Origin of the sequence: Streptomyces sp. NPDC048411, assembly GCF_040704695.1 — a bacterium.
In the GTDB taxonomy this organism is placed as follows: Bacteria; Actinomycetota; Actinomycetes; order Streptomycetales; family Streptomycetaceae; genus Streptomyces.
In genome coordinates this window covers 15,370-102,481 of record NZ_JBEZKL010000012.1, presented here as the reverse complement: position 1 = coordinate 102,481, position 87,112 = coordinate 15,370, and the positions used below count along the sequence as shown (strand labels likewise).

The 87,112-nt window shown below is 69.9% G+C and carries 78 protein-coding genes and 3 pseudogenes; 40 read left to right on the top strand and 41 right to left on the bottom strand.

Features of this window, described 5'->3' with window-relative positions; genetic code table 11:
• The first annotated feature begins 200 nt into the window (after positions 1–200).
• Complete coding sequence (locus tag AB0915_RS07470) at positions 201–1,397, top strand: IS110 family transposase (protein ID WP_366690166.1); 1,197 nt, start codon at positions 201–203, stop codon at positions 1,395–1,397.
• 8 nt (positions 1,398–1,405) lie between these two features.
• Here the strand turns inward: AB0915_RS07470 and AB0915_RS07465 are convergent, their stop codons facing one another.
• A complete protein-coding gene (locus AB0915_RS07465; protein ID WP_366690165.1) occupies positions 1,406–2,017 on the bottom strand; it encodes an NAD(P)H-dependent oxidoreductase in 612 nt (203 codons plus the stop codon).
• A 132-nt stretch (positions 2,018–2,149) separates the two neighbouring features.
• Here AB0915_RS07465 and AB0915_RS07460 point away from each other — a divergent pair, with 132 nt between their 5' ends.
• Entirely contained in the window at positions 2,150–2,497 is a 348-nt protein-coding gene (locus AB0915_RS07460; protein ID WP_366690164.1) for a helix-turn-helix domain-containing protein, read from the top strand.
• 13 nt (positions 2,498–2,510) lie between these two features.
• Here AB0915_RS07460 and AB0915_RS07455 read toward each other — a convergent pair whose 3' ends face one another.
• Positions 2,511–2,978, bottom strand: a complete 468-nt coding sequence (locus tag AB0915_RS07455) for a MarR family winged helix-turn-helix transcriptional regulator (RefSeq protein ID WP_366690163.1) — start codon at positions 2,976–2,978, stop codon at positions 2,511–2,513.
• Between the two features lie 75 nt (positions 2,979–3,053).
• Here AB0915_RS07455 and AB0915_RS07450 point away from each other — a divergent pair, with 75 nt between their 5' ends.
• The 4 genes from AB0915_RS07450 to AB0915_RS07435 all read left to right on the top strand — a co-directional run bounded on the left by AB0915_RS07450 (position 3,054) and on the right by AB0915_RS07435 (position 7,141).
• Positions 3,054–4,202: a hypothetical protein gene (locus tag AB0915_RS07450; protein ID WP_366690162.1), complete on the top strand. Its 1,149-nt coding sequence runs from the start codon at positions 3,054–3,056 to the stop codon at positions 4,200–4,202.
• A 135-nt stretch (positions 4,203–4,337) separates the two neighbouring features.
• Positions 4,338–5,789, top strand: coding sequence for a DUF2252 domain-containing protein (locus tag AB0915_RS07445; protein WP_366690161.1), 1,452 nt, complete (start codon positions 4,338–4,340; stop codon positions 5,787–5,789).
• Positions 5,790–5,847: 58 nt separating this feature from the next.
• Positions 5,848–6,750, top strand: coding sequence for a hypothetical protein (locus AB0915_RS07440; protein WP_366690160.1), 903 nt, complete (start codon positions 5,848–5,850; stop codon positions 6,748–6,750).
• A 46-nt stretch (positions 6,751–6,796) separates the two neighbouring features.
• Positions 6,797–7,141, top strand: coding sequence for a rhodanese-like domain-containing protein (locus AB0915_RS07435; protein WP_366690159.1), 345 nt, complete (start codon positions 6,797–6,799; stop codon positions 7,139–7,141).
• Between the two features lie 52 nt (positions 7,142–7,193).
• Here the strand turns inward: AB0915_RS07435 and AB0915_RS07430 are convergent, their stop codons facing one another.
• The 6 genes from AB0915_RS07430 to paaA form a co-directional block, all read right to left on the bottom strand.
• Positions 7,194–8,381 carry an acyl-CoA dehydrogenase family protein gene (locus tag AB0915_RS07430; RefSeq protein ID WP_366690158.1) on the bottom strand — a complete coding sequence of 396 codons (1,188 nt, stop codon included), beginning with the start codon at positions 8,379–8,381 and terminating at the stop codon, positions 7,194–7,196.
• Positions 8,382–8,586: 205 nt separating this feature from the next.
• Positions 8,587–9,645, bottom strand: a complete 1,059-nt coding sequence (locus AB0915_RS07425) for a 2Fe-2S iron-sulfur cluster-binding protein (RefSeq protein WP_366690157.1) — start codon at positions 9,643–9,645, stop codon at positions 8,587–8,589.
• Positions 9,646–10,152 carry a 1,2-phenylacetyl-CoA epoxidase subunit PaaD gene (paaD, locus tag AB0915_RS07420; protein WP_366690156.1) on the bottom strand — a complete coding sequence of 169 codons (507 nt, stop codon included), beginning with the start codon at positions 10,150–10,152 and terminating at the stop codon, positions 9,646–9,648.
• On the bottom strand, positions 10,146–10,847 hold the full coding sequence (paaC, locus tag AB0915_RS07415; protein WP_366690155.1) for a 1,2-phenylacetyl-CoA epoxidase subunit PaaC: 702 nt from the start codon (positions 10,845–10,847) through the stop codon (positions 10,146–10,148). Before paaC ends, paaD begins: the two co-directional genes overlap by 7 nt.
• Positions 10,844–11,134: a 1,2-phenylacetyl-CoA epoxidase subunit PaaB gene (paaB, locus tag AB0915_RS07410; RefSeq protein WP_366135994.1), complete on the bottom strand. Its 291-nt coding sequence runs from the start codon at positions 11,132–11,134 to the stop codon at positions 10,844–10,846. Before paaB ends, paaC begins: the two co-directional genes overlap by 4 nt.
• Positions 11,131–12,246, bottom strand: coding sequence for a 1,2-phenylacetyl-CoA epoxidase subunit PaaA (paaA, locus tag AB0915_RS07405; RefSeq protein WP_366690154.1), 1,116 nt, complete (start codon positions 12,244–12,246; stop codon positions 11,131–11,133). Before paaA ends, paaB begins: the two co-directional genes overlap by 4 nt.
• A gap of 115 nt (positions 12,247–12,361) precedes the next feature.
• Here paaA and AB0915_RS07400 point away from each other — a divergent pair, with 115 nt between their 5' ends.
• The 3 genes from AB0915_RS07400 to AB0915_RS07390 are packed head-to-tail and all read left to right on the top strand — an operon-like array spanning position 12,362 to position 15,140.
• Complete coding sequence (locus AB0915_RS07400; RefSeq protein WP_366690153.1) at positions 12,362–13,138, top strand: DUF5819 family protein; 777 nt, start codon at positions 12,362–12,364, stop codon at positions 13,136–13,138.
• Positions 13,135–14,409 carry an HTTM domain-containing protein gene (locus AB0915_RS07395; RefSeq protein ID WP_366690152.1) on the top strand — a complete coding sequence of 425 codons (1,275 nt, stop codon included), beginning with the start codon at positions 13,135–13,137 and terminating at the stop codon, positions 14,407–14,409. Before AB0915_RS07400 ends, AB0915_RS07395 begins: the two co-directional genes overlap by 4 nt.
• A complete protein-coding gene (locus AB0915_RS07390; RefSeq protein ID WP_366690151.1) occupies positions 14,406–15,140 on the top strand; it encodes a TrmH family RNA methyltransferase in 735 nt (244 codons plus the stop codon). The genes AB0915_RS07395 and AB0915_RS07390 overlap by 4 nt, the downstream gene beginning before the upstream one ends.
• Positions 15,141–15,328: 188 nt before the next feature.
• On the opposite strand, the gene paaN is transcribed toward AB0915_RS07390, so the two are convergent.
• Entirely contained in the window at positions 15,329–17,029 is a 1,701-nt protein-coding gene (paaN, locus tag AB0915_RS07385) for a phenylacetic acid degradation protein PaaN (protein WP_366690150.1), read from the bottom strand.
• Between the two features lie 123 nt (positions 17,030–17,152).
• On the opposite strand from paaN, the gene AB0915_RS07380 reads away from it, so the two are divergent.
• Together AB0915_RS07380 and AB0915_RS07375 are read left to right on the top strand one after the other, a co-directional pair.
• Entirely contained in the window at positions 17,153–17,746 is a 594-nt protein-coding gene (locus tag AB0915_RS07380) for a TetR/AcrR family transcriptional regulator (RefSeq protein ID WP_366690149.1), read from the top strand.
• Between the two features lie 41 nt (positions 17,747–17,787).
• Positions 17,788–18,567: a hypothetical protein gene (locus AB0915_RS07375; protein WP_366690148.1), complete on the top strand. Its 780-nt coding sequence runs from the start codon at positions 17,788–17,790 to the stop codon at positions 18,565–18,567.
• 210 nt (positions 18,568–18,777) lie between these two features.
• Here AB0915_RS07375 and AB0915_RS07370 read toward each other — a convergent pair whose 3' ends face one another.
• Positions 18,778–19,299, bottom strand: a complete 522-nt coding sequence (locus AB0915_RS07370) for an Lrp/AsnC family transcriptional regulator (RefSeq protein WP_366690147.1) — start codon at positions 19,297–19,299, stop codon at positions 18,778–18,780.
• Positions 19,300–19,548: 249 nt separating this feature from the next.
• Between AB0915_RS07370 and pdhA (AB0915_RS07365) the strand changes: the two genes are divergently transcribed.
• The 7 genes from pdhA (AB0915_RS07365) to AB0915_RS07335 all read left to right on the top strand — a co-directional run bounded on the left by pdhA (AB0915_RS07365) (position 19,549) and on the right by AB0915_RS07335 (position 28,178).
• Positions 19,549–20,721, top strand: a complete 1,173-nt coding sequence (gene pdhA, locus AB0915_RS07365) for a pyruvate dehydrogenase (acetyl-transferring) E1 component subunit alpha (RefSeq protein WP_366690146.1) — start codon at positions 19,549–19,551, stop codon at positions 20,719–20,721.
• A complete protein-coding gene (locus AB0915_RS07360) occupies positions 20,718–21,746 on the top strand; it encodes an alpha-ketoacid dehydrogenase subunit beta (RefSeq protein ID WP_366690145.1) in 1,029 nt (342 codons plus the stop codon). The genes pdhA (AB0915_RS07365) and AB0915_RS07360 overlap by 4 nt, the downstream gene beginning before the upstream one ends.
• On the top strand, positions 21,746–23,128 hold the full coding sequence (locus AB0915_RS07355) for a dihydrolipoamide acetyltransferase family protein (RefSeq protein ID WP_366690144.1): 1,383 nt from the start codon (positions 21,746–21,748) through the stop codon (positions 23,126–23,128). The genes AB0915_RS07360 and AB0915_RS07355 overlap by 1 nt, the downstream gene beginning before the upstream one ends.
• Before the next feature lie 84 nt (positions 23,129–23,212).
• Positions 23,213–24,061: an NTP transferase domain-containing protein gene (locus AB0915_RS07350; protein ID WP_366690143.1), complete on the top strand. Its 849-nt coding sequence runs from the start codon at positions 23,213–23,215 to the stop codon at positions 24,059–24,061.
• A 2-nt stretch (positions 24,062–24,063) separates the two neighbouring features.
• The gene (locus tag AB0915_RS07345; protein WP_366690142.1) at positions 24,064–26,046 is read left to right on the top strand and encodes a molybdopterin molybdotransferase MoeA; all 1,983 of its coding nucleotides are present in this window, start codon (positions 24,064–24,066) and stop codon (positions 26,044–26,046) included.
• Positions 26,004–27,134 (top strand): potassium channel family protein, encoded by a 1,131-nt coding sequence (locus tag AB0915_RS07340; protein ID WP_366690141.1) that lies wholly within the window; start codon positions 26,004–26,006, stop codon positions 27,132–27,134. The genes AB0915_RS07345 and AB0915_RS07340 overlap by 43 nt, the downstream gene beginning before the upstream one ends.
• Positions 27,135–27,191: 57 nt before the next feature.
• On the top strand, positions 27,192–28,178 hold the full coding sequence (locus tag AB0915_RS07335; RefSeq protein WP_366690140.1) for an NAD(P)H-quinone oxidoreductase: 987 nt from the start codon (positions 27,192–27,194) through the stop codon (positions 28,176–28,178).
• A 267-nt stretch (positions 28,179–28,445) separates the two neighbouring features.
• On the opposite strand, the gene AB0915_RS07330 is transcribed toward AB0915_RS07335, so the two are convergent.
• The 5 genes from AB0915_RS07330 to AB0915_RS07310 form a co-directional block, all read right to left on the bottom strand.
• Positions 28,446–28,994: a bacterial proteasome activator family protein gene (locus AB0915_RS07330; protein ID WP_366690139.1), complete on the bottom strand. Its 549-nt coding sequence runs from the start codon at positions 28,992–28,994 to the stop codon at positions 28,446–28,448.
• Positions 28,995–29,113: 119 nt separating this feature from the next.
• Positions 29,114–31,948, bottom strand: a complete 2,835-nt coding sequence (locus AB0915_RS07325) for an ABC transporter permease (protein ID WP_366690138.1) — start codon at positions 31,946–31,948, stop codon at positions 29,114–29,116.
• Entirely contained in the window at positions 31,945–32,724 is a 780-nt protein-coding gene (locus tag AB0915_RS07320; RefSeq protein WP_366690137.1) for an ABC transporter ATP-binding protein, read from the bottom strand. Before AB0915_RS07320 ends, AB0915_RS07325 begins: the two co-directional genes overlap by 4 nt.
• Before the next feature lie 261 nt (positions 32,725–32,985).
• Positions 32,986–33,600, bottom strand: a complete 615-nt coding sequence (locus AB0915_RS07315) for a PadR family transcriptional regulator (RefSeq protein WP_366690136.1) — start codon at positions 33,598–33,600, stop codon at positions 32,986–32,988.
• An 83-nt stretch (positions 33,601–33,683) separates the two neighbouring features.
• Complete coding sequence (locus tag AB0915_RS07310; protein ID WP_366690135.1) at positions 33,684–33,875, bottom strand: hypothetical protein; 192 nt, start codon at positions 33,873–33,875, stop codon at positions 33,684–33,686.
• A gap of 178 nt (positions 33,876–34,053) precedes the next feature.
• On the opposite strand from AB0915_RS07310, the gene AB0915_RS07305 reads away from it, so the two are divergent.
• Positions 34,054–34,206, top strand: a complete 153-nt coding sequence (locus tag AB0915_RS07305) for a hypothetical protein (protein WP_366690134.1) — start codon at positions 34,054–34,056, stop codon at positions 34,204–34,206.
• Positions 34,207–34,618: 412 nt separating this feature from the next.
• Here AB0915_RS07305 and AB0915_RS07300 read toward each other — a convergent pair whose 3' ends face one another.
• Positions 34,619–36,256 (bottom strand): protein kinase, encoded by a 1,638-nt coding sequence (locus tag AB0915_RS07300; protein ID WP_366690133.1) that lies wholly within the window; start codon positions 36,254–36,256, stop codon positions 34,619–34,621.
• Positions 36,257–36,548: 292 nt separating this feature from the next.
• Between AB0915_RS07300 and AB0915_RS07295 the strand changes: the two genes are divergently transcribed.
• Entirely contained in the window at positions 36,549–38,180 is a 1,632-nt protein-coding gene (locus tag AB0915_RS07295; RefSeq protein WP_366690132.1) for a protein kinase, read from the top strand.
• Between the two features lie 22 nt (positions 38,181–38,202).
• On the opposite strand, the gene AB0915_RS07290 is transcribed toward AB0915_RS07295, so the two are convergent.
• The 3 genes from AB0915_RS07290 to AB0915_RS07280 form a co-directional block, all read right to left on the bottom strand.
• A complete protein-coding gene (locus AB0915_RS07290) occupies positions 38,203–39,186 on the bottom strand; it encodes a phosphotransferase (protein ID WP_366690168.1) in 984 nt (327 codons plus the stop codon).
• Between the two features lie 63 nt (positions 39,187–39,249).
• Positions 39,250–39,678: a pyridoxamine 5'-phosphate oxidase family protein gene (locus AB0915_RS07285; RefSeq protein ID WP_366690131.1), complete on the bottom strand. Its 429-nt coding sequence runs from the start codon at positions 39,676–39,678 to the stop codon at positions 39,250–39,252.
• 142 nt (positions 39,679–39,820) lie between these two features.
• Entirely contained in the window at positions 39,821–40,480 is a 660-nt protein-coding gene (locus AB0915_RS07280; RefSeq protein WP_366690130.1) for a response regulator transcription factor, read from the bottom strand.
• A gap of 338 nt (positions 40,481–40,818) precedes the next feature.
• Here AB0915_RS07280 and pdhA (AB0915_RS07275) point away from each other — a divergent pair, with 338 nt between their 5' ends.
• Genes pdhA (AB0915_RS07275) through AB0915_RS07265 form a run of 3 tightly spaced genes read left to right on the top strand, consistent with a single transcriptional unit; the run spans position 40,819 to position 44,374 of the window.
• Positions 40,819–41,967, top strand: a complete 1,149-nt coding sequence (gene pdhA, locus AB0915_RS07275; RefSeq protein WP_366136502.1) for a pyruvate dehydrogenase (acetyl-transferring) E1 component subunit alpha — start codon at positions 40,819–40,821, stop codon at positions 41,965–41,967.
• Between the two features lie 2 nt (positions 41,968–41,969).
• On the top strand, positions 41,970–42,950 hold the full coding sequence (locus AB0915_RS07270; protein WP_366690129.1) for an alpha-ketoacid dehydrogenase subunit beta: 981 nt from the start codon (positions 41,970–41,972) through the stop codon (positions 42,948–42,950).
• 11 nt (positions 42,951–42,961) lie between these two features.
• Positions 42,962–44,374, top strand: coding sequence for a dihydrolipoamide acetyltransferase family protein (locus AB0915_RS07265; protein WP_366690128.1), 1,413 nt, complete (start codon positions 42,962–42,964; stop codon positions 44,372–44,374).
• A 75-nt stretch (positions 44,375–44,449) separates the two neighbouring features.
• Here AB0915_RS07265 and AB0915_RS07260 read toward each other — a convergent pair whose 3' ends face one another.
• Positions 44,450–44,647 carry a hypothetical protein gene (locus AB0915_RS07260; protein WP_366690127.1) on the bottom strand — a complete coding sequence of 66 codons (198 nt, stop codon included), beginning with the start codon at positions 44,645–44,647 and terminating at the stop codon, positions 44,450–44,452.
• A 41-nt stretch (positions 44,648–44,688) separates the two neighbouring features.
• On the bottom strand, positions 44,689–45,588 hold the full coding sequence (locus AB0915_RS07255) for a D-alanyl-D-alanine carboxypeptidase (protein WP_366690126.1): 900 nt from the start codon (positions 45,586–45,588) through the stop codon (positions 44,689–44,691).
• A gap of 173 nt (positions 45,589–45,761) precedes the next feature.
• Here AB0915_RS07255 and AB0915_RS07250 point away from each other — a divergent pair, with 173 nt between their 5' ends.
• Together AB0915_RS07250 and AB0915_RS07245 are read left to right on the top strand one after the other, a co-directional pair.
• Positions 45,762–46,436: a GntR family transcriptional regulator gene (locus AB0915_RS07250; RefSeq protein WP_366690125.1), complete on the top strand. Its 675-nt coding sequence runs from the start codon at positions 45,762–45,764 to the stop codon at positions 46,434–46,436.
• On the top strand, positions 46,433–47,743 hold the full coding sequence (locus AB0915_RS07245) for an MFS transporter (protein ID WP_366690124.1): 1,311 nt from the start codon (positions 46,433–46,435) through the stop codon (positions 47,741–47,743). Before AB0915_RS07250 ends, AB0915_RS07245 begins: the two co-directional genes overlap by 4 nt.
• Before the next feature lie 72 nt (positions 47,744–47,815).
• On the opposite strand, the gene AB0915_RS07240 is transcribed toward AB0915_RS07245, so the two are convergent.
• On the bottom strand, positions 47,816–48,640 hold the full coding sequence (locus AB0915_RS07240; RefSeq protein ID WP_366690123.1) for a maleylpyruvate isomerase family mycothiol-dependent enzyme: 825 nt from the start codon (positions 48,638–48,640) through the stop codon (positions 47,816–47,818).
• 182 nt (positions 48,641–48,822) lie between these two features.
• Here AB0915_RS07240 and AB0915_RS07235 point away from each other — a divergent pair, with 182 nt between their 5' ends.
• Complete coding sequence (locus AB0915_RS07235) at positions 48,823–49,623, top strand: carbon-nitrogen family hydrolase (protein WP_366690122.1); 801 nt, start codon at positions 48,823–48,825, stop codon at positions 49,621–49,623.
• Between the two features lie 111 nt (positions 49,624–49,734).
• Here AB0915_RS07235 and AB0915_RS07230 read toward each other — a convergent pair whose 3' ends face one another.
• Entirely contained in the window at positions 49,735–50,226 is a 492-nt protein-coding gene (locus AB0915_RS07230; protein ID WP_366690121.1) for an LURP-one-related family protein, read from the bottom strand.
• A 121-nt stretch (positions 50,227–50,347) separates the two neighbouring features.
• On the opposite strand from AB0915_RS07230, the gene AB0915_RS07225 reads away from it, so the two are divergent.
• Positions 50,348–52,165, top strand: a complete 1,818-nt coding sequence (locus AB0915_RS07225) for an NHL domain-containing thioredoxin family protein (RefSeq protein ID WP_366690120.1) — start codon at positions 50,348–50,350, stop codon at positions 52,163–52,165.
• Positions 52,166–52,183: 18 nt separating this feature from the next.
• Here AB0915_RS07225 and AB0915_RS07220 read toward each other — a convergent pair whose 3' ends face one another.
• From AB0915_RS07220 to AB0915_RS07200, 5 genes and pseudogenes are all read right to left on the bottom strand, one after another.
• Positions 52,184–52,849, bottom strand: a complete 666-nt coding sequence (locus AB0915_RS07220) for a DUF4232 domain-containing protein (protein ID WP_366690119.1) — start codon at positions 52,847–52,849, stop codon at positions 52,184–52,186.
• 70 nt (positions 52,850–52,919) lie between these two features.
• Positions 52,920–53,657, bottom strand: a pseudogene (locus AB0915_RS07215) (AfsR/SARP family transcriptional regulator); the annotation flags it as partial.
• Between the two features lie 96 nt (positions 53,658–53,753).
• Positions 53,754–53,975 (bottom strand): annotated as a pseudogene (locus tag AB0915_RS07210) (DUF6458 family protein).
• Between the two features lie 88 nt (positions 53,976–54,063).
• Entirely contained in the window at positions 54,064–55,362 is a 1,299-nt protein-coding gene (locus tag AB0915_RS07205) for a M18 family aminopeptidase (protein WP_366690118.1), read from the bottom strand.
• A 210-nt stretch (positions 55,363–55,572) separates the two neighbouring features.
• Positions 55,573–57,399: an acyl-CoA dehydrogenase gene (locus tag AB0915_RS07200; RefSeq protein ID WP_366690117.1), complete on the bottom strand. Its 1,827-nt coding sequence runs from the start codon at positions 57,397–57,399 to the stop codon at positions 55,573–55,575.
• 172 nt (positions 57,400–57,571) lie between these two features.
• Here AB0915_RS07200 and AB0915_RS07195 point away from each other — a divergent pair, with 172 nt between their 5' ends.
• From AB0915_RS07195 to AB0915_RS07185, 3 genes are all read left to right on the top strand, one after another.
• Entirely contained in the window at positions 57,572–58,012 is a 441-nt protein-coding gene (locus AB0915_RS07195; protein ID WP_037701899.1) for an SseB family protein, read from the top strand.
• A 429-nt stretch (positions 58,013–58,441) separates the two neighbouring features.
• Positions 58,442–59,404, top strand: a complete 963-nt coding sequence (locus AB0915_RS07190; protein ID WP_366690116.1) for a pirin family protein — start codon at positions 58,442–58,444, stop codon at positions 59,402–59,404.
• An 86-nt stretch (positions 59,405–59,490) separates the two neighbouring features.
• Entirely contained in the window at positions 59,491–60,585 is a 1,095-nt protein-coding gene (locus AB0915_RS07185; RefSeq protein WP_366690115.1) for an AI-2E family transporter, read from the top strand.
• 342 nt (positions 60,586–60,927) lie between these two features.
• On the opposite strand, the gene AB0915_RS07180 is transcribed toward AB0915_RS07185, so the two are convergent.
• Complete coding sequence (locus tag AB0915_RS07180; protein WP_366690114.1) at positions 60,928–63,030, bottom strand: SpoIIE family protein phosphatase; 2,103 nt, start codon at positions 63,028–63,030, stop codon at positions 60,928–60,930.
• Positions 63,031–63,212: 182 nt separating this feature from the next.
• Here AB0915_RS07180 and aspS point away from each other — a divergent pair, with 182 nt between their 5' ends.
• Positions 63,213–64,997 (top strand): aspartate--tRNA ligase, encoded by a 1,785-nt coding sequence (gene aspS / locus AB0915_RS07175; RefSeq protein ID WP_366690113.1) that lies wholly within the window; start codon positions 63,213–63,215, stop codon positions 64,995–64,997.
• A 461-nt stretch (positions 64,998–65,458) separates the two neighbouring features.
• The gene (locus tag AB0915_RS07170; RefSeq protein ID WP_366690112.1) at positions 65,459–66,262 is read left to right on the top strand and encodes a L,D-transpeptidase family protein; all 804 of its coding nucleotides are present in this window, start codon (positions 65,459–65,461) and stop codon (positions 66,260–66,262) included.
• Positions 66,263–66,344: 82 nt separating this feature from the next.
• On the opposite strand, the gene metG is transcribed toward AB0915_RS07170, so the two are convergent.
• Complete coding sequence (metG, locus tag AB0915_RS07165; RefSeq protein WP_366690111.1) at positions 66,345–67,949, bottom strand: methionine--tRNA ligase; 1,605 nt, start codon at positions 67,947–67,949, stop codon at positions 66,345–66,347.
• 147 nt (positions 67,950–68,096) lie between these two features.
• Between metG and AB0915_RS07160 the strand changes: the two genes are divergently transcribed.
• Together AB0915_RS07160 and AB0915_RS07155 are read left to right on the top strand one after the other, a co-directional pair.
• On the top strand, positions 68,097–68,750 hold the full coding sequence (locus AB0915_RS07160) for a response regulator transcription factor (RefSeq protein ID WP_366136545.1): 654 nt from the start codon (positions 68,097–68,099) through the stop codon (positions 68,748–68,750).
• Complete coding sequence (locus tag AB0915_RS07155) at positions 68,747–69,970, top strand: HAMP domain-containing sensor histidine kinase (protein ID WP_366690110.1); 1,224 nt, start codon at positions 68,747–68,749, stop codon at positions 69,968–69,970. Before AB0915_RS07160 ends, AB0915_RS07155 begins: the two co-directional genes overlap by 4 nt.
• Here AB0915_RS07155 and AB0915_RS07150 read toward each other — a convergent pair.
• Positions 69,904–71,661, bottom strand: a complete 1,758-nt coding sequence (locus tag AB0915_RS07150) for a VWA domain-containing protein (protein ID WP_366690109.1) — start codon at positions 71,659–71,661, stop codon at positions 69,904–69,906. The genes AB0915_RS07155 and AB0915_RS07150 overlap by 67 nt on opposite strands.
• Positions 71,662–71,898: 237 nt before the next feature.
• Between AB0915_RS07150 and AB0915_RS07145 the strand changes: the two genes are divergently transcribed.
• Entirely contained in the window at positions 71,899–73,968 is a 2,070-nt protein-coding gene (locus AB0915_RS07145; RefSeq protein ID WP_366690108.1) for a PhoX family phosphatase, read from the top strand.
• A 55-nt stretch (positions 73,969–74,023) separates the two neighbouring features.
• Here AB0915_RS07145 and AB0915_RS07140 read toward each other — a convergent pair whose 3' ends face one another.
• Together AB0915_RS07140 and AB0915_RS07135 are read right to left on the bottom strand one after the other, a co-directional pair.
• Positions 74,024–74,995 carry a hypothetical protein gene (locus AB0915_RS07140; protein ID WP_366690107.1) on the bottom strand — a complete coding sequence of 324 codons (972 nt, stop codon included), beginning with the start codon at positions 74,993–74,995 and terminating at the stop codon, positions 74,024–74,026.
• Between the two features lie 51 nt (positions 74,996–75,046).
• The gene (locus AB0915_RS07135; protein ID WP_366690106.1) at positions 75,047–76,528 is read right to left on the bottom strand and encodes an APC family permease; all 1,482 of its coding nucleotides are present in this window, start codon (positions 76,526–76,528) and stop codon (positions 75,047–75,049) included.
• A 250-nt stretch (positions 76,529–76,778) separates the two neighbouring features.
• Here AB0915_RS07135 and AB0915_RS07130 point away from each other — a divergent pair, with 250 nt between their 5' ends.
• On the top strand, positions 76,779–77,189 hold the full coding sequence (locus tag AB0915_RS07130; RefSeq protein WP_366690105.1) for an RNA-binding S4 domain-containing protein: 411 nt from the start codon (positions 76,779–76,781) through the stop codon (positions 77,187–77,189).
• 140 nt (positions 77,190–77,329) lie between these two features.
• Here AB0915_RS07130 and AB0915_RS07125 read toward each other — a convergent pair whose 3' ends face one another.
• Together AB0915_RS07125 and AB0915_RS07120 are read right to left on the bottom strand one after the other, a co-directional pair.
• Positions 77,330–78,274, bottom strand: a complete 945-nt coding sequence (locus AB0915_RS07125) for an NADP-dependent oxidoreductase (protein ID WP_366690104.1) — start codon at positions 78,272–78,274, stop codon at positions 77,330–77,332.
• 286 nt (positions 78,275–78,560) lie between these two features.
• Positions 78,561–79,448 (bottom strand): hypothetical protein, encoded by an 888-nt coding sequence (locus AB0915_RS07120; RefSeq protein ID WP_366690103.1) that lies wholly within the window; start codon positions 79,446–79,448, stop codon positions 78,561–78,563.
• Between the two features lie 118 nt (positions 79,449–79,566).
• Here AB0915_RS07120 and AB0915_RS07115 point away from each other — a divergent pair, with 118 nt between their 5' ends.
• Complete coding sequence (locus tag AB0915_RS07115; RefSeq protein ID WP_366690102.1) at positions 79,567–79,971, top strand: hypothetical protein; 405 nt, start codon at positions 79,567–79,569, stop codon at positions 79,969–79,971.
• 203 nt (positions 79,972–80,174) lie between these two features.
• On the opposite strand, the gene AB0915_RS07110 is transcribed toward AB0915_RS07115, so the two are convergent.
• From AB0915_RS07110 to AB0915_RS07100, 3 genes are all read right to left on the bottom strand, one after another.
• Positions 80,175–80,597 carry a universal stress protein gene (locus tag AB0915_RS07110; RefSeq protein WP_358860868.1) on the bottom strand — a complete coding sequence of 141 codons (423 nt, stop codon included), beginning with the start codon at positions 80,595–80,597 and terminating at the stop codon, positions 80,175–80,177.
• Between the two features lie 126 nt (positions 80,598–80,723).
• On the bottom strand, positions 80,724–81,374 hold the full coding sequence (locus AB0915_RS07105; protein WP_366690101.1) for an FMN reductase: 651 nt from the start codon (positions 81,372–81,374) through the stop codon (positions 80,724–80,726).
• Between the two features lie 6 nt (positions 81,375–81,380).
• The gene (locus AB0915_RS07100; protein ID WP_037701859.1) at positions 81,381–82,463 is read right to left on the bottom strand and encodes an LLM class flavin-dependent oxidoreductase; all 1,083 of its coding nucleotides are present in this window, start codon (positions 82,461–82,463) and stop codon (positions 81,381–81,383) included.
• A 169-nt stretch (positions 82,464–82,632) separates the two neighbouring features.
• On the opposite strand from AB0915_RS07100, the gene AB0915_RS07095 reads away from it, so the two are divergent.
• Complete coding sequence (locus AB0915_RS07095; protein WP_234432866.1) at positions 82,633–82,761, top strand: DUF6126 family protein; 129 nt, start codon at positions 82,633–82,635, stop codon at positions 82,759–82,761.
• Between the two features lie 274 nt (positions 82,762–83,035).
• The gene (gene trpS / locus AB0915_RS07090) at positions 83,036–84,106 is read left to right on the top strand and encodes a tryptophan--tRNA ligase (RefSeq protein ID WP_366690100.1); all 1,071 of its coding nucleotides are present in this window, start codon (positions 83,036–83,038) and stop codon (positions 84,104–84,106) included.
• A gap of 52 nt (positions 84,107–84,158) precedes the next feature.
• Here trpS and AB0915_RS07085 read toward each other — a convergent pair.
• The 3 genes and pseudogenes from AB0915_RS07085 to AB0915_RS07075 all read right to left on the bottom strand — a co-directional run.
• Positions 84,159–84,280 (bottom strand): annotated as a pseudogene (locus AB0915_RS07085) (DNA polymerase III); the annotation flags it as partial.
• Positions 84,281–84,359: 79 nt separating this feature from the next.
• The gene (locus AB0915_RS07080; protein WP_366690099.1) at positions 84,360–85,634 is read right to left on the bottom strand and encodes a glycosyltransferase; all 1,275 of its coding nucleotides are present in this window, start codon (positions 85,632–85,634) and stop codon (positions 84,360–84,362) included.
• Positions 85,631–86,260, bottom strand: coding sequence for a tetratricopeptide repeat protein (locus AB0915_RS07075; RefSeq protein ID WP_366690098.1), 630 nt, complete (start codon positions 86,258–86,260; stop codon positions 85,631–85,633). Before AB0915_RS07075 ends, AB0915_RS07080 begins: the two co-directional genes overlap by 4 nt.
• Before the next feature lie 404 nt (positions 86,261–86,664).
• On the opposite strand from AB0915_RS07075, the gene AB0915_RS07070 reads away from it, so the two are divergent.
• Positions 86,665–87,112, top strand: a 448-nt coding sequence (locus AB0915_RS07070; protein WP_366690097.1) for a hypothetical protein, incomplete at its 3' end; no start/stop codon positions are given.

The window sequence follows — 87,112 nt, the reverse complement described above, 5'->3', positions numbered from 1 at the left end:
CATTCGTAGGGTTGGGTCGCCCAGGGGTGCTGGGTGTGGCTATCAGGCGGCTGCCGTCTCGTGGCTTGCCTCGCTTCGCCGCCCGGCACCCCACGACGACTCGGCCGCCGATTAGGAAGTGCGAACAAGTCGCTGCGTAGAGCAATGCCGGCGAGGTCGTCCGTGGTACGCACAGAACGAACACAGACGTCAGGAGCACGATGAGCCGGATATGGGCGGGGATCGACAGCGGCAAGGGTCACCATCACGGCCTCGCGGTGGATGCCGACGGCAGGACGCTGCTGTCGCGGCGGGCCGCCAACGACGAACCCGAGCTGCTGAAACTGATCGGTGACGTCCTTGACCTGGCCGCCGGCCGCCCGGTCACCTGGGCCATCGACATGACCGGTGGGGAACCCGCGCTGCTGCTGGTCCTGCTGATCAACCACGGCCAGGAAGTCCTCTATATGCCCGGTCGGCTGGTGAACAGGGCCTCCGACGGCTACCGAGGTGAGGGCAAGACCGATGCCCGCGACGCCTACGTCATCGCCGACCAGGCCAGGATGCGCCGCGACCCGCGGCCCATCCGCCCCGGCGACGAAGCCGCCATCGAGTTGAAGCTGCTGACCGGCCGCCGGGCCGACCTGGTCGAGGACCGCACCCGCTCGGTGAACCGCCTGCGCGGCACCCTGCTGAGCATGTTCCCTGCCCTGGAACGGGCCCTGGAGGTCACCAACGCCGGGCCTCTCAGGCTGCTGACGGGCTATCAGACGCCGGTCGCGATCCGCCGTGCCGGGATCTCGCGGCTGACCACCTGGCTGGCCAACCGCAAGGTCCGCAATGCGAGATCCCTGGCCGAGGCCGCGGTCGAGGCCGCCGAGCGCCAGCACACCGCCGTCCCCGGGGAGAAGACCATCGCGAAGCTGGTCCACACACTGGCCGAGGAGGTGATGGCCCTCAACCAGCAGGTTTCCGAGATGGACAAGCTCATCGAGGGCCGGTTTCGCGAGCACGAACTCGCCGACATCCTCCTGAGCGTCCCCGGCATCGGCTCCGTGCTCGGCGCGGAGTTCCTCGCCGCTGTCGGCGGCGGCCTGGAGGAATTCGACTCGCCAGATGCTTTGGCGGCCTTCGCCGGAGTCGCCCCGGCACCTCGCGATTCGGGCAAGGTCAGCGGCAACCTCCACCGGCCAGTCACCTACCACCGCAGGCTCCAGCGGGTGTTCTACACCTCCGCGCTGGTCAGCGTCCGCTACGACCCGAACTCGCGGAAGTTCTACGACCGCAAACGTGCGGAGGGGAAGAAGCACGTCCAGGCCGTACTCGCCCTCGCCCGCCGACGCGTCAACGTTCTGTGGGCCCTGATCCGTGACCGGCGGTGCTATCAAGTCGCACCTCCAGTGACTACGGCTGCTTGACAACAGCATTAGGAAGCGAGACGCGCGGCGAGAGCCTTGGCCTTCTCCGTGGCCTCGGTGAACGCCCTGGCGCGGGAGGCCTCGGCGAGCGGGATGAGCTCGGCCATCGCGGGCTGGGAGTGGGCCAGCGTCAGCTCCGGGACGATGAAGTCGACCTCGGCGCCGAACATGCTTGTCAGCAGCTTCTGCAGGTAGTTCTGGACGAACTCGCAGTCCTCGCGCGGGGTGCCGGGGGCGTACGAGCCGCCGCGGCTGGCGACAACGGTGATCGGGGTGCCCGTCACCGGGCTGTCGGGACCCACGTTGCGGCCGACGATGATCACCTGGTCGAGCCAGGCCTTCAGGGTCGACGGGATGCTGAAGTTGTACATAGGGGCGCCGATCAGGACGGCATCCGCGGCTTCCAGCTCGGCGGCGAGCTCGCTGCGCAGCGGGTCCTCGGCGCCGGCGGCTGCCGCTGTGGCGTCCAGGTGGGGCAGCGGGTTCGCGGCGAGGTCGCGGTAGACGACCTGTCCGTCCGGGTGCTGCTCAAGCCAGGTCTTGACGAAGGTGGCGGTTACCTCGCGCGATGCGGAGCTCAGCGGGAAGACGGCGGAGTCGAGGTGCAGAAGCGTGGCCATGGGGGATCTCCACGGATATTTAGAGGGCGGTGCCCGGCTGGGGATACAGGGCATCCTTTTCGTATGCACCTAGTAATAACATAGGGGCTTACTAATCATAAGCACCTCACTGCGACGCAGTACCCTGGGTGCATGGCGGAGCACAGTGAGCAGGCGTGTCGACGGGTCGACGTGAGCATCACGCGCGTCTTCGAGCTGTTCGGGAAGCGCTGGACGGGCCCGATCGTCTCCGTCCTTCTGCAGCAGCCGGTGCACTTCGCGGATCTGCGGCGGGCGATTCCGGGCATCAGTGAGCGCATGCTCTCGGACCGGTTGACCGAACTCGGTGCGGCCGGGCTGGTGGTGCGTGAGGTCGACGAGGGGCCGCCGCTGCGGGTCTCGTACCGGCTGACGCGGGCCGGTGCCGCGATGGAGCCCGCCCTGAAGGAGCTGGCACTCTGGGCGCAGACATACCTCGTGGTCGACGAGGGCGGCTGCTGACAGCTCCCGGTGGTTATTGGGGCGTGCTCGTGCCCGGGGTGCTCGTCCCGCCCGACGCGTTGTAGCGCAGCAGGTATTCGGCGAACCGCGCGAGATCGTCCGCGGTCCACTCCGCGAGGCGCTGCTGGTAGGCCGCGTGACGGCTGGCCTGTGTCGAGGCAAGGGCCTGGGTTCCGGCCTCGGTGGGGTGCAGCACCTGGATCCGGTGGTCCGTGGGGTCCGGGTGGCGCTCTACCAGGCCGAGCTTCTCCAGGGTGGCGATCTGCCGGCTGACCGTCGATTTGTCGAGCATGTAGTGCGCGGCCAGATCCGTTGCGCGGCAGCCCTGCCGGTCGTCGATGTGCGACAGCAGTGTGTACGAGACGAGTGGCAGCTCCGGATGGAGGCGGGCCGCGGCGGCGCGCGCCCGGCGTGCGAACGCCGTCAGCTCGCGCCCGATGACGTCCAGCGACTCTTCGCGTTTCCCGGCGGTGTCTGGCACGGTCTCACCTTCCCAAATGTTTAGTTGTATAGTACAACGGATGGGAGAGTTGTAAAAGCCAACCATTGGAGTTCGATGTCCACGGGTTCACGCGCCGCCGGCGGCACGACCGCCGCTGCCCTGCGCCATGTGCTGAGCCATCTCGTCACGCCCCTGCTGATGTGTATCGGGATGGGGCTTGCCTACTTGGGGGCGTTCCATGCTCCGGAACCGCACGACCTGCGGGTGGACGTGGTCGGATCGGGGCCGAGCGCGCACGTGCTCGCGCAGACGCTGCAGGACAAGGGTGACGGCGCGCTCAGCGTGCGTACCGTCCCCGACCGGGACACCGCGGTGAACCACCTGAGGGCACAGGCGAGTTACGGCGCCTACCTGCCGGGGAAGCACCCCGAGCTTCTCGTGGCCAGCGCCTCCTCCGACACCAGCGCCACGGTGGTGGAGAAGGTCTTCACGAAGGTGGCGGCCACGCAGGGCCACCCGCTGAAGGTGACGGACACGGCACCGACTGCGGACGGCGATCCGACCGGCCAGGGGATCTTCTTCCTGCTGGTGGCGGTGAGCATCGGGTCGTACGCATCGGTCGCGGTGATCGGTGGCGCGGGTGCGGTGCTGGCGGTGCGGATCAGGGCGGCGCTGGCCCTCGGTGCGTCACTCGTGGTGAGCGTGATCGGGGCGGTGTTCGCGGGGCCGATGTTCGGGCTGGTGGACCACGGGCTGGGCGGACTCTGGGCGATGGCCTGGCTCTACTCGGCGGGCATTCTCCTGATCGGTGTGGGACTGCACACATTCCTCAAGCGGTGGACGACGCTCGGCGTGATGGTGCTGTTCGTGATGCTGAACTTCACCAGTTCCGGCGGCATCTTCCGGCCCGAACTGCAGCCCGGCTTCTTCGGTTCGCTGCACGCGTTCTGGAACGGCGCGGGCTTCGTCGAGGGTGTGAGGAGCCATGTGTACTTCGATGGGCACGGACTCGGCGGACACGTGCTGGTGCTCGCGCTCTGGTTCGTGGTGGGGCTGGCCGCGATGGGAGCGGCCGGGTTGGCCGAAGGGAAGCGGCGGAAGGTTGCTGCGCAGGCTCAGGGTTTGGGTTCGTCCCGGCACCGGGCCGGGACGGAGAACCGGACAGGAACGGAGAGCAGGGTGACGGTGGAGCATCGGTCCGAGGCCGAGGCCGAGGCGAGGGAAGAGTTGGAGGAGGAGCTGGAGGAGGCTGTCGGCGTCTGACCAGGGCAAGGTGCTGTCCACAGGCGTTCGGTCAGGTTTTCCACAGGGGCAGACGGCTGTTGGCGGACGGCGGTACCGTCGTCGGCAGTTGATGTTGGACAGAACATCGGTCGAGGGCGGGGAAGGCTGCGCGCCATGGGTGAGTTCGAAGCGGCAGTGCCGAGGCAGCGGGTTGTGACGGATGAGCCGCGCATACCGGTCGTGCCCGGGTTTGCCCGGCGCGCGGCCGTTGCGGCGGACAGCGCGCCGCAGTCGCCGAGGCGGACGGGCAAGGCGCTGCGCGACCGGGTGCCCAGGACGTCGCACGATGCGCTGATCCTTCCCTCGGGCCGGCCCGACGCCGTGCAGGCGGTCGAGGAGTCGAACCGGGGCCGAGTGCCCGACCTCGCGCCCATCCGGGTGGGGCGGATGGCTGCCACACCGTTCGCGTTTCTGCGCGGTTCGGCCGGGCTGATGGCCCATGACCTGATGGGCACACCGGTGACCGGGGTGGGCGCTCAGCTCTGCGGCGATGCGCATGCGGCCAACTTCGGGCTGTACGGCGATGCGCGAGGCAGCCTGGTCATCGATCTGAACGATTTCGACGAGACCGTGTTCGGCCCGTGGGAGTGGGACCTCAAGCGGCTCGCCACCTCGCTGGTACTCGCGGGGCGTGAGGCCGGGGCGGACGAGGACACCTGTCGGCGGGGTGCGTACGACACGGTGGGTGCATACCGGCGGACGATGCGATTGCTGGCCAGACTGCCCGCGCTCGACGCCTGGAATGCCATCGCCGACGAGGAACTCGTCTCGCACACGGACGCGCGGGATCTGGTCGGCATGCTGGAACGGGTCTCGCAGAAGGCCCGTAAGAACACCAGCGCCCGCTTCGCCGCCAAGTCCACGGAGGAGGCCGAGGGCAGCGGACGCCGCTTTGTCGACGCACCGCCGGTGCTGCGGCGAGTGGCGGATGCGGAGGCCGCGGCGGTCGCGGCGGCGCTCGGCGAGTACGTGGGCACGATCTCGGAGGACCGGGTGCCGCTGCTCGCCCGTTACGCGATCCATGACGTGGCGTTCCGGGTGGTCGGCACGGGGAGCGTCGGAACCCGGTCGTACGTGGTGCTGCTGCTCGATCACCGCGGCGAGCCGTTGGTCCTGCAGGTGAAGGAGGCGCGGCCCTCCGCGCTGGCGCCGTATCTGCCCGCCGTCGGTTTCGAGGTGCCCGAGGCGGCGCACGAGGGTCACCGAGTGGTGCTCGGGCAGAAGCGGATGCAGGTGGTCAGCGACATTCTGCTGGGCTGGGCGACCGTGCAGGGGCGGCCTTTCCAGGTGCGGCAATTCAGGAACCGCAAGGGCAGTGTGGACCCGGCGGCCCTGGCGGCTGACCAGGTCGACGACTACGGGCGGATGACAGGCGCACTGCTGGCGAGGGCTCACGCCCACAGCGCCGATCCGCGGTTGATCGCGGGCTACTGCGGCAAGAACGACGAGCTGGACGAGGCGGTGGCGAGCTTCGCCGTGACGTACGCGGACCGTACGGAGGCGGATCACGCGGAGCTGGTGCGGGCCGTCGGTTCAGGGCGAATAGCGGCCGAGCTCGGGGTGTGAGGGGCGCTCCGCCGACCGTGCGTTCTCGGGGCGCGGGCCGGGGCCATACGCTGGACGGGTGACCCACGAAGCCGCCGGGGTGCCGACCACCCGGAACGACGATGACCGGCAGGACAACGACCGGCAGCAGGAGCAGCACGAGCAGCAGGGCCCTCGGGGCGACACCGACGCAGGCGCTGCCGTTGATGCGCGCCCCGAGGCGCGGCTGGCGAAGGCCGTGCGGGTGGCGGAGCAGGCTCTGATCGAGTTCGAGATCGCGGTGGAGACCTTCCGGGTCGAGGTGGAGAACTTCTCCCGGCTGCACCACCAGAAGCTCGGCCCGATGTACGCCCGCCTCGACGAGCTCGACGCGCAGATCGCGGAGGCCCGAGCCGCTCGGACCGGTGACCCCGAGGATCTGCGCAGGGCTCAGGCGGCTCGGGCGCTCGTGATGCCGATGCCGGGCATCGACGAGCTTTTCCACGACTGGCTCGACTCCGACGGGCTGTCCCCCGAGGCGGCGGCGATGCTGACCGAGCAGCCGGTGCGGCCGCCCAAGCGGGTCCGGCCGACCGAGGAGGCGCGCAAGCTCTACCGCGAGCTGGCACGCAGCGCCCACCCGGATCTCGCCCAGGACGAGATGGAGCGGGCGCGCCGGGACGAGTTCATCACCCGCGTCAACGCCGCCTACGGGCGTGGGGACGAGGCCCTGCTGAAGGAGCTGGCGGAGGAGTGGGCGGCGGGGCCGGTTCCACCGCAGGCGGAGCTCAGCGAGAGCGAGGAGCTCTACGCCCGGCTGAACTGGCTGACCCAGCGCAAGGAACTCTTGACGGTGCTTGCCCAGGAACTGGAGGAGGGCGCGATCGGGGCCATGCTGCGGATGGCGCCCGACGACCCGGACCGGCTGCTCGACGAGATCGCCGAACAGCTGCTGGGTGAGGTCTCGCAGCGAGAGGCGGAGCTGGCAGGTCTGGTGCAGTAGCGTTTCTGGTAAGTCCGGAGCGTACGCACGAGAGAAGGCATGACCCATGAATTTTGCCCCGCTGCCCTCGGTAGATGTCGCGGCGGTGCCGTCGGACGGCCTTGTGCTGGACGTCCGGGAGAACGACGAATGGGCGGCGGGGCACGTCGATGGTGCCCTGCACATTCCGATGAGTGACTTCGTCGGCCGCTTCGGTGAGGTGACCGAGGCGGCGGAGGACGGCCGGCGCGTGCATGTGATGTGCCGGGTCGGCGGCCGGTCCGCCCAGGTCACTCAGTACCTGGTGCAGCAGGGCATCGACGCCGTGAACGTCGACGGCGGGATGCTCGCCTGGGACGGTGCCGGGCGCCCGATGGTCACGGACAACGGCAACCCGGCCTTCGTTCTCTGATCCGGCGAGGATCCTCCCGCGCTCCGGTGGGAGCCGGAGCAGGCCGGGGGTCTCAGCCGAGGGGATGGGCGGCCAGCAGGTCGCCCAGTGCCTCTTCGTGCATCGCTGCGGGGCCGAGCGACAGCTCGATCTGCTTCGCCCAGGCGTGGAAGCGGTGCAGCGGATAGTCGGTGTCCGCGCCGAAGCCGCCGTGCAGATGCTGGGCGGTCTGCACGACCCGACGGACCCCGTCCGACGCCCAGATCTTCGCCACCGCGACATCGCCCGCGACGGGCAGCGTTCCGGGCGCACCGGTGGAGATTCGCCAGGCCGCCTGCCAGAGGGTCACTTCCATAGCCCGCAGATCGATGTACCGGTCCGCGGCCTGGACGGCGACGGACTGAAACGTCGCGACGGGATACCCGAACTGCTCGCGCTTTCCGGTGTATTCGCTTGTCATGGCGAGCACGGCCTCGCCGAGACCCAGCGCGAACGCGCAGGTTCCGGTGGTGAGCAGGGTGCGCAGCCACTCCCAGGCACCCGGCGTACTGATCAGCGCGCTGTTCTCGATCCGTACCGTGTCCAGCTGGACCTCGGCGAACAACTCACCGCTCGTGGAGACCTGTTCGGCGAGTGCGACGCCCTCGGCCGTGCGGTGGACCAGCGCCAGCACGGTCAGGCCCTCGTCCGTGTGGGCGGGCACCGCGATCCAGTCCGCGGACTGGGCCCACGGCACCCCCGACTGCACTCCGTCGAGCACCCAGGCCGCGCTTTCGCCGTCCTCGCCGCTGGACCGGTCCTGGCCCTGGCCGGCCTTTCCCGCAAGGTCCCGGCGGGCGGTGACGGCGAACTCGGCCGGATCGTGGCCGGTGCGGCCGTTGGCCCCGACGGTGAGGACCAGCTCGCCCCGGCCGACTCGGGGCAGCAGCTTGGCTGCCAGGCCGGGGTCACCGTGCTGCTGGATCGTCATCGCGACCGCGCAGGTCTCCAGCAGCGGCACCCGGGCGAGCACCTTCGCCGATTCGCGCAGGACCAGGCAGAGCGCGACTGCGTCGAGCCCGGCCCCGCCGTGTTCCGGTGCCAGCGTCAGGCTCAGCAGGTCACCTGCGGCCAGCCCCGCCCAGACGGACCGGTCGATGTCCTCGGCCACTGCTCCCGGAGTGAGCGCGGGGCTGGGCACTCCGTCGGGCTCGACGCCCGAGAAGACCGCTCTTGCCGCCTCGACGGCCGCCTGCTGCTCCTCGGTGAAGGTGAAGTCCACTGCACTGACCTCCCGCGAACCACTGTGCCCGTACACTGACCTGACGGGTCGTCAAGATAGAACAGGTTCTATGAGAAGGGAACAGGGAAGGGGCGCAGCGGTCCGGGGGACCCGGAGATCCAAGGAGATTCGGGGAGGTTCCGAGGAGATCCAATCGAACCCGGTGGGATTCGAGTGATCCGAGTGATCCGAGTGATCCGAGGGGTCAGCGGTCGAAGTCGATTTCCACCTCCGGTGTGAGCGGATGCGACTGGCAGGCGAGCACATAGCCCGCCCCTGTCTCTTCCGGCTCCAGCGCGAAGTTGCGGTTCATCCGGACCTCGCCCGAGACCAGGAACGCCCTGCACGTCCCGCACACCCCGCCCTTACAGGCGTACGGAGCGTCGGAGCGGCTGCGCAAGACCGTTTCCAGCAGCGATTCGCCGTCCTGGACCGGCCAGTTGCCCGAACGTCCGTCCAGTGTCGCGGTGAGCGTGCTGTGTGCGGGCGCCTCGACCCGCGTGCGGGCGGGAGCGGCTGGGCCGTCGTCGACGTGGAAGATCTCCTGGTGGATACGGGCCCGTTCGACGCCGAGGCCGTGCAGGGCAACCTCTGCCGCCCGGACCAGGCCGAACGGCCCACAGAGATACCAGCCGTCCACCTCTCCCACCGACAGGAGCGCGGGCAGCAGCCCGGTCAGCCGCTCCCGGTCGAGCCGACCGGACGGGAGGCCTGCCTGCTGCTCCTCGCGGGAGAGCACTGTCACCAGATGGAAGCGGTCCGGGTAGCGGTCCTTGAGGTCGGCGACCTCGTCCAGGAACATCGTCGAGGCAGCCGTCCGGTCGCTCCGGATCAGACAGAACCGGGCCTCGGGCTCACGGGCCAGCAGAGTCGACGCGATCGACAGCACCGGGGTGATGCCGCTGCCGCCGACGATCGCCGCGTAGTGACCGGCGCGCGGCGTGAGCACGAAGCGTCCCATCGGGGGCATCGCCTCGACCTGGTCGCCGACGGCGAGTTCCTTGAGGGCGTACGTGGAGAACGCACCGCCGTCGACCAGGCGGATGCCCACCCTCAGCTCGGGATCGGCTGGGGCATCGGCGGCCGGGGTGCAGATCGAGTACGAACGCCGGATTTCTTCGCCCTGGACCGTGTAGCGCACATTGAGGTGCTGCCCTGGCCTGTGGCGGAAGGTCTCGCGCAGCTCGGAGGGCACCGCGAAGGTCACGGCCACCGAGTCGTCGGTCAGCTGCTCGATCGCTCGGACCCGGAGCGGATGGAACATCTACAACTCCTTGAAGTGGTCGAACGGTTCACGGCAGCTCGCGCAGCGGCGCAGCGCCTTGCAGGCGGTGGAGGAGAACCGGCTCAGCAGCTCCGTGTCCGTGGAGCCGCAGTGCGGGCAGCGCACCGAGAGGGTGAGCGCCACCGGTCCGCCGGACCCGGTGGCGGCATCATGCGGGCGCGGGGGTGCTATGCCGAACTCGGCGAGCTTGCGCCGCCCCTCCGCGCTGATGTCGTCGGTCGACCAGGCCGGTGCGAGCACAGTGACCACGGAGACCTCCGGTATGCCGTGGTCGTGCAGCACCTGCTCGATATCGGCCGACATCGCCTCGATCGCCGGGCAGCCGGTGTACGTCGGGGTGAGGCGGACGGTGACTTTGCCCGGGGCGAGCACCTCCACTCCGCGGAGCACGCCCAGCTCCTCCAGGGTGAGCACAGGCAGCTCGGGGTCGGGCACGGACCCGGCGAGCCTGCGCACCTCCTCTTCCAGCAGAGTGCCGGTCACCATGACGCCCCCGGGTGGCTGCGGTGCAGATGCTGCATCTCGGCGAGCATCCGCCCGAAGGGTTCCGTGTGGATACCCTGCCGTCCTGCCCCGGCCGCCCAGGCCCCGGACTGCGGACCGGTCGGCACCGTCAGCGTCGCCTGCTGCAGGACGCCGGTGACGGTGGCCAGCCAGTCGGTGTGCAGCGACGGCCAGTCGATCTCCACTCCCTCGACCGGCTGGAACGGTTCACCGGTGAACCGCCACAGCGCATCCACCCCGCGCTGCATCCGCTGATGACTCTCCTCCGTGCCGTCGCCCAACCGCAGCGTCCAGTGCGTGGCGTGGTCCTGGTGGTATGCGACCTCCTTGACAGCCTTCGCGGCCAGACCGGCGAACTCACCTCCGCCGGCCGCCAGTTGTTCGTACAACCCCTGCTGGTAGACGGAGAAGTACAGCTGGCGGGCGATGGTGTGGGCGAAGTCGCCGTTGGGCTGTTCGACCAGCTGGACGTTGCGAAAGGCGCGCTCCTCGCGCAGGAACGCCAGCTCGTCCTCGTCCCCGGCGAGCGAGAGCAGCACCCGGGCCTGTCCCAGGAGGTCCAGGGCGATGTTGGCGAGGGCCACCTCCTCCTCCAGCACGGGCGCGTGGCCTGCCCACTCCCCCAGCCGGTGCGAGAGCACCAGCGCGTCGTCGCCGAGGGCGAGGGCCGCGGTCACAGGTTCTTCACCCCTTCCGGGATCTCGTAGAACGTGGGGTGCCGGTAGGGCTTGTCGCCCGCCGGCTCGAAGAACGAGTCCTTCTCGTCCGGCGAGGAGGCCGTGATCTCCGTGGATGGCACCACCCAGATGGAGACGCCCTCGGAACGGCGTGTGTACAGGTCACGGGCGTTGCGCAGGGCCATCTCGGCGTCCGGCGCGTGCAGGCTGCCCGCGTGGGTGTGGGAGAGGCCGCGCCGCGAGCGCACGAACACTTCCCAGAGCGGCCAGTCGGTCGAGCTGCTCATGCCGTCGCCTCCGCGTTCGGTGAGGTGTGCATGTCTGTCTGGGACATTTCCGCGCGTGGTGCTTCTGCGATGTGGGCCGGTGCGTGGGCGTGGCGCATCGGTGAGGGGTGCTTGAGCGCGTACGAAGCCGCCGCGTCCCGGACCCAGGCGCCCTCTTCGTGTGCCCGGCGCCGCTGTGTGAGGCGCTGTTCGTTGCACGGGCCGTTCCCGTTCAGGACCTCCTGGAACTCCGTCCAGTCGATCGCCCCGAAGTCGTGGTGTCCGCGCTCCTCATTCCACCGGAGGTCCGGGTCCGGGAGGCTGAGCCCCAGGGCCTCGGCCTGCGGGACACAGATGTCGACGAACCGCTGCCTCAGCTCGTCGTTGGAGTGCCGCTTGATCTTCCAGGTCATCGACTGCGCCGAGTGCGCCGATGCGTCGTCCGGCGGGCCGAACATCATCAGGGACGGCCACCACCAGCGGTTCACCGCATCCTGCGCCATCTCATGCTGCTCCGGGGTCCCGCGGCCGAGGGTGAGCAACAGCTCGTACCCCTGGCGCTGGTGGAAGGACTCCTCCTTGCAGATACGGACCATGGCCCGTGCGTAGGGACCGTACGAGCAGCGGCAGAGCGGCACCTGGTTGGTGATCGCGGCGCCGTCCACCAGCCAGCCGATCGCGCCGACGTCCGCCCAGGTCAGCGTGGGGTAATTGAAGATTGACGAATACCTTTGGCGGCCCGCGTGGAGCTTGTCGAGCATTTCCTCGCGGCTCGTCCCCAGTGTTTCCGCCGCGCTGTAGAGGTACAGCCCGTGTCCCGCCTCGTCCTGCACCTTGGCCATCAGGATCGCTTTGCGGCGCAGCGAGGGTGCGCGGCTGATCCAGTTGGCCTCGGGCTGCATGCCGATGATTTCGGAGTGGGCGTGCTGGGCCATTTGCCTGACCAGCGAGGCCCGGTACGCGTCCGGCATCCAGTCGCGCGGTTCGATGCGCTCGTCGGCCGCAACCGCGGCGTCGAAGGCTGCCTGCTGAGCCGCGTCCGCCCCCGCCGGCCCATCGGGCCCACCTGCTGTCGCCTGCGCGGTCCCTCGCGTCTGGCCCTGCGCAGTCTGGTCCGTAGTCACTGCCGCCATCCCGGGCCCCCTACCGACCGATCGTTCGGTTCAATGACTTCAATGGTGAGTCGGTGGCCCGTAGGGTGTCAACCCTGTGGATAACTGACCGGGGATCGACGGGGATCGGGGCGGGATGGATTCGTACGACGACAGGGGCGTCGGAGACGGGAACGGGAGCGGTGGTCCGGGGGTGGATCCGGGTTCGGACCGGCGTCTCCGTACGACACCGCTCGCTGAATCCGCCGGAGTACCCGCGCCCGTGCGCTCCGGTATCGCCGGACTGTCCCTTCCCTACCAGATCGTGGCCGTCATCGCACTGTCGGTCATCGGGATGATTGCCTGCACCCATCTGGCCATGGTGTTTCTGCACGTCGCCCCGTCCAACACGCTGACCAAGCAGCACGGCAAAGCGGTCGACGACTGGGTCTATCCCGAGTTCGAGCAGAACTGGAAGCTCTTCGCTCCCAATCCGCTCCAGCAGAACGTCGCTGTGCACGTACGGGCCGAGATAGCCGGTCCCGACGGACGTCGTACCACTCCGTGGATGAGTCTCTCGGCCGAGGACGGCAGAGGGATACGAGGCAATCTCCTCCCCAGTCACATCCACCAGAACGAGCTCCGCCGTGCCTGGGACTTTTATCTCAACTCCCACGACATCCAGAACCGCCCGAACGGACTGCGCGGCGATCTCTCCGAGCGCTACATCCGCCGCATCGTGATGCTGCGCCTCGGCGAGCACGACTACGGCGGCACCGTCGAGCGCATCCAGGTCCGCTCCGAGGTGCGGTCCGTCTCCGCGCCGCCGTGGAGCACGGAGAAGATCAGCACCAAGCCGAACTACCGGGTGCTGCCGTGGTGGACCGTCACCCCCGCCGACCTCCCCGGGAACGCCAAGGAGGCGGTCAAGTGAGTACGGCTCCCCCCGGCCGCAAGCTCGCCAGCGGTGTGCAGCGCATTACCTCCTCGGCCCTCGGCCGGTATCAGAGCGCCGTTGTCCGGATCGGTTTCTCCGCCACGTACCTGCTGTTCCTGCTGCGTGAGCTGCCGCACCGCCATGAGATGTATGGTCCCGACGCCCCATGGCGTTGGGACATGGCGAAGCAGCTCATATCGGGCAATGAGTCCCTCTCGGTGCTCATGTGGTCGGACAGCACGGCTTGGTTCGAGACCGTCTATGCGGTCGTCCTGCTTTCCGCCGCACTGCTGATGGTCGGCTGGCACACCCGCGCGATGTCCGTCCTTTTCATGGTCGGTGTGCTCTCACTGCAGAACCGCAGCGTCTTTCTGGGCGACGGCGGGGACAACGTCGTCCATCTGATGGCGATCTACCTCGTGCTGACGCGCTGTGGGCAGGTCTGGTCGCTGGATGCGCGACGTGCGGCGCGGGCACGCCGTACGGAGTCAGGGGCGGACGGCGAGTCGAAGTCGGAGCAGGAGTCGGGAGCGGGAGGCGCCCGGCCGGCCTTGAATGCCGCCGGGATGATTCTGTGGCTTGTGCTCGGCCTGGTCCTTGTTGTGGCCACGGCGACGGACGGCCTCGGTGGCACCTGGTGGCTGCCGACTCTCTTGTGGGTGCTGTGGATCGGGCACGGTGTCTGGTGGGCCGTGAACCGTTACGCGCCGCAGAGCGAACCACGCACGCTGCTCGATGTCCTCGCCAACCTCGCGCACAACGCCACTCTCGTCGTGATCATGGCCGAGGTCTGTCTGATCTACGCGACCGCGGGCTGGTACAAGGTCCAGGGATCGCGTTGGCAGGATGGCACGGCGCTGTACTACCCGCTCAATCTCGACTACTTCACCCCGTGGCCCGCGCTGTCGGACCTTCTCGCGTCCAATGGCGTGATGGTCATGGTGCTGACGTACGGCACGGTCATCGTGCAGGTCGCCTTCCCCTTCACTCTCTTCAACCGGCGCGTCAAGAACGTCCTGCTCGTCGCCATGATGTGCGAGCACGCGGGCATCGCTCTGCTGCTGGGGCTGCCCTTCTTCTCGATGGCGATGATCGCCGCCGACTCCGTCTTCCTGCCGACGGTCTTCCTGGTCTGGCTGGGCGGCCGGGTGACGCTCGGGCGGCAGCTGCTGTTCTCGCGCACGGGCCGGGTGCCCGAGCAGCAGCGGGGCGGCGAGGAGGAGGTACCGCAGCACAGCGGAAGCAGTGGCCATACGCTCGTCGGGTGAGCAGTGATACCGGCAGCAGTAGGAGCAGTAGCAGTGAGAGTCCGTCGGCCGATGGCCTCGGGCTCGGTGAGCAGTCCGCGGAGGCGTTGCAGTACGACGACGGATTCGGGGCGGAGATCGGCGTCGGGCCGCATCCGCTGCCCTGGCCCGAGGGCGAGCGGTACGACCCCGAGCTGCTCGCCCAGGGCGACCGGCGCAATGTCGGTGATGAGTACCGCTACTGGACGCGGGACGCGATCGTCGCCGATCTGGATCTTCGGCGGCACGACTTCCACGTAGCGGTGGAGAACTGGGGCCACGACTTCAATATCGGGTCGGTGGTGCGAACTGCGAATGCCTTCCTCGCCAAGGAGATCCACATCGTGGGCCGGCGGCGGTGGAACAGGCGCGGTGCGATGGTCACCGACCGGTACCAGCACGTGCGGCATCACCCCGACACGGCGGATCTGACCGCCTGGGCGGCAGCCGAAGGGCTGCCGATCATCGGGATCGACAATCTGCCGGGGGCGGTGCCGCTGGAGCGGACCGAGCTGCCGCGGCGCTGTGTGCTGCTCTTCGGGCAGGAGGGGCCGGGGCTGACCGAGGAGGCGCGTAAGCACGCGGCGATGGTGTGCTCGATTGCGCAGTTCGGATCCACGCGGTCGATCAACGCGGGGGCCGCCGCGGCCATTGCCATGCATGCGTGGGTGCAGCGGTATGCGGATATTTCGAGGGGCGTAGGAGCGGTCTGAGGCCGGGGGCACCCGACTGTGCGGGCGGGGCGGCGGAGTGGCGCCTGCGGCGGGTCTCTCGCGCCCCTGCCCGTAGCGGGCGCCCTTCCCGAAATGGGGGCTCCGCCCCCCGGGCCCCGCTCCTCAAACGCCAGAGGAGCTCAAGAGACGCCGAGGGGCTGGAGCCGGGAGAAGCGGGGCGGGCTGTGTCAGGCCTGGCGGCGGACTTCCACCATGCGGAAGCGATTTGATACGAACGCTCCGTCGCACAGGGCCGCGTTGGCCGCAGGGTTGCCGCCCGAGCCGTGGAAGTCGGAGAACGCCGCGGTCTGGTTGACGTACACCCCGCCCGTCAGATTCAGCGAAAGCTGGGCCGACTCGTCCAGGCAGACGTCCTCCACCGCGCGCTCCACCTCCGGTGACGTCGTGTACGCCCCGACCGTCATCGCGCCCTTGTCACGGATCGTGCGGCGGAGCAGCTCCACAGCATCCGCCGTCGAGTCGACCGCGACCGCGAAGGCCACCGGTCCGAAGCACTCCGACAGATACGCCGCTCCGTCGTCCGGCTTCGTGCCGTCGAGCTTCACGACGACCGGGGTACGGACCACCGCGTCGGGGAACTCCGGGTTGGCCACCTCCCTCGAGGCCAAGGCGACTTCGCCCAGCCCTGCCGCGGCCTCCAGGCGGGCCTTCACATCCGGGTTGACCAGCGCGCCGAGCAGCGCGTTCGCCCGGGCGTCGTCGCCGAGCAGACCGGTGACCGCGGCTGCGATGTCGCCCACCACGTCGTCGTACGTCTTGTCGCCCGTGTCCGTCGCGATGCCGTCCCGGGGGATCAGCAGGTTCTGCGGGGTGGTGCACATCTGGCCGCTGTACAGGGAGAGGGAGAACGCCAGGTTGGACAGCATGCCGCGGTAGTCGTCGGTGGAGTCGACGACGATCGTGTTGACCCCCGCCTTCTCCGTGTAGACCTGTGCCTGGCGGGCGTTGGTCTCCAGCCATTCGCCGAAGGCGGTGGACCCGGTGTAGTCGATGATCTTGATCTCGGGGCGGACCGCCAGGATCTTCGCGATGCCCTCGCCCGGACGCTCGGCGGCCAGACAGACGAGATTCGGGTCGAAGCCGGCCCCGCTCAGTACCTCGCGGGCCACCTGCACCGTCAGCGCCAGGGGGAGCACGGCGCGCGGGTGCGGCTTCACCAGGACGGGATTGCCGGTGGCGAGAGAGGCGAACAGTCCCGGATAGCCGTTCCACGTGGGGAAGGTGTTGCAGCCGATCAGCAGTGCGATGCCGCGGCCCGCCGCGATGTACGTCTTGTGCAGCTGCAGCGGATCGCGCTTGCCCTGCGGCTTGGACCAGTCCGCCGTCCGCGGGGTGCGGATCTGCTCCTCGTACGCATACGCCACCGCCTCCAGGCCGCGGTCCTGGGCATGCGGGCCGCCCGCCTGGAACGCCATCATGAACGCCTGACCGCTGGTGTGCATCACGGCGTGGCCGAACTCATGGGTGCGGGCGCTGATGCGCGCCAGGATCTCCAGACAGACCAGCGCCCTGGTCTCGGGCCCCGCCTCGCGCCACGCCGCCATTCCCACGCGCATCGCCGGAAGCAGCACATCCAGGTCGGCGTGCGGATACTCGACGCCGAGCTCCGGCCCGTAGGGCGAGGTCTCGCCGCCCGTCCAGCCGTCGGTGCCCGGCTGACCGAGGTCGAGACGGGTGTGCAGTAGGGCGTCGAAGGCGGCCTTGCCCTCGGCGGCGCTCAGGCTGCCCGGTGCACCGCCCTCGCCGTACGCCTTCGGGTGCTCGGGGTGCGGGGACCAGTACGCGCGCGTGCGGATCGCGTCGAGGGCCTGGTCGAGCGTGGGGCGGTGCTTCTCGGACAGCAGGTGCGGGGAGAGCTCGGCGGCCATGGCGGACCAACTCCTCATCGAGCTGGGCAGGGACGGGCGGACAGAGTTAGAGTAACCGAACGATCGGTCGGGACAAGGGGCCCCACGAAACCTGTGGACAACTCGTAGGGGAGGATCGCGGACATGACCACGGCCAAGCGGGACACGTACACCCCGGAGACTCTCCTCACCGTCGCCGTCCGTGTCTTCAACGAGCGCGGTTACGACGGCACGTCCATGGAGCACCTGTCCAAGGCGGCGGGCATCTCCAAATCGTCCATCTATCACCACGTCGCGGGCAAGGAGGAGCTGCTGCGGCGCGCGGTCAGCCGGGCGCTGGACGGGCTCTTCGGGATTCTCGACGAGCCGGGTGCGACGCACGGGCGCGCGATCGTGCGGGTCGAGTACGTCACGCGACGTACCGTCGAGGTGCTGATAGCCGAACTGCCCTACGTCACGCTGCTGCTGCGCGTACGGGGCAATACGAAGGCCGAGCGCTGGGCCATGGAGCGCCGGCGTGAGTTCGACCAGAGGGTGGCCGAACTGCTGAAGGCGGCCGTCGCGGACGGCGATCTCCGCTCCGACATGGACATACGGCTGGCGACGAGGCTGCTCTTCGGAATGGTCAACTCTCTGGTGGAGTGGTACCGGCCGCAGCCGGGGGGCGACGCAGAGGGGGAGCAGCTGGCGGACACGGTCGTCCAGCTGGCCTTCGAGGGGATGCGTTCCGACCGCTGAACCGTTGACGGCAGGACAGGTCCAGACCACCATCCTTCGGCATGGTTGCCTTCCTTCGTGTTCCCGGGTTCCTGTGTGCTGTCACGTTGCTTGCCGCCGTGTCGCTGACCGGCTGCGGCAGGGGCGACACCGGTGGCAGCGGTGCCGAGAAGGGGGCGGACGCGAGTGAGGCGGCCCGGCAGCCTGATGACTTCGGCTGTCTGACATCGGCCGAGGCCGAGGCGGCATCCATCACCTTCAAGTCCGCCGACTCCACCGAGACCGGCGGCTATATGCCCGGCGGTGCGAGTGGTGTCGGGACAGGCGCGGGGATCGTGCTGGCCCACCAGTCCGACGGCACCGCCTGCCAGTGGAAGGACAAGGCCGACGAGCTGCACCGGGCCGGCTATCGGGTGCTTGCGGTCAATTCGGCGGGCCAGGAGGTCTCCGAGATCGTCGGGGCGGCCGAGTATCTGCGCGGCAAGGGCGCGAAGAAGCTGCTGCTGATGGGGGCGTCCAAGGGGGGTACGGCCGTGCTCACCGCGGCGCCGGAGCTGCAGCCGCAGCCGGACGCGGTGGTCTCGCTCTCCGCGCCGACGCTGTACTCCGGAATGAACGCGCTGGGCGCCGTGCCCAAGCTGACCGCGCCGGTGCTCTACATCGCCGCCGAGTACGACGAGTACTTCGGGGACGATGCGAAGACGCTGAACCGGGCGAGCACCAGGTCGGCGGAGCACAAGCTGATCTACGTCAAGGGCGCCGGTGAGCACGGAGTGGCGTTGCTCGCCAGCCAGGAGAACTGGGCCGCGGTACGGGCGTTCCTCAAGGAATACGGTTCGTGAGAGGCCCTGGTGTCCTTCCTGGCAGGCTTTGCCCCGTCGCGCCGCCCGGCATGCCTGCTCGCCGCATTGGCCTGGGGCCCTGGTAGCTCCTTCCCCAAGCTCTCAGCTTCGTACGAGCAGGGGAGACCCCCCCAGGACGTCCGGCCGCCTTGCGATCGCACGCACCGGACGACGCTCCTCACGGGGCACACACTGCCGGTCACGGCACTACTAGGTCAGCTCGGTGGGACGCTCGGGGCCCGGGTCCAGGTCCGTCTCCTCGAACACCAGCAGCGTGCGGGTGGAGAGCACCTCGGGGATGGCCTGGATCCTGGTCAGGACGAGCTCGCGCAGCGACCGGTTGTCCGGTGTGTGCACGAGCAGCAGTACGTCGAAATCGCCGCTGACCAGTGCGATGTGGGTAGCCCCCGGCAGTGCCTGGAGCTGCTCGCGCACCGTTCGCCAGGTGTTCTGGACGATCTTGAGCGTGATGTACGCGGAGGCGCCCTGCCCCGCCCGCTCATGGTTCACCCGCGCGCTGAAGCGGCGGATCACCCCGTCGTCGATGAGCCGGTTGATCCGAGCGTAGGCATTGGCGCGCGACACGTGGACGCGGTCGGCCACCGACCGTATCGAGGCGCGGCCGTCCGTCTGGAGCAGCCGGAGGATGTCGCGGTCGATGGCGTCAAGGGGCCGCGCGGGCGGAACCCGGCCGGGGTCCTCGGCCCCGTCGGCCATTTGTTCAGCTGCCATGTCCCCGCGCCTCCCTGTCCTGGACAACCTGCCCCTATCCCAGGCTGTGGAGAACCGTTTGTCCACAGGCTGACAGCGCCTGTAGCCAAAATGCGTTCGCGACCGAACAATCGGTAGGTGAGGCGCACCACATCTGCGCCTCGGTACGTGCTCGACATTTCGACATATTCAGCCACACCTCGGTATCGGGTGATCCCCCGATATCGCCAGTTGCCGCTCGATACCCCTCGATGCCAGGAGGTGCTTGTCATGACGGTCCAAGAGCTGCCCGGCGCGGCCGCTTACCGGCCCACGCCGCCCCCGGCCTGGAAGCCGCTCACCGACCCCGCGCCGCTGCTCCCGGACCCCGAGCCGTACCGCGTGCTCGGTACGGACGCCGCGGCCGACGCAGACCCGGAGCTGCTCCTGCGGCTCTACGCCGAGCTGGTGCGCGGCCGGAGATACAACGCACAGGCGACTGCTCTCACCAAGCAGGGCCGACTTGCCGTTTACCCTTCCAGCACCGGGCAGGAGGCCTGCGAGATAGCGGCGGCGCTGGTGCTGGAAGAGCGTGACTGGCTCTTTCCCAGCTACCGCGACACCCTCGCGGCGGTCGCGCGCGGTCTCGATCCGGTCGAGGCACTGACCCTGCTGCGCGGCGACCGGCACACCGGTTACGACCCGCGCGAGCACCGCATCGCCCCGCTCTGCACCCCGCTCGCCACCCAGCTTCCGCACGCCGTGGGCCTGGCGCACGCGGCGCGGCTGGCCGGCGACGACGTGGTCGCGCTCGCCATGGTCGGCGACGGCGGTACCAGCGAGGGCGACTTCCACGAGGGGCTGAATTTCGCGGCCGTCTGGCGGGCCCCCGTGGTCTTCCTGGTCCAGAACAACGGCTTTGCCATCTCCGTGCCCCTGGCCAAGCAGACGGCGGCGCCGTCGCTGGCGCACAAGGCGGTGGGGTACGGGATGCCGGGCCGGCTGGTCGACGGCAATGACGTGGCCGCGGTGCATCAGGTGCTCGGCGAGGCGGTGGCGCGGGCCAGGGCTGGAGGCGGTCCGACGCTCGTCGAGGCTGTGACGTACCGGATGGACGCCCATACGAACGCCGACGACGCCACGCGCTACCGCGTCGACAGCGAGGTGGAGGCGTGGCGGGCGCACGACCCGATTCAGCTTCTGGAGCGGGAGCTGACCGGGCGCGGGCTGCTCGCTGACGACGGCATCGAGGAGGCGCGCGCGGCCGCGGAGCGGATGGCCGCCGGGCTCCGTGAGCGGATGAACGCCGATCCGGTGCTGGACCCGATGGACCTCTTCACCCATGTGTACGCGGAACAGACCACGCAACTGCGGGAGCAGGCGGCCCGGTTGCGGGTCGAGCTCGACGCCGAGCAGGACCACCACGGCCAGAGCGGCCCACGTGGTGCGGAGGGAAGGCGATGACGACGGCGGCTATGACCGGCGAGCAGACGGAGAAGGCCAAGCCGGCCACCATGGCGCAGGCTCTGGGGCGTGCGCTGCGTGACTCGATGGCCGAGGACCCGACGGTGCATGTCCTCGGTGAGGATGTCGGCACGCTCGGCGGGGTCTTCCGGATCACCGACGGGCTGGCGAAGGAGTTCGGCGAGGACCGCTGTACGGACACGCCGCTGGCCGAGGCGGGCATCCTCGGGACGGCTGTCGGTATGGCGATGTACGGGCTGCGGCCCGTGGTGGAGATGCAGTTCGACGCGTTCGCCTACCCGGCGTTCGAGCAGCTCATCAGCCACGTCGCCAAGATGCGGAACCGGACCCGTGGTGCCATGCCGCTGCCGATCACGGTGCGGGTGCCGTACGGCGGCGGGATCGGCGGGGTCGAGCACCACAGCGACTCGTCTGAGGCGTACTACATGGCCACGCCCGGCCTGCATGTCGTCACGCCCGCCACGGTCGACGACGCGTACGGGCTGCTGCGGGCCTCGATCGCTTCCGACGACCCGGTGGTCTTCCTGGAGCCGAAGCGGCTGTACTGGTCGAAGGCGGCATGGTCGCCGGAGGCGCCGGTGGCCGTCGAACCGATCGGGCGGGCCGTCGTCCGCCGCCCCGGGCGCAGCGCGACGCTGATCACGTACGGGCCGTCCCTGCCCGTCTGCCTGGAGGCCGCGGAAGCTGCTGTCGAGGAGGGCTGGGACCTCGAAGTGGTCGATCTGCGCTCGCTGGTCCCGTTCGACGACGAGACGGTCGCCGCTTCGGTGCGGCGCACCGGTCGTGCGGTCGTCGTCCATGAGTCGTCCGGCTTCGGCGGCCCCGGCGGGGAGATCGCCGCCCGGATCACCGAGCGCTGCTTCCACCACCTGGAGGCGCCGGTGCTGCGGGTCGCCGGATTCGACATCCCCTATCCGCCGCCGATGCTGGAGCGGCACCATCTGCCGGGCGTGGACCGGGTGCTCGACGCGGTCGCGCGGCTGCAGTGGGAGGCGGAGAGCTGATGACCCAGGTGCTCGAATTCAAGCTGCCCGACCTCGGCGAAGGACTGACCGAGGCGGAGATCGTGCGCTGGCTGGTGGAGGTCGGCGACGTGGTCGCCATCGACCAGCCGGTCGTCGAGGTCGAGACGGCCAAGGCGATGGTGGAGGTGCCGTGCCCTTACGGAGGTGTGGTGACCGCCAGGTTCGGCGAGGAGGGCACGGAACTTCCGGTCGGGGCACCGTTGTTGACGGTGGCGGTCGGGTCCACTGCGGGAGAACTATCCGCTGATGGGGCTGCGGAGGCCGAGTCGTCCGGCAATGTGCTGGTGGGGTACGGGACGGGGGCACCGGCGGCGCGTCGTCGGCGGGTTCGGCCCGAGGCGGTCTCCGCTGCCGGGGCTGTGACGGTGCCTGTGGCGGAGTCGGCCCCGGGGGCTGTCGCAGGGGCGGTCCCCGCGGCTGTTCCCGGTGAGGAGCCGGGGCCGGTGGCGGTCATCTCGCCTTTGGTCCGGAAGCTGGCGCGGCAGCATGATCTCGACCTGCGGCAGCTGACGGGGTCGGGGCGGGACGGTCTGATCCTCCGGTCCGATGTCGAATCCGCCATCAGGGCGGCGGCGAGCGGAACAGTGGAGTCGGCTCCTGCGTCCGCAGTCCCGGCGTCGTCCCTGGCATCGGTGGCCCCTTCGGTTGCCCGTGCGCTCGCCGGCGAGCGGATTCCGTTGCGCGGTGTACGGGGCGCGGTCGCCGACAAGTTGGCACGCAGCCGGCGCGAGATTCCCGATGCCACGTGCTGGGTCGACGCGGACGCCACCGAGCTGATGGCTGCGAGAGCCGCGATGAACGGCGTCGATGGTCCGGCTGCGGGGCCGAAGGTGTCGGTGCTCGCCCTGCTGGCCCGTATCTGCACGGCTGCGCTGGCCCGGTTCCCCGAGCTCAACTCCACGGTGGACCTGGATGCGCGGGAGATCGTGCGGCTGCCCGACGTCCATCTGGGGTTCGCGGCCCAGACCGATCGGGGGCTCGTCGTCCCTGTCGTGCGGAATGCGCAGGACCGTAACGTGGAGTCGATCGGTGCCGAGATCGGCCGGCTGACCGAGGCTGCCCGGACGGGGAAGCTGACCCCGGCGGATCTGAGCGGCGGCACGTTCACGCTGAACAACTACGGGGTGTTCGGGGTCGACGGTTCGACGCCGATCATCAACCACCCGGAGGCGGCCATGCTGGGTGTCGGTCGCATCGTGGCCAAACCGTGGGTGCACCAGGGTGAGTTGGCTGTGCGCCAGGTCGTTCAGCTCTCGCTGACCTTCGACCACCGGGTCTGCGACGGCGGCACGGCAGGCGGCTTCCTGCGGTACGTGGCCGACTGCGTGGAACAGCCTGCGCTGCTGCTGCGCACGTTGTAGGAGAAGAAGAGAGGAAGCGGAGGAGGGCGAGGAGGAAGGGAGCGGGGAGGTTCAACGGGAGCGTGCGGCACTCATACTCGGGGCATGACCGTGTATGACGCCATCGTCCTTGCCGGAGGGGCCGCCAAGCGCCTCGGGGGTGCCGACAAGCCGGCCCTGCGGGTGGGTGGCCGGGCGCTGCTCGACCGGGTGCTGGCCGCTTGCCCGGACGCCGCAGCCACCGTCGTGGTGGGCGGTCGGCGGCCCACCGTACGCCCAGTGACCTGGGCGCGCGAGGAGCCGCAGGGCGGCGGGCCGTTGGCGGCGCTCGGCGCCGGGGTGCGGCTCACGACGGCCGGGCATCTGCTCGTGCTCTCCGCCGATCTGCCGTTCCTGGGGGAGAGCACGGTCGAGGAACTGCTGGCCGCAGCTGCTCACGGGGAGCGTGACGGGGCGCTGTGCGTGGATCAGGACGGGCGGGACCAGCCGCTGGTCGCCGTCTACCGTTCCGAGCCGCTCCGTCGCGAGCTGGCCCTGCTGGCCGCCGAGCACGGCAGCCTGGCCGGGCTCCCGCTGGGCCTGCTGACGCACGAACTGGACCTCGCCCGCGTCGAGGCCGATCCGCTCGCCTCCTTCGACTGCGACACCTGGGAAGACATTGCCGCGGCCCGGGTCCATATCAGAGAGCATGGGACCGTGCTGGACGAATGGATCACCGCAGTCAAGAACGAACTGGGCATCGAACTCGACGTCGACACCGACGTCCTGCTCGATCTCGCCCGTGATGCCGCCCACGGTGTGGCCCGGCCCGCCGCTCCCCTGACGACCTTCCTGGTCGGGTACGCGGCGGCGAAGGCGAGCGGCGACGGCGGCGGAGCCGAGGCCGTGGCCGAAGCCGCCCGGAAGGCGGCCGCGCTCGCCCTTCGCTGGGCGGACGAGGCCGAGACGCCGTGACGATGCCCGCACGCAAAGCAGACGGGGGCGTGGCCGACGACTGGGCCCCCGGACCCCCTCCGGATCCGGGGAGCAGACGCCCGGGGGCGGACCAGCCAGCCGTCCCGACCTCGGGAGAGATCGGTGCCGCCGCGAAGGCTCCGGCGGCCGGCCGGGCCACCGCAGCGGATCAGGACCGGGTTGCTACGGGTGCCGGCCGGGCCGGTGTCGCAGGAGAAGCTCAGGCGGTCTCGGGTGCCGGCGTCGCAGGGGCTGCCTCGGCGGCTGGTCAGGCTCGTGCGGAGGACGATGTCCCGAACGCCGAGGGCGCCCATGCCGCCGAGCAGGCTCGCGTCGCCGAGCGGGCCCGTGCCGCCGAGGAGGACCGGGCCGTCGACCAGGCGCTCGCGCTGGTCGGGCGCCGCTCCCCGCGTGAGCCCCGCTCCGTGGCTCAGCCACAGCCCCGGGCCGGGTTCTCGGAACAGAGCCCCCGGCAGGGATCCGGTTCTGGCCTGCGCCAGAGTCCTGACCACAGTCCTGACCACGTCCCTGGCCAAGGACCCGGGCAGGGATCGGACCCGGACCCCGTTCAGAGCCCTGGTCCCGGTCCTGGCCCGAGTGTTCACCAGGGCGCTGACCACGGTGCCGGCCGCGCCCCTGGCCGGCAGCCCCCCGGCCACTCCTCCGGCCAGTACCCCGCCCCCGAATCCGCCCGCGACCCGCGTGCCCGCGACCGACGCGCCGACGTTCAGCGCAGGCATGCCACCGCCTGGGGCGAGGCCCGCGCTCTCGCCGCCCGGGCCGGGCGGTCCGCCTCGCCCCGCACTCTGCGGCTCACCCTCGACCGGGCCATCGGACGCGTACTGGCCGAGCCGCTTGCCGCACTCGCCGATCTGCCGTCCTTCGACACCTCCGCCATGGACGGCTGGGTCGTTGCCGGACCCGGGCCCTGGACTCTCCGAAGAGGCGAGGACGGCGGGCAACGGCTGTGCATTCTGGCTGGGCACAGTGCGCCCGCTCCGCTTCCCGACGGGGATGCCGTACGGATCGCCACCGGCGCCCGCATCCCGGCCAATGCCACCGCTGTGATCCGGAGCGAACACGCTCACGCCGACGAGGCCAAGGGGCTGTTGTACGCGGAGCGCCAGGTGGTTCCCGGGCAGGACATCCGGCCGCGTGGCCAGGAGTGCCGTTCCGGCGATCAACTCCTGCCCGCCGGAACGGTGGTGACGCCCGCCGTCCTCGGGCTGTCCGCCGCCGCCGGTTACGACGAGCTGCTGACGGTCTCCCGCCCGCGCGTCGACACCCTCGTCCTCGGGGACGAACTGCTCACCACCGGTCTGCCGCACGGCGGGCTGATCCGGGACGCCCTGGGGCCCATGATCGGCCCCTGGCTCCGGGCGATGGGCGTCGAGGTCTCCGCTCCGCGACGCCTCGGCGACGACCGTGAGGCCCTCCGGCATGCCCTCACCACCTCCGACGCCGATCTCGTCATCACCACCGGCGGTACCGCGGCAGGCCCCGTCGACCACGTCCATCCCGTCCTCGCCGAGATCGGCGCGGAGCTGTTGGTCGACGGCGTCGCCGTGCGCCCCGGTCACCCGATGCTGCTGACCCGGCTGACCTCCGGGGGCCCGTATCTTGTCGGGCTGCCCGGCAACCCCCTCGCCGCCGTCTCCGGTCTCCTCACGCTCGCGGAGCCCTTGCTGCGCGGGCTGGCCGGCCAGACGGTGGAGGATCCGTACCGGGTCGTCGTGCGCGACGAGGTGCACGGGCACCCGCACGACACCCGCCTGGTCCCTGTCGTGCACCGGGTCGGTGCGGGCTCGGGCCCCGAACACGTCGTACCGCTGCACTACAACGGTCCGGCCATGCTCCGTGGAATCGCTGCCGCCGACGGGCTGGCGGTCGTGCCGCCGGGCGGGGTACGGTCCGGCACCGAGGTGGAGATCCTCGATCTGCCGTGGGCCTCGGCGACGCCGTGGACGGAAGGGTGTTTCACGTGAAACTTCCCGGCCACGACGCGATGGCCAGGCGGGTCGACGAGCATGTCGTCCCCACCCGGATCATGCTTCCGCGCCGTGTCGTCGACAGGCCGCTCCGACAGGTCGCCAAACGGCTGTTGATGGCGCTGATAGTCCTGGCCGCCACGGTGCTGATCGTCTGGGCCGACCGTTCCGGCTACCACGACAGCGCAGATGAATCGGTGGACCTGCTCGACGCCATCTACTACTCGACGGTCACCCTCTCCACCACTGGCTACGGCGACATCACTCCGTACAGCGACAGTGCACGGCTGACCAACGTGGTGCTTGTGACACCGCTGCGTGTGCTCTTCCTGATCATCCTGGTCGGCACCACCCTGGAGGTCCTGACGGAGCGGACCCGGGAGGACTTCCGGCTGAACCGTTGGAGAACCAACTTGCGTGACCACACCGTTGTCGTCGGCTTCGGCACGAAGGGCCGTTCGGCGATCCAGACGCTCTGCGCCACCGGTCTGAAGAAGGAACAGATCGTGATTGTCGACCCGGCGAACAAGGTGATCGAGGCAGCGAACGCCGAAGGTTACGTGGGCGTCGTCGGGGATGCGACGCGCAGCGAGGTGCTGCTGCGGGCCGAACTCCAGAAGGCGCGTCAGATCATCATCGCCACCCAGCGCGACGACACGGCGGTGCTGGTCGCGCTGACGGCGCGGCAGCTCAACCGCGGCGCGAAGATCGTCGCGGCGGTGCGCGAGGAGGAGAACGCACCTCTGCTGCGGCAGTCCGGCGCCGACGCCGTGATCACCAGCGCCAGTGCCGCGGGCCGGCTGCTGGGTCTCTCGGTCCTCAGCCCGAGCGCGGGCACGGTGATGGAGGACCTGATCCAGCAGGGCAGCGGCCTCGATCTCGTCGAACGACCGGTGATAAAGGCCGAGGTCGGCAAGAGCGTCCGGGAGACCGACGACCTGGTCGTCAGCGTGCTGCGTGGGCACCGGCTGCTCGGATACGACGATCCGGCGGCCAGCCCGTTGCAGCTGACGGACCGGCTGATCACCATCGTGCGCGTCTCGGGCACCCCGCCGCTGAACACGCCGCGCCGACAAGGGGCGTGACGGTCCGGGGGTGTCTCTTCGCCCGGCGCGACGACGTCACGGAGTAGCCTCGCCGCCATGCATGCGATCACGATCCCCGAACCCGGTGGCCCCGAGGCGCTCGTATGGGCCGAGGTCCCCGATCCCGTACCCGGCGAGGGCGAGGTCCTCGTCGAGGTCGTGGCCGGCGCGGTCAACCGCGCCGATGTGCTCCAACGGCAGGGCTTCTACAACCCGCCGCCCGGCGCGTCGCCCTACCCCGGCCTGGAGTGCTCCGGCCGGATCACGGAGATCGGCCCCGGCGTCATCGGCTGGTCCGTCGGCGACGAGGTGTGTGCGCTGCTGGCGGGCGGCGGATACGCGGAGAAGGTCGCCGTACCCGCCGGACAACTGCTCCCCGTGCCTGACGGCATCGACCTGGCGGTGGCTGCGGCGCTGCCCGAGGTGACGTCGACCGTCTGGTCGAACGTTTTCATGGTGGCCCATCTGCGCCCCGGCGAGACGCTGTTGGTGCACGGCGGGTCCAGTGGTATCGGCACGATGGCGATCCAGCTCGCCAAGGCCGTGGGCGCGCGGGTCGCGGTGACGGCGGGCGGGCCGGAGAAGCTGGCGCGCTGCGCGGAGCTCGGGGCCGACATCCTGATCGACTACCGGGAGCAGGACTTCGTCGAGGAGTTGCTCAAGGCGACGGACGGGGCGGGCGCGGACGTCATCCTCGACATCGTCGGCGCGAAGTACCTGGACCGGAATGTGAAGGCGCTTGCCGTCAGCGGTCGACTCGCCATCATCGGTCTGCAGGGCGGCGTCAAGGGCGAGCTCAATCTGGGCGTCCTGCTGAACAAGCGGGCTGCCGTCACCGCGACGTCGCTGCGCGGACGCCCCCTTGCGGAGAAGGCCGCCATCGTCGCCGCCGTACGCGAGCACGTGTGGCCGCTGATCGGCAGCGGTGTGGTCCGGCCGGTCGTGGACCGTACCCTGCCGATGTCCGACGCGGCGGAGGCCCACCGGGTGCTGGAGTCCAGTGTGCACATCGGCAAGGTGCTTCTGCGGACGCCGGCAGCCTGAGCCATACGGACGGCGGGGCCAGGCACACGAATCCGTGTGCCTGGCCCCGCCGTCCGTCCGTGCGTAGTGCTGTGACCGGCAATGCGTGCCCCATGAGGAGCGTCGTCCGGTGCGTGCGATCGCAAGGCGCCGGAAGGTCGTCGGATGGGGTCTCCCCTGCTCGAACGAAGCTGAGAGCTTGGGGAAGGAGCTACTAGGGCATTTCGGCAACGCAGCGAGCGCGCGTGCCAGACGCCGTGAGCCGGGCGCCCATTTTGTGAGCTCCTCTTACAGGTACGGTCCCGAGCGGATCGCCCCGTGCGCGTCCGACGCGCCGTCATCGTCCTCGTGACCGCTGCCCGGCGGGAGGGCGCGACGCATCTGCTCCAGTTGCGCCCGGGCCGCCATCTGCTGAGCGAACAGCGCCGTCTGGATGCCGTGGAAGAGGCCCTCCAGCCAGCCGACCAACTGAGCCTGCGCAATCCGGAGTTCCGCCTCGGAGGGTACCGACTCATCGGTGAACGGCAGGGAGAGCCGCTCAAGTTCCTCCACCAGCTCCGGGGCGAGGCCATCCTCCAGCTCCTTCACGGAGCTTGCGTGGATCTCCTTGAGCCGGACCCGGCTCGCCTCGTCGAGAGGAGCCGCCCTGACCTCTTCCAGGAGCTGCTTGATCATGCTGCCGATGCGCATGACCTTTGCGGGCTGTTCGACCATTTCTGTCACTGGGACCTCACGCGATTCGTCGTCAGTGCCACCGCCGCCGATCGCCATGCCGTCCTGTCCCACTACGAGGACTTGGGGGTGCTCCTGCGACCGTTCATTCCTCGGCATCTCCATGGCGCCATTGTCTCGTACGCCTGCTGTACAACATGGTGGTGCCCCCGCAAACGGTTGATCCACCGTTTTTGGGGGCACCGAATCAGCCGGTCAGGTCATTGATCTCATCGCACGCCTCGTCATCCGGCCCGCCGTGCCAGCGCCAGGCGCGACCGCGTGAACGCCGCCGCGAGCACCCCGGCCAGCAGCGGGATGCACACGACGAGCACACCGATGGTCGCCCAGGGCAGCACGATCGGCGTGTACGCCGACTGCGTGGGATCGAGCCGCATCAACTTCAGGGCGTCCCGCAAATCGATGAGGCGCAGTGCCACCGCGGGCACCAGGCCCGCCAGTGTGCCGAGCACCACACCCGTGAGCGCCACCACCACACACTGGAAGCCGGACAGCTTCCGCCGCACGCCCGGGGTCGCACCCACGGCGCTGAGGGTGTTCAGATCGGCTTCCGCATCCGCCTTGGCGAGGCCCGTGGTGATCGCGGCGGCGCCCAGAGTCACGGTGCTGGCGAACAGGGTCAGGATCAGCAGCATGGTGTCCTGCCGCTGGCTGGGGCCGTGGTCGAACTGCACCCAGATGCCGCCGCCGGACTGCTCGATGGCACCGGACACCCGCTGGTCCTCGGCGTTCGTCGGCGCATGGGCGACGGTGTACACGCTCCCGGCCGCCCTGGTGTGCAGGCCGAGCCGCTCCGCGGTCCTCTCCGGAAGGATCATGCGGATTCCGGGGGTGGCGGCGTACTTCGCGGGGGCCACGTACACCTTCAGCTTGTCCGTGATGGTCCGCGCCTCGCCCGGGTGCAGCTTCCAGTTCTTCGTGTCCTTCTCGCTGTACTGGTGGACCGCCTTGACGGTGACCTCGCCGTTCTCCGCGTACACCGGGTTGAGCAGCACCGGAGTTCCCGCGGCCAGTGCCTTGGCGGCTGCGGGGTCGTCGAGCTTCACGTACGTGTCGAGCAGGTCCGCGTCCGCGACGACGATGTTGCTCTCATCGGTGTTGAAGAGGCTCCACGACATCTGGTCGACGAGGCAGGCGGGGGAACGCATCAGCTTCCTGTGCTCGTCGGCGGAGAGCCGCGCGGCGAGTTCCTTGGCTCCCTTGCGGGTGAGTGGGCAGCTGCGGGCCTTGCCGGTGGGCTTGACCAGTTCGAGCGAGCCGCAGTGGTTCTCCTCGTAGACGTTGCAGTCGCTGCCTGCCCAGACCCGCCGGAAGTCCGCGTGTCCGCCGCTGACGGCCATGTTCCGCTCCACTGCGGCCCGTGCCAGCGGAAGGCGTTCTACCGCCTCCCCGGAGGACACGACGGCGATGGTCCCCTTGGTGAGCGACGGAACGTACTTGTACTCCACCTCGGCCGAGTAGCTGGACATGTACGTGGCGATGGCCACCGAACCCGCGACGGCCGCCATCACCGCGGCCACGGCGGGAGCGGTACGACCGCGGTTGCGGGCCGCGTCCCGCATGGCCATCCGGGGCGAGAGAGGCAGCCTCCTGCCGAGCCGCCCGAGGAAGCCGACGATCACCGGGATGCAGGCGAGCAGCCCGAGTTCGGCGACCATCGAGCCGCCGGCTACCAGTGTCGAATTCCCGCTGGTGCCGCCATAGAGGGCGATCGCAGCACCGAACGCCAGCACGCAGGCGCCCAGGAGGGGCAGCACCCGTGAGGAACGGCGGACGCCGCGTCGCCCGGTGAGCGACTCCAGTACGGACTGCCGGCTTGCCACGATCGCCGGGGCGAATGCCGCCAGCAGGCCGGTGATCAGGCCGATCACGGCGATGAGCAGCAACTCCAGCGGGGGCATCGAGAGGGAGCCGAACCGGTGTCCGGCCCAGTTCTCGATCACGGGCTGGAGGGCCGCGGTGAGTCCGAGGCCGACCACGACGCCCGTCACCGCTCCGATGCCACCGAGTACGAGACCGCCACCGAGCACCACGGCCCTGACATGGCGCCGGTCTCCGCCACAGGTGCCGAGAAGGCCGAGTTGGCGGCGGGAGCGGCGCGCGCCGACCGCGAAGGCCGGTCCGGCGAGCAGCACGATCTCCAGGACCGCCATGGCGATCACGGTGATGAGTGCCGTGCTGAGCTCTTCGGATCCGTTGTCGGTGATGCCGGGGTGTCTGGCGGCCAGCGGGACCTCGGAGTCCGGCGGCGGGTCGAGGACGACCTGCCGGGACGTGACGAGCACGCCCTTCTTATTGGCCTCCATGATGTGCGGCCAGGTCACGCCCACCCCTGCGGGGCCCTTGACCAGCCAGTCCGTGGACCCGGCGTTCGGAGGTAGCACCTTCTTGTCGTGGTCGGCCCTGTCCTTCCATGGCGCGATGACCGCACCGGGGTCGGCGTAGAGCGCCTTGGTCTTCAGCTCGCTGGGCAGCTCGACCACACCGGTGATGGTGTACTGCTGGCCGGAGTTGCGCACGGTGGTGGTCGAGCCGAGGTGCAGCCCGGTCGCCTTCAGGAACGGCTCGGTGGCGGCCATCTCGCCCTTGTCGTGCGGATAGGCGCCACGCATGAGGTCGATCTTGCCGCGGAGCATCCTGTCCGACGTCCGGATCTCGACGATGTCGGTGTTCGTGACGCCGTACCCGGTGGTGACACTCGCCGGGACCGACTGGATGCTGACCGCCCGCGACCCCTTGGGGAACGTCGTCCTGATGTCGACCGGGTCGCCGTTCCCCGCGGGGAGTACGCCGTCGAGGTTCGTGTAGGTGCTCGCGTCGGGGAGCTGCTCGATGGGTCCCATCTTCTGGTCCCTGAACAGCGCGTCGGCGGACCCAATTTCACTGGTCAGGGTCTCGGTGGTGGTCGGCGTCATGCTGCGGTACGTCACATCGAGTGCCGTGACGCCGAGCACCGGGACAGCGATCATCGCGACGACCAGTGCGCTGCGGCCCTTGGCGCGCATCGCGTCGCGCCTGGCTATGCGGAGTGCGGCGCGCCAGCCCGTGAAGATGCTCACCGGGCGCCCTCGGCGGCCAGCAGCGAGGCGGCGTCGGTAGTGAGCGTCTGGTCGACGATCGAACCGTCCCGGAGGAACACGACCCGGTCGGCCCAGGCGGCGTACCGCGGCTCGTGCGTCACCATCACAGCGGCCGCACCCTGGTCGCAGCGGTTGCGCAGCAGCGCGAGCACGGCCTCGCCGGTCTCGGAGTCGAGCGCTCCGGTCGGTTCGTCGGCGAGCACCAGGCGCCGGTCCCCCACCAGTGCGCGGGCGATCGCGACGCGCTGCTGCTGGCCGCCGGACATCTCGTCCGGGAACCGGTCGGCGATCTCCAGGAGGTTCAGCTCCTCCAGCGCCGCCTGCGCCTCCTTGCGGGCCTTGCGCACGGAGACCCCGTCGAGTTCGCGCGGCAGGGCGATGTTCTCGGCGGCGGTGAGCGCCGGTATCAGGTTGTAGTCCTGGAAGACATAGCCGACGCTGCGGCGGCGCAGGGCGGCGATGCCCTTGCGGCCGAGGCCGGCGATGTCCTGGCCCTCGATGATGACCTGGCCGCTGGACGCGGTGTCGAGACCGCCCGCGATGGTCAGCAGGGTGGACTTGCCGGAGCCGGACGGGCCCATCACGGCGACGAGTTCACCGGTGTGCACGGAGAGGTCGATGCCGCGCAGGGCGTGCACCTCGGCGACGCCGGTGCCGTGGGTGCGGGTGAGCGCTCGGAGTTCGAGCACCGGTGCGTCGACCGGCAGTGGCGAACCGGACGAGGACACGGGTCGGGACGGGGCGCGCGAGGACATGGTGGGTGGTTCCCCCCTTGGAACGGGTCTTGTGGGTCCGACGACCGGGAGCGAGAACGTTGTTGATACCGGATCGGTCGGTGTTACCGGCTCGGTCGTGAAACCGGGACGGTCGCTGATATCGGAGCGGCCGGTGACCGGCGCGAAGCGTGTACGTCGCGGTCCGCGGTGAGTGACGGGTGCGTACCTGGCAGTCCGTGGCCGGCGTCCAGTGCGTATGTGGACGGTCTGAGCTCGGTGCCGGTTTCCGGGTGCTCGTGGTCAGCGTCGGGTGCGTGGCCGGGCGGTGCGGGCCGGGGCGCGTTTGGCCACACGTCCCCCGGGCTCCGGCTCCGTGGCGGCGGCCTCGGCGAGGCGGACCAGCCGGGACTCGCAGTGGTCCAGCCAGCGGGCCTCGGCCTCCGCCTGGAAGATCAGCTGCTCCAGTACGAGCAGCCAGGCGACCTCGTCGCGGTTGGCCGGGACATCGGCGAGGGCCTGGGCCTTGAGACGCGTGTAGTCCTGCATCGCCTTCACCGTGTGGTGGCGCTGGGACTGGATGACGGTCCGGATGTCGACACCGGGCGCGCCGACCGCCATGGCGAGCTTGATGGCCAGCTCGTCACGGGGTGGGTTGCTGCGGTCGACGGGCGTCTCGAACCAGCTCCGCAGCTCGGTGCGGCCGTCGTTTGTGATCGCGTAGAGGGCGTGTCCCTGGTCGTCCTCGTCGTCCTGGACGACCAGGCCGTCGCGCTCCAGCCGGCTCAGTGTCGTGTAGACCTGGCCGACGTTGAGCGGCCAGGTGGAGCCGGTGCGTGACTCGAATTCGGTACGGAGCTGGGAGCCGTATCTGGGCCCCCGCTCCAGCAGGGCCAGCAGTCCGTGACGGATCGACATACTGAGTATGTATACCGAGTATGCTGCGTAATGCAAGCTCCTGCTGGAACGTGCGGGCGCGGCGCGGGCTCGTGGGCCCTGTCTCAGTTCGGCCGGCGCAGGTGGAACGCCAGGAAGCCCAGCCCCAGCCCTATCAGTGCGATTCCGGCGCCCAGAGACACCCTCTGTACTCGCCGCACGGCGGGAGTGCTGAGGGACTGCGGCGCGAGCCGGCCCTCCGGCGGGGAGTCGCTCACCTCGGGTGTGGCCGCGGGGGCCGTGACGGGAGTCGTCATGACGGGCTGGAGTTCGGGCTGAACCTCGGGCAGGCCGTGGGGGGTGTCGCGATGAGCGAGCTCTTCCGGAGAGAACGGCCGGCCCGGCCGCAGGCGCCCTTCCCCGGCCCGCCGTCCAGCGAGTGGCGGCTGCGCCTCGGGGCGGGCCGACGGCCTGGCGGACCGGCTCACGGATGCCGTGAGGGAGGGAGAGGCGGGGCGTGAAGCCGAGGGCGAGGCGGAGCGTGAGGCCGAGGGCGAGGCCGAGGAGGAGGGAGTGGCCGGCCTGCCGGCCGATGCGGCCGGGGAGGGCGAGGGGGGAGAGGGGGGCGAGGACGGAATCGTCGAGTGATCGGCCGAAGGGGTGACCGAGGGTTCGCCCGAAGAACCGGCGGATGCGTCGGAGGAGGGGGTGGCGGTCGGGGCGGCGGGGCTCGGGGGCGAGGAGCGCTCGGGGGGCGGCGGAGCGGCCACCGATCCGCCGGGTCGAGCCCGGGTCAGCCCCGGCGTACCACCGGAAGTGCGCTGGTCGGAGTGTGCCTGTCCCTGTGCCGGTCCCAAGGCCGCCCCCGCGGCTATCACCAGACAGGCCACACACTTCGACGACCATATGGAGAGGAGTGCTGAAGCCATGAGGTCAGCGTCACATGTGCCGATATGTCCGGCATCTTAAGTGGCTGTCCTGCATCCCGGACGCCTGTAAGGCGAAACGGTCCGGCACACCTCACGCGTGCCGGACCGTCACTTCTCCTTGTGCGTGCGGGTCAGGCCGGGTCGCCCGTCGAGACGCGCAGCTCGAAGTGCGCGCCCTTCTCGTCGATGGAGGTACCGGCGGACGGGAACTGTTCCAAGACCTGGTCCTCGGCGTAGGTGTTGCCCGGGACCTTGATCTTCTTGATCGTCCAGCCCGCGGCCGTGGCGCATTCCTTGGCGGAGAGGTAGTCCTTGTACGTGAAGTCCGGCGCTTCGATCTTGCTCGGGTCGTCGGTGTCCTCGGAGGGGTCCGTGCAAGCCTCCGTCTTCATGGTCCGGTTCCGCTCCGGATCCTTGTGCTCGCCCGCCACCGGCGAGCTGCTCGGGTCACCGCCCTTGCCCGTGTCCGAGCCCGCTTCGTTCTTCAGCGACAGCACCGTGATCAGGCCGCCGATCGCGATCAGCGCGACCACGATCGAACCGACGATCACCGGCATGTTCCGCTTGCCGCCCCCACCGGTGCCACCGCCGCCACCCACCGGCTGCGGCGACATCGTGTACGGCGTCGGGGCCGGGGTCCGGTACGCCGGGCTCGACTGCGGGTAGCCGTAGCCCGGCGAAGGCGTGGGCGCCGGCGCCGGGGTCGGCGGGCCGTACGGGCCGGGCTGCTGCTGGTACTGCTGCGGCTGGTACGGCATCTGCACGCCCTGCGGCGCCTGCGTGGACTGGTCGACCGGCGGGAAGACCGCGGAGCCGACGCCCGAGCCGCTGTTCGCCGGTCCGGCCGCGCCGCCGATGATCACCGGGGCGCCCGTCTGACCGCCCGCGTTCAGCACGCGCGTGATCTCGTCCTGCATCGCCGCCGCGCTGGGGAAGCGCTCGTTCGGGTTCTTCTTCAGTGCCCGGGCGACCAGTGCGTCCATCGCCGGGGTGATCGACCGGTTGATGGAGGACGGCGCGACCGGCTCCTCCTGGACGTGCGCGTACGCGATGGCGAGCGGTGAGTCCGCGTCGAACGGGATCCGTCCGGTCAGCAGCTGGAACAGCATGATGCCGACCGAGTACAGGTCGGAGCGCGCGTCCACCCCACGGCCCAGGGCCTGTTCGGGGGAGAGGTACTGCGGGGTGCCGACGACCATGCCGGTCTGCGTCATCGACGTGACGCCCGACTGCATGGCGCGGGCGATGCCGAAGTCCATGACCTTCACGACGCCGCGCTTGGTCACCATCACGTTGCCGGGCTTGATGTCGCGGTGGACCAGGCCCATCTCGTGGCTGGTGTCCAGCGCGGCCAGCACGTCGCCGGTGACCTTGAGTGCCTTGTCGGCCGGCATCGCACCATAACTGCGGATGTCCGCCTGGAGTACGGAGCCGAGCGGCTCCCCCTCGACGTACTCCATGACGATGTACGGCATCAGCGCGCCGCCGAGCTCGTCCTCGCCGGTGTCGAAGACCGAGACGATATTGGTGTGCTGCAGCTTGGCCACGGCCTGAGCCTCGCGACGGAACCGCTCACGGAAGGACTGCTCACGCCCCAGCTCCGTGTGCAGAGTCTTGATCGCCACTTGACGGTCGAGCGCGGAGTCGTACGCCAGATATACGGACGCCATCCCGCCCTCGCCGAGCAGGTCGCGAAGCTGGTAGCGGCCGCCGGCGACCGAACCGCCCGCATAGCGACCCTGGGCGCCGTGCGCGCCGTCCTGGCTCATGACTTGCTTCCCCCTCGGCGCGCGTCTCGCGCGAAGATCCGTATGACGCGCCAAGTCTGCCCGAGGGGTACGACACGTCAAGCCGGGTGCCCGTTCCGTGACCCTAAGCACAGGAAGCGTCTCGGAAGCGTTACAGAATTTGCGTGAGCGGTGCGGCAGCCGGTTTGATGGCCCGTCCCTCTCGAGAACCGGGTGTCCGGCAGAGCCTGTAGCGTGACGTGGCAATGCAGCAAGGCATGCAAGACACCGTGAGAACGCGCGGACGCGCGGACAGATACGACGGCGAGGACTGATGGCACCCGAACCCGAAGCAAACGGCGGCGGAGTCTCGGATGCAGCCGACTCCTGGGGCATCGGAGGTGTGGTCGGCGACGGACGTTACCGGATGACACACCGGCTGGGCCGGGGTGGCATGGCCGAGGTCTTTGCCGCGGAGGACGTCCGGCTGGGACGTACCGTCGCGGTGAAGCTGCTCCGTTCCGATCTTGCCGAGGACCCGGTCTCCAAGGCCCGGTTCACGCGTGAGGCACAGTCGGTCGCGGGCCTCAACCACCATGCGATCGTCGCCGTGTACGACTCCGGTGAGGACGTCGTGGGCGGCCAGACCGTCCCGTACATCGTGATGGAGCTCGTCGAGGGCCGCACCATCCGTGATCTGCTGCTCAACGCCGAGGCGCCGCCGCCCGAGCAGGCGTTGATCATCGTCTCGGGGGTGCTGGAGGCCCTCGCGTACTCGCACCAGCACGGCATCGTGCACCGTGACATCAAGCCGGCCAACGTGATCATCACGAACTCCGGCGCGGTCAAGGTGATGGACTTCGGCATCGCCCGTGCGCTGCACGGCGCGCAGTCGACGATGACCCAGACCGGCATGGTCATGGGCACGCCGCAGTACCTCTCCCCCGAGCAGGCGCTGGGCAAGGCCGTCGACCACCGCTCCGACCTGTACGCCACCGGCTGTCTGCTCTACGAACTCCTCGCGCTGCGGCCCCCGTTCACGGGCGAGACGCCGCTCTCCGTGGTGTACCAGCACGTCCAGGACATTCCGGTCCCGCCGTCCGAGATCCTGGACGCGGTGCCGCCGGAGCTGGACGGGCTCGTCATGCGCTCGCTCGCGAAGGACCCGGACGACCGGTTCCAGAGCGCCGAGGAGATGCGCGGGCTGGTCCAGTACAGCCTGCAGATGCTCCAGGTGCAGGGCGGTCACACGGGGACGTGGAACACCGGGCCGGTCACCGCGCACGAGTTCGGCAACACCCCCGCCATGGGCATGTCCGGCGGGACGATGGCGATGGGGCACCCGCAGCAGGGGGACACCTCGCAGAGCCCGATCCTGCCGCCGATGAATCCGGACGACGGCGGGTACGACGGCGGACACCACAGCGGTGGCGGCCGTGGCAAGCTCTTGCTGTTCGTCGTCCTCGCGCTGATCGCGATCGGGGCCGGTGTCGCCATCGCCGTGAGCGCGGCGAGCAACAGCGGCGACCAACACGAGAAGACGCCCACGAAGACCTCCAGCTCGCCGTCCGAGTCGGACAGTTCGCCCTCGCCGAGCGACGAGCAGAGCCAGCAGAGCCAGCTGCCGGAGAACTCCACCGGCAACCAGCAGGACACGCGGCCGAAGAAGCGCTATTCCCCGCCCGTCACGCCGACCCAGTCGTCCGAGGCGCCGTCGACCGAGCCGTCGGCATCGGCTACGGGCGGCGCCACCACCGACGGCAGCACGGGCACGAGCGACGGCAGCACGGGTACGAGCGACGGCAGCACGGGTACGAGCGACGGCAGCACCGGTACGAGCCAAGGCAGCACCGGTACGAGCGAAGGCACCACGGGGACGACCGAGGGCAGCAGCGGCACGGCTGCCGGGACCAGCGCGGGCACGGCCGGCGTGGCAGGCACCACCGCAGGCTCCACCACGCAGTGACCCCGAGGCGTTCACTGGGGCCTCACCCCGTGAACGCCTCGCACACCGCCTCGTACTCGCGCGTCCACCAGACCGCCAGGGCCGACACCGCAGGGAACTGCGGGTCGGCCCTTCGGTCGTCCAGGCGGTAGCGCCAGCGCAGTATCCAGAAGTCGTTGAGCCGCTCCCACCACACCCGGTGCACCGCGGCAGCCAGTTCGCAGGCGCCCGCCCCGACCGCACACCGGTAGGCCCGCGCGTAGGCCCGTACCCTCTCCAGGTCCAGCTTCCCGGCGGGCTGTACGAAGAAGATCGCCGCGGCCCGTACCGCCTCCTCGGCGCGCGGCTGCACCCCCAGCCGGTCCCAGTCGACGATCGCCACCGGGTCGGCGCCCCGGTACAGCACGTTCAGCGGGTGGAAGTCGCCGTGCACCCAGCCGGTCGCCGGGATGTCGGGGGTGGGCGGCCGGCGGTCGGCGTGCCGCTCCAGCAGGGCACGCCGTTCGACGAGGCGGTGCTCGGCCAGCTCGTCGAAGGAGTCCCGGGGGCGGTGTTCGCGCGCCGCGGCCAGCAGGTCGTGGATCAGCGCGAACGTGTCGACGGCGTTCGGGCTGGCATGTCCGCGCACCCCGGTCGCCCCCGTCTCCATCACCTGCGCGAGCCCCGTGTGTACGGCTCCGAGGAGTGCCCCGAGCCGTTCCGACTGGGCGAGGGTCAGCTGGGCGCCGACCCGGTGCAGTCCGTCCACCCAGGGGTGCAGCGCGTAGCACCGGCCGTCGATCTCCGTGACCGTGTCGCCCTCCGTGTCCTCGACGGGCGGGGCGACCGGCACCCCGAGCGACTGCAGCCGCTGGGTGGCGCGGTGCTGGCGGACGATCGTCGCGCGGTCGCCGGTGGAGTCGTCGAGATGGTGCTTGAGGAAGTACGAGCCGCGGGTGGTGGAGACGCGGTAGCCGTGGTTGAGGAGGCCCTTGGTGAGGGGCTTGCAGCTGAGGGGCTCACCGGCGTCCGGGTAGCGGCGCAGCACCTCGCCGACCGGAGGAACAGGCGGGAGGGTGACAGATGAGCGCGGCACTCACCACATGGTAGATCACGCTGCGTGTCGGTTCGCCTGACTTGCGTGATGGCCCAGAGTGTGCACCGTGACGAAGTGCGGGGCGAGGTGGAGGTAGACCGGCTCGAAGGGTTCGCCGCTGACCTCCCGAGGCGCCGCACCGAAGCGCTCGCGCTGCTCCTCGCTCGGATGCACGATCTCGGCAGGACCGGTGAACTGGACCGACCACAGGTCGCCGCCGTCGCCGGAGGCCGCCGTGTTGAAATTGTCCGCGCCGTACGCGACGACGGTGCCGTCGCACGAGGCGTGGTACCCGAGTCCGCTGTGCATCCGCAGGACGACGTGGCCGTCGATCACGATGTGGCGGGCCACCGCCAGGTAGGGGAGTGCCCGTCGGGTCGTCGCCAGCCGGCCGTACGGCACCCGGGCGAGCAGCTCGATCGCTTGCAGTTCCTCGGAGGACATGCGCTCCACTCTGCGACATCGTGGTGGGCACAGAAAGAGGCCGCAGCCCCGGGTGATCCGGGACCAAAGTCCCGAGGGCCGCCCGGGACCGCGGCCCCGTCGGAGCGGAGGGAGGGCGCCCGAGGCCCGTCCCGTACCGCTCTCAGCGCTGCTCGGCCTGGAGCCGCGCCACATAGGCGGCTGCCTGCGAGCGGCGCTCCATGCCCAGCTTGGAGAGCAGGCTGGAGACATAGTTCTTGATCGTCTTCTCGGCGAGATGGAGCCGCTCACCGATCACCCGGTTCGTCAGCCCCTCGCCGATCAGATCGAGGATCTTGCGCTCCTGGTCGGTGAGGCTCGCGAGCTTGTCGTCGCCCCGGCCCTTCTTTCCCTCGCGCAGCCGCTCCAGCACACGCGCGGTCGCGACCGGGTCCAGCAGCGATTTTCCGGCCGCCACATCCCGTACCGCATTCAGCAGCTCATTGCCGCGGATCGCCTTGAGCACATACCCCGACGCGCCCGCCATGATCGCGTCGAAGAGGGCTTCGTCATCGGCGTACGAGGTCAGCATCAGGCAGTGGATGCTGTCGTCCAGGGACCGGATCTCGCGGCAGACCTCCACCCCGCTGCCGTCCGGCAGCCGTACGTCGAGCACCGCCACATCGGGCCGCGTGGCGGGGATGCGCACCAGGGCGTCCGCCGCCGTACCGGCTTCGCCGACGACGTCGATGTCGTCCTCGACCGAGAGCAGCTCATGCACCCCACGTCGGACGACCTCATGGTCGTCCAACAGAAATACGGTGATTTTTCCTTCTTCGCGCACAATCGCAGTCTCACACACTCCCCTCTTCCCTGCCGCTGAACGGCGGGATAACGTGCCGTTGTTCCGGCGGCCTGCAAGGCCGTTCCCAGCGCTGTGACCAGCGAGAGTTCCCGAATTTCTCGATTTACTTGGAAATCCAAGCAAAATCGCAGGTCAGGGAGTGTTTCGCAGTTGTGCGACGCACTGGGTAACGTGCCTTTGACAGGACGCTCGCCGGGGCACCTGTCACGCCTGTTCCCGGCCGAGCGGCACCCACCCCGTGCACGGGTACGGACACAGGCGAGCCGCACTGGTCTCCCGGCAGACCCCGGGGGCCGGACCGACGGAGGAGCACGCACGTGACCGTGGAGAGCACTGCCGCGCGCAAACCGCGACGCAGCAGCAAGCGGACCAGCGCCGCGAAGACGCCACAGAGTTCCGAGCCCGAGCTTGTACAGCTGCTGACGCCCGAGGGCGAGCGCGTCGAGCACCCGGACTACACGATCGACCTGACCGCGGACGAGCTGCGCGGTCTGTACCGGGACATGGTCCTGACCCGCCGCTTCGACGCCGAGGCGACCGCCCTGCAGCGTCAGGGCGAACTGGGTCTGTGGGCCTCGCTGCTCGGCCAGGAGGCCGCGCAGATCGGTTCCGGCCGAGCACTGCGCGACGACGACTACGTCTTCCCGACCTACCGTGAGCACGGTGTCGCCTGGTGCCGCGGGGTCGACCCGACCAATCTGCTCGGGATGTTCCGCGGCGTGAATCACGGCGGCTGGGACCCGAACAGCAACAACTTCCACCTGTACACGATCGTCATCGGCTCGCAGACCCTGCACGCCACCGGCTACGCCATGGGCGTCGCCAAGGACGGCGCGGACTCCGCCGTGATCGCGTACTTCGGGGACGGCGCCTCCAGCCAGGGCGACGTCGCCGAGTCGTTCACCTTCTCCGCGGTCTACAACGCCCCGGTCGTCTTCTTCTGCCAGAACAACCAGTGGGCGATCTCCGAGCCCACCGAGAGGCAGACCCGCGTCCCGCTCTACCAGCGCGCGCAGGGCTTCGGCTTCCCCGGCGTCCGGGTCGACGGCAACGACGTACTCGCCTGCCTCGCCGTCACCAAGTCGGCGCTGGAGCGGGCCCGCCGGGGCGAGGGACCCACCCTCGTCGAGGCGTTCACCTACCGGATGGGCGCGCACACCACCTCCGACGACCCGACGAAGTACCGGGCGGACGAGGAACGCGCCTCCTGGGAGGCCAAGGACCCGATCCTGCGGCTCAGGACGTACCTGGAGAAGCAGGACCTCGCCGACGAGGCGTACTTCTCCGCGCTCGACGAGGAGAGCGAGGCTCTCGGCAAGCGGGTCCGTGAAGCGGTACGGGCCATGCCCGATCCGGACCGGATGGCGATCTTCGACCACGCGTACGCCGACGGCAACCCCCTCGTCGACGAGGAGCGCGCCCAGTTCGCCGCCTACCAGGCTTCGTTCGCCGAGGAGGGCAACTAGTCATGGCCCTGGAAAAGATGTCCATCGCGAAGGCGCTCAACGAGTCGCTGCGCAAGGCCCTCGACACCGACCCCAAGGTCCTCATCATGGGTGAGGACGTCGGCAAGCTGGGCGGGGTCTTCCGGATCACCGACGGGCTCCAGAAGGACTTCGGCGAGGACCGGGTCATCGACACGCCGCTCGCCGAGTCCGGCATCGTCGGCACCGCAATCGGTCTGGCCCTGCGCGGCTACCGGCCGATCGTGGAGATCCAGTTCGACGGCTTCGTCTTCCCCGCGTACGACCAGATCGTCACGCAGCTCGCGAAGATGCACGCCCGTGCGCTCGGCAAGATCAAGCTGCCGGTCGTCGTCCGGATCCCGTACGGCGGCGGCATCGGCGCCGTCGAGCACCACAGCGAGTCGCCCGAGGCACTGTTCGCGCACGTCGCGGGGTTGAAGGTGGTCTCGCCGTCCAACGCATCGGATGCCTACTGGATGATGCAGCAGGCCGTCCAGAGCGACGACCCGGTCATCTTCTTCGAGCCGAAGCGGCGTTACTGGGACAAGGGCGAGGTCGAGACCGACCTCATCCCCGGTCCGCTGCACAAGGCCGCCACGGTACGGGAGGGCTCGGACCTCACCCTCGCCGCGTACGGCCCGATGGTGAAGGTCTGCCTGGAGGCCGCCGCGGCCGCCCAGGAGGAGGGCAAGTCGATCGAGGTCCTGGACCTGCGGTCGATGTCCCCGATCGACTTCGACGCCGTTCAGGCCTCGGTCGAGAAGACCGGCCGGCTGGTCGTCGTCCACGAGGCGCCGGTGTTCTACGGCTCCGGTGCCGAGATCGCCGCCCGCATCACCGAGCGCTGCTTCTACCATCTGGAGGCACCGGTGCTCAGGGTCGGCGGCTACCACGTCCCGTATCCGCCGGCGCGTCTCGAGGACGAGTATCTGCCGGGCCTGGACCGGGTGCTCGACGCCGTCGACCGCTCGCTGGCGTACTGAGGAGAGGGGTCGTGACGACGATGACCGAAACGTCTGCTCGCTTCCGTGAGTTCAAGATGCCCGACGTGGGCGAGGGACTGACCGAGGCCGAGATCCTCAAGTGGTACGTACAGCCGGGCGACACCGTCACCGACGGCCAGGTCGTCTGCGAGGTCGAGACCGCGAAGGCGGCCGTGGAGCTGCCGATCCCGTTCGACGGCGTGGTGCACGAGCTGCGCTTCGCCGAGGGCACGACCGTCGACGTCGGCCAGGTGATCATCGCGGTGGACGTGGCGCCGGGCAGCGGTGACACGGCTGTGGAGGCGGCTCCGGCTCCGGCTCCGGCCTCGGCCGAACCGGAACCGGCTGCGGAACCGGAGGCACCGAAGGGCCGCCAGCCGGTGCTGGTGGGCTACGGCGTGGCCGAGTCCTCCACCAAGCGCCGCGCCCGCAAGGGCGCCGAGCAGCCGGCGGCCGCGGCGGCCGCGATCCAGGGCGAGCTGAACGGTCACGGGCCGGCCGTCCAGGAGAGCCGCCCGCTCGCCAAGCCGCCGGTGCGCAAGCTGGCCAAGGACCTGGGCATCGACCTGGCCACGGTCGTCCCGACCGGCGAGGGCGGGATCATCACGCGCGAGGACGTGCACGCGGCGGCCGCGCCCGCACCGGCGCAGGCGACCGCACCCGCCCCGGTTCCGGCCACGGTCCCGGAACCGGTGGTCACCGTTCCCGCCCCGGTACCGGGTGCCCGGGAGACCCGCATCCCGGTCAAGGGTGTGCGGAAGGCCATCGCGCAGGCCATGGTCGGCAGTGCGTTCACCGCACCGCATGTCACCGAGTTCGTGACGGTCGACGTCACGCGCACGATGAAGCTCGTGGCGGAGCTCAAGGACGACAAGGACATGGCGGGGGTCCGGGTCAACCCGCTCCTGATCATTGCCAAGGCGCTCCTGGTCGCGATCAAGCGGAACCCGGGGATCAACGCGGCCTGGGACGAGGCCAACCAGGAGATCGTGCAGAAGCACTATGTGAACCTGGGTATCGCGGCCGCCACCCCGCGCGGTCTGATCGTGCCGAACATCAAGGACGCGCAGGACAAGACCCTGCCGCAGCTCGCCGCAGCACTGGGCGAGCTCGTTGCCACGGCCCGGGACGGCAGGACGTCTCCCGCCGCCATGGCGGGCGGCACGGTGACGATCACCAACGTCGGCGTCTTCGGCGTCGACACGGGTACGCCGATCCTGAACCCGGGCGAGTCCGCGATCCTCGCGGTCGGTGCGATCAAGCTGCAGCCGTGGGTCCACAAGGGCAAGGTGAAGCCCCGTCAGGTCACCACGCTGGCGCTGTCGTTCGATCATCGTCTGATCGACGGCGAGCTCGGTTCCAAGGTCCTGGCGGATGTCGCCGCGATCCTGGAACAGCCCAAGAGGCTGATCACCTGGGCCTGATGGCCGTGTGAGACGGAAGAAGCGGGCCTGCGCGGAGATTCCTTCCGCGCAGGCCCGCTTTTCTGTCGGGACAGGTCACTCGGCGGGAGCCAGGATCACCCGGTCCTCGGCGGGGGCCGACTCGGTGTCGTCGGCGTACACGGCGGTCACCCGGTAGAAGTGGATGGCGCCGGTCGGGGCGGCGACCGACAGCGCGGCGACGCTGCGAAGCCGCCCACGGGGAATGGCGGAGAGCTCGCGGCCGGGTGCAGGAAAGGGCCCGCCGTACCGCACGGCGGACCCCTCCTTGTGCCCCCGGAAACGGGGGTGGAGGACTACTTCTGGAAGGAGTAGTCCATGATCTTCTTCATGTCCGCGGTCCGGGCGGTCGCGCTCGTGGAGGCGAGCACGGTGCCGATGACCGTCTTGCCGTTGCGGGTCGCGGCGAAGACCAGGCAGTACTTGGCCGTCGGGCCGGAGCCGGTCTTCACACCGATCGCACCGCTGTAGCTGCTGAGCATCGTGTTGGTGTTGGACCACGACATGTAGCGGTAGCCACCGGACTTCGTGGTGACTTTCTGCGTGGTCGACTTGGTCTTCACGACCGTGCGGAAGGTGGAGTTCTTCATCGCACTGCTGGCGATCTTCGTCAGGTCGCGCGGCGTCGAGTAGTTCGAGCCGTTCCCTATGCCGTCGAACGAGTCGAAGTGGGTGTTCGTCAGACCGAGGGACTTGGCGGAGGCGTTCATCTTGCCGATGAACGACTTCACGCGGTCCGCGCGAGTGGTGCCGGTGCCGAACTTGTCGGCGAGCGCGTACGCGGCGTCGCAGCCGGACGGCAGCATCAGGCCGTAGAGGAGCTGGCGGACGGTGACCTTGTCGCCGACGATCAGGTGAGCCGACGAGGCGCCCTTGGCGACGATGTAGTCGCTGTACGCCTTCTGGATCGTGACCTTGGAATCCAGGTTGAGGTTGCTCTGCGCCAGCACCACCTTGGCCGTCATGATCTTGGTGGTCGAGCCGGTGGAGCGACGGGTGTCCGCAGCCTTCGTGTAGAGGGTCTTCGCGGTTCCGTTGTTCATCACGTAGCCGCCCGCGGCGGCAATCGTGGGGGTGGGCGGCGTGGCAGCCTGCGCCGTGGAGGCGAAGACGCTGCCCGCGATGACGGCACCCGCGGTGAGAGCCACGGTGACAGTGGCGGAAACGCGGTTTATGCCCTTAATGCCGATTTTCAACTTGAACGCTCCAAATGCCCCTGGAATGCGGCCGCATGTCGGTGCCGCTCGGTGGTGAGACTCACGAGGTGTGCGAATGGATGTGCTGAATCCTCGAGTAATTTCCGGGGTTTTACCGTCCAGATTCCGGACAGCGTCGCCGCATGCGTGCATGTTGTATCTATGCTGTGTGCATGCCTGCCGCACCCCCTGTCGTGACGCACCCGCCCGCCAAGCGGCCGCCCGCCGCCGAACGCGTCTACACCCACATCAAGCAGGCGGTCCTCGACCGCCGTTACGAGGGGGGCACGCTCCTCACCGAGGGCGACCTCGCGGACGCCGTCGGCGTCTCCCGTACACCCGTGCGCGAGGCCTTGCTGCGGCTGGAGGTCGAAGGTCTGATCAAGCTCTATCCGAAGAAGGGGGCCCTGGTGCTTGCCGTCTCCGCACAGGAGATCGCGGACGTGGTGGAGACCCGGCTGCTCGTAGAGGAGTTCGCCGCCCGCAAGGCCGTGCCCGCCTCGGCGAAGCTGATCGGCCGCCTGGAGGAACTGCTCGACGAGCAGCGACGGCAGGTGGCGGCCGGGGACCTGGCCGCCGTGTCGGTCGCGGACCGCTACTTCCACGCCGAGATCGTGCGCAACGCCGGCAACGAGATCCTGTCGCGCCTCTACGACCAGCTGCGCGACCGGCAGTTGCGGATGGGTGTCGCCGTGATGGAGGCGCATCCCGGCAGGATCGCCGCCAACATCACCGAGCACACCGAGCTGCTGGACGCCATCAGGGCCGGGGACGCGGACGGTGCCGCGCAGGTCGTACGACGCCATGTCAGCCGGGTCAGGGTGCTCGTCCGGGGTGAGGACCGGTGAGTTCTGCCGCCGCTCCCACCCTGTCTCTGCCCGGTGATCCGCCCGGCGGCCGGCGGGCCGCCCGGGTCTGGGGCATCGGCGTCGCCGTCTACTTCGTCGCCATCATCTTCCGTACGAGCCTCGGGGTCGCCGGTCTCGACGCCGCCGACCGGTTCGACGTCAACGCCTCCGCGCTGTCGACGTTCTCCATCCTTCAGCTGCTCGTCTACGCGGGCATGCAGATACCTGTCGGCCTGATGGTCGACCGGCTCGGCACCAAGAAGGTCCTCACCCTCGGGGCCGTCCTGTTCACCGTCGGGCAGCTCGGCTTCGCGCTCTCCCCGTCGTACGGCATGGCGCTGGCCTCCCGGGCGCTGCTCGGCTGCGGCGACGCGATGACGTTCATCAGCGTGCTGCGGCTCGGTGCCCGCTGGTTCCCGGCCCGGCGCGGACCGCTGATCGGCCAGATCGCCGCGCTCTTCGGCATGGCGGGCAACCTCGTCTCCACGCTCTTCATCGCCCGCGCCCTGCACAGCTTCGGCTGGACCGCCACGTTCGCGGGCAGCGCGGCCGCCGGGGCCGTGGTCCTCGTCCTGACCCTCCTCTTCCTGAAGGACCACCCCGAGGGATACGAGCCGCCGCCCGTCGAACACGCGGGCGCCGCCTACGTACGCAAGCAGATCGCCGCCTCGTGGCGGGAGCCCGGCACCCGGCTCGGGATGTGGGTGCACTTCACCACGCAGTTCCCGGCCATGGTGTTCCTGCTGCTCTGGGGGATGCCGTTCCTGGTGGAGGCACAGGGGCTGAGCCGGTCCACTGCCGGCGAGCTGCTCACCCTGGTGGTGCTCTCCAACATGGCCGTCGGCCTCGTCTACGGACAGGTCATCGCCCGCCACCACGCCGCGCGCGCCCCGCTCGCCCTCGGCACGGTCGCGGTGACGGCCGTCGTGTGGGCGTCGACGATCCTGTACCCGGGCGACCACGCGCCGATGTGGCTGCTGATCACGCTCTGCGCGGTGCTCGGCGCCTGCGGACCGGCCTCGATGATCGGCTTCGACTTCGCACGCCCGGCCAACCCGCCGCAGCGCCAGGGCACCGCATCGGGGATCGTCAACATGGGCGGTTTCATTGCCTCGATGACGACACTGTTCGCCGTCGGTGTGCTGCTCGACGCGACGGGGGACAACTTCCGCATCGCGTTCGCCTCGGTCTTCGTCCTGGAGGCGCTCGGGGTCGTACAGATCCTGCGGCTGCACGCCCGTGCCACGCTCCGCGAGCGGAACCACCATGTGATCAGCCGCGTGGAGGCTGTGCACGTTCCCGCGTGACGCCTGCCGCGGCCGGTCCGGCGGCGCGCCCGTCTCTTCGCCTTACAAGGACGGGCGCCGCCGACCGTGCCGTTACGGCGTGACGGCGAAGTTCTGCAGGATCGCCGTCGCCAGTTCCTGGTCGCCCTCGACCTTGATCTGGTCCGCGACCGCCGTCGCCCGCACCCGCCCGCAGGCCAGTCGGACGTAGGTCTCCCAGTCCATCGCCAGCGTCACCGCGGGCCCCAGCGACGGCGAACCGTCCACCGAACCACGGCCGTCCGCGTCGACCCTGACCGTGCGCAGGAACTCCATCGGCCCGTGCACATCGAGCACGACCGCCGAATTCGGCGGTGCGCCCGCGTCCTTGGCGACCACCTTCGGCAGCGCGGCGAGGAGCGTGTCCCGGGTGATGGTGGCGCCGGGGGAGTCGAGATTGCCGGGCTTGCCCAGCGTCGTACGCAGATCCTGCTCGTGCACCCAGACGTCGAAGGCCCGCATCCGCAGTGCCAGTTCGAGGGTCTGCTCGGCGCCGAGCGGCGCGCGGGTCATGGTCTCCGGGGCACGCGACTCGTTCCGCAGCTGACGCGAGCGCCGGATGATCGTGTACTCCAGCTCGGAGGTCATCTCGGGTGCCGTGTGGTGGCGCCGTACATCGACCTGCATCTCCATATAACGGGTGAAGTCGTTCTGTACGTGGTAGAGATCGCGCGGCAGCGTGTGGATCGGCCGCGGATCGCCGAGCTGCTCGCACTCCATACCGATGATGTGCGAGACGATGTCGCGCACCGACCAACCGGGGCACGGTGTACGGCGATTCCACTCCCCCTCGGCGAGCGGCGTCACCAGCTCGGCTATCGACTCGATGGAGTGGGTCCAGGCATCGGCGTAGGTCTGGAGAGTGGGATGGACGGTCACGGGACCCCTCGTGCGGTTCTGCGGTGCATGGGCTGGACTGCTGGCGCGGTCGGCGGGCGGCGGCTGCGGGCTGCGTGGGAGGTTCGGTCGCTAAGTTACGCTGCGAGCAGGCACCCCGGCAGTGCTTTCGTGTGACGATCGTAGGCCCGTGTTGACGGCTCGAATGCCAGGACGGTGGTAGTGTGCGCGCCTCCCTCATCCAGATCGCAGTAGACCCGGACGAATCCGTCAATTCCCGCAGGGACCGAGCCGCTTCCCTGGTCGCGGGCCAACGCGGTGCCGATCTGGTGGTCCTTCCCGAGCTGTGGCCGGTCGGCGCGTTCGCGTACACCGCCTTCGCCGACGAGGCGGAACCGCTCCGGGGACCCACCCACGACCTGATGGCGAAGGCCGCGGCCGACGCCGGGGTCTGGCTGCACGCGGGCTCCTTCGTGGAGCGCGCCGACGACGGCACGCTCTACAACACCTCGCTGGTCTTCACGCCCGAGGGCGAGCGCGTCGCCGCGTACCGCAAGATCCATCGCTTCGGCTTCGACGAGGGCGAGGCGGTGATGATGGGAGCCGGCGAGGACCTGGTCACGGTCACCCTGCCGCAGACCACGCTCGGCCTCGCCACCTGCTACGACCTGCGCTTCCCCGAACTGTTCCGTGGCCTCGTCGACGCCGGTGCGCAGACGCTCGTCGTCCCGGCGGGCTGGCCGGAGCGGCGCCGCGCCCACTGGACGCTGCTCGCCCAGGCGCGTGCCGTGGAGAACCAGGCGTATGTCCTGGCCGTCGGCACCGCCGGTACCCACGCCGGGGTCCAGCAGGCCGGGCACAGCATCGCCGTCGACCCATGGGGCGAGGTGCTCGCCGAGGCGGGCGCGGACGAGGAGGTGCTCACCGTGGAGTTCGACCCGGCGAAGGTCGCCACCACGCGGGAGCAGTTCCCGGCGCTCAAGGACCGACGGCTGGGTCTCGTCCCGCCGTCGAGCGGCTGTTGACGCATCGGTCGGACCGGACTTCGCACCACCGTCGGGCATCCGCCGGCGTATCCGCCGGACCGGGCCTCGCCCCATCGTCGGGCGGGGCCCGGTTTCACGTGAAACGCCCGATCAGCCGTCGCGCTCCTTGTCCGCGAGCACGATGACGCACACCGACACGGCGATGAGCAGTGCCGCGTCGGCGTCCTCCCGTACGACATCGATGCCGTACGTGTCCCGTACGGTCAGCCAACGCCGTGAGATCTGGGCCAGGAGTTCGCCGTCGTAGTCGATGGCGAACTCGCGGTCCAGGATCTTGCCGCTGACATCGAGCTCGGTACCGTCGACCAGCGTCACCCGGTAATGGTTGCGCAGCAGCGAGAGCCGCTTTCGCTTGATCCTGGCGAGCTGTTCGCCGTCGCGCTCGATGAGCATCGTGTCGCGCAGGCTGAGCAGCTTCTGCCGGATCTCGACCAGGACCCGGCCCTGCGCGTCCTTCAGTTCGAAGGTGTCGCGCACCCGCATCGCCTTGCCGTCGACGAGGAAGACCTTGCGCCCGTCCGTATCCTCGATCCAGTAGTCGTCGCCGACAGCGAACAGTCGCTCACGCACCAGGAATCTCATGGCTGACAGGTTCCCTCGGTGACCCCCCGGGATGCGTGAGGCTCCCCGGGGGGCGTGGGAGCTCAAAAATGCCGGAGACCCTACGGAATGCGGACGCGCCACGGTGATGTTGACTGTTCACATGGCAACACGTGCGCGCGTCAGGGCCCCCGAGCTGGTCGGCAAGGGCGGCTGGCTCAATACCGGTGATCACCAGTACACCCTCGCTGACCTGCGAGGGCGCATTGTCATTCTGGATTTTTGGACATTTTGCTGTGTGAACTGTCTGCATGTCCTCGATGAGCTGCGCGAGCTGGAGGAGAAGCACCGCGACACCGTGGTGATCATCGGTGTGCACTCGCCGAAGTTCGTCCACGAGGCCGAGCACCAGGCCGTCGTCGACGCCGTCGAGCGGTACGAGGTCCACCACCCCGTCCTCGACGACCCCGAGCTCGCCACCTGGAAGCAGTACGCCGTACGTGCCTGGCCGACGCTCGTCGTCATCGACCCCGAGGGCTATGTCGTCGCCCAGCACGCCGGCGAGGGTCATGCGCACGCCATCGAGAAGCTCGTCGAGGAGCTGGAGGCCGAGCACGCCGAGAAGGGCACGCTGCGCCGTGGCGACGGCCCGTACGTGGCGCCCGAGCCCGTCGCCACGCATCTGCGCTTCCCCGGCAAGGCCCTGCTGCTGGCCGACGGCGGCTTCCTGGTCTCCGACACCACCCGGCACCGCCTCGTCGAGCTCGACCCCGACGGCGAAACGGTGCGCCGCCACTTCGGCACCGGGGACCGCGGGTTCGCGGACGGCGGACCCGACGAGGTGCGGTTCAGCGAGCCGCAGGGGCTCGCCGTGCTGCCCGACGGCCGGATCGCCGTCGCCGACACCGTCAACCACGCCATCCGCGCCCTCGATCTCACGACCGGGGTGACGACGACCCTCGCCGGCACCGGCCGCCAGTGGTGGCAGGGGTCTGCGACGACCGGCCCGGCGCGCGAGGTCGACCTCTCCTCCCCGTGGGACGTCGCCTGGTTCGCGGACCGGCTGTGGATCGCCATGGCGGGCGTGCACCAGCTGTGGTCGTACGACCCCGACTCCGCAGCCGTGCAGGTCGCCGCAGGTACGACCAACGAAGGACTGGTCGACGGTCCGGCCGACGAGGCCTGGTTCGCCCAGCCGTCCGGGCTTGCCGCCTCGGCCGACGGCGACCGGCTCTGGGTCGCCGACTCGGAGACGTCCGCATTGCGGTACGTCGACCGGGACGGGACCGTGCACACCGCCGTCGGCAGCGGACTCTTCGACTTCGGCCACCGCGACGGCGCCGCCGGCCAGGCACTTTTCCAGCACCCGCTGGGCGTCACCGCGCTGCCGGACGGGTCCGTCGCCGTCAGCGACACGTACAACCACGCCCTGCGCCGTTACGACCCCGCCCGTGGCGAGGTCACCACGCTGGCCACGGATCTGCGCGAGCCGAGCGACGCGGTGCTGGTCGACGGCGATCTCGTCGTCGTCGAATCCGCCCGGCACCGGTTGACCCGGCTGCGGTTGCCCGAGGAAGCCGTACGCGTCGCCGACCAGGCGCACCGCACCCAGCGCGCGGCCACCGAGATCTCCCCCGGCTCGCTCCGGCTCGACGTGGTCTTCCAGGCGCCCGCCGGGCAGAAGCTGGACACCCGGTACGGTCCCTCGACCCGGCTGCTGGTCTCGTCGACCCCGCCCGAGCTGCTGGCGGAGGGCGCGGGGCCCGGCACCGAGCTCTTCCGCGACCTGGTCCTGGCCGACGGTGTCACCGAAGGGGTCCTGCATGTGTCCGCGATGGCGGCGTCCTGCGACGACGACCCGGAGAACGAGTACCCGGCCTGCCACGTCCACCAGCAGGACTGGGGCGTCCCCGTCCGCGTGAGTGCGCAGGGAACGCCACGGCTGCCGCTGGTGCTCGCCGGAATGGACGAGCAGGTCTGACCGGCCGACGGGCTCTTCCTAGAAATCGTCCGCGCCGTTGCGCAGCTCGTACGTCCAGTAGCCGGTCGCCCACTTCGCCGGGTCGACGGCGATGCCCTGGCTGCCGGGTGCCTTCACGGTGGCCATGCCGCCGCCTCCCGTGAGCGTGACGGAGAACGCCGTGACGGGCTCGTTGTCCTCGTCGGCCCCGCCGTCCGACAGTTTCACCAGTGCGTAGGCGGGGGCGCCCGCGGTGAGCACGACGGGCGTGGGCGGCTTGCTCTTGGCGACCGCCGGCACGTTCTCCTTGTGGCTCTCCAGGAACTGGATCTCCGGGAAGCCGTTCAGCCGGCAGCTGTGACCCGAGGTGTTCTTCGCGGTGAGGACGATGTGCGTGTAGGGCGGGCCGCCCTGGTAGGCGGCGCTGATGGTGACGTCCTTGGTGGTGCAGGTGGCGGCGGACGAGGAGGACGTTCCGGTGGATCCCTTCGCGGCACCTCCCTTGGCGTTGCCGCTTCCCTTCGCGGCGGCGGTGTCCGCCACGGCACCGCCGGACTGCGCGGTGCCGCCGGACTGCGCGGACTGTGACGACTCCGCAGTCGGTGCGGAGCTGTCCGCCGGTCCGGCGGACTTCGTGCCGGCGTCCTCCCCGCCGCAGGCGGTGAGGACGGGACCGGACCCGCCGGTGGGGCCGGCACGGTCCACGTCCCGGTCGGGCTCCTGATCACGGTTGCGGACCGGCCGGCCGACCCGTCCCGGCAACCTCCGCGGGGAACTCGCCCTGCAGGATCAGTGTGTACGCATCCGCCAGTTCGCGCCCCGGGTCGACCCCCAGTTCGTCGGCGAGCAGCCGCCGTATGCGGTGGAACCAGTCCAGCGCCTCCGATTGCCGTCCCGCCCGGTACAGCGCCGTCATCAGGGCCGCAGCCAGCGATTCCCGCATCGGATGCATGACGGCCTGGGCCTTCAGCACGGCAGCGGCCCGGTGGTGTTCGCCCAGCGTGGCGTACGCGCGCGCCATGTGCTCGACGGCCGCCAGCCGCGACTCCTCCATCGCCTGCGCGGCCGCCTGCAGCGGTGGACTGGGGAACGCGCCGGTGAGCGCGGGCCCCTGCCACAGCGACAGGGCCTCCTTCAGCATCACTATGGCATCGGCGGGGCTGCGCTGCTCCCGCGCCAGCATGAGCAGTTCCTCGAACCGGTGGGCGTCCAGCAGACTTTCCGGCATCCGCAGAACGTACGAGGACCCGTGGGTGTCCAGGACGACCCCGTACTCGTCCGCACGGTTGCCGATGAGCAGGGCGCGCAGCCGTGAGACATGCCCCTGAACGACCGTACGGGCACGGGCCGGTGGCTCGTCCTCCCACAGGGTGTCCATCAAGTGGCTCATGGGGACAGGGGCGTTGGGGTGCAGGAGCAGTGCGGCGAGCAGGCTCCGGCGCTTGGCGGGGCCGAGCGGCAGATCACCGGTTTCGGTGGCTACGGACACCGCACCGAGCAGGCGGAACTCCACTGATACTCCTCCGCGGGCAAAGAAGCCAGATTACCGCCCGGGGCCACGCGGAACCGCTGTGAGCTGCACCGCAACAGAAAAGAGGGCGGAACCGGTTCAGAGGCCGCGGCGCTCGTCGTCGGACACGACCGTGGTGCTGGGCGGCACGACCAGCCTGCGGCGCTGCGCGATGCTCGCGTGGACGAAGACGCCGATGATGCCGACGATCATCAGGATCCAGCCGACCAGGCCGACATCGACGGTGTCCGTCTTTCAGTCGGTGGCGAAGGTGCGTACTGCTCCGACGGCGATGAGGATGATGCATCCTCCGAGTCCCATGGGGCACGCCTCCTCGGCGGCCCGGAGGCTCCGGGCCGGTGTACGGATCGCGTACCCGGCCCGGCAACAACCATGTGCGGAAGGCGGATCAGCCTGCCAGGAACGACGCCAGCGTGTTCGCCAGCAGATACGGGTCGTCCGCGCCGCACAGCTCACGCGCGCTGTGCATCGACAGGATCGCGACGCCGATGTCCACGGTCTGGATGCCGTGCCGGGCCGCGGTGATCGGGCCGATCGTCGTGCCGCACGGCATCGAGTTGTTGGAGACGAACGTCTGCCACGGCACGCCCGCCTTCTCGCATGCCGCCGCGAACACGGCCCGGCCGCTGCCGTCCGTCGCGTACCGCATATTGACGTTGACCTTGAGGATCGGCCCGCCGTTCGCCACCGGGTGGTGCGTCGGGTCGTGGCGCTCCCCGTAGTTGGGGTGGATCGCGTGACCGGTGTCGGAGGAGAGGCAGATGGTCCCCGCGAACGCCCGGGCACGGTCCTCGTACGTGCCGCCGCGGCCGAAGACGGAGCGCTCCAGTACCGTGCCGAGCAGCGGGCCGTCGGCGCCGGTGTCGGACTGCGAACCGTTCTCCTCGTGGTCGAACGCGGCCAGCACCGGGATGTACGGAATCTCGTCGTCCGGCTGTCCGGCGACGGCGGCGAGCGCGGCCGTCGCCGCGTGCACGGAAAGCAGGTTGTCCATCCGCGGCCCGGCCAGCAGCTCGCGGTCCCGGCCCAGGTAGGCCGGCGGCTCCACGGCGTGCGGCATCAGGTCCCAGCCGGTCACGTCGTCGGCGGCGACGCCCGCCTCCTCGGCGACGAACCGGATCAGGTCGCCCTCCTCGACGTCCCCGAGCCCCCAGATCGGCTGCATGTGCTTCTGCCGGTCGAGCTTGAGGCCGTCGGTGTTGGCCGACCGGTCCAGATGCACGGCCAGCTGAGGCACGCGCAGCAGCGGCCGGTCGATGTTGACCAGCCGATGCGTGCCGTCGCGCAGCGAGATCCGGCCGGCGAGACCGAGGTCCCGGTCCAGCCAGGTGTTGAGCAGCGTGCCGCCGTACACCTCGACGGCGATCTGCCGCCAGCCGTACGACCCCGTGTCGGGCAGCGGCTTCACCCGCAGATTCGGCGAGTCGGTGTGCGCGCCGACGATACGGAAGGGGGTGTGCGCCCCGGCGCCTTCCGGCACGTACCAGGCGACGATCGCTCCGCCGCGCAGCACGTACTTCCCACCGGTGGAAGCGTCCCAGGCCGCGGTCTCCTCGACCTGCCGGAATCCGGCCTTCTCCAGCCGCGCCGCGGCGGTGGCCACGGCGTGGTACGGGGAGGGGGAGGCCATCAGGAAGGCCATCAGATCGTCGGTGTGACCGCGGTCGAAGCGGAGGGGAGAACTCATGTTCTTCACTGTAACGACGTTGGCGCGGTAGAAATCCGGGTACCGCCGCCCTGGCGTGTGGCTGTCCGGCGGGCGGCACGGACGCCGACACAGCGGTCGGCTCCCTATCCGGCTGCTGATCACAGCGTACCCAGCTGATACGACAGCACCGCCACCCGAAAGCGTGTCCGGGTGACGGCGCGTGTCGACGAGCGTGAGCGCGGCCGGAGGCTAGAACGCGGCCTCGTCCAGGTCCATCAGCGAACCGTCGACGGCCTCGGCGAGCGCGCGCTCGGTGGAGACGCCCGGCAGGACATTCGCGGCGAAGAACTTCGCGGCGGCAATCTTGCCCTGGTAGAAGGTGACGTCCTTCGCGGAGGCGGTCGGCAGCTTCTCGGCCGCGACGGCCGCGCCCTTCAGCAGCAGGTAGCCGACGACGACATCGCCGGAGGCCAGCAGCAGGCGGGTGGTGTTGAGGCCCACCTTGTAGATGTTCTTGACGTCCTCGCCGGTCGCGGTGAGGTCGGTGATCATCGTGCCGACGATCGCCTCCAGGTCCACGGCCGCCTTGGCGAGCGCGTCCAGCGCGCCGGACAGCTCCTCGTTGCCCTGGGCGCCCGCGAGGAACTTCTTGATCTCCTCCGACAGCGCGTTGAGCGAGGCACCCTGGTCACGGACGATCTTCCGGAAGAAGAAGTCCTGGCCCTGGATCGCCGTCGTGCCCTCGTAGAGGGTGTCGATCTTGGCGTCCCGGATGTACTGCTCGATCGGGTACTCCTGGAGGTACCCGGAGCCGCCGAACGTCTGGAGCGACTGCGCCAGCTGCTCGTACGACTTCTCGGAGCCGTAGCCCTTCACGATCGGGAGCAGCAGGTCGTTGAGGCCGTGCAGCGCCTTGGCGTCCTCGCCCGCGGCCTCCTTCTCCTGGATCGCGTCCTGGACGGAGGCGGTGTACAGCACGAGGGAGCGCATGCCCTCCGCGTACGCCTTCTGCGTCATCAGCGAACGGCGCACGTCGGGGTGGTGAGTGATGGTGACCTTGGGCGCGGTCTTGTCCATGAAGTTCGCCAGGTCGGTGCCCTGGACGCGCTCCTTGGCGTACTCCAGCGCGTTCAGGTAACCCGTCGAGAGGGTGGCGATGGCCTTCGTGCCGACCATCATCCGGGCGAACTCGATGATGCGGAACATCTGGCGGATGCCGTCGTGCTTGTCACCGATCAGCCAGCCCTTGGCGGGGTGCTGGTCGCCGAACGTCATCTCGCACGTGTTGGACGCCTTGAGGCCCATCTTGTGCTCGACGTTCGTCGCGTACACGCCGTTGCGCTCGCCCAACTCGCCGGTGGTCCAGTCGAAGTGGAACTTCGGGACCATGAAGAGCGACAGGCCCTTCGTGCCGGGGCCTGCACCCTCGGGGCGGGCCAGCACGTAGTGAATGATGTTCTCGGACATGTCGTGCTCGCCCGAGGTGATGAAGCGCTTCACACCCTCGATGTGCCAGGAGCCGTCCTCCTGCTCGACGGCCTTCGTGCGGCCGGCGCCGACGTCCGAACCGGCGTCCGGCTCGGTCAGCACCATCGTCGAGCCCCACTGCTTCTCGACGGCGATCTCGGCGATCTTCTTCTGCGCCTCGTTGCCCTCGTCGAAGAGGATTCCGGCGAACGCCGGGCCGGAGGAGTACATCCACACGGCCGGGTTCGAGCCGAGGAGCAGCTCCGCGTAGGACCAGATCAGGGAGCGCGGCGAGGTGGTGCCGCCGATCTCCTCGGGCAGACCCAGGCGCCAGTACTCGGAGTCCATGAAGGCCTGGTAGGACTTCTTGAAGGAGGCCGGGACCGGTGCGGTGTTGGTCTCCGGGTCGAAGACCGGCGGGTTGCGGTCGGCGTCGGCGAACGAGTCGGCGAGCTCGTTCTCGGCGAGGCGGTTGACCTCGTCGAGGATGCTCTTCGCGGTCTCGACGTCCATCTCCGCGAACGGTCCGGTGCCGTACAGCTTGTCGCGCCCGAGGACCTCGAAGAGGTTGAACTCGATGTCGCGGAGATTCGACTTGTAGTGCCCCATGGGAAGGCTCCGTAATCAATAGCAGTGGCGCACAGCGCCCCGGGGAGGGGTGAGGGCCGGGCGGGCGACGAGCTGGCGGTGCGTATATCAGCTGACCTCACCGATGATGCTACCCGCCAGTAATAAGACGCAACCCCTCAAGGGCCTGATGTGGCCGATTACTCTTTGCGGCATGTACGGCTACGACCAGAACCAGGGCGCACAGCAGCAGATGGGTGGCGGCTACGGCGAGCAGCCGCTGTATCCCGAGCCCTCGCCGCCCTCCCTCGGCGATGCGGTACGGGCCTTCACCACGGGTTCTCTGTCCGCCGAGGACTTCCAGCAGATCTTCGCGTCGTCGAAGGTCTACTGCCCGCGCGGCGACAACCCCGGCTTCCTCGCCCTGCACAACACCCAGCAGCCGGTGATCCCCATGTTCACCACGCTCAAGGAGCTGCGGCTGTACGCGGGCAAGGAGTCCAAGTACTTCGTGATCACCGGCGCCGAGGTGATCGATCTGCTGCCGACCGGCTACGGCTTCGTCCTCGATATGGAGGGCGAGCACCGCATGGTCTTCGACGCCAAGGCCGTGGAGCAGATGGTCGACTTCGCGATGCGTCGCATGTACGGCTAGGGCCTGTTCTGAGTTCCCCGCCTGCGCCCCGACGCCCGGCACGCACGCTCGCCGCACGGCACCGCAGGACAGGTGGCTCCGCCACATGACCTGCGACACCGCACGCCGATCGCACGCACCGACCACCGCTGCGCCCGCGCTGCGCGCGGACGACGGGAAACTCAGAACAGGCCCTAGGGCGTGTCCTGTCGATCTTCGTGGATCAGCCAGGCGTTCCGGGCTCACGAAGATCGACAGGACAGGGCCTGGGCGCCACTGCTTCGCAGGCGTCTGATTCCTGACCTCCGAGAAGGGGTCCGTACCTGTCGGGTGCGGACCCCTTCTCGTTGTCCGGGGAGCGGCTGCGGCGGTGCGGGAATGCCGCAGCCCTTGCGGGATGTTCACTGTTCAACTAAATTGAAGCCAGGACAATCCCGGAGGTGGCTCCCCATGCCCGCAGTGACCGTCGAAAACCCGCTGACCCTGCCCAAGGTCGCCGCCTCGGGCGACGCCACGCCCCGTCCCGTGCTCGCCGTCACGACGGCGCCGAGCGGATTCGAGGGCGAAGGCTTCCCGGTTCGCCGCGCGTTCGCCGGGATCAACTACAAGCACCTCGACCCGTTCATCATGATGGATCAGATGGGTGAGGTGGAGTACCAGCCCGGAGAGCCGAAGGGCACCCCGTGGCACCCGCACCGCGGCTTCGAGACCGTGACGTACCTGATCGACGGAACGTTCGTCCACCAGGACAGCAACGGTGGCGGCGGTACCATCCAGAACGGTGACACCCAGTGGATGACGGCCGGATCCGGCCTCCTCCACATCGAGGCGCCGCCGGAGTCCCTCGTCATGTCGGGCGGCCTCTTCCACGGGCTGCAGCTCTGGGTGAACCTGCCCAAGGCCGACAAGATGATGGCCCCCCGCTACCAGGACATCCGCGGCGGCCAGGTCCAGCTCCTCGCCTCCCCGGACGGCGGCGCGCTGCTCCGCGTCATCGCCGGTGAGCTCGACGGGCACGAGGGTCCGGGGGTCACCCACACCCCGATCACCATGATCCACGCCACCGTGCGCCCCGGCGCCGAGGTGACCCTGCCATGGCGCGAGGACTTCAATGGACTCGCGTACGTGCTGGCCGGTCGCGGCACGGTCGGCCAGGAGCGCCGGCCCGTCCACATGGGGCAGACCGCCGTCTTCGGCACCGGCTCCTCGCTGACCGTCCGCGCGGACGAGAAGCAGGACGGCCACACCCCGGACCTGGAGGTCGTCCTCCTCGGCGGCCGCCCCATCCGGGAGCCGATGGCGCACTACGGGCCGTTCGTCATGAACAGCCAGGCCGAACTGAAGCAGGCCTTCGAGGACTTCCAGGCCGGCCGCCTCGGCACCGTGCCCGCAGTCCACGGCATGGGTGAGTGACCCGCGTGACGGGCCGTCCTGACGGCCCGTCACCCGTTCGGTCGTACAAGCGGGACATGGCTCCCGCGCCGTGATCGGGTGGGAGGGTGGATACCCGGAAACCCCTCCTGCCCGACATCGCGTGGCGAACAGCTGCCTGGTGCGCCGTACTTCTGCTGGTCACCGGTGTCGCCGCGGTCGCCATCTGGCTGTGCATTGCCCTCAAGACGGCCGTCACCCCGGTGCTGCTCGCCCTGCTCGGTACGGCGCTGCTCGGCCCCGTTTACCGCTGGCTGGTCGCCCGAGGGGTGAACCGGTCGGTGGCCGCCGGGCTCACCTGCGCGCTGCTCGTCGCGTTCGCCGGCGGCGCCGGGTACATCGTCGTCACCGCGTTCATCGACACCGGCGACCAGATCGTCCGGTCACTGAAGGACGCCGGGCAGTGGGTCATCGACCATTTCGGGATCGCCCGGAACACCAATGTGAACAACCTCGTCGCCAACGCGCGGAAGCTCGTCGAGAAATTCGGCGCGAGCGCCGCGGGCGGACTGCTCACCGGGATCAGCCTGGTCGGCTCGCTGATCGCGACCGGCGTCCTTGCCCTGCTGCTCACCTTCTTCTTCCTGCGTGACTCCGACCGGGCCGTGAGACTCGCGCACTCCGTCGCCCCGCGCGGCACCGGTGACCTGGTCGAGGCGATGGGACGGCGGGCGTTCGAAGCGGTCGAGGGCTTCATGCGCGGCACGACACTCATCGCGCTGATCGATGCCATCTGCATCACCGTAGGTCTGCTGATCCTGCGGGTGCCCGGGGCGGTGGGGCTGGGGGCGCTGGTCTTCGCCGGCGCGTACATCCCGTATCTCGGGGCGTTCATCTCGGGTGCCGTCGCCGTTCTGGTGGCGCTCGTCGACCGGGGGGTCGTGATCGCGCTCTGGGCGCTCGGGGTGGTGCTCGCGGTCCAGGTGCTGGAGGGGCACGTGCTGCAGCCGTTGATTCAGAGCCGTACGGTCCAGATGCACCCGGCCATGATCATGATCGCGCTGACCGCGGGCGCGAGTGTGGCGGGCGTGCTGGGCATGCTGCTCGCGGTACCGGCGTGCGCGGCGGCGTTCGGCATCCTCGGCGAACTCCGCACGCGCCACGCCCAGGACGAACCGCCATCCACCCCACCGAGCCCGTCCTCCCCGCCGAACCGTTCCTGAGCAGTACGCAGGAGTGAGTCCTGCGCACTGGCACGCCCCGAACGGTCTTGGGCGTACTGGTCGTCCGCTTTCGCAACCGGGCGGCGACACGGATCCTGTCCGTGGTCCGAGCCGGAAGGGCGGAGTCCCTCACGACCTGGCCATATGGACGCGGCCAGAGGCGACGGGGAGGCCCTGAACCATCTCGCTGGTGGAGCAGGGGCCCCGCACGCCGGCACCGCACCCGGCGTCCCAGATCGCGCTGATCGCGTTACCCCGATCAGCCCAGACCACCACTGCCCACGAGCCGACCCTCACACGATCGAGTTGAACCGTCCTTGTGTGCCACTCACCGGCAAGCAGTTACCAACCCCTATCGGCCTCCCCCGCCGGCTCGGCCGACTCGAACAACTCGAACCAGATCGACTTCCCGGCGCCCTGCGGATCCACCCCCCACGCGTCGGCCAGCATCTCCATCAGCACCAGCCCCCGCCCACTGGAGGCCATCTCGCCGGGCCGCCGCACGTGCGGCAGCTCGTCGCTGCCGTCCGCCACCTCCACGTACAGCCGTCGCTCCCCCCGCTCTCCGGTCGCCTCGGCGACCATCAGCGCGTCCCCGTCCGTGTGGAGGAGCACGTTGGTCGCCATCTCGGAGATCATCAGCACCGCCGCATCGACCTGCTCCGGGTCCGCCCAGTCGTGCAGCAGCTCGCGCAGCTGCTGCCGGGCCGCCGCGATCCGCTCGGGCTCGGCCTGCGCGATGGTCAGTGCGGTGCGGCGCGGCGCCGTCTGGCGCGGGGCACCCGACTCGCGCCGCAGCAGCAGCACCGCGATGTCGTCCTCGCGGCGGTCGGGGAGCGGACCGGTCGTGTAGTGCGAGCCCGGCCCGTGCACCGCCTGTATCAACGCGTCGGCGAGCTTCTCCAGGTCGCCGGTCTGCTCCTCCAGGACCGGCCGCAGTCGCACCCAGCCGGTCGCCATGTCGTGGCCGCCGGTCTCGATCAGCCCGTCCGTGCACAACATGATCGTCTCGCCGGTCTCCAGGACGATCTGGGTCGTCGGATAGTCGGCGTCCGTCTCGATGCCGAGCGGCAGCCCGCCGCCGGTCTGCCGGATCACCGCGGTCCCGTCGGCGCTGATCACCACCGGGTCGGGGTGTCCGGCCCGGGCGATGTCGAGCGTGCCGGTCTCGGGGTCGGCCTCCGCGTACAGGCACGTCGCGAAGCGCGGCCCGGTCTCCTCCCCGTCGTCGTACGCGTCGGTGAGCCCGGAGAGGAACCGGGAGGCGCGGGAGAGCACCGCGTCCGGTCGGTGCCCTTCGGAGGCGTACGCGCGCAGAGCGATCCGCAGCTGCCCCATCAGCCCGGCCGCCCGCACGTCATGGCCCTGGACGTCGCCGATGACCAGGGCGATACGGCCGTTGGGGAGCGGGATCATGTCGTACCAGTCGCCGCCCACCTGGAGCCCGCCGCCGGTCGGTACGTACCGGGCGGCGACCGTCATGCCGGGGATGTCGGGGCCCAGGGACGGCATCATCGACCGCTGGAGCCCCTGCGAGAGCTCCCGCTCGGTCTCGGCCACCCCGGCCCGTGCCAGGGCCTGAGCGAGCATCCTGGCGACGGTCGTCAGCACGGACCGCTCGTCCGGCGAGAACGACACCGGGTGCCGGAACCCTGCCATCCAGGCGCCCATCGTGCGGCCCGACACGATCAGCGGGAGAAAGGCCCAGGAGCGGCGTCCGAAGCGGCTGGCGAGCGGCCAGGTGGCCGGGAAGCGGCGGCGGTACTCCTCCGGCGACGGGAGATAGAGCGCCCGCCCGGTCCGTACGACCTCGGCGGCCGGATAGTCCGTCTCCAGCGTCATGTCGGTGAACGGGTCCTCGTCGCCCACGGTGTGCCCGTGGTGCCCGATGATCGTCAGGCGGTCGCCCGCGACACCGAAGACGGCGAGCCCGTCAGGCGAGAACCCGGGCATGGAGAGCGACGCGGCGACCCGCAGCACCTCGGCGGTCGACCGGGCCTCGGCCAGTGCCCGCCCCGCGTCCAGGAGGAACGCCTCCCGGGAGCGGCGCCAGTCCCCGGTGATGGGGGTGTACGCGCCGGTGGTTCCCGGCTGCGGCTCGGCGACCTCCTGGAGCGTGCCGACCAGCACGTAGGCCTCGCCGTCGGTCGGCAGTGGTTTGGAACGGGTGCGTACGGTACGGAGCACCCGCCCGCGGTCGTCCACGATCCGCAGCCGTGCCTCGGCCAGGGTGCCCTCGACGACGGCGAGGTTCACCACTCCGTTGATCTCGTTCCAGTCGACCGGATGGAAACGCGCGCGCACCGCGGTCTCCCGGAAGACACCGGCTTCGGCGGGCAGCTCCAGCAGCCGGGCCGCCTCCGCATCGAGCGTGACGGTCCCGGCTCCGTTGTCCCAGCGCCACAGGCCGGTCGCCGTCGCGGCCAGGACGTCCTCGGTACGCATTGCCCTACTTTAGGAAGATGTGTGCGGCTGATGCCACCGAGGAGGCCGCCGGCGGGCTCCCGCGGAGTGCCCCGACCACGCCGGATGATCTCGCCTGGGGTTATGGCAATGAAGTGGTGCGGGCGTGGGCGGTAGCCTGGGGAGGCTGAATCCACCAAACCGCGAAGACTGGATGAACGACGATGCATCGGTACAGGTCCCACACCTGCGGCGAGCTCCGCGCCTCTGACGTCGGCACCGACGTCCGGCTGAGCGGCTGGCTGCACAATCGTCGAGACCTGGGCGGCATCCTCTTCATCGATCTGCGCGACCACTACGGTCTGGTGCAGCTCGTCGCCCGCCCCGGCACGCCCGGCAACGAAGCCCTGTCGAAGCTCACCAAGGAGACCGTCGTCCGGATCGACGGCAAGGTCTCCGCGCGCGGCGCCGACAACGTCAACCCGGAGCTCCCGACCGGCGAGATCGAGATCGAGGTCGCCGAGGTCGAGGTGCTCGGCGAGGCCGCCCCGCTGCCCTTCACGATCAACACCGAGGACGGGGTCAACGAGGAGCGGCGCCTGGAGTACCGCTTCCTCGACCTGCGCCGCGAGCGCATGCACCGCAACATCATGCTGCGCTCCGCCGTCATCGCCTCGATCCGCTCGAAGATGGTGGCCCTCGGCTTCAACGAGATGGCGACCCCGATCCTCACCGCGACCTCCCCCGAGGGCGCCCGTGACTTCGTCGTCCCGTCCCGGCTGAACCCCGGCAAGTTCTACGCGCTGCCGCAGGCTCCGCAGCAGTTCAAGCAGCTGCTGATGATCTCCGGCTTCGACCGCTACTTCCAGATCGCGCCGTGCTTCCGCGACGAGGACGCCCGCGCCGACCGCTCCCCCGGCGAGTTCTACCAGCTCGACGTCGAGATGTCGTTCGTCGAGCAGGAGGACGTCTTCCGGCCGATCGAGAAGCTGATGACCGAGCTCTTCGAGGAGTTCGGCAACGGCCGCCACGTCACGTCGCCGTTCCCGCGGATCCCGTTCCGCGAGTCGATGCTGAAGTACGGCAACGACAAGCCGGACCTGCGCGCCAAGCTGGAGCTCGTCGACATCTCCGATGTCTTTGCGGACTCGGAGTTCAAGGCGTTCGCCGGCAAGCACGTCCGCGCCCTTCCGGTGCCGGACACCGCGGGCCAGTCCCGTAAGTTCTTCGACGGTCTGGGTGAGTACGCCGTCGAGCACGGCGCCAAGGGTCTCGCCTGGGTCCGCGTCGGTGAGGACGGCACCCTTGCCGGTCCGATCGCCAAGTTCCTCACCGAGTCGGACATCAAGACCCTCACCGAGCGTCTGTCGCTCGTCCCGGGCCACGCCGTCTTCTTCGGCGCCGGTGAGTTCGACGAGGTCTCCAAGATCATGTCGGCCGTCCGGGTCGAGGCCGCCAAGCGCGCCGGCCACTTCGAGGAGGGCGTCTTCCGGTTCTGCTGGATCGTCGACTTCCCGATGTACGAGAAGGACGAGGAGACCGGCAGGATCGACTTCTCGCACAACCCCTTCTCGATGCCCCAGGGCGGCCTGGAGGACCTGGAGACGAAGGACCCGCTGGACATCCTCGCCTGGCAGTACGACATCGTCTGCAACGGCATCGAGCTGTCCTCCGGCGCCATTCGTAACCACGAGCCCGAGCTGATGCTCAAGGCGTTCGAGATCGCCGGTTACGACCGCGAGACCGTCGAGCAGGAGTTCGCGGGCATGCTCCGCGCGTTCCGTCTCGGCGCCCCGCCGCACGGTGGCATCGCCCCCGGCGTCGACCGCATCGTGATGCTGCTGGCCGACGAGCCGAACATCCGCGAGACGATCGCCTTCCCGCTCAACGGCAACGCGCAGGACCTGATGATGGGTGCGCCCACCCAGCTGGACGAGGGTCGTCTGCGTGAGCTGAACATCCAGCTGCGCAAGCCGGTCGCGGCGGCGAAGGACAAGATCGAGAAGTAGACCGGCCCCGGACCACCGAGGTCCGCTTCCGTTCCACGTGAAACAGCCCCCGGCCGCCGGCCGGGGGCTGTGCCGCGTTCTGCCCCTGGTCGACCGTCCTGCACAGCAACGCACAGCTCGCACGCACGCCCCTGCCAGCTCCGCTGTCGGCTCGATCACGATGGGCGTGGACCCGGAAGAGACGTGCGACGCACGGGCTTTTGACCCTCCGGTCCTCCGCGGACTGGAAGGTCCCGGAACCGGCTCGACAGGGCACGGTCCCCTCCCGGGCCTTTCCGTGCCTGCGCGTCGGCAGCTGAACAGCGGGACACGCCCGCAGCGACAGAGAGAACCTGATCGGATGCGGCCGGATGGCCGCTTTGTCTGATTAGTCGGGAGTGGAGTCGGCAAAGACTGGCTCGGGGACTTGGCGCGGGGACTCGCCTCCGCCGCCTTCGACACCGATCCCTAGGAGAGCCCTCGTGCCCGAACGCGTGTCACGTCGCAGGTCCAGACGTCCGCCGTACGCCGTCTGCGCCACACTGTTCCTCGTGCTGACCGGGTGCGGTGCCTCAGGTACCGCACCCGCCACTGTCCCCGGCGGCGGCTCCCACGCCCCCGCGCCCGCCGGCACCTCCGGTGCGACGGGCCCGGTCGCCGGCGCCCGTGGACCGGCCGCCCCCAGGCGTCCTCGCGAGATCCAGTTGCTGGGGCCGGGGATCAGGTCGGCGATCCCGGCCGATTCCCGGCAGGCGCTGGTCGTCACCGGGGACTCGCCCGACTCCAGTCTGGCCACCGCCGTCCTCTACACCCGTGAGGACCCCATGGTGGGCTGGCAGCCGGTCATGGGCCCGTGGCCCGCCCACAACGCTCTGAAGGGCTGGACCGACGAGCACCGGGCGGGTGACCTCCGGACCCCCATCGGGGTCTACGGGCTGACGGCCGCGGGCGGTCGGCGCGCCGCCCCGGGCACCGCGTTCCCGTACGAGCAGAATCCGCTCTTCAACATCAGTGGCGAAGGGTTCCACGGGGACTCCCTGGAGGGGTCCTTCGACTACGTCATCGCCATCGACTACAACCGCATCCCCGGCGCCTCCCCGCTGGACCCGACCCGTCCGCTCGGCGAGGAGCGGGGAGGCGGCATCTGGCTCCATGTCGACCACGGCGGACCGACCCAGGGCTGCATCTCGATCCCCAAGGACCGGATGAGGGAACTGCTGCGCGTCCTCGACCCGGCAAAGGCGCCGGTGGTCGTCATGGGTGACGCTGCGGCCCTGGGCCACTGATGACATCGGGCACCCGAGGAGCCCGCATACGCGAGGGGCCCGCACCGTCACCGGTCCGGGCCCCTCTTCTGCGTCGCGAGAACTACGCGGGCTTCTCCTCCAGGCGCGGGAACAGCACCGCACCCTTCGTCACCGTCGCGCCCGCCGGCAGCTGACCCCAGTTGCCCGCGTCCTGCACGAGCTGGTCGGGCAGAGCGCCCAGGGACGCCTCGGCGCCGAGGGACTCCCACAGCTTCTGCGAGGTCTCCGGCATCACCGGGTTCAGCAGGACCGCGACACCGCGCAGCGCCTCGGCGGCCGTGTACAGGATCGCCGCGAGGCGGGCCCGGCCCTCGGGGGACTCGTCCTTGGCGACCTTCCAGGGCTCCTGCTCCGTGATGTAGCCGTTGACCTGCTTCACGAAGTCGAAGATCGCCAAGATGCCGGCTTGGAAGTCCAGCTCCTCGCCGATCTTCCGGTCGGCCGTGGCGACGGCCTTCGCAAGACCCTCCTGGACGGCCTTCTCGGCCTCACCGGCCGCCGTGGCCTCCGGCAGCGACCCGTCGAAGTACTTGCCGACCATGGCGGCGACGCGCGAGGCGAGGTTGCCGTAGTCGTTGGCGAGCTCGGAGGTGTAGCGGGCGGCGAAGTCCTCCCAGGAGAACGAGCCGTCGTTGCCGTACGCGATCGCCCGCAGGAAGTACCAGCGGTACGCGTCCACACCGAAGTGCGAGGTCAGGTCCTGCGGCTTGATGCCGGTCAGGTTCGACTTCGACATCTTCTCGCCGCCGACCATCAGCCAGCCGTTGGCCACGACCCTGCCGGGCAGCGGCAGACCCTGCGCCATCAGCATCGCCGGCCAGATGACCGAGTGGAAGCGGAGGATGTCCTTGCCGATCAGGTGCACATCGGCCGGGAACGTCCCGTCGAACTTCTCCTGGTTGGCGCCGTAGCCGACCGCCGTCGCGTAGTTGAGCAGCGCGTCGACCCACACGTAGATGACGTGCTTCTCGTCCCACGGCACCGGGACGCCCCAGTCGAATGTGGAGCGCGAGATCGACAGGTCCTGCAGGCCCTGCCGGACGAAGTTCACGACCTCGTTGCGGGCCGACTCGGGCTGGATGAAGCCGGGGTTGTTCGCGTAGAACTCCAGCAGCTTCGGGCCGTACTCGCTCAGCTTGAAGAAGTAGTTCTCCTCCTTGAGGATCTCCACCGGCTTCTTGTGGACGGCGCACAGCTTCGTGCCGTCCTCCGCCTCGATGAGGTCGCCGGGGAGCTTGTACTCCTCGCAGCCCACGCAGTACGGGCCTTCGTACCCGCCCTTGTAGATCTCGTCCTTGTCGTACAGGTCCTGCACGAACTCCTGCACCCGGTCGGTGTGCCGCTTCTCCGTCGTACGGATGAAGTCGTCGTTCGCGATGTTCAGGTGCTCCCAGAGGGGCTTCCAGGCCTCCTCCACGAGCTTGTCGCACCACTCCTGGGGCGTGACGTTGTTCGCCTCGGCAGTGCGCATGATCTTCTGACCGTGCTCGTCCGTGCCGGTGAGGTACCACACCTTCTCGCCGCGCTGGCGGTGCCAGCGGGAGAGCACGTCGCCTGCGACGGTCGTGTAGGCGTGGCCCAGGTGAGGAGCGTCGTTGACGTAGTAAATGGGGGTCGAGACGTAGTACGCCTTCGCCCCCTGCTTCTCGGATCCAGTGGCCGCCATGGTCGAAATCCTAACGGCCCGTGGGTGATCCACTCACACCGATAAACGTCGCCCGGCCATGGAGACCTTTGCGAAACATGCCTTCCGGTAGCAATGACCCATCCTGGGAGGGAGCGGACAGGCATGCACGAGGCAGGGGACATCACGATGCGGGTACTGGTCGCCGAGGACGAGGAGATCCTGGCGGAGCTCGTCGCCACCGGTCTGCGGCGGGCTGGGTTCGCCGTCGACACGGTCTACAGCGGCGACGCGGCCGTCGCCTACCTGGGGCTTCACGACTACGACGTCGTCGTCCTCGACCGCGATCTGCCACGGGTGCACGGCGACGACGTGGCGCGCGGACTCGTCGCCTCCGGCTCGCGCACCCGGATCCTGATGCTCACCGCTGCCGGTTCCATGGAGGACCGCGTCTCGGGTCTCGACCTCGGCGCCGACGACTATCTGGGCAAGCCGTTCGAGTTCCCGGAGCTGGTGTCACGGGTCCGGGCGTTGCGGCGGCGCAGCGCCCGGCCCGTGCCGCCGCAGCTGCAACGGCACGGCGTCCGGCTCGACTCCGTACGGCGCACCGCGTCCCGTGACGGCCGGGAGCTGGACCTCTCGCCGAAGGAGTTCAGCGTGCTGCAGCTGCTGCTGGAGGCGGACGGCGGGACTGTCAGCGCGGAGGAGCTGCTGGAGCGCGCCTGGGACGCCAACGCCGACCCGTTCACCGGCGCCGTCCGCGTCTGCATGAGCAAGCTGCGCGGGAAGCTCGGGGAACCCGCCCTGATCCGTACGGTGCAAGGCGTGGGGTACGCCCTGTGAAGCTCCCGTCGGCCGTCCGGCACGCCACGATCCGGACGCGGATCGCGCTCGTGTACGGCGGGGTTTTCCTGGTTCTCGGGACCGCGCTGCTCACCACCGTCAACCTTGCCTCCCGCGCCGGTACGGACTCGCAGGCCCGCGCGATCGCCGCCACCGCCGCCGTCATCCAGCCGGGCTACGCGGTGAACGGTCCGCTCATCACCCGGCGGAGCCTCGGCCCGCCCACCGTCTACGACCTCACCGACCATGTCAGCGACGCGGCCGGCCACCAGCTGCTGATCTGGTCCGCGGCCGCGCTGCTCGTGATGACGGCGTGTGCCGTCGGGGTGGGCTGGTGGACCGCGGGGCGGGTACTGCGGCCCGTCCACGCGATGACCGCGAAGGCGCGCCGCCTCTCCGAGCACACGCTGCACGAACGGATCGCTTCGAACGGACCCGACGACGAGCTGAAGGAGCTCGGTGACACGCTGGACGCGCTGCTGGCCCGGCTGCAGAAGGCGTTCGACAGCCAGCGGCGGTTCATCGCCAACGCCTCGCACGAGCTGCGGACACCGCTGGCCACCCAGCGGGCCGCGATCCAGATCGGACTGGACGACCCGACCCCTGAGGATCTCGTACGGATCAGGGAGACGCTCCTCGACAACAACCGGCGCAGCGAGCGGCTCATCGAGGGGCTGCTGGTGCTGGCGCGCAGCGAGCGGGGGCTCGCGGCGGGCGAGCGGGACACGGTCGATCTCGCACAGGTGGTGGCGGAGGAGGCGGCCCGGTACCCGGGTGTGCGGGTCTCGGCGCAGCCGTGCGGGATACGGGGGAACCGGCTGCTGCTGGCCCAGCTGGTGGCGAACCTGCTGGCCAACGCGGTGACGTATAACGTGCCCGACGGGACGGTGGAGGTGTCCGTCGCAGGGGGCGGGGCCGATGAGCCGGTTCTGGAGGTGTGCAACACCGGGCCGGTGGTGGCGGAGGCGGACATCCCGGGGCTCTTCGAGCCGTTCCGGCGGGGCGAGGGCCGGGACCGGATGGGTCCGGGCTCCGGACTCGGTCTTTCGATCGTGCGTTCCATAGCGGTGGCGCACGGCGGTACGGTCACGGCGGTGCCGCGCCCCGGGGGCGGTCTCGCCGTGACCGTGCGTCTGCCGGTCGACCTGCCGGGTCAGCCCTTGTCGGGTGCGGTCTCGCGGGTGGCGAGCCAGGCGGGGAGCGCGGCGAGAAGCTCCTGATAGAGCGTGGCGTCCGGCACCTCGCGCGGGGCGGGGCCCGCGTGGAAGAAGGCGGCGTTCGGGGCGTCCAGCTTCCGCAGGAACTCGAAGCCCTTCGCGTCCTCCTCGCCGAACGCGACGAACTGGAAGAACAGCGGCAGCCGCGCCGCCTCGACGAGCGCCTGCTTGGCGGGCTGCTTGGTGTCCGGCGGGCCGTCCGTCTGGAAGATCACCAGGGCGGGACCGGTGGCCTCCGACTTCTCGTAGTGCGCGACGACCTCCTCGACGGCACGGTGGTAGCTCGTACGGCCCAGACGGCCGAGCCCCGCGTGGAGCTCGTCGATCCGGCCCTCGTGAGCGGTGAGGTCGACCGTGCCGGTGCCGTCGATGTCGGTCGAGAAGAAGACGACGGGCACGGTCGCGGTCTCGTCCAGGTGCGCGGCGAGGGCGAGCGTGCGGTCGCCCAGGTGCTGGGCGCTGCCGTCCTTGTAGAACGGCCGCATGGAGCCGGAACGGTCGAGCACCAGGTAGACGGTGGCGCGGAGCCCGGTCAGGCCGTGCGCCTCCAGTGCGGCCTGGGCAGCCTTGTACGGCTCGGCGAGCGCAGGTGCACTGGACGTGACCCGGGCGAGGGGGAGGGCGGGGGTGGGCTCGCCGGCGGCGGGTGCGGGGGCCTCGGAGGGTACGTCGGTGACGGGCGCCTCTGCGGCGGGTTCCGGTGCGGGCTCGGCGACGGGTGCGGGAGCGGGGTCGACCGCGGCGGTGACCGGTGCGGGCTCGGGTGCGGAGGCCGGAGCGGTCGGCTCGCTCTCGACCGGCGTCTCCGGTTCGGCCGGGGTCTCCAACGTGGCGGCCACAGCGACCGGCTCGGCCTCGGGCTCGACCTTGGCGGTGACCGGCTCGGCTTCGACCTGGGCCTCGGTGGCGGCCTCGGGCTTGGCCTCGACGGCGACCGGTGCGGCCTCGTCCTCGGTCTTGGCGGTGACCGGCTCGGCTTCGACCTGGGCCTCGGCGGCGACCGGCTCGGCCTCGGGCACCGCAGTGAGCGCCTCCGCTTCCGGCTCCACCGCAGCCTCGGGCTCGACTTCGGCGGTGACCGGCTCGGCTTCGACCTGGGCCTCGGCGGCGACCGGCTCAGTCTCGACGGTGGCCTCCGGCGCGGGGGTCACAGCGACCGGCTCGGCCTCGGGCTCAACCTCGGCGGTGACCGGCTCGGCTTCGGCCTCGACGGCGATCGGTGCGGCCTCGGGCTCGACTTCGGCGGCGACCGGCTCAGTCTCGGCTTCGACCTGGGCCTCGGCGGCGACCGGCTCTGCCTCAACCTCCGCTTCCGGCTCCGCAGCGACCGCCTCCGCGACCGGCTCTGACGCGGTCTCGGCCGCGGCCGGCTCCGGGGCCGAGCCCTGGGCCGGGACTGTGGGGGTGGACTTCGGGGTGGGGGCCGATGGCCTGTCGAAGGCCTCCGCCACCAGGTCCGCCGCCAGTCCGCTCTCGGGCGAGGCGGACCGGCGTGAGGCGGGAGCGGGCACCGAGGCCTTGGCGGGCGGGGTGGATGCCGCCACCGTCTCGTCCGCCGTCACCGTCACCGCGACGGGCTGCGACTCCGTCGGCCCGGTGCGCTCCGTCTGGGGCGGGACCGTGGCCGTCGTCGGTTCGTCCTGCTCCGCGCGGTCGCGGCCGAACACCTTGCGCAGCAAGCTCCGAATGCCCATGGGCGAGGCCTTTCGCATGAGTTGGGTGCGATGAATGTCCGTACTGCGGGAATTTATCCCTGGCCAGGGCGGATACGTAAGGTTAGCGGCCAGATCCGGCCGTTCGTTGGTGCGGCCCGCGTCCGTGTCAAATGGGAAGCGGTGGCCCTGACTTCACTCTCCGTTCATGCGGAGTCCCTCGTGCCGCGTGACTGCGCACCTACCGTCACGCGAGACACACATATGGAGGGAAAACACGTGCGCAACCTGCTGCCGCTCATCAGCTCGCACCCGGGCGGGCGCTCTGCGCTGACCTGCCGCTACCGCTGTGGCGACGCCTGCTTCCAGGAGATTCCGAACACCAGCGACAACGAATACGTCGGCGATGTCATCGCCGGTGCCCTTTCGCGCCGTTCGATGATGCGTGCCGCAGCCGTGGTGACCGTCGCCGCTGCCGCCGGGACGACCGTCCTGGCGGGCCCGGCCGCACCGCAGGCCGAGGCCGCCGAGCTCGCGGGCCACGGGCACACGCCGGACAGGCCGATGACTCCCGCCGCCTCCGGCGCCCGTGGTCTGCGCTTCGCGCCCGTCGCGCCGAACAACGACGACAAGGTCACCGTCCCGGACGGCTACGACCAGAATGTCGTGATCCGCTGGGGCGAGCCGATTCTGCGCGGCGCGCCCGCGTTCGACCCGGACAAGCAGTCCGCCAAGGCGCAGGCGGGCCAGTTCGGTTACAACAACGACTTCCTCTCCCTGCTCCCGCTCCCCGGTGAGCGCGGCCGCCAGGTCCTGGTCGCCAACCATGAGTACACGGACGAGAACCTCATGTTCCGTGGCTACGATCCGGCCAACCCGACCCGCGAGCAGGTCGAGATCGCCTGGGCCGCGCACGGACTGTCCGTAGTCGTCGTCCAGGACGAGAGCCGCACCGGCAAGCTGTCGCCGGTCAGCCGCCACCCGCTGAACCGCCGCCTCACCGCGACCAGCGAGTTCGAGGTCACCGGCCCGGTAGCGGGCAGCCCCCTGCTCCGTACGTCCGCCGACCGCACCGGCCGCAAGGTGCTCGGCACGCTCAACAACTGCGCGGGCGGCACGACCCCGTGGGGCACCACGCTGCACGGCGAGGAGAACTTCAACCAGTACTTCGCCAACGGCTCCAGCGCCACCGACAAGCGGTACGGCATCGCGGCCGGCGCCACCGAGCGCAAGTGGGAGCGTTTCGACAAGCGGTTCGACCTGGCGCAGGAGCCGAACGAGGCGCACCGCTTCGGCTGGGTCGTCGAGCTCGACCCGTACGACCCGGACGCGACGCCGCGCAAGCGCACCGCGCTCGGCCGCTTCAAGCACGAGGCCGCGCAGCCCCGACTGACCGCCGACGGCCGGCCGGTCGTCTACATGGGCGACGACGAACGCTTCGACTACTTCTACAAGTTCGTATCGTCGAAGAAGATGAAGAAGGGGAACTCGCGGGCCGCCCGCGAGCACAACCTCACCCTCCTGGACGAGGGGACGTTGTACGTCGCCAGGCTGACCGGCGACTCCCCGGCCGCCGAGTTCGACGGCACCGGGAAGCTTCCCTCCGACGGTGAGTTCGACGGCAGTGGCGTCTGGATCCCGCTGGCCACGGGCAACACCTCCCACGTGCCCGGGATGACCGCCGAGGAGGTGTACGTCTTCACGCGACTGGCCGGTGACAAGGTCGGCGCCACGAAGATGGACCGCCCCGAGGACATCGAGCCGTCGCCGCGCACCGGCCAGGTCTACGTCGTGCTGACGAACAACACCAAGCGCGGCACCGCCGGCAGCGCCCCGGCCGACGAGGCGAACCCGCGCAACAACAACAAGCACGGCCACATCATGGAGCTGGCCGAGCACGGGGACGACCCGGCCTCGGACGGCTTCGCCTGGCGGCTGTTCCTCGTCGCAGGCGACCCGAACGACCCGGCGACGTACTTCTCCGGCTTCCCCAAGGAGAAGGTCAGCCCCATCTCCTGCCCCGACAACGTGGCGTTCGACCCGCACGGCAACCTGTGGATCGCCACGGACGGCAACCAGCTCGGCTCGCACGACGGCCTGTTCGGGGTCGCCACCCAGGGCGAGCGGCGCGGTGAGCTCAAGCAGTTCCTGACTGTGCCGAGCGGCGCCGAGACCTGCGGTCCGCTGGTCCAGGACCGCCGGGTGCTCGTCGCGGTGCAGCACCCGGGCGAGATCGACGGCGCGTCCGTCGAGAAGCCGGCGAGCAGCTGGCCGGACGGTCCGGGCAGGATCGTGCGCCCGTCGGTCGTCGCCGTCTGGCGCAAGGACGGCCGCGACATCGGCGTCTGAGCCCGCCCGCGTAACGGCCTCCCCCACTCCCTGTCGTGGGGGAGGCCGTAAGGGTTCACGCGGTGGTGACTTGGCGGCGCCACCGCGTGAACTGCGCCTCCGCGTCCCCGGTGTAGGACCACGGAGCCAGCACCGCCCGCCCGTCCAGCAGCCGGAACGCGTCCGCGGCCTCCGCGGGACGCCCCGCGTAACAGGCCGCGTGCGCAAGGTAGTTCAGCTCGCCGACCTCCTCCGGGGGCACCGGCCCGGCCGCGCGCATCCCGAGCCACCGCTCCCAGGTGCGGCACACCTCGGTCACCGCCAGCTCGTGGTCCCAGTGCTGCTGCCCGGTGCGCGGCGCCACGACGGGCCGCCCGTGCGTGGCATCGGAGACGTACCGGTACTCCTCGACCCTGGCGATCTGCACCAGCACCGGAAGCGACGAACCGGGCGGCGCCGCGCCGGCCGCGTCGCGCGCGAAGTCGTACATGGTGCCGTGGGTGCCGTGCCAGCGGGCCGAGTAGTAGCGCAGCAGCTGTGTGTGCCCCTCCATGTGGTGGGGGTCGCGGCGCAGCAGTTCGTCCCACCACTGCGTGATCCGGCGCCGGGCCCCGTCCTCGTACAGCCGTGCCACGGTCAGCAGCGACGCCCACGGCATCGGGTCGGACGGGCAGGCCTCGGCGGCCCGCAGGCAGCAGCGGACGACCCGGTCCACCCGGTCCTGGTCGACGGCGATGCCGCGGCCCGCCATGACGGCCCGTCCGAAGAGCCGTACGACGTCGGTCGCCGCCTTCAGCACGTGCGCGTCGGCGTTCTTCGGTTCGGCCGCGAGCCAGGTCTCCACGGTGGAGCTGCCCGCGGCGGCGTGGGCGAGCAGCCGGGTCCGGTGGGTGCGCAGCGCCCCCGCGTTGCCGGTGGCGTGCAGCAGATCGCGTACGCCCTGCCAGCGGCCGATGACGATGTCCTGGCGGGCCGCGGTGAGCGACCTGTCGCCGAAATCCGGGTCGAAGCGCACGGGTGGGAGGGTGCGGCGTCGGCGTACAGCCATGCTCGGAGAGTCGTCTCCTCTCGGGGCTGGTGCGGGCGGAGGGGCCGGGGATCAGAAGTCGGTGACGATCGTGGCGGAATCGGCGCAACCGGACGAATCCTCGGCCTGCACGGTCCGCGAAGCATCGAGCTTCGCCGGACGGTAGTACGAGCTGCCGCGCCGCCGGTACCAGAACATCGGGACGGCCCCCATGGCAAGACCGCCGAGGCCGAGTACGAGCGCCGTTCTGCTGAAGTCGCCGAGCGCCTCGAAGAAGATCCAGAACATGAAGAGCGAGCCGACCAGTGGCCAGAGCCCGCCGAGGACGAAGTCCGATACCGAGCGGAGGAGCAGTTTGCGGTACGCGACGACGGCGGCCAGCCCCGCGAGCCCGTAGTACACGGCGATCTGCAGCCCGATGGCCTGCACGGCCACACCCAGGATCCGTTGCACGCGGCCGAGGGCGAGCGAGGCGAGGATCAGGACGAGGGCGACCCCGCCCACGGCCGCGACAGCCACCCACGGCGTGTTCCAGCTGCGGTGCACCCGGCCGAACGCGGCGGGCATGGTGCGGTCGCGGCCCATCGCGAACAGGGAGCGCGTGACCTGGATGAGCGTGGTCTGCAGGGTCGCGACGGTGGACAGCATCACCGCCATCACCAGAAGTTTTCCGCCGACGCCGGGCCACACCTTCTCCCCGAGCACGGTCAGGACGTTGGCGCTGTGCCGCTGGATGTCGTCGGCGGAGAGGATCACGTTCACCGCGATCGCGAACACTTCGACGAGCGCGAAGACGGTGAGCACGCCGACGATCCCGGCCAGCCCCGCGGTGCGGCGGCTGTCGCGGGTCTCCTCGCTGAGGTTGCCGGTGACGTCCCAGCCCCAGTAGTAGAACGCGGCGATCAGCGCGCCGGAGGCGAAGTCGGAGACCCCGTCGAAGTGCCCGAGGCCGAGCCAGGACCATTCGAAGGCGTGTGCGGCACCGGCCCCGGTGCCCGTGGAGCCGCGGACCAGCGCGACGACCGCGAAGAGCAGCAGGATCACCAGCTCGACCCCGGAGATGAGCAGCTGGGTTCGGGCGCTGAGCCGGGCCCCGCCGAGCACGACGAGCAGCATCAGCAGGAACCAGCCCGCCCCGATGAGGGTGGCGAGTGTCGTGTTGTCGGCGGAGCGCGAGTCGATGACGGTCAGCGTCATCGTCCCTGCGGGCAGCGATCCGGCGACCATGAACAGGGTTGCCGCGACGACCAGCGCCCAGCCGCTGAGGAAACCGAGGAAGGGGTGCAGGGTCCTGCCGACCCAGGAGTAACCGGCGCCCGCGTTGACGTCGATCCGGCCGAGCTGCCGGTAGGCGAGGGCGATGCCGAGCATCGGTATCGCGCAGTACAGCAGGGCGGCGGGCCCGCCGAGACCGACCGTACCGACGAGCACGGAACTGGTGGCGGCCAGCGAATAGGCGGGGGCGCTGCCCGCGACCGCCATCACGATCGTGTTGAACGTACCGAGGGCATTGGGCTGGAGCCCACGGCCGGGCCGGGCGGGCGTGTTGCGCATCGCTGTTCTCAACTGCTTCCGGAAGTACGGCGTGCCACGGCGGAGTCCCCGTACATCCTTCAGAGGCACGACATGTGGCGGCATGTCAGAGACAGATCTTCGAAACTCCGAACGGATGCGGTCAGTCCGTTCGGAAAGATCGTCCGCATCGTAGTCCCGTGATTACAGCTGTGTCGGCTTGGGCGGTAAGAGCGTTGCGCGAGTCCCGTGCGAGGTTCACAACTCGGGCGGAAGGCCTACAGTCGGAGACATGGTTTCGGGTGAGGCACCGCAGGCGGAGGGAAGCGTCCGCGTCGACAGCTGGATCTGGTCGGTACGGCTGACCAAGACCCGCTCGCAGGCCGCTGCCGCCTGCCGCGCGGGGCACGTCAAGGTCAACGGGGACCGTGCCAAGCCGGCGCAGACCCTGCATGTGGGGGACGAGGTGCGGCTCCGGCACGCCGGCCGCGACCGGATCGTCGTCGTGTCCAGGATCGTGAAGAAACGGGTCGGCCCGCCGGTGGCAGCGGAGTGCTTCGTCGACAACAGCCCGCCCCCGCCGCCGCGCGAAGCGGTCATCCAGGTGCCGGTCCGCGACCGCGGCACGGGCCGCCCGACCAAGCGCGACCGCCGCGAGATGGAACGCCTGCAGAGCCGCGGCCACGGGGGCCAGCCGGCCTGACGGTTTCCCCCACGACAGGGAGTGGGCTCCCGGCGCGCTCGGCTGCGGTGAGGCGATCGCCCGTGCCGCCGCGACCGCCTGGCGCAGTGGCGCCAGTGCCCCTTTCCCGTCGCCCGGCAGCTCGGTCCGCACGCTGCGGATCAGAGCGCGAACAGGGTCTTGCCGCGGGCGCCGCCCGTGCGGTTCCGGTCGAGCGCCTGCGGGGCCTTCTCCAGCGGGAGTTCGATGTCGATGGGCACCTTGAGCACGCCCTCCAGGGCCCCCGTCGCCAGGACGTCGAGCAGCACGGGTGTCGGCTCCAGGCGGAAGTCGATACCGCTGACACCGGTGGGAAGGGCGGCCCGCCCGGCGACGCCCCTCGTGGAGACGGCCACACCCCCGGCCCGGACCAGCGCCGCATGCGCCGCGAAGCCGTCCGGGGTGGTGGACACCAGGTCGACGAGCGCGTCGATGCCGTCCGGGCACGCCTCCCGTACCGCCGCTTCGAGCGGACGGGCCGTCGCGTCGATCGTGACCGCGGCGCCGAGCGCCCTCATCCGCCTGTGCTCGTCGCCGCGCACGGCGGCGATGACGCGCAGGTCCCGGGCGGACGCGAGCTGGGTCAGATAGCTGCCGACGCCGCCAGCCGCTCCGATGATGAGCAGACTCTCATGGCCGCGGAGCACCGCGGTCTCCAGGAGTTGCGCCGCGGTCATCCCGGCAGACGGCAGCGCCGCAGCGGTCCGGAGCGGGAGACCGTTCGGGACCAAGGTGATCGCGGAGTCCTGTGGGACGGACACGTAGTCGCAGTACGTGCCCGGGCCGGCCGGCGATCCGCTCACCCGGCCGAAGACCTCGTCGCCCACCCGGAAGCGGTTCTCGCCGCTGCCGATCATGTCCACCCGGCCCGCGTAATCCACGCCGACGACCAGCGGGAACACCGACTCCGCAGCCCCTTCCGGGGCCCTGTCCGCGATCTGCCAGTCGCACGGGTTGAGCGCGGCGTACATGATCTTCACCCGCACCTCGCCGGCCTGGGGATCCGGCTTGGGAAGGTCGATCAGTGAAGGATCGGCCCGGAACGCGCTGACGGCTATGGCTCGCATACGGAAGACCTCTCAGTCGACCCCGACGGTCACGCAGTCCTGCACTCCACTCTTGCCCGGCCCGCGCGCCGCCGCACGTCGAACCGGGTGCGGCGGCGCTCAGCCGACGTGCAGGTCGAGCCCGACGAGGAGCGCCCGGTGGCCGGCGCCGTCGAGGCGCGGCAAGCGGGCGGACCGTACCGAGAAGTCGTGGCTGACCAGCACATGGTCGATCCGGGCGCGCAGTGGAGTGGCGCGGCCCGCGGGCCAGGAGTACGTAGGGGAGGCGCCGGCGAGGCGGGCCGGATCACGTCCGTGCGGTGGATCCCCGCCCCATCCACACCCGCGCGACCACCGCACACAGCGCCGCCGCCAGTCCCGTACCGAGAACGATCCACACGGTCGTACGGAGCGAAGCCGTCAGCGCGTCGTACACCGCTGCCGCCGCGTCGTGGTCGCTGCCCGCCACCCCGGCCAGCACCCGGTTCCGGGCAATCGCGATCAGTGCGCGCAGCACCAGCGCGCCGAGGGTGAATCCGAGCCCGACGAGCGCCGTGGCCGTCAGTGCGGCGAGGGCGGCGCCCAGGCGTCCCGGCCGGCCGCGCACCGCCGCGACGGCCACGGCCGCGAGAGCGAACAGCACGGTCCCGACGGCGGGCCAGATGCTGCCGGCCCGGAGCAGGCGGAAGGTGTGGCGCAACTGGTCGGCGCGGTCGGCGGAGATCAGCGTGATCTCGGTGTGCTGGACCGGGATCCGGTCGGCGAACGGTACCCCGTTGTCCAGCAGATTCTGTTTGACCTGCTCCGTCACCGCCGCCAGATCGATGGTTACTGCCTCGCCGGTCTTCCCGTTCAGCGCGGCGGTGACCGCCTTGTGGGCGGTGCGGTTGGCGGCGTCCCAAGCGGTACGAAAGGCATCGGTGGTGGTGAACGACTGCACCGCCTCGTACAGGAAGCCCCGCACGGTGTCCTGGAGCGGCCCGGCTTCGATCTTCTTCATCGCCTCGTCGGTGATCAGACCGGCCACGATGGCCTGCACATCGGGGTCGGAGGCGAGCGGCTCCACCGCGGCGACATACCGGTCCGTGTTGTCGATCTCCAGATCGACCCAGGCGGCCAGCGCACTCAGCGGGACGAGGGCGGCGAGCAGCACAACCAGTACCGTCGACAACGTCACCGAGAGAGAGGTCCGCACCCCTCAAGGGAATCCCGGACGGCAGCGGTGCGCTCCGGGCGGTACCCCATTCGAGTTGCCGGGCCCCACGGCCGGGTGTGCTCTGGAGGGAACGGGGTGAAGGAAGGAGCTTTCGGCCATGACGACACACGCCTCGGTGCCGACGCGCCGCCGCCGCGCGCGGGCGCGCACCCACCGCCCCAGCACACTCAGCTGGGCCATGCCCGTCGCCCTGGGCGTGATCGGGGGCTGGTGGGCGACGTCCATCGTGCGCGGCGGCGGTGTGCTCACCGGCACGCAGCTCGCGCTCGGTCTGATCACCGGCGCCGTGCTGGCGGCGCTCTGCTACGGCCTCGGCCGGGTACAGAAGCGACTGCCCACAGGAACCAAGGCCACCGCGTACGGCGTGCTGTTCGGCGGTACGGTCGGCTTCCTGTACAGCCTGTCCGACAAGAGCGTGCTCGCGTGCGCCGTCCTGGCCCTGGCGACCGGATTCGGCATGTGGGTGTGCGCCTTCTACGTGTTCCACGTGACGGAGGACTGACTCCGCGCCCCGTCTCCTCTTTCTTCCTTCATCCTTGACCTGCTCCGCGGGGGAAGCCCCGGCATCGGCGGGGCCGGGCGGGACCGTTCGGTACGAGGAGGCCGGCGGCGGAACGCGAGGCGCGCACGAAGGACGCCGCGGACTCAAGGAGGGGCGGCCCCGAACGGGACCGCCCCTCCTTTTCGTTCGTCCGGTTCACTCGGTCAGTCGCGGACGACCGTCACCGGGCACGGCGCGTGCTGGGTGACATGGAGGCTGACCGAGCCGAGCAGGGTCGCCTTGAAGCCACTGTATCCGCGTGCCCCGACGACCAGCAGGTTCGCGCCCTTCGCGCGGTCCAGCAGGGCCTGTGCCGGGTTGCCGATCACCACGATCTTGCTGACCGCGGCCGCGCCCTCGGCGCCGAGGGCCTCCTCCAGCGCCTCGGTGAGCGAGACGGTCGCCAGGGCCTGGGGATCGAAGTCCTCCGGCATACCCGGCATCATGGACGCCCAGCTCGTCGCGGGGTACTCCCAGCTGTTGACGGCTTCCACCGAGTCACCGGTCAGCTCGGCCTGGCGTACGGCCCAGTGCAGCGCCTTGATCGACGACTCGGAGCCGTCCACGCCCACCACGATCCTGCCCATCTCTGCCTCCAGGTCGGTTCAGCTCACATCTGCGTGATACACCTCACGGCGCATCTTTACGGGTCACTGTAATCAAACCGGGCAGAAGCCCTCAGAGTGGGTCCGCCCCGCTCGGGCAGCGGCAGGTCAGTCCAGCCGCAGGTCGGCGAGTTGCTGCTCGAACGGCACCACCTCGTCGTCGAGCCCCGGTGCCCTGGACGCCCCGGAGACCGCCCGGCCGCCCGCGATCATCCCCGCGAGTTCGCCGCCCGCGCGCCGGATCCGGGACGGCAGCCCCTCGGTGTACTCGTCACCGGACGAGCCCCAGTCCTCCGACGCGGCGTACACGGACGTCGGTACGACGGTGGCTCGCAGGTAGGCGAAGAGGGGCCGCATCGCGTGCTCCAGGACGAGCGAGTGCCGGCCGGTGCCGCCGGTCGCCGCGATGAGGACGGGCTTGCCGGTCAGCGCCGTGTTGTCGATCAGGTCGAAGAACGACTTGAACAGTCCGCTGTACGAGGCGGTGAAGACCGGCGACACGGCTATCAGGCCGTCCGCCGCGGTCACCGCACCGATCGCCTCGCTCAGCGCCCGCGGCGGGAACCCCGTCACCAGGTGGTTCGCGATGTCGACGGCCAGATCGCGGAGCTCGATCACCCGGACCTCCACCGGCCGGTCCTGCTCGGCGGCCAGTCGCTCCCGGGCGGCGGCCGCCAGCCGGTCGGCCAGCAGTCGGGTCGACGACGGCTGGCTCAGCCCGGCGGACACGGCGACGATCTTCAGAGCCTCGTTCTGCATGGTGGGTCAGATCTCCTTCGTGCGCGCGGCGACGGCCGGGTGGACGGGGGCGGATTCCGGCACTCCGGCCGGCCGCATGTTGGCGAACTCCTTGCGCAGCACCGGGACGACCTCCTCGCCGAGAATGTCGAGCTGCTCCAGGACCGTCTTCAGCGGAAGTCCCGCGTGGTCCATCAGGAACAGCTGGCGCTGGTAGTCGCCGACGGCGTCACGGAACGACAGGGTCCGTTCGATGACCTCCTGCGGGGAGCCGACGGTCAGCGGCGTCTGCTGCGAGAAGTCCTCCAGGGAGGGCCCGTGCCCGTAGACCGGCGCGTTGTCGAAGTACGGGCGGAACTCCCGTACCGCGTCCTGCGAGTTCTTCCGCATGAACACCTGGCCGCCGAGGCCGACGATGGCCTGCTCGGCGGTGCCGTGCCCGTAGTGCGCGTACCGCTGCCGGTAGAGGTCCACCATCTTCTTGGTGTGCTCGATGGGCCAGAAGATGTTGTTGTGGAAGAACCCGTCGCCGTAGTACGCAGCCTGTTCCGCGATCTCCGGGGAGCGGATGGAACCGTGCCAGACGAACGGCGGGACGCCGTCCAGCGGGCGCGGGGTCGCGGTGAAGGACTGCAGGGGTGTACGGAACCTGCCCTCCCAGTCGACGACGTCCTCCCGCCACAGCTTGTGCAGCAGGGCGTAGTTCTCGATGGCGAGCGGGATGCCCTGGCGGATGTCCTTGCCGAACCACGGGTAGACCGGCCCGGTGTTGCCGCGCCCCATCATCAGGTCGACCCGGCCGTCCGCGAGGTGCTGCAGCGTCGCGTAGTCCTCGGCGATCTTCACCGGGTCATTGGTGGTGATCAGCGTCGTGGACGTCGACAGGATCAGGTTCTCGGTGCGGGCGGCGATGTAGCCGAGCGTGGTCGTCGGCGAGGACGGGACGAACGGCGGGTTGTGGTGCTCGCCGGTCGCGAAGACGTCCAGGCCCACTTCCTCGGCCTTCAGGGCGATCGCGAGGGTCGCCTTGATCCGCTCGTGCTCGGTCGGCGTCCTGCCGGTCGTGGGGTCGGTGGTGACGTCTCCGACGGTGAAGATCCCGAACTCCATGGCGCCCGCCTCCGTGAGGGGTAATGGTTGAACCTTGAACTACTTGAGTCACACCCTACAACGGGGCACCCCTTCTGCCTATTCCGCCGTCGGAGCGGAAGTCCCGGCGGTGCGTACTCTGGACGGCGAGACAGACCCGGAACGCGCCGGCACGAAGGAGGCAGGGCCCATGAGCGAGAGCGAGAGCTGGAAGGAGCGCGGCGTCGCGCTGCGCGTCTTCGTCTACGTCTTCGCCACGCATCTCTTCGCGGGCTTCGTCTACCTGCTGTTCTACGTGGGCGAGCACGCCCACAAGTGAGCCGCCCGCCGGGCGGAACGCCGACGGCCGCAAGGCTCCTCGCCGTGATTGCCGCTCCGCCAAAGCCGGGTGGGCGGAGCCTGGCCGCGTTACACTCGGCGCATGACTTCCGTACCGTGCCGAAACTGGTGGCGCTCCACTTAGGAGCGGCCGCCTCATCTGCACGGAACCAGGGCCGTTCGATATGGACGGCCCTCTTCTGTGCCCTCGCACGGGTACGAATGCCGCTCCTGGCGGGCCGTCCTCCACGCAACCAGCACCGCGAGGAGAGACCATGACCACCGCCGCCGCACCCGTCACCGCACCTGTCACCACCCCCGCCCAGCGCCGCAGTGCCGAGCTGGAGCAGCAGATCCAGCAGGACCCCGGGCGGTTCCGGGTGATGACCGGGGACCGGCCCACCGGGGCGCTGCACCTCGGGCACTACTTCGGAACCCTCCACAACCGTGTCCGGCTCCAGGACCTCGGCGTGGACGTCTTCGTGATCATCGCCGACTATCAGGTGCTCACCGACCGGGACGTCGCCGACCGGCTCACCGAGCACATGGAGGGGATGTTGCTGGACTACCTGGCCATCGGTATCGACCCGGCCCGCACCACGATCTTCAACCACAGTGCCGTGCCCGCGCTGAACCAGCTGATGCTGCCGTTCCTCAGCCTCGTCTCCGTTGCCGAGCTGAACCGTAATCCCACGGTCAAGGACGAGATCGCGCACTCCCGGCAGTCCGCCGTCAGCGGGCTGATGTTCACGTATCCCGTGCATCAGGCCGCCGACATCCTGTTCTGCAAGGGCAACCTCGTCCCCGTCGGACAGGACCAGCTGCCGCACCTCGAAGTGACCCGGAGCGTCGCCCGCCGCTTCAACGAGCGGTACGGGACGGTCTTCCCGGAGCCGGACGCACTGCTCTCCGCCGCGCCCCTCCTGTTCGGCACCGACGGCGGCAAGATGAGCAAGAGCCGGGGCAACTCGATCGCGCTCGGCGCCACCGCCGACGAGACCGCCCGGCTGATCAGAGGGGCGAAGACGGACACCGACCGGCACATCACGTACGAACCGGAGACCCGGCCCGAAGTGTCGGGGCTCGTACTCCTCGCCGCGCTCTGCCTCGACCGCGACCCGCACGAGGTCGCCGAGGAGATCGGAGACGGCGGTGGCGCCGTGCTCAAGCGGACCGTGACAGAGGCTGTCAACGAGCGGCTGGCGCCGGTGCGTGCGCGACGGGCGGAGTACGCACAGGACATGGCGTACGTACGGTCGGTCCTGCGGACCGGCAACGAGCGAGCCAATGCCGTCGCCGACGCCACGCTGGCGGAGGTGCGGGGGGTGATGGGGGGCGTGCTGTAGCGGATTGCGGCCAGGTCGGGGCAGCCAGGCCGGGTCGGGCCGGGTCGGCTTCCGGCCAGGCGTTCCGTGCCGACACGTCCAGGATCAGTGCCGCGATGTTCCAGGCGTCATCGGCGCCGCTGTGGCCCAGGCCCTCCAGGGGAGGCTCGCCACCCGCAGGGCCTGGGCCATGCCGCTCCCGCACCCACGAGCAGAGGCCGACTGCGCCGGCCTCCGCCGCATGACAGGGCGTCCACGCTCCCGGTGGAAGGCATCACACCAGCAGGAGACCGCCGCACCGCTCGGCGCCGTCCTTCATCGCGATCAGATTGGCCTGCACGTAAGAGATGTTGTTCCTGGAGTGCCAGTCAGTAGGGAAGTAGGTGACCAACCGTGAACGCTGGAACCGGGCCTGGATTTCCGGTACGAAGGCGCGGTACTGGTCGTCGGTGTAGTACCAGAACGAGTTCTCGTTGTAATAGGCGACATGTGTCGGGTCCTGGTAGGCGCCCCGGCCGTCGGAACTGGGAGTCCGGCTAAGAAGCATGCCGCCCGGTGCCAGCAGCCGGTACAGCTCGTTGATCAGCGGAATCTTCGCAGGCACGTGCTCCAGGAAGTCCACCGCCCGGAGCAGGCCGACCGAGTCGTCAGGGAGGTCCAGCGGCCCGGGCAGCGTCGCGACGATGTCGACGCCGTCCCTTGGGTGCTGGTCCACTCCCAGGTAGCCGGGCGGCTTGCGGTGCGCGGCGCCGAGGTCCAGTGCGAGGAGCCCGCGCCGCTTGGTCCAGGCGAGTGCGTTGACCTCCACGTATTTGTCGTACAGGGCGACCGTCTCGCGCTGGATGTGCGCGTTGACTTCGGTATCGCGCTGGGTGTTGTGAGGGTGCTGCCGCTGCAGATACAGGCAGCGACGGATCAAGTGGAATTCGCCCACCTGAAAGAGACGGCACATCAAGTCCTGGTCGTCCAGCACCGTGCGCGTGGCATCGTACCCACCGACCTGCTCGTACGCGTCCTTACGGAACGCCCGCACATGGTTGGGGGCGTACCAGATGTACGAGACGTTGTGCGGCGTCGGTGCCATGGAGACGGCCTGCAGGAGCTGACGGCCGTCGACATTCACCTCCTCGTACTGCCAGCCGTGCGCCTCGTTGAACCGCGATTCGTCCCGGCCTCCGTCCTCGGTGATCTGAGCGGTATGGCTGTAGACGAAGACGACGTCGGGATGCTCGTCGAAAGCCTTCGACAGTTCCGCCAGGCAGTCCTTCGCCAGCAGGTCGTCGTGGTCGAGTTCGACGAGGATCTCTCCGCGTGCCAGTTCGCAGGCGCGGCGCTTGGCCGCTCCGACGCCCACGACGTCGTCCGCGATCTCTACCCGGACACGGTCATCGGGCTGTTCGGGCCGCCACCGCGCGCCGTTGTTGAGGAGCACGATCCACTCCCAGTCGGAGCGGGTCTGCGCCTGAAGGGTCGCGAGGCATTCGTCCAGGAAACGCGGTCGATGGCTGGGGGTGAAGACAGAGAACTTCGGGGTCGGGAGAGAAGTCATCTTTTGGTACCTGCCTGAGTGGCTGTCGGTGCTGGGCTCGTGGGATTCCGGAACTGCTCCGGGACGAGCTGTCGGAGGGAAGGGTCGGCGCGGACGGCGAGGCCGAAGGCGTCCTCGGCCTCGCCGTCACGGCCCTTCTTGGTCAGGGCCTGTCCAAGGTGCAGATAGGCCGTGGCGGCCTTCGGGTTGGCGCCCACGATGTGCCGCAGGATCTCGATCGCCTGATCGGTGTCGCTCGTTCCGATCAGGATCGCCTTGTTGTAGAGCGCCGACTCGAAATCCGGATCGATCTTGAGCGCCTTGTCGTAAGCCGCGCGGGCGTCGGCCGTCCTGTGGTCCTGCTGGGCGACGACGCCGAGGTTGTACCAGGCGAGTTTGTTGGCGGGATCCAGGTCCAGGACCTGTCTGAAGCTCCTTGTCGCTCCAGAGAAATCCTTGTTCCCGCCCTGCTTGATGCCTGCTTGGAGCAGTCCCCCCACCTTGGGGGCGAGCCCGGCCGCGGGCCCCGATCCAGCCCTGGGTGTGGTCCTGGAGACCCCTGTGGACAGGTGAACCCAACCGGCCGCCACGTTGGCGGTGACGACCGCTGCTGCGAGTCCGGTCCACAGTCCCATCCGCTTTTTCACGGGGCTTTCCCTCATCGGTTCGGTAACGCGGCTGAGTCGGCCGGCGGGGCCACGTAGGGGGTAGCTGTGCGGACGGCACCCCTGGGGGCTTCGTCGCTCGGTGGGCCGCGAGCCCCGGCCGGCCATGAGGCTCACGGCCCGGGGGTTTATGGCGCGCAGACCACGTATCCGGTGACAGTTGTCGCGCTGTCCTCGGTTACCTGCCAGCCAGTGGCCGGGGAGCCGACGGGAGCGTTGTGGATGACCTTGTGGGTGCCTGTCGCCGGGTGGTCGTAGCCGCCGCTCACGGCGAATTTGCCGGCGGGGCACGAGACAACGACGTCGCCTGTTGTGGAAGTACCCGTGACGACCTGGCTCTGCGCCCCGGAGCTGCCGCCCTGGGGTCCTTGAGCTCCGGTGGTGCCTTGGAAGCCCTGGCCGCCCTGGATGCCCTGGGCTCCTTGGGATCCGGTGATGCCTTGGAAGCCCTGCGGGCCGGCGGCACCTTGGAGGCCTTGGTCGCCCTGGAGGCCCTGGGGTCCCTGGGATCCGGTGGTGCCTTGGAAGCCCTGGGGCCCTGCGGCTCCGGTTTCGCCTGGGTTACCTGGGTTGCCTTGGTTGCCCTGGATTCCGGGGATGCCTTGGAGGCCTTGGTTGCCCTGGTTGCCCTGGTTGCCTTGGAGGCCCTGGGGTCCGGTGGCTCCGGTTTCGCCTGGGTTGCCTGGGCTGCCCTGGATTCCGGGGATGCCTTGGAGGCCTTGGTCGCCCTGGTTGCCCTGGAGGCCTTGGAGGCCTTGGGGTCCGGTGGCGCCGGTGTCGCCCTGGTTGCCTTGGTTGCCTTGGATTCCGGGGATGCCCTGGAGGCCTTGGTCG

Coding starts and splice junctions, on each gene's coding strand:
- AB0915_RS07150 (WP_366690109.1), bottom strand. CDS start 71,661: ATGGGCATTCGGAGCTTGCTGCGCAAGGTGTTCGGCCGCGACCGCGCG.
- AB0915_RS07195 (WP_037701899.1), top strand. CDS start 57,572: ATGTACGGCTACGACCAGAACCAGGGCGCACAGCAGCAGATGGGTGGC.
- AB0915_RS07370 (WP_366690147.1), bottom strand. CDS start 19,299: ATGGCAGCTGAACAAATGGCCGACGGGGCCGAGGACCCCGGCCGGGTT.
- AB0915_RS07380 (WP_366690149.1), top strand. CDS start 17,153: ATGACCACGGCCAAGCGGGACACGTACACCCCGGAGACTCTCCTCACC.
- trpS (WP_366690100.1), top strand. CDS start 83,036: ATGACCACCGCCGCCGCACCCGTCACCGCACCTGTCACCACCCCCGCC.
- AB0915_RS07130 (WP_366690105.1), top strand. CDS start 76,779: ATGGTTTCGGGTGAGGCACCGCAGGCGGAGGGAAGCGTCCGCGTCGAC.
- AB0915_RS07105 (WP_366690101.1), bottom strand. CDS start 81,374: ATGCAGAACGAGGCTCTGAAGATCGTCGCCGTGTCCGCCGGGCTGAGC.
- paaA (WP_366690154.1), bottom strand. CDS start 12,246: ATGGCGGCAGTGACTACGGACCAGACTGCGCAGGGCCAGACGCGAGGG.
- AB0915_RS07470 (WP_366690166.1), top strand. CDS start 201: ATGAGCCGGATATGGGCGGGGATCGACAGCGGCAAGGGTCACCATCAC.
- AB0915_RS07310 (WP_366690135.1), bottom strand. CDS start 33,875: ATGACGACTCCCGTCACGGCCCCCGCGGCCACACCCGAGGTGAGCGAC.
- paaB (WP_366135994.1), bottom strand. CDS start 11,134: ATGAGCAGCTCGACCGACTGGCCGCTCTGGGAAGTGTTCGTGCGCTCG.
- AB0915_RS07115 (WP_366690102.1), top strand. CDS start 79,567: ATGACGACACACGCCTCGGTGCCGACGCGCCGCCGCCGCGCGCGGGCG.
- AB0915_RS07375 (WP_366690148.1), top strand. CDS start 17,788: ATGGTTGCCTTCCTTCGTGTTCCCGGGTTCCTGTGTGCTGTCACGTTG.
- AB0915_RS07190 (WP_366690116.1), top strand. CDS start 58,442: ATGCCCGCAGTGACCGTCGAAAACCCGCTGACCCTGCCCAAGGTCGCC.
- pdhA (WP_366690146.1), top strand. CDS start 19,549: ATGACGGTCCAAGAGCTGCCCGGCGCGGCCGCTTACCGGCCCACGCCG.
- AB0915_RS07285 (WP_366690131.1), bottom strand. CDS start 39,678: ATGTCCTCCGAGGAACTGCAAGCGATCGAGCTGCTCGCCCGGGTGCCG.
- AB0915_RS07400 (WP_366690153.1), top strand. CDS start 12,362: ATGGATTCGTACGACGACAGGGGCGTCGGAGACGGGAACGGGAGCGGT.
- AB0915_RS07300 (WP_366690133.1), bottom strand. CDS start 36,256: ATGAGCCAGGACGGCGCGCACGGCGCCCAGGGTCGCTATGCGGGCGGT.
- aspS (WP_366690113.1), top strand. CDS start 63,213: ATGCATCGGTACAGGTCCCACACCTGCGGCGAGCTCCGCGCCTCTGAC.
- AB0915_RS07350 (WP_366690143.1), top strand. CDS start 23,213: ATGACCGTGTATGACGCCATCGTCCTTGCCGGAGGGGCCGCCAAGCGC.
- AB0915_RS07460 (WP_366690164.1), top strand. CDS start 2,150: ATGGCGGAGCACAGTGAGCAGGCGTGTCGACGGGTCGACGTGAGCATC.
- AB0915_RS07205 (WP_366690118.1), bottom strand. CDS start 55,362: ATGAGTTCTCCCCTCCGCTTCGACCGCGGTCACACCGACGATCTGATG.
- AB0915_RS07125 (WP_366690104.1), bottom strand. CDS start 78,274: ATGCGAGCCATAGCCGTCAGCGCGTTCCGGGCCGATCCTTCACTGATC.
- AB0915_RS07230 (WP_366690121.1), bottom strand. CDS start 50,226: ATGAGATTCCTGGTGCGTGAGCGACTGTTCGCTGTCGGCGACGACTAC.
- AB0915_RS07095 (WP_234432866.1), top strand. CDS start 82,633: ATGAGCGAGAGCGAGAGCTGGAAGGAGCGCGGCGTCGCGCTGCGCGTC.
- AB0915_RS07425 (WP_366690157.1), bottom strand. CDS start 9,645: ATGTTCCATCCGCTCCGGGTCCGAGCGATCGAGCAGCTGACCGACGAC.
- AB0915_RS07315 (WP_366690136.1), bottom strand. CDS start 33,600: ATGTCGATCCGTCACGGACTGCTGGCCCTGCTGGAGCGGGGGCCCAGA.
- AB0915_RS07200 (WP_366690117.1), bottom strand. CDS start 57,399: ATGGGGCACTACAAGTCGAATCTCCGCGACATCGAGTTCAACCTCTTC.
- AB0915_RS07270 (WP_366690129.1), top strand. CDS start 41,970: ATGGCCCTGGAAAAGATGTCCATCGCGAAGGCGCTCAACGAGTCGCTG.
- AB0915_RS07135 (WP_366690106.1), bottom strand. CDS start 76,528: ATGCGCAACACGCCCGCCCGGCCCGGCCGTGGGCTCCAGCCCAATGCC.
- AB0915_RS07320 (WP_366690137.1), bottom strand. CDS start 32,724: ATGTCCTCGCGCGCCCCGTCCCGACCCGTGTCCTCGTCCGGTTCGCCA.
- metG (WP_366690111.1), bottom strand. CDS start 67,949: ATGGCGGCCACTGGATCCGAGAAGCAGGGGGCGAAGGCGTACTACGTC.
- AB0915_RS07110 (WP_358860868.1), bottom strand. CDS start 80,597: ATGGGCAGGATCGTGGTGGGCGTGGACGGCTCCGAGTCGTCGATCAAG.
- AB0915_RS07160 (WP_366136545.1), top strand. CDS start 68,097: ATGCGGGTACTGGTCGCCGAGGACGAGGAGATCCTGGCGGAGCTCGTC.
- paaN (WP_366690150.1), bottom strand. CDS start 17,029: ATGGCCGCCGAGCTCTCCCCGCACCTGCTGTCCGAGAAGCACCGCCCC.
- AB0915_RS07250 (WP_366690125.1), top strand. CDS start 45,762: ATGCCTGCCGCACCCCCTGTCGTGACGCACCCGCCCGCCAAGCGGCCG.
- AB0915_RS07450 (WP_366690162.1), top strand. CDS start 3,054: ATGTCCACGGGTTCACGCGCCGCCGGCGGCACGACCGCCGCTGCCCTG.
- AB0915_RS07330 (WP_366690139.1), bottom strand. CDS start 28,994: ATGGAGATGCCGAGGAATGAACGGTCGCAGGAGCACCCCCAAGTCCTC.
- AB0915_RS07295 (WP_366690132.1), top strand. CDS start 36,549: ATGGCACCCGAACCCGAAGCAAACGGCGGCGGAGTCTCGGATGCAGCC.
- AB0915_RS07465 (WP_366690165.1), bottom strand. CDS start 2,017: ATGGCCACGCTTCTGCACCTCGACTCCGCCGTCTTCCCGCTGAGCTCC.
- AB0915_RS07335 (WP_366690140.1), top strand. CDS start 27,192: ATGCATGCGATCACGATCCCCGAACCCGGTGGCCCCGAGGCGCTCGTA.
- AB0915_RS07435 (WP_366690159.1), top strand. CDS start 6,797: ATGAATTTTGCCCCGCTGCCCTCGGTAGATGTCGCGGCGGTGCCGTCG.
- AB0915_RS07225 (WP_366690120.1), top strand. CDS start 50,348: ATGGCAACACGTGCGCGCGTCAGGGCCCCCGAGCTGGTCGGCAAGGGC.
- AB0915_RS07140 (WP_366690107.1), bottom strand. CDS start 74,995: ATGGCTGTACGCCGACGCCGCACCCTCCCACCCGTGCGCTTCGACCCG.
- AB0915_RS07080 (WP_366690099.1), bottom strand. CDS start 85,634: ATGACTTCTCTCCCGACCCCGAAGTTCTCTGTCTTCACCCCCAGCCAT.
- AB0915_RS07355 (WP_366690144.1), top strand. CDS start 21,746: ATGACCCAGGTGCTCGAATTCAAGCTGCCCGACCTCGGCGAAGGACTG.
- AB0915_RS07345 (WP_366690142.1), top strand. CDS start 24,064: ATGCCCGCACGCAAAGCAGACGGGGGCGTGGCCGACGACTGGGCCCCC.
- AB0915_RS07180 (WP_366690114.1), bottom strand. CDS start 63,030: ATGCGTACCGAGGACGTCCTGGCCGCGACGGCGACCGGCCTGTGGCGC.
- AB0915_RS07100 (WP_037701859.1), bottom strand. CDS start 82,463: ATGGAGTTCGGGATCTTCACCGTCGGAGACGTCACCACCGACCCCACG.
- paaD (WP_366690156.1), bottom strand. CDS start 10,152: ATGGTGACCGGCACTCTGCTGGAAGAGGAGGTGCGCAGGCTCGCCGGG.
- AB0915_RS07360 (WP_366690145.1), top strand. CDS start 20,718: ATGACGACGGCGGCTATGACCGGCGAGCAGACGGAGAAGGCCAAGCCG.
- AB0915_RS07445 (WP_366690161.1), top strand. CDS start 4,338: ATGGGTGAGTTCGAAGCGGCAGTGCCGAGGCAGCGGGTTGTGACGGAT.